106 protein-coding genes and 1 tRNA gene (2 of these 107 running past the window's edge) are annotated in these 111,626 nt (G+C 67.2%); 52 read left to right on the top strand and 55 right to left on the bottom strand.

Annotated features, from left to right (window positions below; translation table 11 throughout):
• Window positions 1-855: the 3' portion of an NAD(P)/FAD-dependent oxidoreductase gene (locus C1926_RS10875; RefSeq protein ID WP_079224192.1), read on the top strand. Its footprint begins 51 nt before the window's first position; only the last 855 of its 906 coding nucleotides appear in the window; the start codon falls outside the window, past its left edge; it ends in the stop codon at window positions 853-855.
• A 133-nt stretch (window positions 856-988) separates the two neighbouring features.
• On the opposite strand, the gene C1926_RS10870 is transcribed toward C1926_RS10875, so the two are convergent.
• Window positions 989-1,945, bottom strand: a complete 957-nt coding sequence (locus C1926_RS10870) for an aldo/keto reductase (RefSeq protein WP_108759199.1) — start codon at window positions 1,943-1,945, stop codon at window positions 989-991.
• 169 nt (window positions 1,946-2,114) lie between these two features.
• Between C1926_RS10870 and C1926_RS10865 the strand changes: the two genes are divergently transcribed.
• The 3 genes from C1926_RS10865 to C1926_RS10855 all read left to right on the top strand — a co-directional run bounded on the left by C1926_RS10865 (window position 2,115) and on the right by C1926_RS10855 (window position 3,913).
• The gene (locus tag C1926_RS10865) at window positions 2,115-2,972 is read left to right on the top strand and encodes a class I SAM-dependent methyltransferase (RefSeq protein ID WP_108759198.1); all 858 of its coding nucleotides are present in this window, start codon (window positions 2,115-2,117) and stop codon (window positions 2,970-2,972) included.
• A 49-nt stretch (window positions 2,973-3,021) separates the two neighbouring features.
• On the top strand, window positions 3,022-3,282 hold the full coding sequence (locus C1926_RS10860; RefSeq protein ID WP_108747654.1) for a hypothetical protein: 261 nt from the start codon (window positions 3,022-3,024) through the stop codon (window positions 3,280-3,282).
• A 91-nt stretch (window positions 3,283-3,373) separates the two neighbouring features.
• Window positions 3,374-3,913, top strand: a complete 540-nt coding sequence (locus C1926_RS10855; RefSeq protein ID WP_108747653.1) for a pseudouridine synthase — start codon at window positions 3,374-3,376, stop codon at window positions 3,911-3,913.
• Window positions 3,914-4,022: 109 nt separating this feature from the next.
• Here the strand turns inward: C1926_RS10855 and C1926_RS10850 are convergent, their stop codons facing one another.
• Window positions 4,023-4,412, bottom strand: a complete 390-nt coding sequence (locus C1926_RS10850; RefSeq protein ID WP_079224180.1) for a hypothetical protein — start codon at window positions 4,410-4,412, stop codon at window positions 4,023-4,025.
• 213 nt (window positions 4,413-4,625) lie between these two features.
• Complete coding sequence (gene hrpB / locus C1926_RS10845; protein ID WP_108759197.1) at window positions 4,626-7,130, bottom strand: ATP-dependent helicase HrpB; 2,505 nt, start codon at window positions 7,128-7,130, stop codon at window positions 4,626-4,628.
• Between the two features lie 67 nt (window positions 7,131-7,197).
• On the opposite strand from hrpB, the gene C1926_RS10840 reads away from it, so the two are divergent.
• Window positions 7,198-7,995, top strand: coding sequence for a TatD family hydrolase (locus C1926_RS10840; protein ID WP_108760677.1), 798 nt, complete (start codon window positions 7,198-7,200; stop codon window positions 7,993-7,995).
• A 222-nt stretch (window positions 7,996-8,217) separates the two neighbouring features.
• On the opposite strand, the gene C1926_RS10835 is transcribed toward C1926_RS10840, so the two are convergent.
• The 4 genes from C1926_RS10835 to C1926_RS10820 form a co-directional block, all read right to left on the bottom strand.
• A complete protein-coding gene (locus tag C1926_RS10835) occupies window positions 8,218-9,126 on the bottom strand; it encodes an NAD-dependent epimerase/dehydratase family protein (protein ID WP_108759196.1) in 909 nt (302 codons plus the stop codon).
• Window positions 9,126-10,064, bottom strand: a complete 939-nt coding sequence (gene panE / locus C1926_RS10830; RefSeq protein WP_108759195.1) for a 2-dehydropantoate 2-reductase — start codon at window positions 10,062-10,064, stop codon at window positions 9,126-9,128. Before panE ends, C1926_RS10835 begins: the two co-directional genes overlap by 1 nt.
• Window positions 10,065-10,398: 334 nt before the next feature.
• Entirely contained in the window at window positions 10,399-11,208 is an 810-nt protein-coding gene (locus C1926_RS10825; protein ID WP_079224171.1) for an ABC transporter permease, read from the bottom strand.
• Complete coding sequence (locus tag C1926_RS10820; protein WP_079224169.1) at window positions 11,205-12,173, bottom strand: ABC transporter ATP-binding protein; 969 nt, start codon at window positions 12,171-12,173, stop codon at window positions 11,205-11,207. The genes C1926_RS10825 and C1926_RS10820 overlap by 4 nt, the downstream gene beginning before the upstream one ends.
• 84 nt (window positions 12,174-12,257) lie before the next feature.
• Here C1926_RS10820 and C1926_RS10815 point away from each other — a divergent pair, with 84 nt between their 5' ends.
• From C1926_RS10815 to C1926_RS10740, 15 genes are all read left to right on the top strand, one after another.
• Window positions 12,258-13,007 carry a ferredoxin--NADP reductase gene (locus tag C1926_RS10815; RefSeq protein ID WP_079224168.1) on the top strand — a complete coding sequence of 250 codons (750 nt, stop codon included), beginning with the start codon at window positions 12,258-12,260 and terminating at the stop codon, window positions 13,005-13,007.
• Window positions 13,008-13,300: 293 nt separating this feature from the next.
• Window positions 13,301-13,822, top strand: coding sequence for a GspH/FimT family pseudopilin (locus tag C1926_RS10810; RefSeq protein ID WP_159095175.1), 522 nt, complete (start codon window positions 13,301-13,303; stop codon window positions 13,820-13,822).
• The gene (locus C1926_RS10805; protein ID WP_216822008.1) at window positions 13,819-14,295 is read left to right on the top strand and encodes a prepilin-type N-terminal cleavage/methylation domain-containing protein; all 477 of its coding nucleotides are present in this window, start codon (window positions 13,819-13,821) and stop codon (window positions 14,293-14,295) included. Before C1926_RS10810 ends, C1926_RS10805 begins: the two co-directional genes overlap by 4 nt.
• Window positions 14,292-15,272, top strand: coding sequence for a prepilin-type N-terminal cleavage/methylation domain-containing protein (locus tag C1926_RS10800; RefSeq protein ID WP_108759192.1), 981 nt, complete (start codon window positions 14,292-14,294; stop codon window positions 15,270-15,272). Before C1926_RS10805 ends, C1926_RS10800 begins: the two co-directional genes overlap by 4 nt.
• Window positions 15,269-15,829: a PilX N-terminal domain-containing pilus assembly protein gene (locus C1926_RS10795; RefSeq protein WP_108759191.1), complete on the top strand. Its 561-nt coding sequence runs from the start codon at window positions 15,269-15,271 to the stop codon at window positions 15,827-15,829. The genes C1926_RS10800 and C1926_RS10795 overlap by 4 nt, the downstream gene beginning before the upstream one ends.
• Window positions 15,830-15,839: 10 nt before the next feature.
• A complete protein-coding gene (locus tag C1926_RS10790) occupies window positions 15,840-19,550 on the top strand; it encodes a PilC/PilY family type IV pilus protein (protein WP_108759190.1) in 3,711 nt (1,236 codons plus the stop codon).
• A gap of 1 nt (window position 19,551) precedes the next feature.
• Window positions 19,552-19,929 (top strand): type IV pilin protein, encoded by a 378-nt coding sequence (locus C1926_RS10785; RefSeq protein ID WP_159095086.1) that lies wholly within the window; start codon window positions 19,552-19,554, stop codon window positions 19,927-19,929.
• Window positions 19,930-19,999: 70 nt separating this feature from the next.
• Window positions 20,000-21,160 carry a GGDEF domain-containing protein gene (locus C1926_RS10780; RefSeq protein ID WP_254057253.1) on the top strand — a complete coding sequence of 387 codons (1,161 nt, stop codon included), beginning with the start codon at window positions 20,000-20,002 and terminating at the stop codon, window positions 21,158-21,160.
• Between the two features lie 118 nt (window positions 21,161-21,278).
• Window positions 21,279-22,817, top strand: a complete 1,539-nt coding sequence (locus tag C1926_RS10775; protein WP_108759188.1) for an alpha/beta hydrolase — start codon at window positions 21,279-21,281, stop codon at window positions 22,815-22,817.
• Window positions 22,814-23,560 (top strand): ATP-binding cassette domain-containing protein, encoded by a 747-nt coding sequence (locus C1926_RS10770; protein WP_079224154.1) that lies wholly within the window; start codon window positions 22,814-22,816, stop codon window positions 23,558-23,560. Before C1926_RS10775 ends, C1926_RS10770 begins: the two co-directional genes overlap by 4 nt.
• Complete coding sequence (locus tag C1926_RS10765; RefSeq protein ID WP_079224152.1) at window positions 23,557-24,741, top strand: ABC transporter permease; 1,185 nt, start codon at window positions 23,557-23,559, stop codon at window positions 24,739-24,741. The genes C1926_RS10770 and C1926_RS10765 overlap by 4 nt, the downstream gene beginning before the upstream one ends.
• Before the next feature lie 205 nt (window positions 24,742-24,946).
• Window positions 24,947-25,795, top strand: coding sequence for a hypothetical protein (locus C1926_RS21485; RefSeq protein WP_159095085.1), 849 nt, complete (start codon window positions 24,947-24,949; stop codon window positions 25,793-25,795).
• On the top strand, window positions 25,792-28,494 hold the full coding sequence (locus C1926_RS10750; RefSeq protein WP_159095084.1) for a T6SS effector BTH_I2691 family protein: 2,703 nt from the start codon (window positions 25,792-25,794) through the stop codon (window positions 28,492-28,494). The genes C1926_RS21485 and C1926_RS10750 overlap by 4 nt, the downstream gene beginning before the upstream one ends.
• A gap of 145 nt (window positions 28,495-28,639) precedes the next feature.
• Window positions 28,640-29,503: a DUF6708 domain-containing protein gene (locus tag C1926_RS10745; RefSeq protein ID WP_159095083.1), complete on the top strand. Its 864-nt coding sequence runs from the start codon at window positions 28,640-28,642 to the stop codon at window positions 29,501-29,503.
• Between the two features lie 270 nt (window positions 29,504-29,773).
• Window positions 29,774-30,640, top strand: coding sequence for a DUF6708 domain-containing protein (locus C1926_RS10740; protein WP_159095082.1), 867 nt, complete (start codon window positions 29,774-29,776; stop codon window positions 30,638-30,640).
• A 61-nt stretch (window positions 30,641-30,701) separates the two neighbouring features.
• Here C1926_RS10740 and C1926_RS10735 read toward each other — a convergent pair whose 3' ends face one another.
• Window positions 30,702-31,502 (bottom strand): helix-turn-helix transcriptional regulator, encoded by an 801-nt coding sequence (locus tag C1926_RS10735; RefSeq protein ID WP_108759182.1) that lies wholly within the window; start codon window positions 31,500-31,502, stop codon window positions 30,702-30,704.
• A gap of 77 nt (window positions 31,503-31,579) precedes the next feature.
• On the opposite strand from C1926_RS10735, the gene C1926_RS10730 reads away from it, so the two are divergent.
• The gene (locus C1926_RS10730) at window positions 31,580-31,834 is read left to right on the top strand and encodes a hypothetical protein (protein ID WP_108759181.1); all 255 of its coding nucleotides are present in this window, start codon (window positions 31,580-31,582) and stop codon (window positions 31,832-31,834) included.
• Between the two features lie 77 nt (window positions 31,835-31,911).
• Here the strand turns inward: C1926_RS10730 and C1926_RS10725 are convergent, their stop codons facing one another.
• On the bottom strand, window positions 31,912-32,916 hold the full coding sequence (locus C1926_RS10725) for an energy transducer TonB (RefSeq protein WP_079224141.1): 1,005 nt from the start codon (window positions 32,914-32,916) through the stop codon (window positions 31,912-31,914).
• Between the two features lie 198 nt (window positions 32,917-33,114).
• A complete protein-coding gene (locus tag C1926_RS10720; RefSeq protein ID WP_108759180.1) occupies window positions 33,115-33,741 on the bottom strand; it encodes a TIGR00645 family protein in 627 nt (208 codons plus the stop codon).
• Between the two features lie 111 nt (window positions 33,742-33,852).
• Between C1926_RS10720 and C1926_RS10715 the strand changes: the two genes are divergently transcribed.
• The 6 genes from C1926_RS10715 to C1926_RS10690 all read left to right on the top strand — a co-directional run bounded on the left by C1926_RS10715 (window position 33,853) and on the right by C1926_RS10690 (window position 40,205).
• Window positions 33,853-34,542 (top strand): glutathione binding-like protein, encoded by a 690-nt coding sequence (locus C1926_RS10715; protein ID WP_108759179.1) that lies wholly within the window; start codon window positions 33,853-33,855, stop codon window positions 34,540-34,542.
• A gap of 171 nt (window positions 34,543-34,713) precedes the next feature.
• Window positions 34,714-36,939 carry a S9 family peptidase gene (locus tag C1926_RS10710; protein WP_108759178.1) on the top strand — a complete coding sequence of 742 codons (2,226 nt, stop codon included), beginning with the start codon at window positions 34,714-34,716 and terminating at the stop codon, window positions 36,937-36,939.
• A 37-nt stretch (window positions 36,940-36,976) separates the two neighbouring features.
• The gene (locus C1926_RS10705; RefSeq protein ID WP_108759177.1) at window positions 36,977-37,492 is read left to right on the top strand and encodes a cytochrome c oxidase assembly factor Coa1 family protein; all 516 of its coding nucleotides are present in this window, start codon (window positions 36,977-36,979) and stop codon (window positions 37,490-37,492) included.
• Window positions 37,493-37,541: 49 nt separating this feature from the next.
• Window positions 37,542-37,892 (top strand): hypothetical protein, encoded by a 351-nt coding sequence (locus tag C1926_RS10700; protein WP_254057397.1) that lies wholly within the window; start codon window positions 37,542-37,544, stop codon window positions 37,890-37,892.
• Between the two features lie 4 nt (window positions 37,893-37,896).
• A complete protein-coding gene (locus C1926_RS10695; RefSeq protein WP_159095081.1) occupies window positions 37,897-38,265 on the top strand; it encodes a hypothetical protein in 369 nt (122 codons plus the stop codon).
• Window positions 38,266-38,408: 143 nt separating this feature from the next.
• Complete coding sequence (locus C1926_RS10690; protein WP_108759175.1) at window positions 38,409-40,205, top strand: DUF885 domain-containing protein; 1,797 nt, start codon at window positions 38,409-38,411, stop codon at window positions 40,203-40,205.
• A 62-nt stretch (window positions 40,206-40,267) separates the two neighbouring features.
• On the opposite strand, the gene C1926_RS10685 is transcribed toward C1926_RS10690, so the two are convergent.
• Window positions 40,268-40,726: a hypothetical protein gene (locus C1926_RS10685; protein ID WP_108759174.1), complete on the bottom strand. Its 459-nt coding sequence runs from the start codon at window positions 40,724-40,726 to the stop codon at window positions 40,268-40,270.
• Window positions 40,727-40,909: 183 nt separating this feature from the next.
• Between C1926_RS10685 and C1926_RS10680 the strand changes: the two genes are divergently transcribed.
• The 4 genes from C1926_RS10680 to C1926_RS10665 all read left to right on the top strand — a co-directional run bounded on the left by C1926_RS10680 (window position 40,910) and on the right by C1926_RS10665 (window position 43,526).
• A complete protein-coding gene (locus tag C1926_RS10680; RefSeq protein ID WP_079224127.1) occupies window positions 40,910-41,158 on the top strand; it encodes a hypothetical protein in 249 nt (82 codons plus the stop codon).
• Window positions 41,159-41,296: 138 nt separating this feature from the next.
• Entirely contained in the window at window positions 41,297-42,214 is a 918-nt protein-coding gene (locus tag C1926_RS10675; RefSeq protein WP_079224125.1) for a bestrophin family ion channel, read from the top strand.
• A gap of 19 nt (window positions 42,215-42,233) precedes the next feature.
• Window positions 42,234-43,223, top strand: a complete 990-nt coding sequence (gene hemB / locus C1926_RS10670) for a porphobilinogen synthase (protein ID WP_108759173.1) — start codon at window positions 42,234-42,236, stop codon at window positions 43,221-43,223.
• A gap of 33 nt (window positions 43,224-43,256) precedes the next feature.
• On the top strand, window positions 43,257-43,526 hold the full coding sequence (locus tag C1926_RS10665; RefSeq protein ID WP_079224121.1) for a hypothetical protein: 270 nt from the start codon (window positions 43,257-43,259) through the stop codon (window positions 43,524-43,526).
• Window positions 43,527-43,608: 82 nt separating this feature from the next.
• Here C1926_RS10665 and C1926_RS10660 read toward each other — a convergent pair whose 3' ends face one another.
• Window positions 43,609-44,472 carry a PD40 domain-containing protein gene (locus C1926_RS10660; RefSeq protein ID WP_108759172.1) on the bottom strand — a complete coding sequence of 288 codons (864 nt, stop codon included), beginning with the start codon at window positions 44,470-44,472 and terminating at the stop codon, window positions 43,609-43,611.
• Between the two features lie 48 nt (window positions 44,473-44,520).
• Between C1926_RS10660 and aroE the strand changes: the two genes are divergently transcribed.
• From aroE to C1926_RS10640, 4 genes are all read left to right on the top strand, one after another.
• Window positions 44,521-45,366, top strand: coding sequence for a shikimate dehydrogenase (aroE, locus tag C1926_RS10655; protein ID WP_108759171.1), 846 nt, complete (start codon window positions 44,521-44,523; stop codon window positions 45,364-45,366).
• A gap of 3 nt (window positions 45,367-45,369) precedes the next feature.
• Entirely contained in the window at window positions 45,370-45,735 is a 366-nt protein-coding gene (locus C1926_RS10650; protein ID WP_108759170.1) for a hypothetical protein, read from the top strand.
• Window positions 45,736-45,963: 228 nt separating this feature from the next.
• Window positions 45,964-48,066, top strand: a complete 2,103-nt coding sequence (gene dinG, locus C1926_RS10645; protein ID WP_108759169.1) for an ATP-dependent DNA helicase DinG — start codon at window positions 45,964-45,966, stop codon at window positions 48,064-48,066.
• A gap of 129 nt (window positions 48,067-48,195) precedes the next feature.
• Window positions 48,196-48,486, top strand: coding sequence for a hypothetical protein (locus C1926_RS10640; RefSeq protein ID WP_108759168.1), 291 nt, complete (start codon window positions 48,196-48,198; stop codon window positions 48,484-48,486).
• Window positions 48,487-48,541: 55 nt separating this feature from the next.
• On the opposite strand, the gene ilvD is transcribed toward C1926_RS10640, so the two are convergent.
• Window positions 48,542-50,380, bottom strand: a complete 1,839-nt coding sequence (gene ilvD, locus C1926_RS10635) for a dihydroxy-acid dehydratase (RefSeq protein ID WP_108759167.1) — start codon at window positions 50,378-50,380, stop codon at window positions 48,542-48,544.
• Window positions 50,381-50,728: 348 nt separating this feature from the next.
• Here ilvD and C1926_RS10630 point away from each other — a divergent pair, with 348 nt between their 5' ends.
• From C1926_RS10630 to C1926_RS10620, 3 genes are read left to right on the top strand one after another with little or no spacing between them, the layout of a single operon-like run.
• Window positions 50,729-51,298, top strand: a complete 570-nt coding sequence (locus C1926_RS10630; protein ID WP_079224108.1) for a DUF1190 domain-containing protein — start codon at window positions 50,729-50,731, stop codon at window positions 51,296-51,298.
• Window positions 51,299-51,305: 7 nt separating this feature from the next.
• Window positions 51,306-52,484, top strand: coding sequence for a glutathionylspermidine synthase family protein (locus C1926_RS10625; RefSeq protein WP_079224106.1), 1,179 nt, complete (start codon window positions 51,306-51,308; stop codon window positions 52,482-52,484).
• Window positions 52,484-53,143 (top strand): hypothetical protein, encoded by a 660-nt coding sequence (locus C1926_RS10620; protein WP_108759166.1) that lies wholly within the window; start codon window positions 52,484-52,486, stop codon window positions 53,141-53,143. Before C1926_RS10625 ends, C1926_RS10620 begins: the two co-directional genes overlap by 1 nt.
• A 598-nt stretch (window positions 53,144-53,741) precedes the next feature.
• On the opposite strand, the gene C1926_RS10615 is transcribed toward C1926_RS10620, so the two are convergent.
• The 10 genes from C1926_RS10615 to C1926_RS10570 form a co-directional block, all read right to left on the bottom strand.
• Window positions 53,742-55,040 (bottom strand): DUF58 domain-containing protein, encoded by a 1,299-nt coding sequence (locus C1926_RS10615; RefSeq protein ID WP_108759165.1) that lies wholly within the window; start codon window positions 55,038-55,040, stop codon window positions 53,742-53,744.
• Window positions 55,037-56,023: a MoxR family ATPase gene (locus tag C1926_RS10610; protein ID WP_108759164.1), complete on the bottom strand. Its 987-nt coding sequence runs from the start codon at window positions 56,021-56,023 to the stop codon at window positions 55,037-55,039. The genes C1926_RS10615 and C1926_RS10610 overlap by 4 nt, the downstream gene beginning before the upstream one ends.
• Window positions 56,020-57,210, bottom strand: coding sequence for a DUF4350 domain-containing protein (locus C1926_RS10605; RefSeq protein WP_108759163.1), 1,191 nt, complete (start codon window positions 57,208-57,210; stop codon window positions 56,020-56,022). Before C1926_RS10605 ends, C1926_RS10610 begins: the two co-directional genes overlap by 4 nt.
• Window positions 57,207-58,844 carry a DUF4129 domain-containing protein gene (locus tag C1926_RS10600; protein ID WP_108760675.1) on the bottom strand — a complete coding sequence of 546 codons (1,638 nt, stop codon included), beginning with the start codon at window positions 58,842-58,844 and terminating at the stop codon, window positions 57,207-57,209. Before C1926_RS10600 ends, C1926_RS10605 begins: the two co-directional genes overlap by 4 nt.
• Window positions 58,834-59,826, bottom strand: coding sequence for a stage II sporulation protein M (locus C1926_RS10595; RefSeq protein WP_108759162.1), 993 nt, complete (start codon window positions 59,824-59,826; stop codon window positions 58,834-58,836). Before C1926_RS10595 ends, C1926_RS10600 begins: the two co-directional genes overlap by 11 nt.
• Window positions 59,823-60,512: an RDD family protein gene (locus tag C1926_RS10590; protein ID WP_108747625.1), complete on the bottom strand. Its 690-nt coding sequence runs from the start codon at window positions 60,510-60,512 to the stop codon at window positions 59,823-59,825. Before C1926_RS10590 ends, C1926_RS10595 begins: the two co-directional genes overlap by 4 nt.
• Before the next feature lie 123 nt (window positions 60,513-60,635).
• Window positions 60,636-61,166, bottom strand: coding sequence for a gamma carbonic anhydrase family protein (locus tag C1926_RS10585; protein ID WP_079224098.1), 531 nt, complete (start codon window positions 61,164-61,166; stop codon window positions 60,636-60,638).
• A 121-nt stretch (window positions 61,167-61,287) separates the two neighbouring features.
• Complete coding sequence (locus tag C1926_RS10580) at window positions 61,288-62,106, bottom strand: nucleotidyltransferase domain-containing protein (protein ID WP_108759161.1); 819 nt, start codon at window positions 62,104-62,106, stop codon at window positions 61,288-61,290.
• 174 nt (window positions 62,107-62,280) lie between these two features.
• Window positions 62,281-64,170, bottom strand: coding sequence for a tRNA uridine-5-carboxymethylaminomethyl(34) synthesis enzyme MnmG (gene mnmG / locus C1926_RS10575; RefSeq protein WP_108759160.1), 1,890 nt, complete (start codon window positions 64,168-64,170; stop codon window positions 62,281-62,283).
• Window positions 64,171-64,751: 581 nt separating this feature from the next.
• On the bottom strand, window positions 64,752-65,258 hold the full coding sequence (locus C1926_RS10570) for a hypothetical protein (protein ID WP_108759159.1): 507 nt from the start codon (window positions 65,256-65,258) through the stop codon (window positions 64,752-64,754).
• A 158-nt stretch (window positions 65,259-65,416) separates the two neighbouring features.
• On the opposite strand from C1926_RS10570, the gene C1926_RS10565 reads away from it, so the two are divergent.
• Window positions 65,417-66,379, top strand: coding sequence for a pyridoxal-phosphate dependent enzyme (locus C1926_RS10565; protein WP_079224086.1), 963 nt, complete (start codon window positions 65,417-65,419; stop codon window positions 66,377-66,379).
• On the top strand, window positions 66,364-67,008 hold the full coding sequence (locus C1926_RS10560; protein ID WP_079225422.1) for a YdcF family protein: 645 nt from the start codon (window positions 66,364-66,366) through the stop codon (window positions 67,006-67,008). Before C1926_RS10565 ends, C1926_RS10560 begins: the two co-directional genes overlap by 16 nt.
• 113 nt (window positions 67,009-67,121) lie before the next feature.
• Here C1926_RS10560 and bioC read toward each other — a convergent pair whose 3' ends face one another.
• The 5 genes from bioC to bioB form a co-directional block, all read right to left on the bottom strand.
• Entirely contained in the window at window positions 67,122-68,006 is an 885-nt protein-coding gene (gene bioC / locus C1926_RS10555) for a malonyl-ACP O-methyltransferase BioC (RefSeq protein WP_079224084.1), read from the bottom strand.
• Between the two features lie 12 nt (window positions 68,007-68,018).
• Entirely contained in the window at window positions 68,019-68,798 is a 780-nt protein-coding gene (locus C1926_RS10550; RefSeq protein ID WP_108759157.1) for an SDR family oxidoreductase, read from the bottom strand.
• 29 nt (window positions 68,799-68,827) lie between these two features.
• Window positions 68,828-69,607, bottom strand: coding sequence for a pimeloyl-ACP methyl ester esterase BioH (gene bioH / locus C1926_RS10545; protein WP_108759156.1), 780 nt, complete (start codon window positions 69,605-69,607; stop codon window positions 68,828-68,830).
• 19 nt (window positions 69,608-69,626) lie between these two features.
• Window positions 69,627-70,850, bottom strand: a complete 1,224-nt coding sequence (gene bioF / locus C1926_RS10540) for an 8-amino-7-oxononanoate synthase (protein ID WP_108759155.1) — start codon at window positions 70,848-70,850, stop codon at window positions 69,627-69,629.
• Window positions 70,851-70,929: 79 nt separating this feature from the next.
• On the bottom strand, window positions 70,930-71,973 hold the full coding sequence (gene bioB / locus C1926_RS10535; protein WP_108759154.1) for a biotin synthase BioB: 1,044 nt from the start codon (window positions 71,971-71,973) through the stop codon (window positions 70,930-70,932).
• 141 nt (window positions 71,974-72,114) lie between these two features.
• On the opposite strand from bioB, the gene C1926_RS10530 reads away from it, so the two are divergent.
• The 3 genes from C1926_RS10530 to C1926_RS10520 are packed head-to-tail and all read left to right on the top strand — an operon-like array spanning window position 72,115 to window position 73,558.
• Window positions 72,115-72,660, top strand: a complete 546-nt coding sequence (locus tag C1926_RS10530; RefSeq protein ID WP_108759153.1) for a CbrC family protein — start codon at window positions 72,115-72,117, stop codon at window positions 72,658-72,660.
• A gap of 9 nt (window positions 72,661-72,669) precedes the next feature.
• The gene (locus C1926_RS10525; protein WP_108759152.1) at window positions 72,670-73,005 is read left to right on the top strand and encodes a hypothetical protein; all 336 of its coding nucleotides are present in this window, start codon (window positions 72,670-72,672) and stop codon (window positions 73,003-73,005) included.
• A gap of 4 nt (window positions 73,006-73,009) precedes the next feature.
• Window positions 73,010-73,558 (top strand): HAD family hydrolase, encoded by a 549-nt coding sequence (locus C1926_RS10520; protein WP_108759151.1) that lies wholly within the window; start codon window positions 73,010-73,012, stop codon window positions 73,556-73,558.
• Window positions 73,559-73,602: 44 nt separating this feature from the next.
• Here the strand turns inward: C1926_RS10520 and C1926_RS10515 are convergent, their stop codons facing one another.
• On the bottom strand, window positions 73,603-74,352 hold the full coding sequence (locus C1926_RS10515; RefSeq protein ID WP_108759150.1) for an SDR family oxidoreductase: 750 nt from the start codon (window positions 74,350-74,352) through the stop codon (window positions 73,603-73,605).
• A gap of 125 nt (window positions 74,353-74,477) precedes the next feature.
• Between C1926_RS10515 and C1926_RS10510 the strand changes: the two genes are divergently transcribed.
• Window positions 74,478-75,389 carry a LysR family transcriptional regulator gene (locus C1926_RS10510; protein ID WP_108759149.1) on the top strand — a complete coding sequence of 304 codons (912 nt, stop codon included), beginning with the start codon at window positions 74,478-74,480 and terminating at the stop codon, window positions 75,387-75,389.
• On the opposite strand, the gene C1926_RS10505 is transcribed toward C1926_RS10510, so the two are convergent.
• Together C1926_RS10505 and C1926_RS21480 are read right to left on the bottom strand one after the other, a co-directional pair.
• Window positions 75,386-76,030, bottom strand: coding sequence for a DNA-3-methyladenine glycosylase (locus C1926_RS10505; RefSeq protein WP_108759148.1), 645 nt, complete (start codon window positions 76,028-76,030; stop codon window positions 75,386-75,388). The two genes, C1926_RS10510 and C1926_RS10505, sit on opposite strands and share 4 nt — an antisense overlap.
• A gap of 1 nt (window position 76,031) precedes the next feature.
• Window positions 76,032-76,190 (bottom strand): hypothetical protein, encoded by a 159-nt coding sequence (locus tag C1926_RS21480; RefSeq protein ID WP_159095080.1) that lies wholly within the window; start codon window positions 76,188-76,190, stop codon window positions 76,032-76,034.
• Window positions 76,191-76,349: 159 nt separating this feature from the next.
• On the opposite strand from C1926_RS21480, the gene C1926_RS10500 reads away from it, so the two are divergent.
• The 3 genes from C1926_RS10500 (at window position 76,350) to C1926_RS10490 (ending at window position 78,240) form a co-directional block, all read left to right on the top strand.
• On the top strand, window positions 76,350-77,048 hold the full coding sequence (locus tag C1926_RS10500; protein ID WP_108759147.1) for a ComF family protein: 699 nt from the start codon (window positions 76,350-76,352) through the stop codon (window positions 77,046-77,048).
• A gap of 164 nt (window positions 77,049-77,212) precedes the next feature.
• The gene (locus tag C1926_RS10495) at window positions 77,213-77,773 is read left to right on the top strand and encodes a DUF308 domain-containing protein (RefSeq protein ID WP_079224066.1); all 561 of its coding nucleotides are present in this window, start codon (window positions 77,213-77,215) and stop codon (window positions 77,771-77,773) included.
• The gene (locus C1926_RS10490; protein ID WP_108759146.1) at window positions 77,770-78,240 is read left to right on the top strand and encodes a hypothetical protein; all 471 of its coding nucleotides are present in this window, start codon (window positions 77,770-77,772) and stop codon (window positions 78,238-78,240) included. Before C1926_RS10495 ends, C1926_RS10490 begins: the two co-directional genes overlap by 4 nt.
• Before the next feature lie 52 nt (window positions 78,241-78,292).
• Here C1926_RS10490 and C1926_RS10485 read toward each other — a convergent pair whose 3' ends face one another.
• The 6 genes from C1926_RS10485 to C1926_RS10460 all read right to left on the bottom strand — a co-directional run bounded on the left by C1926_RS10485 (window position 78,293) and on the right by C1926_RS10460 (window position 85,536).
• Window positions 78,293-80,071: an MFS transporter gene (locus C1926_RS10485; protein ID WP_108759145.1), complete on the bottom strand. Its 1,779-nt coding sequence runs from the start codon at window positions 80,069-80,071 to the stop codon at window positions 78,293-78,295.
• A 107-nt stretch (window positions 80,072-80,178) separates the two neighbouring features.
• A complete protein-coding gene (gene nagA / locus C1926_RS10480; RefSeq protein ID WP_108759144.1) occupies window positions 80,179-81,291 on the bottom strand; it encodes an N-acetylglucosamine-6-phosphate deacetylase in 1,113 nt (370 codons plus the stop codon).
• On the bottom strand, window positions 81,288-82,064 hold the full coding sequence (locus C1926_RS10475; RefSeq protein ID WP_079225420.1) for a DeoR family transcriptional regulator: 777 nt from the start codon (window positions 82,062-82,064) through the stop codon (window positions 81,288-81,290). Before C1926_RS10475 ends, nagA begins: the two co-directional genes overlap by 4 nt.
• A 34-nt stretch (window positions 82,065-82,098) precedes the next feature.
• Window positions 82,099-83,433, bottom strand: coding sequence for a D-tagatose-bisphosphate aldolase, class II, non-catalytic subunit (locus C1926_RS10470; RefSeq protein ID WP_108759143.1), 1,335 nt, complete (start codon window positions 83,431-83,433; stop codon window positions 82,099-82,101).
• A gap of 17 nt (window positions 83,434-83,450) precedes the next feature.
• The gene (locus tag C1926_RS10465; RefSeq protein ID WP_108759142.1) at window positions 83,451-84,389 is read right to left on the bottom strand and encodes an ROK family protein; all 939 of its coding nucleotides are present in this window, start codon (window positions 84,387-84,389) and stop codon (window positions 83,451-83,453) included.
• Window positions 84,382-85,536: an SIS domain-containing protein gene (locus C1926_RS10460; protein ID WP_108759141.1), complete on the bottom strand. Its 1,155-nt coding sequence runs from the start codon at window positions 85,534-85,536 to the stop codon at window positions 84,382-84,384. Before C1926_RS10460 ends, C1926_RS10465 begins: the two co-directional genes overlap by 8 nt.
• A 323-nt stretch (window positions 85,537-85,859) precedes the next feature.
• Here C1926_RS10460 and C1926_RS10455 point away from each other — a divergent pair, with 323 nt between their 5' ends.
• From C1926_RS10455 to C1926_RS10435, 5 genes are all read left to right on the top strand, one after another.
• Window positions 85,860-89,219, top strand: coding sequence for a TIM-barrel domain-containing protein (locus C1926_RS10455; RefSeq protein ID WP_108759140.1), 3,360 nt, complete (start codon window positions 85,860-85,862; stop codon window positions 89,217-89,219).
• A gap of 131 nt (window positions 89,220-89,350) precedes the next feature.
• Complete coding sequence (locus C1926_RS10450) at window positions 89,351-92,326, top strand: TonB-dependent receptor (protein WP_108759139.1); 2,976 nt, start codon at window positions 89,351-89,353, stop codon at window positions 92,324-92,326.
• Window positions 92,327-92,391: 65 nt separating this feature from the next.
• Complete coding sequence (locus C1926_RS10445; RefSeq protein ID WP_108759138.1) at window positions 92,392-93,747, top strand: Gfo/Idh/MocA family oxidoreductase; 1,356 nt, start codon at window positions 92,392-92,394, stop codon at window positions 93,745-93,747.
• Window positions 93,748-93,873: 126 nt separating this feature from the next.
• Window positions 93,874-94,569 carry a DKNYY domain-containing protein gene (locus tag C1926_RS10440; protein ID WP_108759137.1) on the top strand — a complete coding sequence of 232 codons (696 nt, stop codon included), beginning with the start codon at window positions 93,874-93,876 and terminating at the stop codon, window positions 94,567-94,569.
• Window positions 94,570-95,015: 446 nt separating this feature from the next.
• Window positions 95,016-96,080 carry a ParA family protein gene (locus C1926_RS10435; protein ID WP_108759136.1) on the top strand — a complete coding sequence of 355 codons (1,065 nt, stop codon included), beginning with the start codon at window positions 95,016-95,018 and terminating at the stop codon, window positions 96,078-96,080.
• A 1,332-nt stretch (window positions 96,081-97,412) separates the two neighbouring features.
• Here the strand turns inward: C1926_RS10435 and C1926_RS10430 are convergent.
• The 18 genes from C1926_RS10430 to C1926_RS21470 all read right to left on the bottom strand — a co-directional run.
• Complete coding sequence (locus C1926_RS10430; RefSeq protein ID WP_108759135.1) at window positions 97,413-98,453, bottom strand: phage portal protein; 1,041 nt, start codon at window positions 98,451-98,453, stop codon at window positions 97,413-97,415.
• Window positions 98,450-99,193 carry a hypothetical protein gene (locus tag C1926_RS10425; RefSeq protein ID WP_108759134.1) on the bottom strand — a complete coding sequence of 248 codons (744 nt, stop codon included), beginning with the start codon at window positions 99,191-99,193 and terminating at the stop codon, window positions 98,450-98,452. The genes C1926_RS10430 and C1926_RS10425 overlap by 4 nt, the downstream gene beginning before the upstream one ends.
• Window positions 99,194-99,270: 77 nt before the next feature.
• Complete coding sequence (locus C1926_RS10420) at window positions 99,271-101,127, bottom strand: DUF927 domain-containing protein (protein ID WP_108759133.1); 1,857 nt, start codon at window positions 101,125-101,127, stop codon at window positions 99,271-99,273.
• A gap of 55 nt (window positions 101,128-101,182) precedes the next feature.
• A complete protein-coding gene (locus C1926_RS10415) occupies window positions 101,183-101,875 on the bottom strand; it encodes a toprim domain-containing protein (RefSeq protein WP_254057396.1) in 693 nt (230 codons plus the stop codon).
• Window positions 101,876-102,014: 139 nt separating this feature from the next.
• Window positions 102,015-102,653, bottom strand: coding sequence for a hypothetical protein (locus C1926_RS10410; protein WP_108759131.1), 639 nt, complete (start codon window positions 102,651-102,653; stop codon window positions 102,015-102,017).
• Window positions 102,650-102,865 carry a hypothetical protein gene (locus tag C1926_RS10405; protein ID WP_108759130.1) on the bottom strand — a complete coding sequence of 72 codons (216 nt, stop codon included), beginning with the start codon at window positions 102,863-102,865 and terminating at the stop codon, window positions 102,650-102,652. The genes C1926_RS10410 and C1926_RS10405 overlap by 4 nt, the downstream gene beginning before the upstream one ends.
• Entirely contained in the window at window positions 102,862-103,071 is a 210-nt protein-coding gene (locus tag C1926_RS10400; protein WP_108759129.1) for a hypothetical protein, read from the bottom strand. The genes C1926_RS10405 and C1926_RS10400 overlap by 4 nt, the downstream gene beginning before the upstream one ends.
• Window positions 103,072-103,364: 293 nt before the next feature.
• On the bottom strand, window positions 103,365-103,649 hold the full coding sequence (locus C1926_RS10395) for an ogr/Delta-like zinc finger family protein (RefSeq protein ID WP_108759128.1): 285 nt from the start codon (window positions 103,647-103,649) through the stop codon (window positions 103,365-103,367).
• Window positions 103,650-103,658: 9 nt separating this feature from the next.
• Window positions 103,659-103,862, bottom strand: coding sequence for a hypothetical protein (locus tag C1926_RS21475; protein WP_159095079.1), 204 nt, complete (start codon window positions 103,860-103,862; stop codon window positions 103,659-103,661).
• Entirely contained in the window at window positions 103,859-104,131 is a 273-nt protein-coding gene (locus C1926_RS10390; protein ID WP_108759127.1) for an AlpA family transcriptional regulator, read from the bottom strand. The genes C1926_RS21475 and C1926_RS10390 overlap by 4 nt, the downstream gene beginning before the upstream one ends.
• Before the next feature lie 608 nt (window positions 104,132-104,739).
• A complete protein-coding gene (locus tag C1926_RS10385) occupies window positions 104,740-105,930 on the bottom strand; it encodes an integrase arm-type DNA-binding domain-containing protein (RefSeq protein WP_108759126.1) in 1,191 nt (396 codons plus the stop codon).
• Between the two features lie 166 nt (window positions 105,931-106,096).
• Window positions 106,097-106,173 (bottom strand) — tRNA-Arg (locus tag C1926_RS10380).
• A gap of 98 nt (window positions 106,174-106,271) precedes the next feature.
• Window positions 106,272-107,378 carry a glycosyltransferase gene (locus tag C1926_RS10375; protein WP_159095078.1) on the bottom strand — a complete coding sequence of 369 codons (1,107 nt, stop codon included), beginning with the start codon at window positions 107,376-107,378 and terminating at the stop codon, window positions 106,272-106,274.
• A complete protein-coding gene (locus C1926_RS10370; RefSeq protein WP_108759124.1) occupies window positions 107,375-108,673 on the bottom strand; it encodes an O-antigen ligase in 1,299 nt (432 codons plus the stop codon). Before C1926_RS10370 ends, C1926_RS10375 begins: the two co-directional genes overlap by 4 nt.
• Window positions 108,674-108,720: 47 nt before the next feature.
• Window positions 108,721-110,559, bottom strand: a complete 1,839-nt coding sequence (locus tag C1926_RS10365; RefSeq protein ID WP_108759123.1) for an acyltransferase family protein — start codon at window positions 110,557-110,559, stop codon at window positions 108,721-108,723.
• Entirely contained in the window at window positions 110,556-111,050 is a 495-nt protein-coding gene (locus tag C1926_RS10360) for a glycosyltransferase (RefSeq protein ID WP_159095077.1), read from the bottom strand. Before C1926_RS10360 ends, C1926_RS10365 begins: the two co-directional genes overlap by 4 nt.
• Entirely contained in the window at window positions 111,047-111,541 is a 495-nt protein-coding gene (locus tag C1926_RS10355; protein WP_216822054.1) for a hypothetical protein, read from the bottom strand. The genes C1926_RS10360 and C1926_RS10355 overlap by 4 nt, the downstream gene beginning before the upstream one ends.
• On the bottom strand, window positions 111,538-111,626 hold the 3' portion of the coding sequence (locus C1926_RS21470) for a hypothetical protein (protein ID WP_159095076.1). It continues 1,150 nt past the right edge of the window; 89 of the gene's 1,239 nt are visible here — the last part of the coding sequence; its start codon lies beyond the right edge, outside the window; the stop codon is at window positions 111,538-111,540. The genes C1926_RS10355 and C1926_RS21470 overlap by 4 nt, the downstream gene beginning before the upstream one ends.

Genomic DNA, 111,626 nt, shown 5'->3' with positions numbered 1-111,626 from the left:
GGCCTGATCCTGGCCCGTGCGCGCCGCCCGGTCACGATCATCGACAGCGGCCTGCCGCGCAATCGTGCCGCCAGCCATTCGCACGGCGTGCTGGGGCAGGACGGCATCAGCGGCGCCGAGCTGCTGAAGAACGCGCGCCAGCAGCTGCTCGACTACCCCACCGTGCGCTGGCTGCAGGGCGAGGTGGTGCACGCGCAGGCCAACGCCGAGGGCGTGGACGTGCGTACCGCCGATGGCCAGGTGCTGGCCGCCCGCAAGCTGCTGCTGGCCACCGGCATCGCCGACCAGTTGCCCGATCTGCCGGGCCTGGCCGAACGCTGGGGCAGCACCGTGCTGCACTGCCCGTACTGCCATGGCTATGAAGTTGGCGGCGGTGCCATCGGACTGCTTGGCGGCCACCCGATGTCGGCCGCCAAGGCGCCGCTGTTCGCCGAGTGGGGCAATGTCACCTTCTTCAGCCAGGGCCTGCCCATCAGCGATGAAGAGCAGGCCGCCATGCAGCAGCGCGGCGTGCAGGTTGAAACCATCCCGGTGGTGGGCGTGCAGGGCGAGCAGCCCACCTGGCTGGAAGTGGAACTGGCCGATGGCCGCCGCATCGCCCAGCGCGCCCTGTTCGTGCCAGCGATGCAGCAGATGGCCACGCCGCTGGTGCAGCAGCTCGGCTGCACCCTGGTGGAAAGCCCGATGGGCGTGCTGGTGGAGGTCGACATGATGAAGCAGACCTCGGTGCCGAACGTGTATGCCGCCGGTGATGCGACCACGGTCGGCAACATCACCCTGGCGATGGCTGAAGGCGTGCGTGCAGGCATCGGCGTGCACCACGCGCTGGTGGCCGAGGACAGCGTGCCGCGCTGAAGACTGCGGGGTCAGATCCCTTTCGCAGAAAGGGCTCTGACCCCTGACTCGCCGTGACGCCGACCTTGGTCTGCGCCGTTGGGGTCAGAGCCCTTTCTGCGAAAGGGATCCGACCCCGGCGTGGATGCTGCGATCAGCCTTCAACGCTGGCGGCATCCAGCTGTGCGATGTCCTGCACGCTCAGGCCCACGTTGGCGGCCGCGAGCAGGTCATGCAGCTGCTCGACGCTGGTGGCGCTGACGATCGGCGCGGTGATCGACGGCCGTGCGATCTGCCACGCCAGTGCAATCTGTGCGGCACTGGCGCTGTGCTTGCTGGCCACGTCATCCAGCGCCTGCAGGATGCGCAGGCCGCGCGGATTCAGATAGCGCTTGACCACCGTCTCGCCGCGCGCCGGGCTCTTGGCAGCATCGTCCGCGGTGCGGTACTTGCCGCTGAGGAAACCGCTGGCCAGTGCGTAGTAACCGATCACGCCGATCTGCTCGCGCTGCACCAGCGGTTCCAGTTCCTTCTCGTAACCGACGCGGTCGTACAGGTTGTACTCCGGCTGCAGCGTTTCATAGCGCGGCAGCTTGTAATCGGTGGACACCTTCAGCGCATCGGCCAGGCGCGTGGCGCTGTAGTTGGACGCACCGATGGCGCGCACCTTGCCCGCTTCGATCAGGCGCCCGAACGCGGCCAGCGTTGCTTCCAGCGGCGTCGATTCATCGTCCTCATGGGCCTGGTACAGATCGATGACGTCGGTCTGCAGGCGGCGCAGCGAATCTTCCACCGCGGCATTGATGTTGTCCGGGGTCAGCCCGGGGCGCTCGGCCCACTTGGCCACCTTGGTGGCGAGCACGACCTTGTCACGCTTGCCGCTGCGGGCGAACCACTTGCCGATCAGCGTTTCCGATTCACCACCCTGGTTGCCCGGCACCCAGGCCGAATAGACATCGGCGGTGTCGACCAGGTTGAAGCCGGCATCGACGAAGGCATCGAGCAGGGCGAAGCTGGCCTTCTCATCGGCGCTCCAGCCAAACACATTGCCACCGAAGGCGAGCGGACGTACATGCAGGCCGGAACGGCCCAGTTCGCGGGTTGCCGTCATGGGCACGGACTCCTTGGGGGTAGTCCTGCAGCATAGAGCGCGATGTGTGACCGCGCTGCGGCGCTGGACACAAAACAGTGTTCCGTCGCGGGCGCGTGGCTAACGTTTTGTGAACACCTTGCGCGCGTCGGCTGCTAGTCTCGCCGCATCTTCCGCTGGAATCGCCCCGATGATCGCTGCTTCGTCCCTGCGTGGTTGCCGCCTGCTGCTTGCCTCGGCCCTGCTTGTTGCTGTCCCCGCATTCGCTGCCCCGGCCACGGTGGCACCGGCGAAGATCCAGGTCACGCCGGCCATCGACGCGGCGGTGAAGGCGTCCACCCGCGACCCGGCCAACGTCAAGCGCGACAACTACCGCCATCCGGCGCAGTCGCTCGCCTTCTTCAAGGTCTCGCCGGAAAAGACCGTCATCGAAATCACGCCCGGCAACGGCTGGTACTCGGAAATCCTGGCGCCGCTGCTGCGTGACAAGGGCCACTACATCGCTGCCGTGGTCGATCCGTCTGCCGTGCCCGAAGGCCGTGGCCGTGATTACCAGCAGCGCAGCCGTGATGGCCTGGAAAAGAAGTTCGCCAGCGCACCGGGCCAGTTCGACAAGGCCGCCGTGGTGGGCTACGACCCGGCCAAGCCGGTGTTCGGCCCGGCCAATTCAGCCGATGTGGTGCTGACCTTCCGCAACGTGCACAACTGGCGCAAGGCCGGCCAGGCCCAGGGCATGTTCCAGGGGTTCTTCAACGTGCTCAAGCCGGGCGGCGTGCTGGGCGTGGTCGAACACCGCGCCAAGGCCGACGTCGCCGATGACGATGACACCGGCTATGTCGGCCAGCAGCAGGTCATCGCCATGGCCGAGGCCGCCGGTTTCAAGCTGGACGCGCGCACCGAGGTCAATGCCAACCCGCGTGATACCAAGGATCACCCGAATGGCGTGTGGACCCTGCCGCCGACCAACCAGCATGACAAGGCCGACGATGCGAAGTACCAGGCCATCGGCGAAAGCGACCGCATGACCCTGCGTTTCGTGAAGCCGTAAGCCGGTAGCGCCGGGCCACGCCCGGCGCTGCCCCCAACGGAGTGGACGGTTGAACAAGGTCTTCTACATCTTCGTCGCGGTGCTGGTACTGGCGCGGCTGTTTGATTTCGTGTTTTACGGTGGCCATGCCTACGATCTGATGGCGACGGTGGGGTTTGCCGTGGTGTTCGCCGGCGCGCTGCTGGAAGAACGGGCGCGCCGGGCCAGCCCGCCGCTCGCACGCCTGCGGCGCCGCGCCAATGTCATCGCCGCATGCGGTATCGCGCTGGTGCTGGGTTCGTTCCTGCTGGAATGGAAGGTCTTCGGCTGAGGAAGGCGGCCGAGCGTGGGCTCGGCGCTACAATTCCGGGCGCGCAGCGCGGCGTGGGACAATGCCGCATCCACTGCCTGCCGTGCCCGCAATGCTGATTGCCTTCAACAAGCCCTTCAACGTGCTCTGCCAGTTCACCGACCGCAGCGTGCCGCCGCGGCCGACCCTGGCCGGCTTCGGCCTGCCGCCGCGCGTGTACGCGGCGGGCCGGCTGGACCATGACAGCGAGGGCCTGCTGCTGCTGACCGACAACGGCACCCTGGCGCACAAGCTGACCGACCCGAAGCACAAGGCCGACAAGACCTACTGGGTGCAGGTGGAAGGCACGCCCAGCGATGAGCAGCTGCAGCAGCTGCGCGATGGGGTGGTGCTGAACGATGGGCCGACCCTGCCGGCGAAGATCGAGCGCCTCGATCCGGCGCCGGAACTGTGGCTGCGTGATCCGCCGGTGCGTTTCCGCAAGACCGTGCCCGACAGCTGGCTGGCCATCACGATCCGCGAAGGCCGCAACCGCCAAGTGCGGCGGATGACCGCGGCGGTGAACCTGCCCACCCTGCGCCTGGTGCGCGTGGCGATGGGCCCCTATCGCCTGGATGACCTGCAGCCGGGGCAGTGGCGGCAGATCGGCTGAGCAGGACCGCAGAAACGAAAAGGGCCGGAGCCCTTCCTGCGGAAGGAATCCGACCCTGGACCGGGGTCAGACCCCCTCCGCAGGAAGGGCTCTGACCCGCAGGCCTACATCACGCGTCGCTGCCGATGTCGCTGTGCTCGTCCACCACGGTGTCGTTGCGGCGGTCACGCGCGTTGATGCGCTGCGCCTGGCCATTGACCACATGGCCGTTGCCGGCCTTCTTCTTCTGCTGCTTGCGGTACAGCGCGTAGCCCAGCAGGCCCACGCCCACGGCTGCAGCAGCCACGGCCACGGCCGGGTTGCGGCGCACGAACTTGGTAGCGACCTTGCCGCCGGTCTTCACCGCACCCACGGCGGCGCCGGTCTTGATCCAGTCACTGGCCTGCGGGCCGAGATGGCGCAGGCTGCCACCCGCACTCTTCAGGCCATCGCCGGCGGTGTGCGCCAGTTCCAGGGCGCGCTCCAGGGCGCGGTCGGTGATTACGGTCAGCTTGCTCATGCGGGGGGTCCTTTGCCTCGGGTCGAAGTCCAGTGTGTCCTGCTGCCTGTAAACGGTATGTCAGTCAGGGCAGTCGATGAGGTGACTCTACCCCGGCCATTCAGGATCAGGCAGGGTGGGGTCGGATCCCTTTCCCTCGGGAAAGGGCTCTGACCCCAACAGCCGCGTGCGGGGTCAGAGCCCTTTGCGTTGCAAAAGGATCCGACCCCGACCTCACGTTCCGCGCGGCTTGGCCCGGTGCGTGGCGGTCGCCGTCCACGGGTCGTCCGGCCAGGGATGGCGCGGGTAGCGGCCCTTCATCTCTTTCTTCACCTCGGCATAGGTGTTTTCCCAGAAGTTGCGCAGGTCCTGGGTGACCTGCAGCGGGCGGCCGCCGGGCGAGAGCAGGTGCAGGGTGAGCGGCACGCGGCCATCGGCGATGCGCGGGGTGTCGGCCAGGCCGAACAGCTCCTGCAGCTTCACCGCCAGCACCGGCGGCAGCGGTTCGCCGCTCTCGCTGTCCAGCGCGTAGCTGATCGGCCGCTCCAGCCCGGAGGGCACGGTGATGCGGGTCGGCGCATGGCGCTCCACCAGCTGCCGCTGCGACCACTCCAGCGGCGACTTCAGCGCTTCGCCGAAGCTGGCTTCGTCCAGCGCATCCAGCCGCGTCTTGCCGGCAAACGCCGGCTGCAGCCACTGCGCGCGCGTGGCCAGCAGGGCATCTTCGCTGCAGTCGGGCAGGCCGAGCTCGGGCATCCAGCGGCGCAGTGATTCCACCCGGGCCTGCCACTGGCGCAGGCCCTCCGTCCACGGCAGCGCGGACAGGCCCAGCTCGGCGACCGCATCGGTCAACGCCTGCGCGGCCTGCTGCGGATCGACCCGGCCGGCCGAGCGGCTGTCCAGCACGATGCGATCAAAGCGGGTTTCGCGCAGGGCCACCAGGGCGCGGCGTTCGCTGTCCCAGCGCACGGCGTCCTCGGTCACGAAGCGCTCCGGGCACGCCTTGCGCAGGCCATTCTCATCCACCGGTGCAGCGCGCAGCAGCAGCGCGTCGCGTGCCTCGAAGCGCAGTTCGCTGGCCACCAGCCAGGGTTCGCCGCGCAGATCGCTCAGTTCGTGCAGGCGCGCGCTGCGGCCATTGGCCAGCAGGTAGCGCAGCGGGTCGCTGGGGTGCTGGAAGGCGATGCGATCGGGGAAGGCGTGCGCCAGCAGGTCGCCCAGCTCATGCGCCTCGATGCTGGCCGGTGGAGTGGAATCACAGCGCAGGCGTCGGCGCCATTGCCTGGCAGCCGCATCGATGGCGGCCAGGCCGCTGCGGTTGGCATCGGACGGTGCGCCGCCATTGCGGAAGGCGGCCAGCGCACGCCAGCGTGCCGCCAGCGCATCACCCCCCAGGCGCAGCGGATCGCGTGCCTCCAGCAGCGCGGCCAGATCGGCGGCCAGCGCCTGCGCGCGTGCATCGGGTGCGGCCAGCAGCATCGCCGCCATGCGCGGGTGGGTGCCCAGCGCCAGCACGCGACGGCCCAGCGCGGTGATCGCGCCGGTGTCCGACAGCGCGCCCAGCCGCTGCAGCAGTTCGCGTGCGGCAGCCATCGGGCCGGAGGGCGGCGGGTCGAGGAAACGCAGATCGCTGCTGCCCCACGCGGCCAGTTCCAGCGCCAGCCCAGCCAGTTCCACCTGGTCGATCTCGGCGCGGCGCTGTGGCTCCAGCCGCTGCGACTGCGGCCACAGCCGCCACGCCACGCCCTCGGCCACGCGACCGGCGCGTCCAGCACGCTGGTCGGCCGACGCCTGCGCGATGGCCACCACGTCCAGACGGGTGAAGCCACTGTTGGGGTCGTAGCGCGGCTCGCGCGCCTGGCCGCTGTCGATCACCACGCGCACGCCGGGCAACGTCACCGAAGATTCGGCCACGTTGGTGGCCAGCACCACGCGGCGGCGGCCATCGCTGGCGGCCTGCAGCACGCGTGCCTGCTGTTCCACCGGCAGCTCGCCGTGCAGCGCCAGCACTTCGACACCGCCATCGAGCGATTCCTGCAGGCCCGCCTGCACCCGCGCGATCTCGCGCTGGCCGGGCAGGAACACCAGCAGGTCGCCGGGATGGTCGGCCAGGGCCTGCTGCACGGCGCGGCGCACCTGCAGTTCCAGCGCCTCATCGCGGCGTGCCGAGAAGTGGCTGATCGCCACCGGGTAACTGCGTCCTTCGCTGCTGAGGCGTGGCGCATCGAGGAAACGCGCCAGCCGCTCGCCATCCAGCGTGGCCGACATCACCACCAGGCGCAGGTCGTCGCGCAGCTGCGCCTGCACGTCCAGCGCCAGGGCCAGGCCGAGGTCGCCGCTGAGATGGCGCTCGTGGAATTCATCGAACAGGATCGCGCCGACCGTTTCCAGCATCGGGTCGTCCTGCAGCATGCGGGTCAGGATGCCCTCGGTGACGACTTCAATCCGCGTGCGCGCCGAGACCTTGTTCTCGAAGCGGATGCGGTAACCGACGGTGCCGCCCACGTCCTCGCCCAGCTGCCGCGCCATGAACAGCGCGGCACTGCGCGCGGCCACCCGGCGCGGTTCCAGCAGGATGATCTTCCGGTCCTGCAGCCACGGTGCATCGAGCAGGGCCAGTGGCACCTGGGTGGTCTTGCCGGCACCGGGCGGTGCTTCCAGCACCAGGCGCGGCTGTGCGGCCAGGTGCTGCTGGATCTGCGGCAGCAGCGGGGAAATCGGGAAGAGCGGGGCGTTCATGTGCAAAGGATAAGGGGCCATGGCCGGCGCGGGTACAATGCGCGGGCACTTTTCCCCCGCGATGACCATGCACCTGATCGATATCGGCGCCAACCTGACCCACGACTCCTTCGACCGCGACCGCGATGCCGTACTGGACCGCGCACGGCAGGCTGGCGTGGTGCAGATGGTCATCACCGGTGCCAGCCGCGAGCACTCGCCGCTGGCCCTGCAGCTGGCCCAGCAGCACCCGGGTTTCCTGTACGCCACGGCCGGCGTGCATCCGCATCACGCGGTGGAATACACCGAGGAATGCGATGCCGAAATGCGCGCGCTGCATGCGCACCCGGAAGTGGTGGCGGTAGGCGAATGCGGCCTGGATTACTTCCGTGATTTCTCGCCGCGCCCGTCCCAGCACCGCGCATTCGAGCGCCAGCTGCAGCTGGCTGCGGACACTGGCAAGCCGCTGTTCCTGCACCAGCGCGATGCGCATGCAGATTTCATGGCGCAGATGAAGAACTTCGACGGCCGCCTTGGCCCGGCGGTGGTACATTGCTTCACCGGCGAGCGCGATGAGCTGTTCGACTACCTCGACCAGGACTGGTACATCGGCATCACCGGCTGGCTGTGCGACGAGCGCCGTGGCGCGCACCTGCGCGAGCTGGTGAAGAACATCCCGCCCAACCGCCTGATGATCGAGACCGACGCGCCGTACCTGCTGCCGCGCACGCTGAAGCCGATGCCGAAGGACCGCCGCAACGAACCGATGTTCCTTTCGCACATCGTCGAGGAACTGGCCCGCGACCGTGGCGAAGACGTGGCAGTGACCGCCGCCAACGCCACCGCCGCCACGCGCACGTTCTTCCGCCTGCCCGACGCGACCTGACCCGGTAGTGCCGGCCGCTGGCCGGCAGCACGGTGGATTGCCGGCCAGCGGCCGGCACTACCCGATCAGACGCCGCGCGGTAGCGCGGGCCACGCCCGGCGAGCGAAGCGGTTGGAATCAGGCGCCGCGCGGTAGCGCCGGGCCACGCCCGGCGAGCGAAGCGGGTGGAATCAGACGCCGCGCGGTAGCGCGGGCCATGCCCGGCGAGCGAAGCGGTTGGAATCAGACGCCGCGCAGTCCAGCCAGACCATGCCCGGCCAGCGCCTCCAGCCCCTCCCGGTACGTCGCAAACTGCGGCGTCCACCCCAGTGCCTCGCGCGTGCCGCGACTGTCGATGCGCTTGTTGCTCTGGTAGAACCGCCGCAGCGTCGCACTCACTGCCGGGTCATCCCAGGCCACCGCCGGTGGCAGCGTGAAGCCGCCCAGCTTCGCGGCGTACGCCAGCACGTCCTGCGGTGGCGCCGGTTCGTCATCGGCGGGCAGATACAGTCCATCCCGCGTGGGCCGCTGTATCGCCGCGATGACCACCGCCGCCAGATCCTCCACGTGCAGCCGGTTGAACACCAGCCCGGGGCGCACCACGTGGCGGGCGCGTCCTTCAGCCAGCTGCAGCAAGGCATTGCGGCCCGGGCCGTACAGCCCCGGCAGGCGGAAGACCGCCGAGGCGATGCCGCGTTCATCGGCCAGTGCCTGCCACTGCGCCTCGGCCAGGCGACGTTGCACGCCCGCCGCTTCGCTGGCATCGGCCACGCTGCTTTCGTCGATCCAGCGACCGCCGCGGTCGGCATAGACCGCGGTCGATGACAGGTAACCGATCCAGCGCAGCGAGGGGCTTGCCCGCAGGGCGGGCAGCAGCTGGCGCAGCGCAGGGTCGCCCTGTGCATCGGGTGGCACGCTGCAGAGCACGGCCTGCGCCTGTGCGATGTCCTGCAGGAGTGAAGGCGATGGCGCGGCATCGGCGTGCAGGCGGCGCCGCCGCAGCCCATCGTCGGCCACCGCGGCCGGATCGCGCACCGTGCCGGCGACCTGCACGCCACGCGCCTGCAACCGGGCGGCCAGCACGCGGCCGCTCCAGCCCATGCCGAGGATCAGCAGCGGCGACGGCAGGGCCGCGGGCGCCACGGCGGCCATCACGCGCTGCGCTGTGCCTGGTAGGCCTGCAGGCTGCTGTAGGCGACCTGCAGCAGCAGGCCCTCCTGGTCGGCCTTGCGTGCGCGCGCCAGCATGTCGCCGACGATGTGCGCCGCTTCCACCTGCTGGCCGGCTTCCAGGTCACGCAGCATCGAGGCCTTCAGGGCGGAGCCGGCCTGGGTGAGGGTGCCGCGCGCGGTGTCCTGCGCGGCCTGCGGCACCGGTTCGCCGGCCGCTTCGGCCACGGCCAGGCATTCGTCGTACAGGCCGCGCACGATGGCTTCGCCGTCATCGGTGGCGACGATCGTGCCGATGTCCGCGCGCAGCAGGCAGGTGGCCGCGGCCAGCGCGGTCAGGAAGGTGTACTTGATCCACTGTTCCTGGCCGATCTGCGCGCTGGCCAGGTGGTCCAGGTTGGCCTGCGCGCAGGCAGCAGCGAAGGCACGCACGCGGTCGGAGATCGCACCACCGTCGCGCTCGCCGAAGGTCAGCTTGGCGGGCTTGCCCAGGTGCAGCACCGCACCATCGGGCGCCTTGGTAGCGCTGATGAAGCACAGGCCGCCGAGCACGGCCTCGCGGCCGAAGCGTGCATCGAGCGCGCCGTAGTGGTGCAGGCCGTTGAGGATGGGCAGTACGGTGGTGTGCGCCCCCATTGCCGGGGCAATCGCGTCAATCGAGCTGTCCAGGTCGTAGGCCTTGCAGCTGAGGATGACCAGGTCGAACGGCTGCTGTGCCGCAAGCGCGGGCAGGGCGTCGGCAGTGACGTGCTGCACCGGGAAGCTGGCATCGCCGACGGGGCTGCGGATGACCAGGCCATCACGGTCGAGCTGGCTGGCGCGGGTCGGGCGGACCAGGAAGGTCACGTCCACGCCGGCCTGGGCCAGGCGGCCGCCAAAGTAACCGCCGGTGCCACCGGCGCCGAGAATCAGGATGCGCATTGCACGTTCACCGTTTTCTGGGGGGAGTGTTCGACCCCCGATTGTGCCGGAGATCGCAGGCAAAAAAAGAGCCGGGCATTGGCCCGGCTCTACAGGTTTACGCCTCATCCACGCATGGCGTGGATCTACTGGCCACCGGCCAACCGTCGAAGGCGGGGTGGGTCCGGTTGAGGGGGTGTGAGCGCCATGGAAGGCGCGACCAAGCCCCCATGGATGGGTTTACGGCGTCCCCCTCAACCGGACCCACCTCGCCAACCCACGGACACCCAGCTTTTGACGTTGACGTTGCTCTGGCTTGCAGCGGGTGCAGGGCCGCAGGCCCTGCAGGCACCCCTCAGCTGCGCATGCCCACGCCACGCCGCAGCAGCCACAGCGCCAGCGCCGTCAGCACCACCACGAAGCCGAGCATCAGCGCATAGGCCACCCACACCGGCACGTCACTGCTGCCCAGCAGGCCATAGCGGAACGCATTGACCATGTAGAAGATCGGGTTGGCGTGGGTGGCCGCCTCGGCCCAGGTCGGCAGCAGCTTCACCGAATAGAACACGCCGCCCAGGTAGGTCAGCGGGGTCAGGATGAAGGTCGGCACGATCGCCACGTCATCGAACTTCTTGGCGTACACCGCATTGATGAAGCCGGCCAGCGAGAAGATCGTCGCGCCCAGGATCACCGTGGTCAGCGTCACCAGCGGGTGCGGGATGCGCACCGGGGTGAAGAACATGGCGATGATCAGCACGATCACGCCCACCATCAGGCCGCGCAGCACCGCACCGGCCACGTAGCCCCACAGGATCACCCAGTTCGGCATCGGGCTGACCAGCAGCTCTTCCACGTGGCGGCCGAACTTGGCGCCGAAGAACGAGGAGCTGATGTTGCCGTAGCTGTTCTGGATCACGCTCATCATCACCAGGCCCGGCACGATGAACTGCATGTAGCTGTAGCCGCCCATGTCACCCACGCGCGAGCCGATCAGGCCGCCGAAGATGAGGAAGTACAGGGTCATGGTGATCGCCGGCGGCACCAGGGTCTGGCCCCAGATGCGCAGGATGCGCGCCACTTCGCGGCGCACGATGGTCATCAGGGCGATGCGGTTGCGCTGGCCATCGGTGATCGGTGCCGCGGGCGTGTTCGGGGTGCCGCTCATGCGGTTTTCTCCTGGTTGCCGGTGAGGCGCACGAACAGTTCCTCCAGGCGGTTGCTCTTGGTACGCATCGAACGCACGCGGATGCCGGCCTCGTTCAGCGTGGCGAACACGCGGTTGAGGTCCATCGCGCGCGGCATGTCGATGTCCAGGGTGTGCGCGTCCGGCGCAGTGAGGGTGGCGCCCTCGATCACCGGCAGCTGCGCGGGCAGTTCACCGTCGATGTCCAGCAGGAAGCCTTCCACGTCCAGCTTGGCCAGCAGGGTGCGCATCGGCCCCTGCTCGACGATCTGGCCATGGTTGATGATGGCCAGGTGGCGGCACAGGTACTCGGCTTCTTCCAGGTAGTGGGTGGTGAGGATGATCGTGGTGCCGGCGGCATTGATCTCCTTCAGCACCCGCCACATGTCGCGGCGGATCTCGATGTCCACGCCGGCGGTCGGCTCGTCGAGGATCAGCAGGCGCGGGCGGGTCATCATCGCGCGGGCGATCATCAGGCGGCGCTTCATGCCACCGGACAGGGTGCGGCTCATCACCTGCGCCTTTTCCCACAGGTGCGCACGCTTGAGTTCCTCTTCGGCGCGCTGCTCCGCTTCCTCGCGGGCCACGCCGTAGAAACCGGCGTAGTTGACCAGGATGTCGAAGGGCTTCTCGAACAGGTTGAAGTTGATTTCCTGCGGCACCAGGCCGATCAGGCGCATGGTGGCGCTGCGGTTGCGCACCAGGTCGCTGCCGAACACTTCCACCTGGCCCTCGCTGAGGTTGACCAGGGAGCTGATGATGCCGATCAGGGTGGACTTGCCGGCGCCGTTGGGGCCGAGCAGGGCGAAGAAATCGCCCGGGGCGACCTCCAGGGAAACCCCTTTCAGGGCCTGGGTGCCGTTGTCGTAGGTCTTGCGCAGGTCGCGCACGCGCAGGGCGGGCGCCGTATCGTTCAGGGAAGCCAAGCTCGAAGCCTTCGCGCCCATGGGCTGGCGCTGGAGAGGGGCGGGGAGGGGCTATTATAGAAGACCCCGAGGGCTTGCCCCGGCTACACACTGTCCCGAAAAGTCGTGCCTGTCCAATTCCCCATCAAGCTGGTCGGCCGCCGCATGCTGGCGCCCACCGTCGGCCACTACCAGTTCGTGCGTGATGACGGCCAGCCGCTGGATTTCCAGCCCGGCCAGTTCATCCAGGTCCATTTCAGCTACGCCGATGGCACCGAAACCAAGCGCAGCTACTCGCTGGCGACCATCCACGACCACGCGCTGGGCCCGGGCGAGGCGGTGGACATCGCCGTCAGCTTCGTGCCCGGCGGCGCCGCTACGGCACTGTTCGAGGCGCTGGACCTCGGTGGCCAGGTCAGTGCGTCCGGCCCCTACGGCCGCTTCTGCCTGAACCCCGGCGACCACAATGCCCGCTACCTGCTGATCGCCACCGGCACCGGCGTCACCCCGTACCGGTCGATGCTGCCGCTGCTGGAAACGGCCATGGCCGAGCGCGGCGTGCAGGTCGTCCTGCTGCAGGGCGCGCGCAGCCCGGGTGAGCTGCTGTACAGCGAAGATTTCTACAGCTTCGCCGAAAAGCACCCGAACTTCCGCTATGTGCCGTGCCTGTCGCGCGAACTGCCGGCCGATCCGCACCCGGACGTGCAGCACGGCTACGTGCAGCAGGCCCTGGCCGGCTTCGCCCCGGACCCGGCCACCGACATCGCCTACCTGTGCGGCAACCCCGACATGGTCGATGCCTGCGCCGAAGCGCTGAAGGATGCCGGGCTGGGCAACCCGCAGATCCGCCGCGAGAAGTACGTCAGCAGCAAGTAATGCCGGCGCGCGGGCCCTGCATCAGGGCCCGGACAGGGACGCCGCCCCGTCCTGTCGCTTTCGGCCATACGGCTGACCGTGTGCGCATGGCCCGTACGCGGTGGCCCGCTTTTTCACCGGCCCGGCAGCGAAGCGGTGACGTGCCCGGATGCGCCCAGCCGCAGGCGTATGCGGCTGGTTGAGCCCGCTGCAGCGCGTTGGGCCCGCTGCAGAATACAAATCGTGGAATAGCGCTGCAGGGGCCGGCGTGCCCAAGGTGGATGCAACTTCCCACCGTCCTCCACGTGGCAGCCATGCCCTCGACCCCATTGCGCCGCGCCCTCGCACCGGGCTTCACCCTGCTGGAACTGCTGGTCACCCTGGCGGTGCTGGGCATCCTGGCAGCGGTTGCGCTGCCCGCGCAGTCCAGAGTGATCGCGCGCAACCAGGTGACCGCCGCCGCCAACGATCTGTTCGTCGCGATGCAGTATGCGCGGCAGGAATCGGTACGCCGCAACGGCCCTGTCCAGGTCTGCGGGTCGGTGGGCGGCCTGGACTGCGATGGTGGCCACTGGCAGCAGTGGATCGTCCGCAGCAGTGCCGGGGAAATCCTGCGCCGGGGCCACATTCCCCCCGCGGTGTCCGTGCAGACGATGGGCCTGTTTGCCTCCGGCATCCAGTTCCGGGCGGACGGCAGGTTCCATCAGGCGGGCAGCCGGCTGCAGGACGGCACGCTGACGGTGTGCAGCGAGCGCGCCCAGCGAAGGCAGGCGCTGGAAGCCCTGGGTGGGGTGCAGCTGCGCCTGCCGCCCAGCACGGTGGGGGAATGCCGATGAAGCGCCGGGTGTCCGGTGCGGCGCGGCCGCGAGGCAGGCAGGCGGGCTCCAGCCTGATCGAGGTGCTGGTGGCGGTGCTGCTGCTGGCTGTCGGCGGGTTGGCCGCCGCCATGGCGCATGCCAGTGCGTTGCGCCGCACGCAGGGCTCGTTGAACGCCACCCTCGCCGTACAGGCCAGTGCCAGCCTGGCCGACGCCATGCGCGCCAATCGCGTGGCGATGATCGAGGGCCGTTACAGCACTGCCGGCGACCGATGCGTTGGCGATGCTCCACCCACGGGTGATCTCGCCCAGCAGGATCTCGGACGCTGGATGGCGGCACTGGCGGCGGGCATGGGGGCCCAGGCCGGTGCCTGCGGCAGCGTCGCCTGCAAGGAGGGTGTGTGCCAGGTGGTGGTGCACTGGGATGACAGCCGCGCTGCGGGCGGGGAAGGCCCGCAGCGTTCGCGCCTGGTGCTCGGGGTCGCGCCATGAACGCACGTCATGCGCGTGGCCTGACCCTGGTCGAGCTGCTGGTGGCCATGATCCTGGGCCTGCTGGTGCTGGGGGCCTGCCTGCACTTCTACCTCGGCTCGCTGCGGGGCACGCAGGACACCCTGGGCGTCGCCCGCGTGCAGGAGGCCGGCCGCCTGGCCATGGCGCTGATCGGCCATGACATCCGTGGCGCTGGAGACCGGCTCTGCGACCAGCGCCACGCCGTGCACAGCCTGCTTGCCGACCGCCAGCGGCCGTTCTGGATGAGCTTCGATGAGCCACTGGTCGGCCTGGCGGCTGCCGCAGGCGCCGGCCTGGTCGATCCGGTGCTCGGCACGGGCACGGCGCTGGGGGAGCGCCTGCCCGGGATGCCGGCACTGCAGGTGTGGACGGTGACGCCGCTGGCCCTGGGCGTGCGCGAGCACCAGGCCTCCGACGCGCCCGTGGCCGTCACCGGCAAGGACCTGCCCGACCTCGGTTCACCGCTGCTGCTCTGTGACTTCAGCCGCACCGTGCTGATGCGGGTAACGGCCACCGGTGCGGCCATCGGGCACGCGGCGCCGGCAAACTGCGTGGGCTACTTTGCGACCGGCGACGCATGCCCGACCGGAACGCCACCGCGCGCCTCGCTCCACCGGTTCGGCGCGGACACGGCCTTCGGGCTGCCGCAGCAGGTGCGCTGGTTCGTGGGCAATGATGACCAGGGCGTGGCCTCGCTGTACCGCCAGCAGCTGGTCGATGGCGCCGTGGTCGGCGGTGGCGTTGTCGCCAGTGGTGTCACCGGGTTCTCGCTGCGCTATCTGCTCGCCGGACAGGCCGACTATCTGCCCGGCGAGAAGATCCCCGCCTCCCAGTGGGGCCAGGTGCGCGCGGTCGATGTGCAGCTGCAGCTGGAAACCTCCACTGGCCCCGCCACGGAAGCGCGCATCGTGCGCCGCTTCCAGCAGACCTTCACCCTGCGGAACCGGCTGCCATGAACAGGCGACCCCTCACGCGGCAGCGCGGCATTGCCCTCTTCGCGGTGCTGGTCATCCTGCTGCTGGTGTCGCTGCTGCTGGTGGTGAGCCTGCGCACCAGCCTGCTGCAGGAACGCATGACCTCCGGTGTCCGTGACCGCGCGATGGCCGTACAGAATGCAGAGCATGCGCTGAAGGAGGCCGAGCGGGCCGTGGCCGCCGCCCTCGCAGAAGGCGTGCCGCCGGGGCGTGACTGCTCGCCGCAGGCCAGTGCAGCCGATCCGCTCTGCCTGCCGCATCCGGCGCTGAGTGGGGTGGCGGCGCCCGCGCGGGAATGGATCGAAGCGGCAGACCTGCAGACCGACGGGCTCGGTGCCGGCCCACCCGCGTTCACCGTGCAGTACCTGGGGCGGCGCGAGACCCAGGTCGAAATGGGCCTGGAAGACGAGCCGAACTACGGCCAGGACCCAGGCCGTGTCGAAGCTGAGTTCTATCGCGTCGTTGCACGCGGCTCTGATCCGCTGGCCGCACCGCACCGCTCGCAGGTCCTGCTGCAGGCCACCATCGTTCGTGAGTGAGGTTCCATAGATGGGTATGTCACCGTTGTTCTCCCCGCGTGCCGTGTCGCTGGGGCTGTGTGCAGGCCTGGCTGGCGCGATGGGGGCGCCGCCCGCCGGTGCGCAGGTCGCGCAGGCGCCCCTGTCATCGGAGATCAAGGTGCCGGGCAACCTGGTGCTGGTCGCCTCGGTCGAATTCCCCACGCTCATCAGTGCCGCCAATTTCGAAGCCTACCGCCGCGCGGCGTCCTACGACGGCTACTTCGATTCCAACAAGTGCTACCGCTACGTATATGCCGCCAATGAAGCCGATCGCCACTTCGCGCCCGTGTCGCTGCGCGGTGGTGGCATCTGCGCCGGGCAGCACTGGGATGGCCACTATCTGAACTGGGCCACCACGCAGACCATCGATCCGTTCCGCAAGGCGCTCACCGGTGGCTACCGCGTGCGCGACCTGCCGGGGGAAACCTGGCTGGAAAAGGCCGATTTCAGCATGAGCGGCGGTCACGGTTTCTTTCCGACCACGCGCATTCCCGCCGGCAACGCAGGTGATCCAGGTCTGGTCCACGGTGCCACGCCAGCGCACTGGCCGAGCTTGCGCACCCGGGTCGATGGCCTCGGGGCCCGGCTGTACTTCACCTCGACGGGAGACATCGAAGCGGCGAGCACGGCCATTCCCTACGATCCGTCCAACCCCGCGCATCGGCTCCAGCCCTCTGCCAACGGCGCACCGGGCGACGAAGCGGAGATCTACGAGCTCAGCGTGCGGGTCAAGGTCTGCGTGCCCAGCGTCGGGCTGGAAGCCAACTGCGTGGCCTACGCCAGCGGTGCCAAGCCGGAAGGACTGCTGCAGCGCTACAGCGGCGAGCTGCGCTATTCGGTGCTGAGCTACATCAACAATGGCGGTTCCAATCCCTACGGCGGCAGCGAGCCGGCACCGGATGGCGGCGTGCTGCGCGCCCGGCAGAAATTCATCGGTCCGTTGCAGCCCGATCCGATCAAGCCGGCGATCATCAACCCCCATGCGGAATGGGATGCGAAAACCGGCGTGCAGCTTCGAAACCCGGACCCGGCCGATGCAGCGGCAACCGGCGCAGGCGTGGCCGACAGCGGCGTCATCAACTACATCAACCGCTTCGGGCAGATGAACACCGGCCGCCCGCCCAAGATGTACGACAACGTCAGCGAGCTGTACTACGCCGCCACGCGCTATGTGCGCGGCATTGGCAATGTCGCCGAATTCAGCGCCCTGCACAGTGACCCGCAGACCCGCTACCGCCAGGCCGATGGCTTTCCCGTGATCCAGCAGTGGGATGATCCGATGACGTATGCCTGCCAGGGCAACACCCTGCTCGGTATCGGCGATACCAACACCTGGTTCGACAAGAATCTGCCCGGCCCGACGCCAGGCAATGGCGAAGGATGGTCCAAGCCCGCCGCGGTCGCCGGTGATACCTCCTACGATGTCGTCCGGGCGATGACCCAGGTGTGGCGGATGGAGGGGTTCTCATCGGCAGATGCCGAGTCGCTTGCAAAGGCGCCGCAGTACAACGGGCAGTTCGGCTCCTTCAATTCCGCCTACATCGCCGCGCTGGCGTACCTGGCCAACACCACCGACCTGCGGCCCGACGCAGCGCCCAACGGGCTTCCCGGCCTGCAGACGATGCGCACCTACTGGGTGGATGTGCTCGACCAGCGCGACTACAAGATCAACCGCAACCAGTATGTCCTTGCCACCAAGTACGGCGGCTTCCACGTGCCCGAAGGCTTCGACCCGTTCAATCCCGCTGCGCCACCGCTGGCCGACGCGTGGTGGTGGAACGGCAGGGATCTGGTCAACGGTGATGCCCGCGAGCGGCGGCCGCGCACGTTCTTTGCCGCAGCGGATGCGGTGCGCATGGTCACCAGCCTGGAAGAAGCCTTCGGCATGATCACCCAGCCCAAGCCGGGCTCGGGTTCGGCGCTGGCCAGCAATGGCGGTGCGCTTGATGCCGAGGGCCGCGTGTTCTCCGCGTCCTACCGCACCGGCAGCTGGAGCGGGGATCTGCTGGCCCATGCCATCGACCCCGCTACCGGGGTGCCGTCGGCAGGTGCGCCCGCGTGGAGCGCGGCGGCGCAGCTGGATGCCCGCGATTGGCGTTCGCGCGCGCTGTACACCAGCCGCGGCGGCCGCATGCTGCCGCTGCAGTGGTCCGCGCTGGAACAGAGTGCGAAGACCACGCTGGGCAGCCCGGAGGTGCTGGACTACCTGGCCGGTGACCGGGCCCATGAGGGCACGTCCGGGCTGCGGCTGCGTGCCAGTGCGCTGGGCGACATCGTCAATTCATCGCCGGTCCATGCCGGCGCGCCCAACCCGCGGCTGCATGCGCAACGGCGCTTCCAGGGGGCCGACCGCTATGGCGCATTTGCGGAGGCGCACGCCTCACGTCGCGCCATGATCTATGTGGGCGCCAACGACGGCATGCTGCATGGGTTCGATGCAGCCAACGGTGTCGAGCGGTTTGGCTTCATGCCGGCGGCCGCCATCAACGCCCATCTGCGGGATTACACCCGCGAAGGCTACGAACACCACTACAGCGTCGATGGCGAGCTGACCGTGGCGGACGCCTACCTCGGTGGTGCCTGGCGGACCGTGCTGGTGGGCACGCTGGGGCGCGGCGGTGCCGGCATCTTTGCGTTGGACGTCACCGATCCTGAGCGTCCCGACCTGCTGTGGGAACGCAGCGCCGCCGATGCTCCCGGCCTGGGCCGGGTACTGGGCAAGCCGATGGTGGCCCAGGTCGCCGATGGCGATTGGCGCGTGCTGCTGGGCAATGGCGTGGATGCCAAGGATGGCAGTTCACGCCTGCTCAGCATCGGCCTGGCCACGGGCGAACTGAAGAGCGTGCTGCTGGACGCGCGCGGCGGTGGCGCTGCCGCCGTGCGCCCGTGGGACGCCGACCGCGATGGTTTTGCTGAAACGGCGTATGTGGGCGACCGCCAGGGCGGCGTCCATCGGGTGGACCTCGTGGCCGGGCGCAGCACACGGCTGTTCAGCGCGGCAGCGGGGGCGGTGCCGCAACCGATCACGGCGGCGCCACTGGTCGCGCGCAATCCGGACACCGCCGAAACCTGGGTGTTTGTCGGCACCGGTGCGCTGCTGGAAGTGGCCGACCTGGGCAGGCAGGCCGTGCAGTCGTGGTACGGCCTGCGCGACCGGGGGCAGGTGATCGCCGGGCGCAGTGGCCTGGCCACGGTGCGCATCACCGCCGAAACCGGCAACGGTCGCGTGGTCGACGCACTGGATGCGCCGGGCAAGGACGGATGGGTGATGGACCTGGTCTCGCCGGGCATCGGCGCCCGTGGCGAACGCATGGTGCTGCCGGGACAGTTCCGTGGCCGGGTGCTGCTGGGTACCACGCGCATCCCCGACGCCAGCAACCCGTGCAATCCCACCGGATCGGGCTACTACATGGCTTTGGACCCGTTCACCGGTGGCCGGCTGGGCGGCAGCTTCTTCGACATGGACGGCAACGGTACCGTCGGCAACGCTGGCGATCTGTTCGACGAAAACGGCCAGCCTGCACCCTCGTCCGGCTTCCTGGTCGAGCAGGGCCCCAACGCACCCGGCTTCCTGGGCGATTGGCTGGGTGGCGTGGGCGAGGATGGCAGCATGCATGGGGTGGTCACCCATCCCATCGGCAACCGCGTACGCCGGGTGAGCTGGCGCGAACTGCGGCTGCTTGATGGCGGGAGTCCGTGACATGGGCAGCCCGTCGATGAAGGGATTCACCCTGATGGAAGTCATCATTGCCTGCGCGATCATCGCCATTCTCAGCGCGATCGCCGTGCCCTCCTACCGCCAGCACGTGGTCAAGACCCACCGCGTGCAGGCCCAGACCTGCATTGCCAGCCAGGCCAGCGTGCTCGAACGGCACTACACGCGCGTGCTGGACTACCAGGGCGCCCCACAGGCGCAATGCGCCGCAGAGCTCACGGCCTACCAGCTGCGGGTGAATGTGGCCGCCAGCGGGTACACCGTGACAGCCGAGCCGCTGACCGAACAGGCCGACCACGCCTGCGGCACGCTGAGCATGGACCACACGGGCCTGCGCCTGCCGGTGGATCGCGCCTGCTGGTAGCGCGCCGCTGTCATGGCGCACTGGCTGGAACGCGCTAGGATGCGGGCATCACCTGGCACGCACGGACCGCATGTCCCTGGACCTTCCCACCATCGGCGTACTTGGCCTGCTGCTGTGCATCGGCATCGCCACGGGCTTCTCGCTGCTGCTGGTGGTGCTGCGTGGTCAGCCGGTGCTGCGCCTGTGGACGGCCAGCCTCTGGCTGCTCACCCTGGGCGTGATCCTGATGGGGCTGCGCCCCTGGTTGCCGCAGGTACCGGCCATCCTCGGTGGCAATGCGGCCATGGCGGCCTCAAGCGTGCTGATGCTGCGCGGCATGGCCCTGCACCTGGGCCAGCCGATGCCGTTGTGGCGCGCGCTGGGCCTGGCCGCCGCGTTCATGGCCGGCATCTTCCTGTTCCTGGTGCCATGGCCCAGCCTGGACGTGCGCCTGCACGTGTTCAGCGTGTTCGCGATCGTCATCAATGGCTGGATCGCCGCGCTGCTGCTGCGCCACGCGCCACCGGCGCAGCGCATCAGCTGCCGCCTGGCCGCCGCCGTGTTCCTGGCCGAAGTGCTGGTCTACATCGTGCGCCTGTTCCTGCCGCCCGATGCCGACGCGGGCGGAGACATCATGCGGGCGGGCTCGCCGATGTTCCTGACCTACCTGGCCGGGGTGATGCTGGAACTGGCGCGTTGCTTCGCGCTGGTCCTGCTGCTGCTGGAGCGCCTGCTGGTGGATCTGCGCCGCGCCGCCCGCACCGATGGCCTCACCGGCCTGCTCAACCGCAGCGCGGTGCTGGCCGATGGGTCCGACCAGCTGCAGCAGGTGCGTCGCCTGCAGCGTCCTTTGGCAGTGCTGCTGCTGGACGTGGATCACTTCAAGGCCATCAATGACCGCTGGGGGCATCTGGCCGGTGACCAGGTGCTGCAGCATTTCACCGGCGTGCTGGAGCACTGCGCGCGCGGCCACGTGCACCTGCTCAGCCGCTATGGCGGCGAGGAATTCCTGCTGCTGCTGCCTGGCAGCGCCGGCGAAGCGGAGCGCCTGGCCACGGTCATCCGTCATGCACTGCAGCAACGGCCAGCGCCGCTCGGTACCGGTCCGGTGGCGGTCACCGCCAGCATCGGCCTGGCCATGGATGACGGCCACACCGACCTGGCCGGCCTGATCGCCCGCGCCGACAGCGCGCTGTACCGGGCAAAAGCCGAAGGCCGCGACCGGCTGGTGGCGGCGGCTGTAATGGCCTAGCGCGGTTGCCCATCGCCGCCAGCGCCGGGGCCGTGTAAGTTTGTTCGCAGAGTTGGTCACATCTGCCACGGCGCCGCGTCGTGGTTGACAGGAACGTCCTCCAGGGGAATCAAGCACGATGCAAAAACACCCTTTCCGACTGGCCAGGCGATCGGCCGGCCTGCTGTTTGCCGGCGCGATGCTTGCCGGCTGCAGTGCAACGGCCCCCGGTGCCGCCGACGGCAATGACACCCCGAGCCAGCGCTACGGGGCGATCGAGTTCCGTCCGTGCACGCTGACCACGGTCGGCGCCAGCGCGAACGTCGAAGCCCAGTGCGGCACCCTGCAGGTGCCCGAAGACCGCGCCCACCCCGAGGGCCGCAAGATCGACCTGCGCATTGCCTGGCTGGAATCCGATAACAGCGGCAATGGCCAGCCCGATCCGGTGTTCTTCCTCGCCGGTGGCCCCGGGCAGGCGGCCAGCGAAGTGGCGGTCATCGTCGATACGGCCCTGCGTCAGGTGCGCAAGCAGCGCGACGTATTCCTGATCGACCAGCGTGGCACCGGCGGTTCCAACCCGCTCAGTTGCCTGGGCGCGGATGGCAAGCCGCTGAAGATGGACGAAGATGCAGCGCCGACCAAAGCGCTGATGCGCGATTACGCGCAGCAGTGTGCGGCATCGCTGCAGGGGCGCGCCGATGCACGCTTCTACACCACCGCCGAGGCCATCGCCGATCTGGACGCGGTGCGCCAGGCGCTGGGCGCGGACAAGCTCAATCTGGTCGGTGGCTCCTACGGCACGCGCGTCGCCCAGCGTTACGCCATTGCCTACCCGCAGCACACCCGCAGCCTGGTCATCGACGGCGTCGTGCCCAACGACCTGGTGGTCGGCGGCGAGTTCGCCAACACCTTCGACAACGCCATCACCCTGCAGTCGGCGCAGTGCCGCAAGGACGCCGCCTGCAGCAAGCGCTTCCCGGTCGATACCCGCGAACAGCTGCGCGCAGTGGCCGCGACCCTGCGCAGCTCCCCGGTCACCGTCGATTACCGCGACCCCGGCACCAACGCACCGCGCCAGGACGTGCTGAGCCCGGACAGCGTGGTCGGCCTGGCCTTCGCGTTCTCCTACGTGCCCGAGTACTCCTCGCTGCTGCCGCTGGTGCTGGATGAGGCCGCGCAGGGCCGCTATGCGCCGTTGGCCTCGCTCGCCCGCGGTGCCACCCGCAGCATGGATTTCCAGATCAACCGTGGCATGCAGTGGTCGGTCATCTGCAGCGAGGATGCGCCGCGCTACCAGGCGCCGCCGGAAAGCGACGAGGCCCTGTTCGGCCCGGAAGCGGCGCGCGCGTTCTTCGCCGCCTGCCCGGTGTGGCCGCACCAGCCGGCCGCTGCCACGCTCACCACGCCGCTGAAGAGCGACCTGCCGGTGCTGCTGCTGTCCGGCGAGCTGGATCCGGTTACCCCGCCGCGCTACGCCGAACAGGTGCTCAAGGGCCTGCCCAACGGTCGCGCGCTGGTCGCACGCGGCCAGGGCCACGGCACCCTCACTGCCGGCTGCATGCCGCGCCTGCTGGGCCAGTTCATTGATACCCAGGATGCCAAGGCGCTCGATGCCCGCTGCCTGGACACGCTGAGCCACGTGCCGGCGTTCACCTCGTTCAACGGATGGACCCCATGATCGTCGCCGACAACCTGCACAAGGCCTTCGACACCCGCACCGGTCGCGTCCAGGCGGTGGCCAACGTTGGCTTCCAGGCCGCCGATGGCCGCATCACCGGCCTGCTCGGCCCCAACGGCGCCGGCAAGACCACCACCATGCGCATGCTGTACACCCTGATGACGCCCGACCAGGGCAGCATCACCGTCGATGGCATCGATGCCGCGCGTGATCCGGTAGAGGTGCGCCGCCACCTGGGCGTGCTGCCTGACGCGCGGGGCGTGTACAAGCGCCTGACCGCGCGCGAGAACATCACCTACTTCGGCGAACTGCACGGCCTGTCGGCGCAGCGCATCCGCGAGCGCATCGAAGTGCTCTCGCACGCCCTGGACATGGCCGACATCCTCGACCGCCAGACCGATGGCTTCTCGCAGGGCCAGCGCACCAAGACCGCCATCGCCCGCGCGCTGGTGCACGACCCGCGCAACGTCATCCTCGATGAACCCACCAACGGCCTGGACGTGATGACCACCCGCGCGCTGCGCCGGTTCCTGCTGGGCCTGCGCGAGGAAGGGCGCTGCGTGATCCTGTCCAGCCACATCATGCAGGAGGTGGGCGCGCTCTGTGACCACATCGTCATCATCGCCAAGGGCACCGTGATGGCCGCGGGCAGTGCCGATGAACTGCGCGCGCAGGCCGGCGAAACCAACCTGGAAGACGCGTTCGTGAAACTGATCGGCAGCGAAGAGGGCCTGCACGCATGAGCATGATGTCGACCCTGATGACGGTGATGCGCAAGGAACTGCGCGATCTCTCGCGCGACCGCCGCACCCTGGCGCTGACCCTGCTGTTCGGCCCGCTGCTGTACCCGCTGCTGATCCTGGGCATGGGCAAGCTGTCGGAAAGCCGCTTCCGCACCCAGATCGAACAGCCGCTGGACATTCCCACCATCGGCGCCGAGCACGCCCCGAACCTGGTCCGCTTCCTCGGCGCGCAGGGCCTGAACGCGACCGCGGCACCGAAGGATCTCGCCGAAGCGATCCGCGCCCAGGACATTGACGTGGCACTGCGCATCAGCGCGGATTTCGGCAAGGACTGGGCCGATGGCAAGCCGGCGCTGGTGGAGGTGATCCGTGACAGCACGCGCCGTGCTGCCGAGGTGCCCACGGCACGCCTGCAGGCGGCGCTGTCCACCTACAACGGGCAGGTGGGAGCCCTGCGCCTGATGGCCCGCGGCGTCGATGCGCAGGTTGCGCGGCCACTGGATGTGGCCACGCAGGACATGGCCAGCACCGAAGCCAAGCGCGGCATGATGCTGTCGATGCTGCTGCCGGTGTTGCTGACCCTGACCTCGTTCATCGGCGGCGCCTATCTGGTGATGGACACCACCGCCGGCGAGCGCGAGCGGCAATCGCTGGAGCCGTTGCTGGCCACTCCCGGCTCGCGCAGCGCGATCGTCAGCGGCAAGATCGGCGCGGCCTGCGTGGTCGGGTTCGTATCGCTGCTGCTGACACTGGTCGCGTTCAAGGTCAGTGCCCAGTTCGCCTCCGGCAACGTCAGCCGCCAGCTCAACATGAACATCCTCTCGATGGTGCAGATGCTGCTGGTGATGCTGCCGATGCTGCTGATCGGCACCTCGCTGCTGACCTACCTGTCGGCCGCGGCCAAGAGCATGAAGGAAGCCCAGAGCCACATGACCTGGCTGGTGCTGCTGCCGATGCTGCCGGGCTATGCGCTGATGGCCTACCCGGTGAAGAGCCAGCTGTGGCAGTACGCCGTGCCGTTCCTGTCGCAGAACCAGATGCTGCTCAAGGTGATCCGCCATGAAGTGATCACCCCGACCATCTGGGCGGTCTACCTGGGCGCCAGCCTCGGCCTGGCCGCGATCCTGTGGTTTGCCGCGGTGCGCCGTTACCACCAGGAGCGCCTAGCCATTTCCGGCTGATCGCAACCGGTAGCGCCGGGCCATGCCCGGCGGGTGTGCAGCGAGGCCCGGTCATGCCGGGCCTCGTCGTATCCGGCGGCGGAGCGACGGTGCGTCCGTACGAAAAGTTGCAAAAGTGAGGCGATCACGCGAACTGTCGCTTTTGCCTCTTAACGCCCTTGGTCCCGGGTTCTACGGTGGAATCACACCCTTTCACCGTGATCCAATGGACCTGGACTCGCCTGATGCGGCCCCTGTTGACCTGGGGCATCGCACGTTCCTCGCACAGACGCATGGCATCGTCGACCCGACGCAGGTCGCTGCCGCACAGTTCGCCGATCTTCCCGTCGAACCGCTGAACCCACCGCTGCTGGGCCGGCGACTGCACAATCCCCCCTTGCTGGTGGCACTGCATGCACTGCCCTGGCAGACGCGGCTTGAGCTGCTTGAGCGGGCCGATGCCCAGTTGCGTGATCGCGGCCGGCCGCTGTTCTGCACCCTGCTTGAGAGCGACGCACCAGACCGGGTTAGACCCCACCTGATGAGCCGGATGGCACCCCTGCGGCCGCGCACCGGCAGGGTGCTGTTCCGTGTGCACGACGCACGGGTGTTCCGACATCTCCGGTGGATGCTGGGGCCGTCCCAGATGGCCCAGTTGATGGGGCCGATAACTGCGTGGACGTGGCATGAGCCGCTGGGCAATACGTGGCGTACCCAGCTGCGACCGGCCACCGAGGGGCCGCCCGGCGCGTTGATCGATCCAGACCAATGGGAGCAACTGGCCCAGGTCGCCTGTATCAACGGTTGCCTGAGGGACCTCGCAGAGGCGGGGGCCGGCCATGCAAGCACGTTGCTGCCTGCGTTGCTGCAGGCGCTCCGCGAAGCCCACAGCGCAGGGCTGCATGAGCTGGATGATCTGCAGTGGTATGCCTGCCAGCGTCTGCGCGGCGCTGGGGACACGGCCGAGCAGGTGGTCGTGAGCCGGCGCCTGGAACGGGTGCACCAGCAGGGAATGTCCTACCGCATGGCCTGCCAGCTGGAGCTGCAGCACGGTCTGCAGACGGAGGCGGCATGACTGGGCCCGAAAGTCATCCCGACTACTGCCCGAACTGCATCACATCAGGGCTGCCGCTGCTGCTTGCACGCTATGCGGTGGCGCGTGCAGACGCTGAAGTACGCGAACCAGCGCCCCTGCTGCAGGCCCCGTTCGATGCGCTCAGTGATGAACAGCCGCTTCCAACGGGCGCAGCGTACTACACGCTTCGCCTGCTGCGCGGCGGCTATGTCTACAGCTACCACCAGGCGCGTGATGAGTGGAAGGCATGGCAGTTGAACGAATACGGTGACCTGAGTGCGTTCGACATCCGCGACCAGACCCCACCGCCCCAGAACGATACGCAGCCGGCAAGGTGCTCGCGCCACGGGGAAACGCTGCTGTCCAAATGCATCATCGTGCCCGACGCCGCCCAGGCAACCCTGTTGTGGCTGGCCTACAGCAGCGCACCGTGGACGCGCAGGGTGTGGGGGATGCACCAGGATCCCACCTATCGCCAGCGGCACATGCGATGCATTGACGTTGCCGCGTGGCGGGCCGGTACCTCCACTCAAACGCACGTGGCCGGCCTTGGGAAGGCCGCCAGCCAGGTGGCTGAACTCCATCTTGCCAATCCATCCACAACGCGGACGATCACGCGCAATGACCGGGGCGTGCAGGAGATGCCGGTCAATGCGGTTCCCGGCGTGCATGCATTCGAGTACAGCCTGGATCAATGGGCAAACTACTCCATTGCGCAGGTCGACCAGTTGATCGCGCAGGCAGACATCGCTGCCGGGCACCCGCAGGCAGCACCGCCTGCGCTGGTGGCGCTGGACGATCCGATCGGCATCATTTCCGATCTCAACCAGCTAGCCATCGAACGCATTCTAGAATGGGAGGCCGAGCCTGAGCGGCAGGAGAGGGTCCAGTCTGCCTCGACCATTTCGCTGATAGAGGGCGCCGTGCGACAAGGGGCGTTCGAAGAGGTCGGGTACCGCCGCAGGGAAGCGGCCCTGTTCGGTCGTGGCGTGGTCAGCATACTAGGCGGAAAGACCAATGCGGAGCAGCTGGCCAGGCCTCTGCAAGCGTGGAATCACGACATATTTGCTGTCGAGGATGAGGAGGCGGTGCTGGTCCAGGCCGACAAGTCCTGGCGCAAGTACAGCCGTCACCTGCGCCAAGCCGATGCGCATACTCACTGGTTGGAGAAGATCTACGCGCCTGCGCAGGAGCGGTTCTATGAAGACACCGTGGCCGATCTTGATCGGGCAATGATTGCATGGTGGCGCGCGCCTTCTTTCAAGCAGCACATGCAGAGCAACTTCGACAGCAAGGACAGCACCAGTGGGGTGCTCTACCAGGAAGTCGTGACCAACCTGCTGCGCGACTCAGCCTCGCGCGGCCTCATCATGGGCTATCTGCTCGAGCAGCTGCAGCTGGAAGATCTGCAGGACCCCGGAGCCATCCTTCTGCGAGCACAGATGTGGAACCAGGATGCGCTGCTGAAGACCTGGAAGCAGACCATGGAAAAGACCAGTGTTGGACCCGGCGCGCGGGACTGGCTGACAGCGGCCAACGGCCTGTCCAACGCGCTCAAGGCACTGCTGGATGCAGAGTCCGCCGGAAAGCTGAGTGCGATGTTCCAGGGGACGGCACGGCTGGTGGAGCAGCTTTCAGGACCACTGACGCGAATGATCGGAGGTGGCGTCAGGAAGGCATTCGAGGGCAGCGCCGTGCTGTTGCCCACCCGGATGCAGGTGGGGATGCTGACCGCACTCGCCCAGTCGGCATCGCCCGATGCCGAGCTGGTGGACCTGAGCGGATACACGACACCGAAGCGCGCACGCAATGCCCTGGCGATGGCCGTCAGCGAACGCGCAGGGTTGAACGCGGCCAGCCAGGCGCGCGCCGTCGCCGCACACGCCGTCGCCTCGGCTGATGCCGATATGGACGGAAAGCGTTTCAGGATCGGACTCGTTGCCCTGGTGGACAGCGATCAGTTGCGGTTGTTCAAGGCGCTGAACGCGAAAGCGGTGATCACCGGAACGTCGCGCCATGCAGAGCTGTCACGAACGCTGACCACGGTGGACATGTACGACGCCATCCGCGGCAGCTTCGCCAAAGTGGGTAACCCCTCGTTCGCCTATGGCACGGCCAGCCTGGTGTTTGCCTCCGCCAGCCTGTCCGAACTAAGCAGGCAGTACAGCACGGCACTGCCGCGTGAGCGCCCACTGCTGGGCGCCAACTTTGCTGCTGGCGTGGGTGCGCTGGTGGGAGACTCGGCGATGCTGCTGGGTGAGATTGGGGCGAAATTGCCTTGGTTTTCGCAGAAGCTGGCAGAGCCGTTGGGGCGATGGGCGGCCTATGCTCAGACTCGCGCAGCAGCCGTCTACGCGGCGGGGCGGTGGTTGAGTGGGATTGCTGGCATGGTGTTGGGTGGACTGACATTTTACGAAGGCGCAAGGGACTTTGAGCTGGCGCCCTCTTACGGAATAGGGATGATGGTCAGTGGTGGACTAACAATCGCCGCATCCTTTCTCATTTTGAGTGGATATGCACTACCCCTGGCAATCGTACTGATGATTGTTGCTGCGGTTGTGGCAGTTGTGGTTGCTTGGTTCAAGCCTGACGACGTAGAGCGATGGATTGATGGTGCACTACATTTCGGTCGTAACAAGTCCCGAAGATTCGACTCCATTGATGAACAATTGGAAGCTATGGCGGTTTTGAGGAGATAGGCCGATGCTCACAGGCTGGATTCCAGAATTCAAATTCAACCGCGCAATAAATGGATTGGAAAGGGCGTCCGCCCTCAGTGAATACGGTGTTGAAGGTATATGCCCAGATGACGCCTTTGGGCTTATAAGGTTCAACGGTACGTACATGGAATTTGTGGACAGGACATTCAAGATCAAAGGAATGGCGAACTGCGCCATTTCATTCGTGGTCTGTTTCATCGCGGCTTGGATGCTGGTCGATCCTTCAATATCGCTTACACGAATGGAAGGTGGTTTTTTTGGAAATCTTGGGCTCTTTTCCATACTGTTGGCGATGTCATCAGCGATGTTTGCAATGGTCTGGTTTGTGTACCTGAGGCATGACATCTTCCAGTACACCCATTACCCAGTCCGGTTCAATCGCATCACCCGCAAGATCTACTTCTTCAGGCACAACGGCCCCGGCGGCGTGACGGTCGTGCCCTGGGGCTCGCCCTACGCCTTCTTCCACATCGGTCGTGGCGCACAGAACCGTGAGCTGCGTGATCTCAGGTGTCACCTGCTTGATCGCAATCAGCAGATACAGCAGACCTTCATCGTCGGACACTTCTGGCATCACGACGATCACATTCTCGAGCAATGGGCGCTGATCTGCCGCTACATGCAGGACGGCCCGGAAAACTGCTACGACGATCCGCGCGACAGGGTCATCACGCTCTCGTCGGACCCAACGATCCGCAACTGCTGGCTGATGGTCATCCTGATGATGGGCACGGCCCTGATGCCGTTGCGCACCAACCTGATGTTCCCGGTCTATGGCGCACTCACGCTCTGCCGGTGGCTGACCTTCAAGACCTGTCGCAGGCCGATCTTCCCGCCTGAGACCGAGGTGGAGTGCCAGATTGATCCTGGGGATCCCTATCGTCTTCCAGAGCCAAAGTTCATGGCTGAATTTGCCAGCGATCCAGCCATCTATGCGCGCGCGTTGGAGCGCCACAAGGAACGGGTGATGTGGCGCCCGGAGAAATAGTTTGGCTACATCCTCTAGCGCGATCATCGACATGGTCGCGGAGCCCTACGCTTCGGACGGAATGCGGTTGGGGAATTCCAGGGGCTGATGAGTGGATGGATGAGCTGAGACGGACCTAGGTGTAAAGAGATGCTTACAGGATGGGTGACGAACTATCCGATAGATCGTGGGCTGGATCATATCGAGAGGCGTGCTGCGCTCAAGAGTGATGGTTTGGGAAAGTCAGTTCCTGATGACGCCTTTGGGCTCATAAGGTTCAACGGTACCTACATGGAATTCGTGGACAGGACATTCAAGCTCAAAGGGATGGCCGTCACGGCTATGTGCTCGGCATTCATTCTCTTTGAAGTAATCATCATGGCCTTCTCTCTTCATGGCGTTTACAGCCATCCACAGATCTCTCTGGGAGAGAAGATGGTTCTCAGTACTACCATAGCCGCCGTGCTTGGTGGACTGAGCGCCATGATGTGGATGCTGCTACTCCGCAAGGACTTATTTCAGTACACCCACTACCCGGTCCGCTTCAATCGCATCACTCGCAAGATCTACTTCTTCCGGCACAACGGCCCGGGCGGCGTGACTGTCGTTCCCTGGGGTTCGCCTTACGCCTTCTTCCACATCGGCCGGGGCGCACAGAACCGTGAGCTGCGTGATCTCAGGTGTCACCTGCTTGATCGCAATCAGCAGATACAACAGACTTTCACTATCGGCCACTTCTGGGAACATGAGGATGACATCCGCGAACCGTGGGCGCTGATCTGCCGCTACATGCAGGACGGCCCGGAGAACTGCTACGACGATCCGCGAGACCGGGTCATCACGCTTTCTTCGGATCCAACGATCCGCAACTGCTGGTTGATGGTCATCCTGATGATGGGCACCGCCTTCATACCGTTTCGTAAGAACGTGATGTTCCCGGTCTACGGTGCGCTTACCCTGTGCCGGTGGCTGACCTTCAAGACCTGTCGAAAGCCGGTCTTCCCGCCTGAGATCGAGGCGGAGTGCCAGATTGATCCTGAGGATCCCTATCGTCTTCCAGAGCCGCGGTTCATGGCTGAATTCGCCAGCGATCCGGCCATCTATGCGCGCGCGTTGGAGCGCCACAAGGAACGGGTGATGTGGCGCCCGGAAAACTAGCTCGCCCGGCGTGGTCCGGTGTCAGCGAGGAAAGCGGCGCAGATCCCCGCTTCGTGATCCGTCATCCCCGCACGTGCGCAGCGCCATAGCGCGCCGGTGTCACCCCCATCTCGCGCTTGAACACGGCAATGAACGCACTGGGCGTGTCATAGCCCATCGACAGCGCAACCTCGATGACCGTTTCCCCGGCCAGCAGGCGGGGCAGCGCCAGCAGCACGCGCAGTCGCTGCCGCCAGTGGCTGAGCGGCATGCCCGTTTCGGCCAACCAGTGGCGAGCCAGGCTGCGGCCGGACAGGCCGCTGGCGGCGGCCCATTCCTCGACGTTGCGCCCGTCATGCGGTGCGCGGGCCAGCGCGGCGGCAATGCGTCGCAAGCGGCGGTCGCGTGGCTGTGGCAGCGCCAGCGGTAACGGACGACCCGCGGCGATCTCGTCGGCGATGACCCCCGCCAACCTCGACTGCGCATCCTCCAATGCACCGTGCTGCCACTGCAGCGCGCGGGGCACGGCCGCCTGCAGCAGTACGCTGGGCTGGAACACACGCGCGGCCGTGGGCAGTGCGTTGCAGGCGGCGGCACTGAAGTACAGGCTCCAGCCATCGAAGACGCCGAGGCTGGCCAGTGCATGCGGCAGGCCCGGCGGTATCCACGCGACGTGCCCTGCCGGCAGCAGCCAGTGCTGGTCGCCCGCTTCGATGCGCAGCAGGCCGTGGCGCGCGCCCAGTAGCTGCCCACGTGCGTGCTGGTGGCGCGGCGTGCGGCGCGTGCCCTCCATCGCCAGCTCTGCGCCCAGCAGCCACGGCCCCGCAGCCGCATCGGCCAGCGCGGGATCGATCAACGGTGCCTGGATTGGCTGATCTGCCATATGAAATGGCAGTTATACGGCAGAACGGCCGCCGTGCAAGCCTGACACTGACCGCTCATCCCAAGGAGCCCACTCCCATGAAACCGCAGGACATCCTTCCCGATCATCAGGACGACGTGCAGGTGCACGGCCTGACCGTGCGCAAGGGCAGCGTCGGCGCCTTCCTCGCCAGCGTGCGCGACTGGCAGGATCCGGCTGGCAGCACTGCCACCCGTGTCGCAGCCGAGGCCGATCTGCGCGAGCTGCTGCCGGCATTGCACGCGCTCGGCCTTTTCCAGGTACTGACGGCGCGCGATCCGGCGCTGCAGCGATTGATCGACGGCGGGCGCTGAAACAAACAAGGCCCGGATCGCTCCGGGCCTTGATGATGACGTCTCGCCGGGCGTGGCCCGGCGCTACCCTGGGGGCATCAACCGCCCGGGGCGAACACCAGCGTGCGGCGGGTGGTCACCGGGGCGCCCACCGGCTCGAAGCGCCAGCGCTTGACCGCATTGAGCGCTTCGCGGTCGAAGACGCGCGACGGCGTGGCGCGCAGCACGCGGGCGTTGGTCACCGAGCCATCGGTGCCGACGGTGATTTCCACCAGCACTTCGCCTGAGGTGCTCGAGCGCAGGGCCTCGGCCGGGTAACGCGGGGCCGGGGTGCTGACCGGGCGCAGGGTCGGTGCGGCGGTGGCCGCGGCGGCACGCGCGGCGCTGGCCTGCTGGGCAGCGGCCTGCTGCTGCTTCTGTTCGGCCTCGCGGCGGGCGGCGGCCTGGCGTTCGGCGTCCTGGCGCTCGCTGTCGCGGCGGGCTGCATCCTGCTGGGCGGCAATCTGCTTGGCCGCTTCGGCCTCCTTGTTGCGCTGGTCGGCCAGGCGCTGCTGTTCAACCAGCTGCTTGGCGCGGTCCTCGGCATCCTTCTTGACCTTGGCGGTCTCGTCCTCGGTGCGCTTGGCAGCCACCTGGACGCCCTTGGTCAGGCCTTCCTTCAGGCGCGGCAGGGCCGGCGCGGACGGGTCCACCTTCTCGATCAGCGCCACCAGGCGCTGGGCTTCGGTGAAGTCCTCGCGGCCCAGGTGCTGCTCGGCGGCAATCAGGGTGTAGGGCAGCAGGTCGGTCAGCGCGCTCTTCACCGAGGCGTCGTCCGGCGTCTTGTCGCGCAGCGCCAGGTAGTACTCGATGGCGTTGTCGCCGGCCGGCGCGTACATGCGGTTCTCGGCCAAGGCGCGGCTGGCCGAATCGCGCAGCTGCTCGGTGCCCATCGACTGCACCTTGGCCGCCACGGCGGGTGCGGCAGGCGTGGCGGCGGGCGCGGCAGCGCCGTCGGCGGCCGGTGCCGGCGTTTCTTCCTTGCCCGAACAGGCGGCCAGTGCCAGTGCCAGGGCAACCGGTATCCACCGGCGCGCGGCAGCGTTCATTGCGACGTGCGACATCCTGCTCCCCTTTAGAAGACGACGTTACGTAAGCCGTGGATCTGCATGGCCGGGACCGGTGTCCGGGCGTGGCGGCTGGCGTTTCCCGACGCCGCCGCCGGCAACGGCGAGCGTGCAATCTAGCATCCCGCCCACCCTTGCGTACAAGGGTGGGTCAGGGGCGATGGCGACATCAGGTGTCGTCATCGCCTTATCAGGTCAATGCCCGGCGGGCTTGGCGTGGCCCCCGGCCTTGTCGTGGCCGGCCGACATCAGCTTGTCGGTCCAGGCGATCCCGATGGCCGACAGGATGAACACGCAATGGATGATGGTCTGCCACAGCACGCCTTCGGCGGTGAGGGTGGCGCAGGTCTGTTCGCCGATGTTGGCTACAGCGGTGGCCATGCGCTCCGGCGGGCACAGCGGAATGCCGCCCAGGGCGCCGCTGCCGATGAACGTCTTCAGCAGGTGGATCGAGGAGATGCCGATGATCGCCATCGCCAGCTTCACCTTCAGCACGCTGGCGTTGACGTGGCTCAGCCATTCCGGCTGGTCCGGGTGGTTTTCCAGGCGCAGGCGCGACACGAAGGTCTCGTAGCCGCCCACGATGACCATCACCAGCAGGTTGGAGATCATCACCACGTCGATCAGGCCCAGCACGATCAGCATGATCTGCTGCTCGCCCATCGAAGGCGAATGCGAGATCAGGTGCCACAGTTCCTGGCCGAACAGGAATACATAGACGCACTGCGCCACGATCAGGCCCAGGTACAGCGGCAGCTGCAGCCAGCGCGAGGCGAAGATCAGGTTGGACAGCGGGGAGGGCGGCAGACGGTTTGCGCTCATGCGGGGGATGCTGCGTTTCGAGGGAGTGGCGAGGTTACCGGCCCACCATGACGGTGCCAAGCCAACGTTCGCACTAGACTTCAGGTTCCTTCCGAACCCCGAGCCGACGCCATGATCGACCTGTATTACTGGCCCACCCCCAACGGCCACAAAGTCACCCTGCTGCTGGAGGAAGCCGGCCTGGAATACCGCGTCCATCCGGTCAACATCGGCTCGGGTGACCAGTTCAAGCCGGAATTCCTGGCCATTTCGCCCAACAACAAGATGCCGGCCATCGTCGACCATGCCCCGGCCGATGGCGGCGCGCCGCAGAGCGTGTTCGAATCCGGCGCCATCCTGCTGTACCTGGCCGAGAAGAGCGGCCAGTTCCTGCCCAGCGACCCGCGTGGCCGCGTCACCACCCTGGAATGGCTGTTCTGGCAGATGGCCGGGCTGGGCCCGATGAGCGGCCAGATGGGCCATTTCAACGTCTACGCGCCGGAAAAGATCCCCTATGCCGTCGAGCGCTATGACAACGAAGTGCGCCGCCTGCACGGGGTGATGGACAAGCGCCTGGCCGATCGCGCCTTCCTGGCGGGCGATGAATACACCATCGCCGACATGGCCAGCTACCCGTGGATTGGCGCTTACGACAAGATTCCGGTCGATTTCGCCGCCTTCCCGAACCTGAAGCGCTGGCACGACGCCATCGCAACGCGCCCGGCCACCCAGCGCGCCTATGCCCTGCGCCAGCAGGTGAACCCCAACGCCGGCAAGCCGCTGAGCGAGGAAGAGCGCAAGCACCTGTTCGGCCAGCGCTGACCCCGGACGGTAGGTGCCGACCGTTGGTCGGCACTCCTGTTCGGCACTCCTGGTCGGCATGGCGCCATGGGCAGAAGGTCATGCTGCCTTCGCCGGCGGGCTTGGTTAGGATGGGGGCATGACCGCTGTGCGCGTGGCGCGCGGCGGACCTGCCGTTTGCCGGGACCTTCCATGCGCCATCTGTTTGCCTCGCTCGCCCTCATGCTCGCCACCACCACTGCCGCCCACGCTGAAAAACTCACCCTGGAAGCCATCACCGGCCCGCTGCCGCTGTCCGGCCCGACCCTGATGAAGCCCAAGGTGGCCCCGGACGGCTCGCGCGTGACCTTCCTGCGGGGCAAGGACAGCGACCGCAACCAGCTGGACCTGTGGAGCTATGACATCGGCAGCGGCCAGACCCGCCTGCTGGTCGACTCGAAGGTGGTGCTGCCCGGCACCGAGACCCTCAGCGACGAGGAAAAGGCCCGACGCGAGCGCCAGCGCATCGCCGCGATGACCGGCATCGTCGATTACCAGTGGTCGCCGGACGCACAGCGCCTGCTGTTCCCGCTGGGCGGCGAACTGTACCTGTACGACCTGAAGCAGCAGGGCGCAGCCGCCGTGCGCCAGCTGACCCACGGCGAAGGCTTCGCCACCGACGCCAAGCTGTCGCCCAAGGGCGGCTTCGTCAGCTTCATCCGCGGCCGCAACCTGTGGGTGATCGACCTGGTCAGCGGCAAGCAGCTGCAGCTGACCACCGATGGCAGCGCGACCATCGGCAACGGCGTGGCCGAGTTCGTCGCCGATGAGGAAATGGACCGCCACACCGGCTACTGGTGGGCGCCGGATGATTCGGCGATTGCCTTTGCCCGCATCGATGAAGCACCGGTGCCGGTGCAGAAGCGCTACGAGGTCTATGCCGACCGCACCGATGTGGTCGAACAGCGCTACCCGGCCGCCGGCGATGCCAACGTGCGCGTGCAGCTGGGCGTGATCGCGCCGGCCGCCGTCGCTACGCCGCGCTGGATCGACCTGGGCAAGGAACAGGACATCTACCTGGCCCGCGTCGACTGGCGTGATGCCCAGCGCGTCACCTACCAGCGCCAGTCGCGTGACCAGAAGCTGCTGGACCTGGTCGAAGTCGACCTGGCCGGAAACGGCACGCGTACGCTGGCCCACGAGACCAGCCCGACCTGGGTGCCGCTGCACAACAGCCTGCGCTTCCTCGACGATGGCAGCGTGCTGTGGTCGTCCGAGCGCACCGGTTTCCAGCACCTCTACCGCATCGATGCCAAGGGCAAGGCCACCGCGCTCACCCATGGTGACTGGTCGGTGGACGAGCTGCTGGCCGTCGACGAGAAGGCCGGCAAGGCCTACTTCCGCGCCGGCATCGATTCGGCGCGCGAAAGCCAGATCTACGCCGTGTCGCTGCAGGGGGGCCAGCCGCAGCGCCTGTCCAAGGCGCCGGGCATGCACACCGCCAGCTTCGCGCGCAACGCCAGCGTGTATGTGGATACCTGGTCCAACAGCACCACGCCGCCGCAGATCGAGCTGTTCCGTGCCAATGGCGAAAAGATCGCCACCCTGCTCGAGAACGATCTGGCCGATCCGAAGCACCCGTACGCGCGCTACCGCGATGCGCAGCGCCCGATCGAGTTCGGCACGCTGACCGCGGCCGACGGCAAGACCCCGCTGAACTACAGCATCATCAGGCCGGCCGGCTTCGACCCGTCCAAGCGCTACCCGGTGGCGGTTTACGTGTATGGCGGTCCGGCCAGCCAGACCGTCACCGACAGCTGGCCCGGCCGTGGCGACCACCTGTTCAACCAGTACCTGGCCCAGCAGGGTTACGTGGTGTTCTCGCTGGACAACCGCGGCACGCCGCGTCGTGGCCGTGATTTCGGCGGCGCGCTGTACGGCAGGCAGGGCACGGTGGAAGTGGCCGACCAGCTGCGCGGCGTGGCCTGGCTGAAGCAGCAGCCGTGGGTGGACCCGGCGCGCATCGGCGTGCAGGGCTGGTCCAACGGCGGCTACATGACCCTGATGCTGCTGGCCAAGGCGTCGGACAGCTATGCCTGCGGCGTGGCCGGTGCACCGGTTACCGACTGGGGCCTGTACGACAGCCACTACACCGAGCGTTACATGGACCTGCCCAAGCGCAACGAGGCCGGTTACCGCGAAGCCCGCGTGCTGACCCACATCGAGGGCCTGCGCTCGCCGCTGCTGCTGATCCACGGCATGGCCGATGACAACGTGCTGTTCACCAACTCGACCAGCCTGATGAGCGCGCTGCAGAAGCGCGGCCAGCCGTTCGAACTGATGACCTATCCGGGTGCGAAGCACGGCCTGTCCGGCGCTGATGCACTGCACCGCTACCGCGTTGCCGAGGCCTTCCTGGACCGTTGCCTGAAGCCCTGACGGACACCCTGACGGACGCACGGGAAGGAGCCCGCCGATGCACCTGCCACCGCCCACCCCCGACCGCCACCCCGCCGGCACTGGCTGGTGGCGCCGCAACTGGCGCTGGGCGATGCCCTTGTCGGTGCTGCTGTTGCTGGGCGTGGGCGGCGGCATGGTCACCTGGAGCGTGCTGCGCTGGAGCGAGGTCGCACGCCAGAGCCCGCCGATGCGCGAAGCTATTCGCCGTGCGGGCTGCAGCATCGAACTGGTGCAGGTGTTCGGCGAGCCGTTGCGAGCCGATGCGCTGCCGCTGGGCAGCATGACGACAACCTTCGACGGGCAGCGTGACGTCGGCCTGGCCGTGGCCCTGGAAGGGCCGCAGGGGCAGGGGCGCCTGTTCGTGCAGGGCATCCGCCGCGACGACGTGTGGGATTACCCGGTGATGTACGTGCTGGGCGAGGACCAGGCGACCTTCGACCTGACCGCGCTGGACGATGCCGAAGCCGCCGGCGAGTGCGCGCTGCAGGAATGCCGTGAGCGCGGTGGGTGCAGCGAAGCCATTGCGTTGTAGGTGCGGAGCTCATCGAGGTCATTGGTCCGCCATCCTGGGGAGGAAACTGATGGACAAGCGCGCGTACCTGAAAATGATGGAGTTCCCTGTCAAATGGCAGGAGTACAACCTGTTGCCCGATGAGTTGATCGATCAACTCATCTCCACATACACGCCGGGGATGGAGAGCTCGTCGGAACACGACAGAAACAGCGTCTTCCATTGGTGGTTGAGACGGTCTCCAAGCAAGGATCTGCTGTTGAAGCTGGTTGAGCTGTCCTTCCTGGATCCTGATCAGGTGATGGCTGGCGATGTCAGAAAGCACATCAGCCGGAGTGATTCATTTGATCACGATGTCGATCTTCTGATCCGTCGCTGGTCGGATGGGCAGGTCATCAACATCCCGTCTGGTATCAGGTAAATCCATGCGACCTGAACGTCTCCTCCTGCTTGGCACAGCATCAGCTTTGGCGGCCTGCAACAGCAGCGATCGCCTGGGTGAGCTGCAGACGAAACCTGTTTTCGCGCTCATGAGCGGTGCCTACTACGGGGGGATGTGCGAGGGCGCGACGGGCACCGGCGAGCAGACCGCAGACATTCGCGCCATGAAAATCCACACCAGCGCCGGTGATTGTCGAGTGCTCTACCTGGATGGCGTGGATCGGTCCGGCGAGCTTCTGATCTACGCGGAACGGCCGGGCGAGCGTCTGGCGTGCGACGGGTTGCTTCAACGGCTGAAGGCAAGGGACGCCAGTGCGGCAGTCATTGCCAAGGCCGGCGAGCGCTGCAGCTGATCGACAGCCCTTGCCCCGAAAGCTGCCCACCAGGATGGGCATCTACCAGAGCGGTCGCTGCCTGCCGACCCCGTGACCTCCAGCCGATTGTCGCCATCGCCGTGAGCGCGTAAGTTGCGATCACCCCTTTCCCGGAGTGCTCCATGAAGCCGATCGCGCTTGCCATCGCCCTGGCCCTGACCGCCGCCCCGCTGCTGTCCGCCCCGCCGGCACTGGCCGCGCCAGCTGCCAAGGCGGCCACCCCCGCCAGTGCGGCCTGGGTGGCCCGCAGCAATGCACTGGCGCAGATCCTGCTCGATGCGCAGGGGCCGTTCCAGCCGGAACAGACCGGCTTCTTCGGCGTGCCCGGCTACGACGACAAGGTGGCCGACCTCGGCCCCGACAACGGCAAGCGCTTCCGCGCCGCGACGGCCAAGGCCCGCGACGAGCTGAAGGCGAAGCTGGCCACCGAGAAGGATCCCAATGTCCGCCAGGACCTGGCGATCATGATCCACGCTGCCGACCAGAGCATCGAAGGCAGCGAGCTCAACGAGAAGTACCTGCTGCCGTGGAGCGATGCACCGCAGACGGTGTTCAGCGGCCTCAACCTGCTGTTGTCCGACCAGGTGCCGGCCGAGCGCCGCGCCAAGGCGCTGGACCGCCTCAAGGCCTACGCGGGCCTGCAGCCGGGCGGCACCGCGTTCACCACGCTGGCCCGCCAGCGCTACGAAGAGCGCCTGGGCGACAGCGCGCTGCTGCAGCCAACCCAGATCGAAGTGCAGCAGTCGCTGGACAACGTCGAGACCTACATCACCGGCATCGAGTCGCTGCTGAAGAAGTACCAGGTGGCCGGCGCCGATGAGGCGATGAAGGCCCTGGCCACGCAGATGAAGGACTACGCCGCCTGGACCCGCAAGGAAGTGCTGCCGAAGGCACGAACCGATGCGCGCCTGCCGGCACCGCTGTATGCGTTTCAGCTCAAGCAGGTCGGCATCGACATCGACCCGAAGCTGCTGATGCAGCGCGCCCAGCTGGAATTCATGGAAACCCGCTCGGCGATGCAGCAGCTGGCGCCGCTGGTGGCGAAGGAGAAGGGCCTGAAGGTGGCCGACCCGAGCGACCCGGTGGCGGTCATCCGCGCGCTGAAGGCCGACAAGATCGCCGATGACCACCTGGAAGGCCATTACCGCAAGGTGATCGATGCGATTGATCCGCTGATCCGCGAACACCGCATCGTCGATGTGCCCAAGCGCGCCATGCAGATGCGCCTGGGGTCGGCGGCGGAGAGCGCGGCCAGCCCGGCCCCGCACTTCCTGCCGGCGCCGCTGGTCAACAACACCGGGCAGCAGGGCACCTTCGTGCTGCCGCTGGGCAACCCGGCCGCCGGGCCGGGCGCGCAGTACGACGATTTCAATTTCGGCTCGGCAGCGTGGACGCTGAGCGCGCACGAGGGCCGCCCCGGCCACGAGCTGCAGTTCACCGCGATGGTCGAGCGCGGCGTGTCGCTGGCACGCACGATGTTCGCGTTCAATTCGGTGAACGTGGAAGGCTGGGCGCTGTATGCCGAGGCGGAAATGGTGCCGTACGAGCCGTTGGACGGGCAGATGATCGCGCTGCAGTTCCGCCTGCTGCGCGCCGCCCGCGCCATGCTCGACCCGATGCTCAACCTGGGCCTGACCGACCGTGCCAACGGCGAGCGCGTGCTGATCGAGCAGGTCGGCCTGTCCAAGGCGATGGCCACCCAGGAACTGGACCGCTACATGGTGCGCATGCCGGGCCAGGCGGGCAGCTACTTCTATGGCTACACCCGCATCCTCGAACTGCGCATGCAGACCGAGCTGGCGCTGGGCGCGAAGTTCGACCGCCTGGCGTTCAACAACTTCCTGCTCGACCAGGGCCTGCTGCCGCCGGACCAGCTGGCCGAAGCGGTGCAGCAGCAGTTCGTGCCGAAGTACCGGTAGCGCCGGGCCGTGCCCGGCGAGCGCAGCGGGAAAGCCGCCGGGCATGGCCCGGCGCTACCGGCCTAGCGCTGCGGGGTAATGGTCTGCGTCGGCAACCGCGCCGGCGCCTCCGGGTTCGGCACCCAGATCGCCACGCCGGCCGCGCGCTTCTGCGTGGTCGGAATGCCGATGCCCAGGCCCCCCCCCACGTGCGAGCCATAGCTGCCGGCACCCACCGACATGCCGACCGGCGAGCCGCTGCTGCCCACGCCCATCAGGATCACCCCGTTGGCGCCCAGTGCGGCCGCTTCGCGCTTGAGCCGGGCGACGGCGGCATCGGTCTGGCCCTGGGTGCCAAAGCCCACCGCCGAGGACGATTCCAGCTGGGCAATCTCCAGCGAACCAGCCGGCGGGGTGGAATAGATCTGCACCTGCGCCGGGTCGATCGGCGCACGCGCGCGGCCCAGCATGACCTTGGAGGTGCTGGCGCAACCGGCAGCGGCCAGCAGCATGGCGGTCAACGCGACCCAACGGATGTTCATGGCGTATACCCCTGTAGGACAGTTCGGATCATCGGCCGGGGACTCTGAATCGGCGCCAACACCCGCGCCCGGGCCATGACCGCATGCTGGCACGGCAGGGGTGAGCGTGTCGCCAACGGCGGTAGGCGGCAGCCGCGGGAAGGGCTAAGGTTGGCGGGTAAACCAACCTGAGGGGAGCTGGGCATGGGTGTGATCAGTCTGTTGTGGGGCATCGTGGCGCTGTTGTGGATGATCCTGGCCCTGATCCCGCTGCTGGGCTGGGGCAACTGGTTCCTGATCCCGTTTGCCGCCGTGGGCGCGGTGGTCGCTGCGCTCGGCATCCTCTTCACCCACCCCAGCAAGCGCGGCCGGGCCAAGACCGGCCTGGTCCTGAACGGCATCGTGGTGCTGGTCGGCATCGTCCGCCTGAGCATGGGCGGTGGCGTGATCTGAGCAGCATGACCTGGGTCGCGGCCACGGGTGCGACAGGGCGTCGCAGGCCCCCGGCCGGGTGCCGGGCAGGGGAGTACAATGCCGGGCTGCGCGAGCCCCCCGCGTGCCTGTGAAACCGCGCCTGGCGCGGCTGCCCCCATGATCATTCGTTCCCGTCCCCACGGCTGGCAACTGCTGTACATCCTGCGCGGTTCCATCGTGCCGGCCATCGCACCGAAGGTGCTGGCCATCCTGGTGCTGTCCATCGCGGTGGCCGCGGTGGTGGAACTGGCCCCGCCGGTGGGCATCGAGCGGGTCTCGGTCACCCCGTTCACCCTGCTTGGCCTGGTCCTGTCGATCTTCCTCAGCTTCCGCAACAGCGCCTGCTACGACCGCTGGTGGGAGGGCCGCAAGCTGTGGGGCCAGCTCATCTACGAATCGCGCTCGCTGGCGCGGCAGGTGCACCTGCTGCTGGCCGATGACAGCGGCCGCCGGCGCCGCATTGCCTACCTCACCACCGCCTTCGCCCATGCGCTGGCTGCGCGCCTGCGCGGGCGCATCGTCGCCCTGGTGGCGCTGCCGTGGCTGGACAAGCCGCAGCGCGAGCAGCTGGCCGAGCGCGAGAACGTGCCCGACGCGCTGCTGTCGATGATCGCCGCCGAACTGGCCCAGGCGCTGCGCAGCGGCGAGCTGGAGCCGATCCTCTACACCCAGCTCGAAGACCGCCTGCACGCGATGTCCTCCATCCAGGCCGGCTGCGAGCGCATCCTCAGTACGCCGCTGCCGTTCGCCTACACCCTGCTGCTGCACCGCTGCGCGTGGATGTTCTGCGTGCTGCTGCCGTTCGGCCTGGCCAGTTCGCTGGGCTGGGGCACGCCGGTGCTGTCGGCCGTGCTGGCGTATGCCTTCTTCGGCCTGGACCAGCTGGGCGAGGAAATGGAAGAGCCCTTCGGCCTGGAGCCGAACGACCTGCCGCTGGACGCCATGGTGCGCACGATCGAGATCGACCAGCTCGACGCGCTCGGCGAACGCCCCCTGCCCGAACCCCTGCTGCCGCAGGGCTACCTGTTGCAATAGCCACTCCTCGGAGCCTGCCATGCCTCATCCCCATTACCGCCCGCGGCGCATGCGCCATGACGAGTTCTCGCGCCGCCTGATGCGCGAAAATACGCTGACCACCGACGACCTGATCTACCCGGTGTTCGTGCACGAGCTGGCCGGCCGCACCGCCGTGCCGTCGATGCCCGGCGTGGAGCGCCTGTCGATCGAGGAACTGCTGAAGGTGGCCGAAGATGCGCTGGAGCTGGGCATCCCGGTGATCGACCTGTTCCCGGTGATCGACAGCTCGCAGAAGTCGCTGGATGCATCGGCCGCGTGGGCCGAGGACGGCCTGGCGCAGCGTGCGATCCACGCGCTGAAGACGCGCTTCCCGGAACTGGGCGTGATGACCGACGTGGCCCTGGACCCGTACACCACCCATGGCCAGGACGGGATCATCGACGACAAGGGCTACGTGCTCAACGACATCACCGTCGAGGCGCTGGTGAAGCAGTCGCTGTCGCATGCCGAAGCCGGCGCCGACATCATCTCGCCCTCTGACATGATGGACGGCCGCATCGGCGCGATCCGCCGTGCGCTGGATGCCGACCACCACCTCAACGTGCGCATCATGGCCTACTCGGCCAAGTACGCCTCGGCGTTCTACGGCCCGTTCCGTGATGCAGTGGGCAGCGCAGGCAGCCTCGGCAAGGCCGACAAGAAGACCTACCAGATGGACCCGGCCAACGGCGACGAGGCCCTGCGCGAGATCGCGCTGGACCTGGAAGAGGGCGCGGACATGGTGATGGTCAAGCCGGGCATGCCCTACCTGGACCTGGTGCGCCGGGTGAAGGAGACGTTCGGCGTGCCGACCTTCGCCTACCAGGTCAGCGGCGAGTACGCGATGATGAAGGCCGCCTTCGCCAACGGTTGGCTGGACGAGCGCGCCTGCGTGATGGAATCGCTGCTGGGCTTCAAGCGCGCCGGTGCCGATGGCGTGCTGACCTATTTCGCGCCGCAGGTGGCGCGTTGGCTGCGCGAGCGCTGACAATAGCGCCCACGACGGACGGAGGAACACGCGATGGGACCGGAAATGGGATGGATGCAATGGCTGATCTGGGGCACCGGCACGCTGGTGTTCGGCGCCATCATCATCGGCGTGTTCATTGCTGCCTGGCGCGCCAGCCGGCGCCCGCCGGAGCAGCTCTCCGCCGCCGCCCACGTCGCCCGTGAGCAGGCCCTGCCGGAAAGCGTGCAGGCCGAACTGGCTGCGCTGAACCGCCGCAAGGACAACGGCCAGCTGAGCGAAGTGGAGTACGAGAAGCAGCGCGCGCAGGTGCTGGCGCGCTGAGCGGCGTGGCCCGGGGTCGGATCCCTTTCCGCAGGAAAGGGCTCTGACCCCATCCCGGGCGCTATCCACGCACGGCGTGGATCTACCGCACGCACCCGGCCACGGCCACCACCTTCGGCACCGCCAGGCGGTACACATCCACGCCACCGGCGCGAGGTGCCTTGGCGGCACTGCTGGCCACCATCATCTCGCCCGGCTTGGCGTTGTCGACCACCGGTGCGCTGGTCCAGCCGCCGGTCTGGTTGAACGACAGCCCCAGCGGCTGCAGCGCCGCCCCGGTCCAGGCGCAGGCGCTGGTCATCACCTGCGCGGCCTCGCCATTGCCTCGGCTGAACACCACCGCGCCGTCGTTGCCCAGCCAGTCGCCGCCGGTCTCGTCGGCAGCCGTGTTGAGGCCGGCCAGCGCCACCGCGGCGCCGCGCACGCCCTGCGCATCCAGCGGTGCCACGAACAGATCCCAGCCCGCGCCACGGCCCTGGTCGCGCGCGAACAGCAGCCGGCGGCCATCGGCGCTCAGGGCCGCGCCGCGCTCGGCGCGGGTGCCGTCCCTGCCAGCCAACGCCTGCGCGCGGCCCACGCTGCCATCGGCCGCCACCGGTGCGCGGTACAGGGCCAGCGCGCCTTCGCGGCCGGCCGCGAACAGCAGCCAATGGCCATCGCGGCTGAAATAAGGATCCAGCGCCTCGCCGGCCACGCCCACCGGCAGGGCCTGGGCCTGCTCCCAGCGGCCGTCCACCACCCGTGCCTGCCACAGCCCCCAGCCGGCCTCGCCACGGCGGGCGAAGACGATGCGCTGGCCGTCGGCGCTGATTGTCGCCCGGCCCTCGTCGGCGCGGGTGGAGACCACGCCCATGCCCTCGATGCCGTACTCGTTCAACGCCATCGCCACGGGGGCAGAGAGTAGACTGGCGGCAAGCACCAGCAGGGTCGGGGTGATGCGCATCATCCGGGTCCTTGCACGAAAGTGCACCAGTCTAGCCAGCTTGAGGATTCCATGACCGATCGTTACGCCGTCTTCGGACACCCCGTTGCCCACTCGAAGTCGCCGCTGATCCACGCGACGTTCGGTCGCCAGGAAGGCATCAGCATCGACTACCGCGCGATCGACCTGGCCCCGGATGCCTTCCTCGCCGGGCTGGAAGCGTTTGCCGCCGAAGGCGGTGTCGGCGCCAACGTCACCTCGCCGCACAAGGAAGCCGCATTCTCGGTGTGCACCACGCTGACCGCGCGCGCGCGCCGCGCCGGCTCGGTCAACACCCTGCTGCGCAAGGGCGACCGCTGGCACGGCGACACCACCGATGGCATCGGCCTGGTGCGTGACCTGACCGACCGCCACGGCCTGGACCTGCGCGGCCGCCGCGTGCTGCTGATCGGCGCCGGTGGTTCGGCACGCAGCGTCGCCCCGGCGCTGCTCGATGCCGGCATCACCGAGCTGGTGGTGGTCAACCGCACGCCGGAACGCGCCGACGAACTGATCGATGCCATGGGCGAACCGGGCCGCGCGCTCAGCCGCTACTGGGAAGACCTGCGCGATCTGGGCGATTTCGAGCTGATCCTCAACGCCACCTCGGCCGGCCGCGACCGCGAAGTGGAGTTCAAGCTGCCGCTGTCGCTGGTCAATTCGATGACCACGGCGGTGGACCTGAACTACGGCGAGGCGGCCATCGCCTTCCTGGCCTGGGCGCGCGCGGCCAACTGCCGCAATACCGTCGATGGCCTGGGCATGCTGGTCGAGCAGGCCGCCGAGAGCTTCCTGCAGTGGCACGGCGTGCGCCCGCAGACCGACGAGGTCTACCAGCAGCTGCGTGCCGGTGCCGGCGCGTTTGCCGGCCAGGACTGATCGATGGACAGTTCCTCGCTGCTGCTGAGCGTGCTGAGCATGATCGGCGTGCGCCTGCCGGTGCTGATCGCCCTGTGCGTCGGCCTGGTCTGGGTGCTGGGCGCGCCGCGCGATGCGGCCCGCAGCGGTGCGCTGGCCGGGCTGGTACTGCTGCTGGTGGCCAACCTCGGCGGCGTGGTCGCCAACGTGGTGCCGCTGTGGCTGGTCAGCAGTGGCGATTTCACCGCCATCTCGGCGATGAGCGCGGTGCTGGGCGGCGTGCAGTTCGTGCTGTCGCTGCTGACCGCCTTCGGCATCGTGCTGATCGTCTGGGCCCTGGTGCGCGTGCTGCGCCAGCGCCCGCCACTGCCGCCTGCGGCAGGCCGGTAGCGCCGGGCCATGCCCGGCGAGCGCAGCGGTCCTGACAGAGCCGCCGGGCATGGCCCGGCGCTACCGTAGATGGGTTGGCAACGCCGCATCCGCCCCTGCCCGGCGCGTCAATGCAACCCATGACCGCCAACCCCCGACGCCGCTGACCCTGTTCAGCGCACGCGCCTCGGTCCCGGTGGCCGGCCATGCGACAATGGCCGGCCTGATCCAGCCACGGTAGTTCCCGGCGTGACCGAAACTGTCGCCGCCCCGCGCAAGCTCGATGACGCCTTGAAGGACGCGATCCGCAAGGCGTACACGACGCTGCAGGCCAACACCCCCGGCTTTTCCACCCGCCGCTCGCAGAGCCAGATGATCGGCGTGGTGTCGCGTGCGCTGTCCACCAGCGGTGGCGTCGGCGTGGTCGAAGCGCCCACCGGCGTCGGCAAGAGCCTGGGCTACCTGACCGCGGGCGTGCCGATCGCCCTGGCCAGCAAGAAGAAGCTGGTCATCAGCACCGGTACCGTGGCGCTGCAGTCGCAGCTGGTCGAGCGCGACATTCCCAATTTCCTCAAGGCCACCGGCCTGGAAGCGACCGTGGCGCTGGCCAAGGGCCGCACCCGCTACCTGTGCACGCGCAACGCCGCCGAAGCGCAGGGCGAGGGTGCGCAGGGCGGCATGTTCGAGGACGAAGCGCCGCTGTACGACCGGCCGCTGGCGCCCATCGAAATGGACATCGCCAAGCGCCTGTCCGATGCCTTCACCAGCGGCACGTGGGACGGTGACATCGACAACGCGCCGGAAACCATCAGCCCCGGCCTGCGCAGCCGCATCACCACGCCCGCCTCAGCGTGCGCCGGGCGCCGCTGCGCGTATTCGGCGCAGTGCGCGGTGCTGCGCTCACGCAACACCGTGCGCGATGCGCAGATCGTGGTGACCAACCACGCGCTGCTGCTGTCGGCGCTGTCCATTGGTGACAGCGACAACGGCCAGCCGATGATCGCCGCGCCGTCGGACATGCTGCTGGTGTTGGACGAAGGCCACCACATCGGCAACGTGGCCATCGACCAGGGCGCGGCCAGCCTGGCCTTGGACGAGATGGCCAAGCGCACCGGCCGCCTGCAGATCCTGATTGCCGGTGCCTACCGCGCGGTCGACAAGGACCGCCTGGGCAACCTGCTGCCGAACGAGGCCATCGACGTGGCCAGCAACGTGGCCAAGCAGCTGCGCGCGTTCCGCGACCACGTGGAAGCGGTGTGGATGCCAGCGCCGGCCGACGAGGACCCGATGTGGCGCGCCGCCAACGGGCGCCTGCCCGAGGCCTGGCGCGAGCCGATCGAAGCGCTGGCCGACGACACCCGCAGCCTCTACAACTGGGCCACCGCTGCCACGGCACAGGTGGCCAAGGGCAAGCCGGACGACGCCGCACGCGAGCGCCTGCAGCGCAACCTCGGCATGGCGCTGGAAATGATCGAGCAGCAGTACAACCTGTGGCAGGCCTGGCGCCGCGAGGACAAGGAGGGTGCGCCACCCACCGCGCGCTGGGTCACTGCCACCCGCGACGGCGACCTGGTGCTGCACGGCTCGCCGGTGTCGGCTGCGCACGTGCTGCGCAAGCTGCTGTGGGATGAAGTGGATTCGGTGGTGATGACCTCGGCCACGCTGACCGGCGGCGGTGATTTCCAGTCGCTGGCCATCGACAACGGCATCCCGCCGGAAGCGGAAATGGTTTCGCTGGCATCGCCCTTCGACCTGCCCAACCAGGCCGAGCTGATCGTGCCGAAGTTCCCGGTCACGCCCGATGACCGCGAAGGCCATCCGCGCGAAGTGGCGCGCTACCTGGACCAGGAACTGGACTGGGCCAAGGGCTCGATGGTGCTGTTCACCTCGCGCTGGAAGATGGAGAAGGTGGCCGGCCTGATGTCGGCCGCACGCCGCAAGCAGGTGCTGGTGCAGGGCGACATGTCCAAGACCCGGCTGATCGACGAACACCTGCGCCGCGTCGCCGCGGGCGAGGGCTCGGTGCTGTTCGGCCTGAACTCCTTCGGCGAAGGCCTGGACCTGCCCGGCGAAGCCTGCACCACGGTGGTGATCACCCAGGTGCCGTTCGCGGTACCGACCGACCCGCAGACCGCCACGCTGAGCGAATGGGTGGAAGCGCGCGGCATGAATGCCTTCAACCTGATCGCCATCCCGCATGCGCTGCGCACGCTTACCCAGTTCGCCGGCCGCCTGATCCGCACGTCCACCGACACCGGCCGCGTGGTCATCCTCGATTCGCGGCTGCTGACTCGTCGTTATGGCAAGCGCATCATCGACGCGCTGCCACCGTTCAAGCGCGTGATCGGCTGACCCGGGGTCGGGTCCCCAGCACGAGTATCCCGGCACCGTAACCAACCAGCACAGGTAGTGCCGGCCGCTGGCCGGCAACCTCGAAGATCGGACTACCATGGCGCGACTGCACGCGCGGAAGGGAGTCAGATGCACGACTGGACCATCATCGCGACCCACAGTGATTGGATCGCCGCCACGTTTGAACTCGTCCTGCGCGATTCAACTCAAACCGAGCGCCGCATGCAGTTCGATGCGGTCGAGCACGTGATGCTGGACAGGAGCGAGCCGTGGGGACCGAGTGCATCGATCAACGTCGTGACGGCCAGCGAAGATCGCGCCGAAGGTGTCATCCGCGTGGTGTTTGAGCTGCAGTCCGGCGGTGCGATCCACATTTCGGCAGGGGCGTGCCGCCTGGAGGGCGAGCCGTTCGTGTTCTGAATGCCGTGCTGGGGTCGGAGCCCTTTCTGCGAAAGGGATCCGACCCCACGCCAATTCAATCGCCCAAGAGAGCCGTATTGCGCACCGCGCCCTTGTCGGCACTGGTAGCCAGCAGCGCGTAAGCCTTCAGCGCACTGGTGACCTTGCGCGGGCGTGCTTCGCGCGGCTTCCAGCCACGGGCGTCGGCGTCGGCGCGGCGCTGGGCCAGGGTGGCGTCGTCCAGCAGCAGGTCGATGCGGCGGGCGGGGATGTCGATGCGGATGCGGTCGCCGTCTTCCACCAGGCCGATCGTGCCGCCGCTGGCGGCTTCGGGCGAGACGTGGCCGATCGACAGGCCCGAGGTGCCGCCGGAGAAACGACCGTCGGTCAGCAGCGCGCACTGCTTGCCCAGCCCCTTCGATTTCAGATAGCTGGTGGGGTAGAGCATTTCCTGCATGCCCGGGCCGCCCTTCGGGCCTTCGTAGCGGATGACCACCACGTCGCCTGCCTTCACTTCGTCGGCGAGGATGCCGGCCACGGCCGCGTCCTGGCTCTCGAACACGCGCGCGCTGCCTTCGAACACGTGGATGGATTCGTCCACGCCGGCGGTCTTCACCACGCAGCCATCAACGGCCAGGTTGCCGCGCAGCACGGCCAGGCCACCTTCGGCCGAATAGGCGTGCTCGACGCTGCGGATGCAGCCTTCGGCGCGGTCCACGTCCAGCGTGGGCCAGCGCGTGGCCTGGCTGAAAGCCACCTGGGTGGGAATGCCGGCCGGTCCGGCACGGAAGAAGTCGTGCACGCTGGACTCGTCGCTGACCGCCACGTCCCAGCGCTCGATGGCATCGGCCAGGGTGCGGCTGTGCACGGTCGGCACGCCGGTATCCAGCAGGCCGCCACGCGCCAGTTCACCGAGGATGCCGTACACGCCGCCCGCGCGGTGCACGTCTTCCATGTGGTACTTGGGCGTGTTCGGGGCCACCTTGCACAGCTGCGGCACCCGCCGCGACAGCGCATCGATGTGGGTCAGGTCGAAGTCCACTTCGGCTTCCTGCGCGGCGGCCAGCAGGTGAAGGATGGTGTTGGTGGACCCGCCCATGGCGATGTCCAGGGTCATCGCGTTGGCGAACGCGGCCTGGGTGGCGATGCCACGCGGCAGCGCGCTTGCTTCCTCGCCGCCGTACCAGCGGTGGCACAGTTCGACGATCAGGCGGCCAGCGCGCAGGAACAGCTGCTCGCGGTCGGCATGGGTGGCCAGGGTCGAGCCGTTGCCGGGCAGCGACAGGCCCAGCGCTTCGGTCAGGCAGTTCATCGAGTTGGCGGTGAACATGCCCGAGCACGAGCCGCAGGTGGGGCAGGCGCTGCGCTCGAACTCGGCCACCTTTTCATCGCTGGCGCTTTCGTCAGCGGCGATGACCATCGCATCGACCAGGTCCAGCTTGTGCTCGGACAGCTTGGTCTTGCCGGCTTCCATCGGGCCGCCGGAGACGAACACCACCGGGATGTTGAGGCGCAGCGCAGCCATCAGCATGCCGGGGGTGATCTTGTCGCAGTTGGAAATGCACACCAGCGCATCGGCGCAGTGCGCGTTGACCATGTATTCGACCGAGTCGGCGATGATCTCGCGGCTGGGCAGCGAGTACAGCATGCCGTCGTGGCCCATGGCGATGCCGTCGTCCACGGCGATCGTGTTGAATTCCTTGGCGACGCCACCGACCTTTTCGATCTCGCGCGCAACCAGCTGGCCGAGGTCCTTCAGGTGCACGTGGCCGGGCACGAACTGGGTGAAGGAGTTGGCGATGGCGATGATCGGCTTGTGGAAGTCGCCATCCTTCATGCCGGTGGCGCGCCACAGGGCGCGGGCGCCGGCCATGTTGCGGCCGGCGGTGGAGGTGCGGGAGCGGTATTCAGGCATGGCTGGCGGAACGGGCGGGCCGTACAACGTGGGGTCGCTCGATCATGGACAATTTTTTCGGTTGCTGCTGCAACCACCTTCGCCGCTTGCAGCGGCTTGGTGGTCCGCGCATTTCCCCTTATCCCCCCGCCGGGCATGGCAGGTCGCCGCAGAGATGTGCCAACCAAGGTTGGCACCTACCAGAGCGGTGCGTCGCCCGGGGTCGGATCCCATCGCGGCGCGATGGGCTCTGACCCCGGTGGTCAACGAAAATGAAATTCCGTTCATCTTTCCCACTTTGCCGATTCCGGTTGTTGGCCCGGATTTGGCATCATTGGGGGAATTGATCCGACTCCGAGGCATGACGCCATGAAGCGTTCCCGCACCACCGCGCTGCTGTTGATGAGCGCTGCACCCCTGCTGTTCACCGCCTGCCAGAAGGAAGAGCAGGTGCAGGTGCAGGAAGGCCTGTACACCTCGGTGCAGGCCTGCACCGAAGCGACGGGCGACCCGTCCTCGTGCCGCAACGCCTTTGCCGAGGCGCAGCAGAAGGCCGCCGATGCGGCGCCGAAGTACGCCAGCAAGGAAGCCTGTGAGCAGGACTACAAGCCCGAGCAGTGCGTGCAGCAGCACACCTCGGCCGGTACCTCGTTCATCGGCCCGATGATGATGGGCTTCTTCATGTCGCAGATGCTGAGCAACCGCGGTGGCCTCGCCCCGCAGGCGCCGGCGTCGGCCCCGGCCTACCAGGACAAGAACGCCGGCTGGGCGCGCCCGGCCCCGGGCGGCACCGGTGGCATGAACACCGCCAGCGGCATCGGCGCGGGCAAGGCCGGCCTGGCCCCGGTCAGCAGCGAGCCGAACCGCGCCGTCACCGCCAGCCGCAGTGGCTTCGGCAGCACCAGCGCCCGCCGCAGCGGCGGCAGCTTCGGCGGCTGATCGACCCATGCAGCGAATTCGCATTGCCGAGCGCGCCCAGTGGCGGGCGCGCGCGGAGGAAGCCGGTTTCCGCTTCCATACCATCGATGGCCAGCCGTACTGGGATGAAAGCGCGTATTACGCCTTCACCCTGCGCCAGATCGAGGTGGACATCGAAGACCCCAGCGCCGAGCTGCACCAGATGGCGCTGGACCTGGTGGGCGATGTCATCGCCAGCGAGCGCCTGATGGACCAGCTGGCGATTCCCGCGCAGTACCGCGACTGGATCGCCGAGAGCTGGCGCCAGCGCCAGCCGCACCTGTACGGGCGCCTGGACCTGGCCTATGACGGCACCGGCCCGGCCAAGCTGTACGAACTGAACTACGACACGCCGACCTCGCTGTTCGAGGCGAGTTTCTTCCAGTGGCAGTGGCTGGAGGACCAGCGCAATGCCGGCCGCCTGCCGCAGCACGCCGACCAGTTCAACGGCATGCACGAGGCCCTGGTCGAGCGCTTCGGCGAGCTGGCCGTGCGCCTGCCGCCGCCGCTGTATTTCAGCGCCGTGGGCAGTTCGGACGAGGACCGTGGCACGGTCGATTACCTGCGTGACTGCGCGGCCCAGGCCGGCCTGCAGGGCGAGGCGATCGCCATCGAGGATATCGGCCTGTCCGAGGATGGCCGCTTCACCGCGCTGGACGACACGGTGATCGGCACGCTGTTCAAGCTGTACCCGCTGGAAGACCTGATGGCCGAGGAATTCGGCCGCGCGCTGCCCGGCTCGGGCATCCAGCTGCTGGAACCGGCGTGGAAGGCGGTGCTGAGCAACAAGGGCATCCTGCCGCTGCTGTGGCAGCGCAACGTGGGCCACCCGAACCTGCTGGAAGCGCACTTCGATGACGGCAGCGCGCTGGCCTCGGGCTGGGTGCGCAAGCCGCTGTTCTCGCGCGAAGGCGCCAACATCGAGATGCACCTGGCCGATGGCAGCACGCAGCGCAGCGACGGCCCGTACGAAGGCCCGGCGATCATCCAGCGCGCGCACCCGCTGACCCGCTTCGAAGGCGGTTATCCGCTGGTCGGCAGCTGGGTGATCGGTGACCACGCCTGCGGCATCGGCATCCGCGAGGACGACAGCGCGATCACCCGCGACAGTGCGCGCTTCGTGCCGCACGCGATCGTGGACGAGGCGCCGACGCGGATCTACGTCTGATGGCGGTGCGGCGCGACCGCACCCCGCGGCTTGCCGCGCCGCCGGGTCGCCATCGGGATGATGGCCATGCCCTGTGGCGCTATGCCGACCGGGTGGCGGTGCGCTGCCACCGCTGTGATACGCCTGGCTGGGTGACCGGACCCACCGACTCGCGGCGCTTCCGTTGCCTGGGGTGCAGCGAAGCACTGGACGGCGGTTGCGGCTGCGGTCGCTGCAGGCCCAGTGCCTGGGTGGGGCCGGTGCGCTACAGCGGCTACCGGCCGTGTGGCTACTGCGGCCACAAGTGGGTAAGCGCTGAAGCGCACCGTGCACGCGCGACGGCGCCGCTGCGGACGCTGTCGGCGGATTGCAGCCAGTGCGGCCGCAGCAGTGAGGTGGAGGTCACCCTGTCGCGGTGGCGTGGCAACGAAGCCATCGACCCCGATTTCGGCCTGCCGCTGCGGTTGGTGGAGAAGACCGCTGCCGGCCTGCTGTGGGCGTACAACGCCGAGCACCTGCAGGCGCTGCACGACTACGCTACCGCCACGCTGCGCGAAGGCAGCGGGCATCATCGCTCGATGTTTTCGCGCCTGCCGCAGTGGATGAAACTGGCCCGCAACCGGGTGCTGCTGCAGCGCGCGGTGGAGCGGTTGCAGCGGCGGTTGCTGGCGACCACGTAACGGTTTCTGGTAGATGCCAACCTTGGTTGGCGCCGTGGGTTGTGTGCCAACCAAGGTTGGCACCTACCAGAGCGGTCGCGGACCATGGCGATGCGGCGGCCGCAACCATCCGCCGGGCATGGCCTGTGCGGTTGCTGCAGGGGGAGGTAGTGCCGGCCGCTGGCCGGCAGCTGTCTGCCTTTTCGGTAGATGCCAACCTTGGTTGGCGCCGTGGGTTGTGTGCCAACCAAGGTTGGCACCTACCAGAGCGTTCGCGGACCAGGGCGATGCGGCGGCCGCAACCATCCGCCGGGCATGGCCTGGGCGGTTGCTGCAGGGGTAGTGCCGGCCGCTGGCCGGCAGCTGTCTGCCTTTTCGGTAGATGCCAACCTTGGTTGGCGCCGTGGGCTTCGTGCCAACCAAGGTTGGCACCTACCAGAGCGGTCGCGGACCATGGCGATGCGGCGTGCTGCTGCAGCGGCGTTTGCTGCGGGGTAGTGCCGGCCGCTGGCCGGCAGCTGTCTGCCTTTTTGGTAGATGCCAACCTTGGTTGGCGCCGTGGGTTTCGTGCCAACCAAGGTTGGCACCTACCAGAGCAGTTGCGGCCCGGCGCTACCGGTCAGAGCAGGCCTTCGCGCTTCACTGCCAGATACCGTTCCACCAGCGCGGCGGGCAGGGCGTCGGCGGTCACGTCCAGCACCATCACCTTCTCGCTGCGCAGCGCTTCATGTGCCTTCGCGCGCTGCTGCAGGTACAGCGCGGCAGCACCGGCCTGGGCGGCGTCTTCCAGCGTGTGCACCTCGCCATCCAGTGCGGTGTCCAGTTCGCGTTCGCGCAGGCTGGCCACGCACACCAGGTGGCGGCGCTGCAGCAGGCGCACCGCGGCCAGCAGGTCTTCGATGTCTTCGTCGCGCACGTTGCTGACCAGCATCACCAGCGCGCGCCGGCGCTGGCGCAGCGAGACTTCGGTGGCGGCGGCCAGGTAATCGGTGGCCACGGCCTGCGGCTGCAGGTCGTAGCTGGCGCGCAGCAGGTGTTCCACCGTGCCCATGCCACGCTGCGGCGCCACCCAGCGGCGTTCGCCACCCACCGCGAACAGGCCGGCGGCATCGCCCTGGCGCAACGCCAGGTAGGCCACCACCAGCGACGCGTTCAAGGCATGGTCGAAGTGCGAAAGACCGCCTTCGCTGGCCAGCATGCGCCGGCCGCTGTCGAGCATCAGCAGCAGCTGCTGGTTCTTCTCGTCCTGGTACTCGCGCGAGATCAGCTTGCGCGCGCGCGCGGTGGCCTTCCAGTCGAGCTGGCGCAGGCTGTCACCGATGCGGTACTCGCGCATCTGGTGGAAATCGGTGCCTTCGCCGCGGCGCCGCTTCACGTGTGCGCCCACCAGCCGCGACGCCTGGTCGGCACTGAACAGGGCGAAGCGGGTGAGTGGCACGAAGTTGGGATAGACCCGCACTTCCAGCGCCGGCGGCAGCGTGCGCTGCTGCCACCACAGCCGCCACGGCGAGCGGATGCGTACGTCCACGCCATCAAACTGGAAGCGCCCGCGCTGCTGCGGCTGCACCTGGTAGTGCAGGGTGCTGGCGTGGCCGGCGCGCAGCTGCAGGCGCTGCGGCAGCGCTTCCAGCGGCCAGCCACCGGGCACGCGATCAAACACGTCCACCCGCATCGGCTGCTCGGCCAGCAGGCGCAGGCCGATCTCGCGGCGTACGCCCAGTGCCAGGGCTTCGGGTACCTGGCGCTGCACCTGCGGCGAAGCACGCCGCCACTGCCGCCACAGGTCGGCCAGCGCCAGCACGGCCACCACGGCACCGCCCACGGCCCAGCTCCAGCGCGGCAGCAGCCCGCCCAGCACCAGGCCGCCCAGCGTGGCCCAGGCGGCCAGCAGCACCAGCAGCAGCGGCGCAGGCCTCATCGGCGCGGCGCTTCCACCTTGGCCAGCAGGGCGCCCAGCACGTCGTCCGGGCCCTGGCCTTCGATCTGCAGTTCCGGCGCCAGTGCGATGCGGTGGCGCAGCGCCGGCCGTGCGATGTCGCGCACGTCGTCGGGGGTGACGAAATCACGACCGGCCAGCACGGCCTGCGCACGCGAGGCACGCACCAGCGCGATGCTGCCGCGCGGGCCGGCGCCGACGGCGATGCCCGGCCAGGAACGGGTGGCGGCCACGATCCGCACCGCATAGTCGATCACTTCGTCGTCGACGGTGATGGCGGCGGTGGCCCGCTGCAGGGCCAGCAGTTCGCCGGCGCCGAGCACGCGCGGCACCTGGCTGAGGTCGAAATCGCTGGCGGCGCGGCCCAGGGTGATGGCCGTGACCATGCGCTTCTCATCGTCCAGCTGCGGGTAGTCGATCAGCACCTTCAGCAGGAAGCGGTCCAGCTGCGCTTCCGGCAGCGGGTAGGTGCCTTCCTGTTCCAGCGGGTTCTGCGTGGCCAAGGCCATGAACGGCGGCGCCAGGGTGAAGGCCTTGCCTTCGATGGTCACCTGGCCTTCCTGCATCACTTCCAGCAGCGCCGACTGGGTCTTGGCCGGGGCGCGGTTGATCTCGTCGGCCAGCAGCAGGTTGGTGAATACCGGGCCGCGGCGGATCTTGAAGCTCTCGCTCTTGGGGTCGTACACCGCGTGGCCGCTGACATCGCTGGGCATCAGGTCGGGGGTGAACTGCACGCGCCCGTAGTCCAGCTCCATGGCCTGCGCCAGCGCACGCACCAGCAGGGTCTTGCCCAGCCCGGGCACGCCTTCGATGAGCACGTGGCCGCCGGCCAGCAGCGCCACCATGATCTGGTCGAGCACGTCAGCCTGGCCGATGAAGGCGCGGCCGACGGCATCGCGGATGGCGTCGACGCGTTCGATCAGGCGGGCGGCAGCGGCCGCCGGAAGCTCAGGGGCATCGGTCATAGCAGGGATCTCATCTGGAGCAGCAAGCGGATGCGCTCGCGCAGGGCGGAGGAATCGTGCGGCGAAGGAGTGGTGAGGGCGGTGGCCACGCGGCTGGCCGGCCACTGCAGTACCTCGGCGATGGCCTGGTCGCGGGCAGCGCCGTCCAGCGCGGCCGCCACCGGCGCGCGCAGGCGCAGGCGATGCAGGAACAGCGCCTGCACCGCGTGGTACAGCTGCGTGCCATGGCCGAAGCGCATCAGCAGCTCGCCGCTGGCACGCACGTGTTCCAACAGCGAGCGGCGCTCGACCACGGGCGAGGGCAGCACGCTGCCCAGGCGCTGCGCGCGCGCCCACAGCCAGCCCAGCAGGGCCAGCAGCAGCGGAATCCACACCGGCCACCCCTGCAGCACGATGCGCGCCAACAGCGTCGGCGGGCGGCTGCCGTAGACCAGCCACACCGTGCCGCGCCCGTAGTTGGGGTCCAGCAGGTAGCGGGTCAGGTCGCGGTGGGACAGATCGTGCAGGCCATCGCGCTGCGGCGCGTCCTTGGCCGTCGCGCGCTTGCGCGGCAGCGTACCGGTGCCCGCGCCCAGCATGAAATCCATGTCGGCCAGCACATCGATGCGGCCCTGGCCATGGCGCAGGCGGGCGAAGGCGAGGCCTTCTTCATTGCCCCAGCGGCGCTCGGCCGCGGCGCTGGCCTGGAAGCCCAGGCTGAAGCGGCGACCCCCGCAGAATTCCACGTGGCTGGGATCATCCACCACATGGAAGGGCTGGCAGTCGTTGCCATGGAACAGGCTTTCCACGCCGATGCGATCCAGCAGCGGGCCCTGGGTGGTGCTGGTCTTGTCCTCGCCCGGCGGCTGCGTGCGCAGCAGCAGGTGGCCGCCCCGCCCGACCCAGTCCAGCAGTGCCTGCGCGGTGCCCGGCGGCATTTCGCGGGTGTCCTGCAGCAGCACCACGGTGTCGGTGTTGCCCAGGGGCATCTTTGCCAGCTGCAGGCGTTGCTGCGACTGCACCTCGATGCCATCGGCGCGCAGCGCCTGGCCCAGCACGTACAGCGGGTTGTAGCTGGCTTCGCCGCGTGGCGGCAGCACCACGGTTTCGGTCACCTTCTCGTGCGTGCGCAGGAACAGGATGGCCAACGGCACGCCCAGCAGCACCAGCAGGCCGAGCAGCAGGGCCCAGAAAACGCGCGGGCTCATGCCTTCCACCCGAACTGCTGGCGCAGGGTCGCGGCCAGTCCATCGAACTCATCGCGCGTGGGCAGGCGGCCGCCATACGCGGCGTACTGCCACGTGCGCACGATGCGCGCGAACAGGTCGCGGTCCGCCGGCTGCGGCATCCGCCGCGAGGCGCGCAGGCACTGCGCTTCGGTGGCGCCGGGGGGCAGGGCGTTGCCGGTGCGCTCGACCAGGGTGCGCACGCTGGCGCGATACAGCAGGGCCAGCGCCTGGCGCGGGCGTCCCTGGTCCCAGAGCAGGCCGGCCTGGGTAGCCACATCCGGCGGCAGCACCACCGGCACGTCCACGGCTTCTTCCTGCACGCGCGGTGCGTCCTTCGCCTTGCGCCGGCCGGCGCCGCGCAGCCACGGCCACCACAGGCGCGCGGTCAGCAGCAGCACCAGCACCACCAGGCCAAGCAGGCCCCACAGGCCCCATTCGGCCACGCGTGCCAGCAGTTTCAGCGTGCGCTTGCGTTCGCCCGCTCCGCTGCTGGCCGCGTCATCCTTGCTGTTGTTCTTTGTGGCGTCTTTCTTCTTCTCGGCGTCCTCGATCGGCTTCCACTCGGTCACCTGGCGCAGTGGGCGCTGCAGGGGATCCTCGTAGGCACGGTTCACCGCCTGGCGGAAGCCGGCCGTGTCGACCGGTTCCTCTCCGAAGATGCCGGCGGCGGTGTTGGCGGGATCATTGGCGGCGTTGGCCCGGGTGCCTTCGGTTTCGTCCCCGTTGCCGTGCCCGGCAGCCAGGATCTGCTCGGCCAGCTCGCGGGCAGCATCCGCTTCGGCATCCTGCGCATGCGCCGGGGCCAGCGGCAGCGCCAGCGCCAGGCACAGCAGCAGGGCCAGCGTCGATGCCGCCGGCAGCAGCCGCTCGCGCAGCCGGCGCAGGGCGATCTCCACGTCCCACGCTTCCATCTGCGTGCGCCGGTTGAGGTACAGGCCGAAGCCGGCGCCGACGTAGAACGGGCCGATCAGTGCGGCGCTGAGCCAGCCCAGCAGGTTCAGCAGCAGATCCGCCCATGGCGGGGTTTCAACGCTCAGCATCGCCCAGGCGGCGCGCCACGAATCGGGCAGCAGTTCCAGCGGGATGAACATGAAGACCGCAGCGATCGCACCCAGCACCAGCACCATCTCGAAGGCCACGCAGACCAGCGCCAGGATGATGGCCGGACCGGCTGCACCGGCCGCCACCGCGCGCCGTCGCGGCCCGCGCTGCGCCGGGGCGTTGCCTTCCAGCAGGTTGACCGGCAGGCACAGGCTGCGCAGCAGGCTGAAACGGCGCCAGCCCAGGTAGCCCCAGAACCCGGTGCCGCCCCAGTGCCGCTGCGCGGCCAGTGCCGCGCGGGCGCCCACCTGCTCGCCGAAGATGCCACGCGACAGCACGTACAGCGGCGCGCGCTCGAACAGCGGCTTGCACCACCACATCGCCAGCGATGCCCAGGCGAAGCCATCCAGCCACCAGGCCAGCGCGTTGAACAGCACGAACAGCGGCGCACTGGCCAGCAGCCAGCTGCCCCACACCGCGCGCGCATGGCGGCGGGTCAGGGCCGTGCCCAGTTCCATGGCTTCCCAGCTGCTGCGCGCGCGCAGGGCCACGTCCAGGTGGTCAATCCGCACGTTCACCCCCGCGACCGCCACGCCACAGCCACAGCAGCACACCGGCCCACAGCACGCCGGCCACGCTGTACTTGGCCCACGCCGGGATCTGGGCGATCGACGACCAGAATGCTTCCACGAAGGCCGCCAGCAGCAGCATGAAGGCCACGCCCAGGCACAGGCGCGCACCGATGCGGCCGCCTTCCACCAGCGCGTCGATGCGGCGGCGGCGGCCGGGCGCGAGCAGTTTCATGCCCAGCTGCAGGCCGGCGCCGCCAGCGATGACGATGGCGGTCAGCTCGAAGGCGGCATGGCCGACCACGAAGCGCCAGAACGGATCGCCGTGGCCGATCTGCTGCAGGTGGCCCGCCACCGCGCCCATGATGACGCCGTTGAACAGCAGCACCAGCAGCGTGCCCAGCCCGGCCAGCAGGCCGCTGGCGAAGGTGCGCAGGGCGATGCTGATGTTGTTCATGATGTAGTAGCCGAACATCATCCAGTCGGTGCCGCTGTCACGGCCCAGGCGGTCGGCCGCGGGGTCGTACATGCGTTCCATCTCGGCGATCTGGCTGTTGTCCATCAGCAGGTGCACGCTGTCCGGGTACAGCTGCACCACCACGAAGCAGGCCAGCGCCGGCACCGCGAACATCGCCAGCGCCACCCACATGCTGCGTGCCTGGCTGCGCACCAGCATCGGGAAGTCGGCCACCAGGAATTCCAGCGCCCGCCGCCAGCGCACCGGCGGCGTGCGGTACAGCACGCTGTGGCCCTGCTGCATCAACTGCTGCAGGCGGTGCACCAGCTGCGGGCTGTAGCCGCGCTCGCGGGCCAGCGCCAGCTGCTGGCACAGGCGCCGGTAGCGTTGGGGGAAGGCAACATCACCGGGATCACCGGCGTCGGGCCTGCGCCGCTTGCGGCGCGAGGCGCCCGCGCGCTGCTGCAGCCACTGCTCCAGTTGCTGCCATTCCTGCTGGTGGCGGGCGACGAACTGTTCCTGCTTCATCGGCGGCCCAGCAGCCAGTTGGCCATCGCATACAGGCGCAGCACGCCCACCTGGCCGGACGCGCCGGTCAGCGGTTCGGCGATGCCCGCCAGTTCCTGCTGCCGGCCCGGCGACAGGCGCGGCGCGCGCTCGGCAAAGGCCATCACGGCGGCCTGTTCCTGCGGGCGCAGGGGCTGCGGCGGTACCAGCACGCTGTCGATGGTGGCCGGTGGCTGCAGGTAGCGCATCGGCTCGTGCACCACCACGGTGCCGGCCACCAGGTCGCCGAGGCGGCGCCCATAAGGATCGAACAGGCTGCTGAGCAGGCCCAGGGCATAACCGAACGGCAGCATGTCCACGGTGCGCAGCAGGTTGCGGGTGATCGAGGCCATCCAGCCCACCGGTGCGCCATCGCGCGACAGCACGCGCAGGCCGAGCGCGCGCTTGCCCAGGGTGCGGCCCCACAGCGCTTCGCACACGATGGGGTAGGCCCACATCAGCAGGAACATCGCGGCCATGTAGATGCCGCGGCCGAATTCATCGAGCAGGGCCAGCGGAATGGACAGCACCACCAGCGCGCCGAAGCGGATGCCCAGGTCGACCAGCCAGGCCAGCGCACGCGGCATCGGCCCGGCGGTGGGCAACTGCAGCGGCACGCCTTCCGGCGTTACCACCTCGCGGTAGGTATCGAGCATGGGCGCGGCCATCAGTGCGATGGCCGCGGATGTGGGCGCTGGAGTCCTCTCCGGCGTGCTGCCACAGGCATGGGGGTCTCGACGGTTCCTGGTCGGGCCCCGACTTTAGCAGAGCGCCGTGGCCGGCGAAGCGCCTCAGCCCAGGTATTCGTCCTTCAACCGCACGTAATGGTCGGCCGAGTAATGCAGCGACTCGATTTCCTTGTCGCTGAGCGTGCGTGCCGGACGCGCCGGGTTGCCCACCCACAGCTCGCCCTCGCCGACCACCTTGCCCGGGCCGACCACCGCACCGGCGCCGACGAAGGCATGGCGCTCGACACGCGCGCCGTCGAGGATGCACGCGCCCATGCCGATGAGGCTGTAATCGCCGATGGTGCAGGCGTGGATGATGCAGCCGTGGCCGACGGTCACGCCTTCGCCGATCAGGGTCGGGTAGCCGGCCTTGTTGTACGGGCTGTGGTGGCTGACGTGGATGATGGTGCCGTCCTGCACGTTGGTGCGCGCGCCGATGCGGACGAAATTGACGTCGCCGCGGATGACGGTGCCCGGCCAGATGGAGACATCGTCGGCCAGTTCCACGTCACCGATGAGAGTGCAGGCCGGGTCGACGTACACGCGCTCGCCGAGGACGGGCATCTTGTCGCGGAAAGGGCGCAGGGGGTTCATCGGTGTCTCCAGGTGGGGCGATTGCGACGATGATACGCGGCCAATCCATCGGTAGCGCCGGGCCATGCCCCGCGGATGTTCGCGTGCCGCTGCGCTCGCCGGGCATGGCCCGGCGCTACGCCTATGCCGGCGCGTGCGTCGCCAGCATCTGCCGGAACAGGCCGTCCAGCCAGGCAGCGTCACCGTGGCCGGCAGGCAGTTGCGGCCCCTCGGCGCGCGCGGCCAGCGTGGTGTCGATGTAATCGCTGATGGCCGCAATGCGCGGGCCGGCGGCGACTTCGGCACTGGCACGCTTGACCACCAGCAGCGCGTCGATGGCCTCGCGCACGGCACCCTGCGGCAGCAGGCGCTCCAGCAGGTCCTCGAAGGCCATCGGCGGCGGTGTTTGTTCCTGCTCGATCCACTGGCAGGCCAGCAGCGGGCGCAGCACGTACAGGTACTTCTTGGTGCGCACGGTTTCGCCGCGCAGGTAGCCGCGATGGTTGGAGCGCGCCATGTTGAAGTAGTGCCACCACGTGCCCAGCGGTGAGTAGAAGCGCTCGGCAGCCTGCCACAGGCAGGCCACGGCGTCGGCATCGTGCTGGTAGATGATCGGCGAGCGCAGCCACTCGATCAGCGTCGGGTTGGACTTGGACACCAGCCGCAGCGCCTTGCGCAGGTCCCAGCCGCTGACGTCCAGCTCGTCATCGATCGGCAGCTCGATCACATCGCGCTGCGCGTCGCCGGGGCCGGTGGCCTCGTTGACGCTCAGGTACCACGGCTGGCGGTGCACGTAGATGAAGCGCGCATCGTAATCGCTGTCGGGCGAGGAGAACCCCCAGCCGCGGCTGCCGGATTCGCAGGCCAGCAGCACGCGCACGTCGTGCGTGCGTTCGATGTCGGCCAGGGTGGCGAGGATGGCGGCGCGCTTGTCCGGCGCGATCGGGTGGATGTCGTCCATGCAGTGCGGATTCGTAGCGTCGGGCCTGCTCGACTGTAACGCACAGCGTGGCCCATGCATGCGTGTCGACCAAGGTCGACACCTACCAGAGCTGGTAGCGCCGGGCCATGCCCGGCGGATGTTCGCGTGCCGCTGCGCTCGCCGGGCATGGCCCGGCGCTACCGCTGATGCGCGTTACGCGACGCGGCCGCGACGGGCGCGTTCCAGGTGCACCAGCAGCAGCGAGATTGCTGCCGGGGTCATGCCGGGGATGCGCTGTGCCTGGCCGATGGTCTGCGGGCGCACGCGTTCCAGCTTCTGCAGCACTTCGGCCGACAACCCACGCACGCTGGCGTAGTCGAAGCCTTCGGCGATCGGCGTGGCTTCGTGGCGCTGCTGGCGCTCGATCTCGTCGCGCTGGCGGTCCAGGTAGCCGGCGTACTTCACGCCGATCTCGACCTGCTCGGCCACCTTGCCATCGGTCACGGCCGGGCCCAGCGACGGCACCTGCATCAGCTGCGCGTAATCCAGCTCCGGGCGCTTGATCAGGTCCAGCACGTTGGTTTCGCGGCTGACCGCCACGCCCAGCGTTTCCTGCACTTCGCGGCCCAGCGCATTGGCCGGCGTCGCCCACAGCGCACCCAGTCGTGCGCGCTCGGCGGCCACGGCGGCCTGCTTGGTTTCGAAGGCGCTCCAGCGGCGATCATCCACCAGGCGCATCGCGCGGCCGGCCGGGGTCAGGCGCTGGTCGGCGTTGTCCTCGCGCAGCTGCAGGCGGTACTCGGCGCGGCTGGTGAACATGCGGTACGGCTCATTGGTGCCGTGGGTGATCAGGTCATCGACCAGCACGCCCAGATACGCTTCGTCGCGGCGCGGGCACCAGCCGTCCAGCCCGCGCACCTGGCGGGCGGCATTGAGGCCGGCCAGCAGGCCCTGCGCGGCGGCTTCTTCATAGCCGGTGGTGCCGTTGATCTGGCCGGCGAAGAACAGGCCGTTGACCAGCTTGGTTTCCAGCGAGGCCTTCAGGCCGCGCGGGTCGAAGAAGTCGTACTCGATGGCATAGCCGGGGCGGGTGATGTGCGCGTTCTGGAAACCGCGGATGCTGCGCACCATCTCCAGCTGCACGTCGAACGGCAGCGAGGTGGAGATGCCGTTGGGATAGATCTCGACGATGCCCAGGCCTTCGGGCTCGACGAAGATCTGGTGGCTGGCCTTCTCGGCGAAGCGCACCACCTTGTCCTCGATGGAGGGGCAGTAGCGCGGGCCGATGCCCTCGATCTGGCCGCTGTACAGCGGCGAGCGGTGCAGCGCGTCGCGGATGATCTGGTGGGTCTGTTCGGTGGTGTGGGTGATCCAGCAGCTGACCTGCTGCGGATGCTCGTCCACTGAGCCGAGGAAGGACATCACCGGGCGCGGCGTGTCGCCGGGCTGCTCGTCCATCACGCTGTAATCCAGCGAGCGGCCGTCGATGCGCGGCGGCGTGCCGGTCTTCAGGCGGTCGACCTGGAACGGGCGCTCGCGCAGGCGTGCGGCCAGCGTGGTGGCCGGCGGGTCGCCCATGCGGCCCGCGGCGTACTGGGTCGGCCCGACGTGGATCTTGCCGGCCAGGAAGGTGCCGGCGGTCAGCACCACGGCGTCGGCATCGAAGCGCAGGCCGGTCTGGGTGATGACCCCGCGCACGGCGTCGCCTTCGATGACCAGGTCATCGACGGCGGCCTGGAACACGGTCAGGTTGGCCTGGCCTTCGACGATGGCGCGGATCGCCATGCGGTACAGGTTGCGGTCGGCCTGGCAGCGGGTGGCGCGCACGGCCGGGCCCTTGGAGGCGTTGAGCGTGCGCCACTGGATGCCGGCCCGGTCGGCGGCATGCGCCATCGCGCCGCCCAAGGCGTCGATTTCCTTGACCAGGTGGCCCTTGCCGATGCCGCCGATGGCCGGGTTGCAGCTCATCGCGCCCACGGTTTCGATGTTGTGGGTCAGCAGCAGGGTGCGCACGCCGGTGCGGGCCGCGGCCAGCGCGGCCTCGGTGCCGGCGTGGCCACCGCCGATGACGATGACGTCGTAACGATGGAAGGACTGGGTCATGGGGGCAGGTCAACAAGGGACGGGCGCGGCCGGGGGCGGCGCCGGGGTGGCGATTTTAGCGCCATTCGGAGGGGGGCGACGGGCCCGGATCGGGTGCGGGATGAAATCCGCCCTAAAGTTGGCAGGATTTTTGCAGATAACCCAATAGCACCCATCGTGGCTGGCGCCGTAGGCGCCGTTGACCGGAATTGGAACAGGGGCCGGTACAGGCGCACGGTGGGGAAGCGGGGGGCCGGCAGTCGGGGGACTGTCCGGCCCTGTTTTTTTGGCGGCTTGCCGGCAAAGACCATCCACGCATGGCGTGGATCTACTGACGCCAAAAACAAACGGCCCCGCATTGCGGGGCCGTCTGCTTTCAGAGGTGCCGACATCCGACAGGGCCGGAACAGGGGGGATCCAGATGTTCCTGTCGGATATCGACGTAGAGCTGTTTGGGACCGGCCCTTAACACTTTCGTCACTTTGTGACGCGGGCCGTCACCACCGGCGTAGATTGCGGCCTGAACCGGATGAAATGCAAGATGTTTCAGGGCCCAACTGTGCGCTGCGTCGCACGATTCATGTTTCGCTACGGGGAACCGTTCATCGTTCCATGTTTCGCCACGGGGACCCGTTTGACCTCGGCGCACGCGGTGCCGGTGCCGGACGTGACTGCGGTGGTGCAGACGGGCGAGCCTGGGGCGGCGCAGACGGACGCGCCTGGGCCGGCCTGCCAGCCTGCGGCGGGCGACGCATCGAGTCCATGTTGCGCCAGGGCGAACCACCGTTGTTCTGGCGCGGCGGCGGCGGCGGACGGTTCTCGCCACCGTTGCCCGGGCGCGGCGGCGGGCGGTGGTTGTGGTGCGGCGGCCGGTAGACCGGGCGCGAGTAATAGGGGTTGCCGTAGTAGCCATAGCCGTAGCCACCACCGCCGTAGCCACCGTAATACGGGTAGCCATAGGTGGACGGGTAGCCATACGGATAGCGGTACTCCGTCGACGGGGCACCGTGGTAGTAACTGCCACCGCCGCCACCGCCGACATAGTCGTAGGTGGAACAGCCGGTGAGGGCCAGCAACAGGCCACCGGCAAGCAACAGGCGCGTTTTCATGTGGGTCCCCCCAAGGACGGGTGTAGGGCCAGCTTCGTGCGTGGGCATTGAATCCCCCCTTAACTGTGCCGGCCCAGGATGAATGGCGGTGAAGGCCAGCATGCTGGCACGGCAAGGTGCGTGGCCGCCAGCGTCGGGGCATACGTTAATCTTGCGTCATGAGCGATCCACTGTTGCCCCGCGCCGAAGATGTCCTGGCCGCCGCCGCGCGGATCGCGCCGCATGCCCACGTCACCCCGGTCCTGCGTTCGCACACGCTGGATGCGCTGGCCGGGGCACAACTGGCGTTCAAGGCCGAGCACCTGCAGCGGGGCGGCGCGTTCAAGTTCCGCGGGGCCTGCAACGCGGTGTGGTCGCTGGACGCCGAGCGCGCCGCGGCGGGCGTGGTCACCCATTCCTCCGGCAACCATGGCGCGGCGCTGGCCCTGGCTGCCCGCACCCGCGGCATCCCGTGCCATGTGGTGGTGCCCGAAGGGGCGGTGGCCGCCAAGCTGGCCAACATCGCCCGCCATGGAGCCACCCTGTGGCGCTGCCCGCCGACCATTGCCGACCGTGAGGCCACCTGCGCCCGGGTGCAGGCCGATACAGGCGCGACCCTGGTCCATCCCTATGCCAACCCGGCGGTGATGGCCGGGCAGGGCACCGCGGCACTGGAGCTGCTGCACAGCGACGGCCCGTTCGACGTGCTGGTGGTGCCGGTGGGCGGCGGTGGCTTGGCCAGCGGCACTGCCCTGGCCCTGCAGCACGCCAGCCCGCAGACCCGCCTGGTGCTGGCCGAGCCGGCCGGCGCTGATGACACGGCGCGTTCGCTGGCTGCTGGCCAGCGGATGACCGATTTCACCCCCGACACCTTCTGCGATGGCCTGCGCACCCTGATCGGCGCGCCGAACTTCCAGCTGCTGCAGGCGGCCGGTGCCGAGGTGATCGTGGTCGACGATGACGCCACCCGTGCGGCGATGCGCCTGCTGTGGGAGGTGCTGAAGCAGGTGGTGGAACCGTCCTCGGCCATCGTGCTGGCGGCGGTGCTGGCCCAGCCGGCGCGGTTTGCCGGCCAGCGCGTGGGCCTGGTGCTGTCCGGCGGCAACGTCGATCTGCCAGCGCTGCGCTGGGAGGCGGCGTGAGCCGCGGCCGTCATCGACCGGGCACCGGCCTGCTGGGCTGGCTGTGGCGCCTGTTCGTGCTGGTGCTGGTGTGGCTGCTGGGCGTGACCGCCTGGATCGTCTGGGTGGGTGAGCGTGACCAGGCCGCCAAGGCCGACGCGATCATCGTGCTGGGTGCAGCGGCCTACGATGCCAAGCCTTCACCGGTGTTTGAAGAACGCATCCGCCATGGCCTGGACCTGTACCAGGCCGGCTATGCGCCGTTGCTGATCTTTACCGGTGGCTACGGCGGCACGGGCGCACGCTTTTCCGAATCGCAGGTGGCACGGCGCTATGCGCTGAAGCACGGGGTGCCCGATGACGCCATCCTGATCGAGACCGCCTCGCGCAACACCGTGCAGAACCTGGTGGAAGCCAAGCGGCTGATGGAGCAGCGCAAGCTGCATACGGTCATCATCGTCAGCGACCCGCTGCACATGGCCCGCGCGCTGCGCCTGAGCCAGGCGCTGGGCATCGATGCGCTGGCCTCGTCCACGCCGAGCACGCGCTTCCGCAGCTTCCACACCAGCTGGCGTTTTCTGGTGCAGGAAATCTATTTCTTCCACCGCGACCTGGTGCGCCCGCCGTTGAGTTCGACGGCCAATACCTGAGCGGCTGCCGCTGCGCTCGCCGGGCACGGCCCGGCGCTACCCATATCGCGCGCCCGGCGCGGCCCACATCGCGCACCCGGTAGCGCCGGGCCATGCCCGGCGGCGTCTTTCGATCAGGGCTGCTTGCGGCGGATCGGGATGGCCGACACCGGCACCGAGGCGATGTCATGCCCGCCTTCGCGGATCGGCGCGCCCGGGTCCGGCGCCCAGGCGTGGGCATAGATCACTTCCCAGCTGCTGGGCAGCTTGCCGTCGGCACGCCGCATGGGTTCGTACGCTGCTGCAGCGGCGGCAAAACGGCCGCGACCGGTCAACGTGTGGCGGCGGTCCACCCGCGCATTGGTCGCGCCCATCGCACGCAGCTCGCGCATCAGCGCCGGCAGGTCGTCGTAGGTCAGGGTGAACAGGTCACGATCCAGCACCGGGTCGCGGAAGCCGGCCATCATCAGCGCATCGCCGAACTGGGCGATCTGCGCGAAACGGCTGACGTGCGGGCGGTCATCGGCGGCGGCGAACGCCTCGTTGAGTTCAACCAGCGTTTCCGGGCCGAAGGTGGAGCACAGCAGCAGGCCGCCGGGCTTGAGCACGCGACGGAAACCGGCGAACACCGCCGGCAGGTCGTCCAGCCACTGCAGGCACAGGTTGCTGAAGATCACATCGACGCTGTTGTCGGCCAGCGGCAACGCGGCCGCATCGCCGCACAGGCGCTGGAACGGCTTCCACCAGCCGGCCTGGCGCTTGGCCTGGTCCAGCATCGGCAGGGCCACGTCCATCGCGATCACCTGCGCCTTCGGCCAGCGCTTTTTCATCAGCGCGCTGGCGTGGCCGGTGCCGGCGCCGATGTCCAGCACCACCTCGGGCTTGCGTGATTCCAGGTAGTCCAGCGATTCGATCAGCCGCGACTGCACCTCGCGCTGCAGGGCAGCGGCGGCGTCGTAGCTGTTGGCGGCGCGGGCGAACGCGCGGCGGACGTGGCGGGCATCGAAGTGGGACGGCATTGCGGAAGTCTCTTAGAACGTACCGGGGTAGGCGCCGCCGTCGATCAGCAGGTTCTGCCCGGTGAGGTAACCGGCCTGTGCGCTGCACAGAAAGGCGCAGGCGGCGCCGAATTCGTCCGGCGTGCCGAAGCGGCCGGCGGGGATCTGCTGGCGGCGGCGGTCGGCCACGGCCTGCACATCGCCATCCCCGCCCGCGGCGTGGGCGAAGTTGGCGCGCAGGCGGTCGGTGTCGAACTGGCCGGGCAGCAGGTTGTTGATCGTGACGTTGTGGCTGACGGTGCGCCGCGCCAGGCCGGCGACGAAGCCGGTGAGGCCGCTGCGCGCGCCGTTGGACAGTGCCAGCGTGTCGATCGGTGCCTTCACCGAGGACGAGGTGATGTTGACGATGCGGCCGAAGCCGCGCGCGATCATCGCGTCCACCGTGGCGCGGATCAGCGCGATCGGCGCCAGCATGTTGGCATCCAGCGCGGCGATCCAGTCGTCGCGCTCGAACGTGCGGAAATCGCCCGGCGGCGGGCCACCGGCATTGGTCACCAGGATGTCGACCTGCGGGCAGGCGGCCAGCGCCTGCGTGCGGCCGGCCTCGGTGGTGACATCGGCGGCGACCGTACGCACCTCGGCGGCACCGCGCAGGGCACGCAGTTCCTCATCGGCAGCCTGCAGGGCGGTTTCGCCACGGGCCACGATCACCACGTTCACACCTTCAGTCACGAGGGCGCGCGCGCAGCCCAGGCCCAGGCCCTTGCTTGCGCCACAGACCAGTGCCCAGCGGCCGGAAATACCCAGATCCATGCGTCAACCCTGCGGAGTTCGGAAGGCGCTCATTGTCCGCCATCGGCCGGTGACAGGCCGGCAACGAAGTGTTGCAGGGCGGCGGCCACCTCGTCGGCGTGGCCGAGGAAGGGCGCATGGCCACCGTGGGCGACCGTGAGTGCCTGCGCGCCCGGCGCCAGTGCGGCGGCGGCCTGCATCGCGGTGGGGGACACCAGGCGGTCGCGCTGGCCGGCAATCCACAGGCTGGGCTTGCCCAGCGCCGGCAGGGCGCCGCGCAGGTCGGTGCCTTCCAGCAGGCGCAGGCCTTCCAGCAGGGCGCGCTCGCTGGGGGCGCCGCGCTCGACCAGGCGCTGGCGCAGGGTGCGCAGCTCCTCGCGGGCGTGCGCCGAGCCCATCACGTCCAGCGCCAGGAAGCGTTCCAGCGTGCCGCCGAAGTCGGTGGCCAGGTCGCGCCCGAACTGCTCGAACACGGCCGGTTCCACCGCATGCGGCCAGTCTTCGCCACGCACGAAGCGCGGCGTGGCGGCGATCATCGCCAGCCCGCGCACCTTCGGCAGGGTGGCTGCCGCATGCAGCGCAAACAGCCCGCCCAGCGACCAGCCACACCACACCGCCGGTGGCGTGGCGGCGGCAATGGCGTTGACCACGTGCGGCAGGCGCAGCGGGGTGCTGTCGTCGCGGCTGTGGCCATGGCCGGGCAGGTCGACCACGTGCAGGGTGAAATGGTCGGCCAGGCGCTGTACCAGCGGCGCGAACACGCCGCCCTGCAGGGCCCAGCCATGGATCAGAACCAGGTCCGGCCCGTGGCCGGTGACGTCGATATGCATGGGGTACGACGGGCGCGTGTCAGGCCAGCGCCGGCAGCGCAGGCGGCAGCAGTTCGTGCGGCGCCGAGGCGACGCGATCGCGCGCCACGGCGATCGCTTCGACCAGCTCGCGCACCTGTTCGGGCGTATGCAGCGCCGACAGGGTGACACGCAGCCGCGCCTTGCCTTCGGGCACCGTCGGCGGGCGGATGGCACCGACCAGCCAGCCGGCCTGTTCCAGCGCCTGCGACATCGCCACGGCGGTGTGGTCATCGCCACACAGCAGCGGCTGGATCGGGGTTTCCGAGGCCATCAGGTCGAGCCCGTGGCGGCGCGCTTCGCCGCGGAACAGGGCGATCAGGTCGGCCAGCTTGGCCCGGCGCCAATGGTCGCGGCGGGCCAGCCGCACCGCTTCCAGTGCCGAGGCTGCCAGGGCCGGCGGCAGGGCCGTGGTGTAGATGTAGGGGCGTGCGGTTTCGGCCAGATGCTCGACCAGGTCTTCGCGGCCGAGCACCAGTGCACCGGCGCTGCCCAGCGCCTTGCCCAGGGTGACCAGCTGCAGCGGCACGTCGTCCACGCCCAGGCCGGCGGTCGCGACGGCACCACGGCCATCGCCGAGCACGCCCACGCCATGTGCGTCGTCCACGTAGAACAGCGCCTGCTGCAGGCGCGCGACCAGCGACAAGGCACGCAGCGGTGCAACATCGCCGTCCATGCTGAAGACACCGTCGGTGGCCAGCATCGCCGCACCTTCGGGTGCGTGCTTGAGCTGGCGCATCGCGCCTTCCGGGTCCAGGTGCGGGTAGCGGCGCAGGCGCGCACCGGCCAGGCGCGTGGCATCCAGCAGGCTGGCGTGGTTGAGCTTGTCCTGCACGCAGACGTCGTTCTCTTCGCTCAGCAGCGCCTGCTGCACCGCCAGGTTGGCGGCGAAGCCACTGCCGAACAGCAGGGCGCGCGGGTAGCCCAGCCAATCGGCCACTTCGCGTTCCAGCGCATCGTGCAGTGCGTGATGGCCGCAGACCAGGTGCGAGGCACCGGCGCCGGTGCCATCGCGCGCGGCGGCGTCCTGCAGCGCGTTGACCACGCTGAACTGCTGGGCCAGGCCCAGGTAGTCGTTGCTGCAGAATCCGGTCAGCCAGCGCCCGTCGATTTCCAGGCGCACGCCATCACGACGGGTGACCGTGCGCCGCGGGCGGCGACGGCCTTGTGCATCGCGCAACGCGCGCTGGGCTTGGAGGCGGGCGGTCAGGTCGGGGCGGGCCATGCTGGCTTCAGGCGACGACGGGGCGGCTAGGGTAGCGCGTTGCTGCCACGCCTGCTCGACGCCCCAATCACGCGGCGTGTCACGCGGCGTGGGCGCAGCCACAACCGGGGCCATCGGCGCTGATATCGGCATGCACGGTACCGCCATGGTCGTGGCCGTCGGCATCCACCTGCACCGGCATCGGCTGCAGGCCAAGGCGCGCGAACAGGGCAAGGTCGCGCTCGCCTTCCGGGTTGCCGGTGGTCAGCAGTTTTTCGCCGTAGAAGATCGAGTTGGCACCGGCCAGGAAACACAGCGCCTGCAGCTCGTCGCTCATCGCCTCGCGACCCGCTGACAGCCGCACCATCGAGCGTGGCATCGCAATGCGCGCCACCGCGATCATGCGCACGAACTCGAACGGATCCAGTTCCGCGCTGCCATGCAGCGGGGTACCGGCCACCTGCACCAGCTTGTTGATCGGCACCGAATCGGGATGCGCCGGCAGCGTGGCCAGCGCCAGCAGCAGGCCGATACGCTGCGCGCGCGTTTCGCCCATGCCGACGATGCCGCCGCAGCAGGTTTTCAACCCGGCATCGCGCACGTGGCCGAGCGTGTCCAAGCGGTCCTGGTACTGGCGGGTGTGGATGATCGAATCGTAGTAATCCGGCGCGGTGTCCAGATTGTGGTTGTAGTAGTCCAGCCCGGCATCCTTCAGTGCGCGTGCCTGCTCGCCCGTGAGCATGCCTAGCGTGGCGCAGGTCTCCAGGCCGAGTGCCTTCACCCCGGCGATCATCGCGGCCACCTTGGGGATGTCGCGGTCCTTGGGCGAGCGCCACGCTGCGCCCATGCAGAAGCGCGATGCGCCGGCCGCCTTCGCCTGGCGCGCCTTGGCCAGCACCGCATCGGTGTCCATCAGTTTCTGCGCGCTTACGCCGGTGCTGTAGCGCTGCGCCTGCGGGCAGTACGCGCAGTCTTCCGGGCAGCCGCCGGTCTTCACCGACAGCAGCGTGGACACCTGCACCTGCGCCGGATCGAAATGCGCGCGATGCACGCTGGCGGCGCGGAACAGCAGCTCCGGCAGGGGCAGGTCGAACAGCGCCTGCAGTTCATCGTGCTGCCAGTAGTGGCGGATGGCAGAAGCCATGGCGGGACCCTGGGGAGTTGGAGCGAGGGCGGCAGTGTGGGTGGGTTGGCAATGACTGTCAACTTCCATATACGCAAAGAGGTTTACAGCATTCCGGCGTCGGTGTGCCGCTAGACTGGGCCGCCGAGCGAAGGAACTGCCATGGATCTGCCGCGCTTCACCTATCACCCCGATCCCGTCGCCACCGGCAGCGTGGCTGCCGCCGACACGCCCTGTGTCTGCTGCGGGCAGGCGCGCGGTTACGTCTATGCCGGGCCGGTGTATGCCGAAGAGGAGTACGCGCAGCAGATCTGCCCGTGGTGCATTGCCGACGGCTCGGCACATGAGCGCCTGGGTGTCACCTTCAGCGACGAGGAAGGCGTGGGCGGTGGTGGCGAGTGGGATGAGGTCGGTGAGGACATCATCGACGAGATCGCGCAGCGCACCCCCGGCTTCAACGGCTGGCAGCAGGAACAGTGGTGGACGCACTGCGGGGATGCCGCACAGTTCATCGGCCGCGCCGGTCGCGCCGAACTGGAAGCACACGGCAAGGATGCGGTGGTGGCGATCCAGGACAGCACCGGGCTGGACGACGGGCCGCAGTGGCAGCACTTCCTTGCCGCGTTGGACAAGGACGGTTCACCGACGGCCTACCTGTTCCGCTGCAGGCACTGTGGCGTGGTGGGTGGTTACCAGGATTGCGACTGACGCGCACTGATGGAGCCCTTCGACGCCCGCGCCGGACGCTGGGAGCCAATCACCCGCGACGAACTCGATGCGTTGGTTGCTGCCCAGTTGGCCCGCTGCACACCTGACCAGCAGGCCGCCTTCGCTGCGCTGCGCGTGCCGTTCTACACGGTGCCGTTGCATCGCCTGGGTACGGTCGAACCGGTCTGGGTCGTCGCCCATCTCGCTGACGGGTGGCTCTACTACGAGGACGTGGAAGAGGGGTTCGAGATGGGTGTCCCCGGCGAAGACGGTGCGCTGCCGGCGCGAGGGTGCGACCAGTTGGAACTCACCCACATCCTGCATCGCGCGGGATGCGTTGGGTGAGCGCATGAGCAGGCGCGAGCGGAAGCTGCTGGTCCTGGATCTGGACGAAACCCTGGTGCATGCCAGTGCGTGCGAGCTGGATCGCCCGGCAGACGCGCGGGTGGTGGGTTACCACGTCTACAAGCGCCCCCACGTCGATGCCTTTCTCGACTTCGCGTTCGCGCACTTCGATGTGGGCGTGTGGACATCATCCGGCCAGTTGTATGCCGAGCCGCTGGTGGCCTGGTTGATGCCGGAGCGGACGCTCGAATTCCTGTGGTCATCACAGCGTTGCTCGATCGCGCGTGACTGGGTAACGGGTGGCCATTCAAGCCAGAAGCGGCTGTACAAACTGAAGCGGCTGGGGTTCTCGCTGGAACAGATGATCGGCATCGACGACACGCCGGAGAAGTACGCGAAGAACTACGGCAACCTCGTGCAGGTGCAGGCGTTCATCGGCGACCTCGGCGACGACGAACTGCTGCATCTTCCGCATTACCTGGAACTGCTGCGGCAGATCCCGAACATCCGGGCCGTGGAAAAGCGCCGCTGGCGCGAGCGCATGCCGGCCTGAGCCGGCAGCGCTGATTCATCCGTGGCCGCACCGGCCACCACGCATCACACCTGGGCCATGCCGCCATCGACAAAGAACTCGATGCCGTTGACGAAGCTGGCCGCATCCGAGGCCAGGAAGGCCACGGCATTGGCCACCTCCTGCGGTTCGCCGAGGCGGGCCAGCGGTACCTGCGCGGCAAGGTGATCGAACAGGCCCTGGCGTGCTTCGTCGGGCACCAGGTCGCCCAGGCCGGGGGTGCGGATCGGGCCGGGGCTGACCACGTTCACCCGGATGCGGCGTTCCTTCAGGTCCAGTGCCCACGAGCGGGCGAAGTTGCGCACCGCAGCCTTGCTGGCGCTGTACACGCTGAAGTTGGCCGTGCCCTGGATCGAGACCGTCGAGCCGGTGAGGATGACCGAGGCCCCATCGACCAGCAGCGACAGCGCCTTCTGCACGGTGAACAGCACGCCGCGCACGTTGGTGGCGAAGATGCGGTCGAAGTGTTCTTCGGTGATGGCGCCCAGCGGCAGCATGTCACCGCCACCGGCATTGGCGAACAGGATGTCCAGGCGGCCGGCCTGGCGGGCGATCTGCGCGTACACCGCATCGAGGTCGCTGGGCTGCGCGGCATCGGCGCGGATGCCGATGGCCTGCGTACCGATGGCGGCCACGGCGGCGTCCAGTTCAGGCTGGCGGCGGCCGGTGATGAAGACCTTGGCGCCGAGGCTGGCCAGGTGCTGGGCGGTGGCCAGGCCGATGCCGGTGGTGCCGCCGGTGACGAGGGCGATCTTGCCGTTGAAATCAGTGCTCATGGTGTTCTCCTGTAAGGGCTGCCGGGGAGGGGTGGCAGCGGGTGGGAGAATGATGGGCGGCGGCGCTGCTGCGATAAATCATGCGCAATGACAATGACTATGCATGTGGGTGCATAATAAATCGCATGAACCAGCTCAATGCCATCCGTGCCTTCGCCCGCGTCGTCGAGACCGGCAGCTTCACCCGCGCCGCCGATTCGCTGGACATGCCCACCACCTCGTTGAGCAAGCTGGTGCGCGAGCTGGAAACGCACCTGGGGGTGCGCCTGCTGCAGCGGACCACGCGGCGCGTAGCGGTGACCGCCGAGGGCCAGGCGTACTACGAGAAGGCCGGCCGCCTGCTGCGTGACCTGGAGGATGTCGACGCCTCCTTCAGCGCTGCACGCGGCGCACCCCGCGGCTTGCTGCGCGTGGACATCGGCGGCTCCACCGCGCGCGATGTGCTGATTCCCGTGCTGCCTGACTTCATGGCGCGCTACCCGGACATCCGCATCGAACTGGGCGTTTCAGACCGCGCGGTGAACCTGATCAGCGAGAACGTGGACTGCGTGATCCGCGGCGGCGCGCTGGATGATTCCTCGCTGGTGGCCCGTCACCTGGGCGATGCGCACCTGGTGACCTGCGCCAGCCCGCGCTACCTGAAGGCGCATGGCATTCCCGCCTATCCCGAAGAGCTGCGCAACGGCCATCGGCTGGTCAGCTACCTGCTGCCGTCGAACGGCCGTGCGGTGCCCTTCCGGTTTCGCGGCGAAGACGGTGCCTTCGAGATCAAGGCCGAGCACCGCATCGGCATCAACGAAAGCAACGCGCACCTCGCCGCCGCCATGGCGGGCATGGGCCTGGTGCAGACCTTCGGCTATGCGGCGGGCGCTGCGCTGCGCAGCAAGGCACTGGTGGAAGTGCTGCAGCCGTGGCGGCCGGCGCCGTACCCGTTCCACGTGGTGTACCCGAACAACCGGCACGTGACGCCGCGCCTGCGGGTGTTCATCGACTGGCTGGCGCAGGTATTGCCGCCGTTGCTGGCGGGTGGGAGCTAGCGTTTGCGCGGCCGCACCGAGACATGCGGATGGTCCGGCACATGCCATCGCCATGGGAAATCGATTGCGCGGCTGATGCCGATGCGTGGCCCGACGACGGGTGATTCCGGCGGCGGCGTGCCATCACAGACGATGACGATGCCACGGTCAGCGGCCACCAGATCGGCTCCATCCAGATCGCGGGTGATGCTGAGCGCCTGGGACAGCTTGCCGGGGCCGCTGGCCAGATCGCGTTCGCGCCTGGCGGCAGGCCGTGCCGCCTGCATGGCGCCCACCCCGGCGACCGGTTCGGCCGCCCGCAGCAGCACGCCCACCCCTTCGCCAACCTCGCCACAGACCGCGTTGCTGCCCCAGTGCATGCCGTAGGTGAAGTAGACATACAGGTGGCCGGCTTCCCCGAACATGGTGGCATTGCGGGCGGTCTGCCCCCGGTAGGAATGCGCGGCGGGGTCCTCGCTGCCTGCGTACGCCTCCACTTCCACGATGCGCGCGGCGCGACCGTCATCGCGCACGATCAGCTTGTTCAGCAGCGCAGGTGCCACCGCCGTGGGGTGGCGGCGATAGAAGTCGCGCGGCAGCACGTTCCAATGGTCCGGCAGCCAAGCCGGTACGACGGGTGCGCGGGGGGCGGATGCTGGCACGTCAGGGTTTATCCTGCTCCTGCTGCATCCGGTCCGCCTCTTTCTGCAGGCCCGGGTCGTGGGTTTCGCCGTACTTCATGTACAGAATGAGGCTGGGCACGGCCATGGCGAGTGCCCCGATCACCAGGACAAGGATGATGATTCTGGTCCGCTTGTTCATACGCGATCCGCAACTCCGGCATGTGGCGGGCACAGCGTAGGCGGGCCGATGTGCATTCCCTGTGTCCTCGCCACCGCCTGCGCTGGACAGCCTGCACCTACCCGCCAAGGCGCTTAACCCTGATGCCATCCAGCGAATGCAGCGCACACAGTAGCGGGCATGCCGATACAGGGAATCCACAACGCGCTGGCTCGCGCCGCTTCAGCGGCCCTGCAGGTGCTGCTGCCGCTGCGCTGCCTGGTCTGCGACGACCCCGGCCACGATGGCCTGGATCTGTGTGCCGCCTGCCTGGCGGATCTACCCTGGTCCGGGCGGGCCTGCCTGCGCTGTGCACTGCCATTGCCGGACAGCGCGCTGCCGGTCTGCGGCACCTGCCGCGAGGAGCCGCCGCCGCAGGCTGCGACCCACGCCAGCCTGCTGTACCTGCCGCCCGTGGACCAGCTGCTGGTCCGCTACAAATTCCACCAGGACCTGGCCGCCGGCCGACTGCTGGCGCAGTTGATGCTTCGCCATCCGCCACCGTGGGCGTGCGCGCCGCTGGCACCGGTGCCGTTGCATCCGCGGCGCTTGCGCCAGCGCGGTTACGACCAGGCCGGCGAGCTGTGCCGGCTGCTGCGCCAGCCGGTGTGGCGCGGCCTGTACCGTCGCCGGCACACCGCGCCGCAGTCGGAGCGCAGCGCCGAGCAGCGCCGCGACAACCTGTTCGACGCCTTCGATGTGCGCGGTGCGGTGCCACCGCGCCTGACCGTGGTGGACGATGTGATGACCACCGGCAGCACCGTGCTGGAAGTGGCGGAAACGCTGCGGCTGGTCGGCGCCGACGAAGTGCGCGTGTGGGTGTGCGCGCGGGTGCCGTGATGCGTTCCGGTAGAGTCGACCGTTGGTCGACTGCCCTTCGATCTGGATAACGCCAGTCGACCAACGGTCGACTCTACCCAGCCTACTGCCCCGCGGGTGCCGTGATGGTGCCATCAACGAGGCGGGCGCTAGGATGGGCCAGGAACCTGATCGAAGGAGTGGTCATGCTGTCTCCCGAATCTTCCCCGTCGCCGCTGTTGTCGGCCATCGGCCGCAGCTGGTCGATCCTGCTGCTGTATGGCGTGGTCGCGCTGGGCTTTGGCATCACCGCAATCGGCTGGCCGATGGCCGCAGCCACCGCGCTGGCCTGGGCACTGGGCTTGATGGCCATCGTCGAAGGGGTCATCAGCCTGATCGCCTTGATCAGTGGCGGCAGCGGCGCGCCGCGGGGCTGGCTGCTGTTGTATGCGGTGGCTTCGCTGGGCTTCGGCACGCTGGCGGTGATCAATCCGCTGGCCACCGCCAGCGTGCTGGTGCTGCTGCTGGCTGCCTGGCTGCTGGTGGCGGGCATCTACCGCATCGTATTCGCCGTGCGCGTGCGCAGGCATATCCGGGGCGAGTGGGTGCTGATCCTCAGCGGCGCGCTGGCCATCGTGCTCGGCCTGCTGTTTGCGGCCAACCCGCTGGCCGGGGTGGCGGTGACCACCCTCTGGATGGGCATCGGCAGCCTGCTGTACGGGCTGCTGCAGATTGTCGTGGCACTGAAACTGAGGACGCTGGCGTGAGGGCCGCGCTTCCGTTGTTGCTGGCGGCGGCGCTGGGTTTGACCGCCTGCATGCCGGGCGCACCTGCTGATGCGCCGGTGGGCCGGCAGCAGGCACCACGCCCCGGCGTGGACGTGCGCCTGAGCGCGGTCGATGCGGAGGGCAAGGGCACGCCGGTTGAGTGGCAGGGCGAGGCACTGGCCCTGCGTGAACCGCCGATTGCCGGCAGCGCGGACATCGCCGATGTGCGCTATGTGCTGGACAACGGCAACCAACCGGGCCTGCAGATCCGGTACCGGCCGGAGGCACACCAGCGCATCCACGATGGCACCGCAGCCCTGGTGGGCCAGCGTGCGGCCATCAGCGTGGATGGCCGTGTGCTGATGGTGGCGACGGTGCAGGGCCCGTTCGGCGAATCAATGCTGCTGAGCGGGCTGTCCAGCATTGCCGAAGCGCAGGCGCTGGCGAAGCACATCACCGGCAGATGACCGGCGCGCCGCCACTCCCGCGCTGCGCGCGGAGGTCGACCAAGGTCGACCGCTACCTGGCGAACCGCGCTTCGATCTCTTCCAGCGACTTGCCCTTGGTTTCCGGCAGCCACAGGGCGGCCACCAGGAAGAACACAAACGTGCAGCCAGCCCAGAACAGGAACATGCTGGCATAGCCATGGTGCCCCACCGTGGGCAGGAAGATGGCGGCAATCGTGGTGGATACGAACTGGTTGATGAGCAGGGCGATGCTCATGCCATTGGAGCGGATGCGGTTGGGCATCAGTTCCGACAGCGCCAGCCACACGCACACGCCGGGGCCGACCGCGAAGAACGCCACGAACACCAGGATGCACGCGGCCACGGCCCAGCCGTGTGCCGGTGGCGGCACCGGGCCGATGCGTGCCTGTTCGATGCGCAGCGGCGCCTGCGCGGCGCTGGCCGGGTCGGCGAAGGGGTTCAGGTGCAGGTGGCGGAAGAACGCACCGATGACGCTGTCCGGCTGCACGGTGCCGGCACGCGCGATGCGCAGTTCGCGGTCACCCAGGTTGTCGCTGCGCAGGGCACGCACGTTGGTGAAATCGCCATAGGCATACGACACGGTGAGCTGCATCGGCCGGCCCTCGCTGTCGGTGCCAGCGGCCAGGCGCTGCCACTGCGCGTCATCCAGCACCAGCTGCAGGCCGTCACCACTCACTGCGGCCTGCAGCTGCGGCTGCACATCGGCGCGACCGCGCTCGGTCTGGAAGAACAGCGTGGCCGCGGCCAGCAGGGCCACGCAGATGCCGCCGCTGCCCAGCATCAACAGGAAGCGGCGGCCCTTGCGGTCGACCAGCAGCAGGGCGACCACGGTCATCACCGCGTTGAGCAGCTTGATGGCCACGTCGGCGCCGTTGGCCACCGAGCCGGACAGGCCGGCCTGGTTGAGGATGTTGACCGCGTAGGCCAGTATCGAATTGATGCCGGTGGCCTGGGTGCAGGCCAGCACGACGCAGGCCAACACGAACGGCACCACGTAGCGGCGGCTCAGCAGCCGATCACGGCGGCCATCGCTGCTGCGCGTTTCCGGTGCCTGGATCTGCGCCAGCGTGGGTTCCACATCGGCAGCGGGCAGCACGCGCTGCAGGCTGCGGCGCGCGTCTTCCACGCGGCCACGGCGTACCAGCCAGCGCGGTGATTCGGACAGCCAGAAGATGCCGGCACAGAACAGCAGGCCCGGTGCCAGGCAGCTCCAGAAGATGGTGCGCCAGGCGTGATCCTTCACCACGAACAGTTCCTGCGCCTGCTGTGCCAGCGGCAGCGAGCGCACGGCCTCGGCGGCGGCATCCACGGCATGCGCCTGGTACAGACCGATGAGGGCAGCCAGCACCAGGCCGATGGTCAGCAGCAGCTGGAACATCGCCGCACCGCGGCCGCGCCGCTCGGGACTGAGCACTTCGGCCAGGTACAGCGGCACCACCACGCCGATCAGGCCCCCGCTGATGCCCTGCAGCAGGCGGCCCAGCAGCAGCGGCGTGTAACCCGAGGCCAGCGCCATGATCGGAATGGAGGCGGTGAACAGCACGCCCGCCAGCAGCATCGCGCCGCGGCGGCCGATCAGGTCGGCCACCATGCCGGCGAACAACGAAGACAGCACGCTGCCCAGCAGCACCGCTGCAACCACGAAGCCGAGCTGTTGGCTGCTGAGCTGCCAGGCGTGGCTGGCGGTGGCTTCCAGGTAGGGCAGGGCGCCGGCGATGATGCCGATGTCGATGCCGTACAGCAGGCCGCCGAGGCCGCCGATGAACAGCAGGTAGCGAACGGGCCAGCGCGGGGCGGTGGGTGCGGTCATCGACAGGTTTCCTGTGCGGCGTTTCGGTGCGGATTGCTTTCTGTAGAGTCGAGCCACGCTCGACTGCTTTGCCGCGGCATGCGCGGTCAGTCGAGCATGGCTCGATTCTACAAATCGATTACCCGCCCGCCGACGACCACCTGCTGCAGGCGCAGTGCGGCGTCCAGCACCACCAGGTCGGCGCGGGCGCCGGGCGCGATGCGGCCGCGATCGTCCAGGCCGAGGTAGGCGGCGGGGAAGGTGGAGACGCGCTGCGAGGCATCGGCCAGGTCCAGGCCCACCTGCACCAGGTTGCGCAGCGCCTGGTCCATGGTCAGCGCACTACCGGCCAGCGAACCGGTGGCCAGGCGCACGCAGCCGCCGCACTTGTGCACGCGCTGTTCGCCCAGTGCGTATTCGCCATCGGGCATGCCGGTGGCCGCGGTGGCATCGGTCACCGCATACAGGCGCGGAATCGCGCGCGCGGCCAGGCGGATCACGCCGGGGTGGATGTGCTGCAGGTCGGGAATGATTTCCGCGTACTGCGCATGCGCGAGCGCAGCGGCTGCAATGCCCGGGCGGTAGTGGTCGACGCCGGTCATGCCATTGAACAGATGGGTGAAGCCGGACGCACCGGCCTGCAGCGCGGCCACGCCTTCCTCGTAGGTGCCGGCGCTGTGGCCCAGCTGCACGCGGATGCCCATCTCCGACAGCGCGGGAATCAGTGCGGTGTGCTCGCCGATCTCCGGCGCCAGCGTCATCACCCGGATCGGCGCCAGCGCATGCAGCTGCTGCACCAGTGCCAGCGTTGCCTCGATCGTGCGGTTGGGCTGCGCGCCCAGCCGCTGCGGGCTGATGAAAGGGCCTTCCAGATGCACACCGGCGATGGTCGCGGCCTCGGCATCCGGCGCCGCCATCGCGGCGGCCACGCCCTGCAGCGCATGCTCGATCTCGTCCAGGCCGGCGGTCATGGTGGTCGCCAGCAGGGTGGTGGTACCGAAGCGCAGGTGGGTGCGGGCGATGGTGCGGGCCACGTCGCCGCCCTGCATCAGGTCCACGCCGGCCGCGCCGTGCACGTGCAGGTCGATGAAGCCGGGCAGGATCACCGGCAGCTGCAGATCGTCGGCGCCACTGTGGTCATCCACCTGCAGCTGGCGCACGTGCGTATCGAACTGGACGTCGCCACGGCGCCAGCCCAGCGGGGTGAGGATGCGGCCGTGCAGGCGGCGGGTGTCGGTCATGGCGGTGTCTCGGCGATGATCACTTCGATGCCCAGCCGCTGCAGCCCCTCGCGGGTGGCATCGTCGATGCCGGCGTCGGTGATGATGGCGTGGATCTGGTCGAGGAGCGCGATGCGGTGCAGGCTGACGCGGCCGAACTTGGAGGCGTCGGTGAGCACCACGATGCGGCGCGCGCGCTCGACCATGCGGTGGTTGAGGCGGGCTTCGGCTTCGTCGTGGGTGGTCAGGCCGAACTGCAGGTCCAGGCCGTCCACGCCCAGGAACAGGGTGTCGAAGCTGTAGGAGTTGAGGCTGGCCTCGGCCTGGCTGCCCTGCAGCGAGAGCGACTGCTGGCGCAGCAGGCCACCGGTGAGGAGCACGGTGATGCCCGGCGCGTTGGCCAGTTCCCAGGCGATGTTCAGGCCATTGGTCATCACCGTCACGTCGCGGTGGCCGCGCAGGTGGCGGGCCAGGGTCATCGTGGTTGAGCCGGAGTCGATGATGATGTTGTCGCCGGCCTGCACCAGCCGCGCGGCGGCGGTGCCGATGGACTCCTTCAGCGGCAGGTTCAGCGCATCCTTCTCGTGGATGTCCTGTTCCTGCGGTGGCGTGCGCACCAGGGTGGCACCGCCGTGGGTGCGGGTGGCCAGGCCCTGCGCCTCGAAGTGGGTGAGGTCGGCACGGATGGTCACCGCCGACACGCCGAAGCGCTCGACCAGATCGGCCACCTGCACCGAGCCATGCTCGATCAGCAGCTGCAGGATCTGTTGCCGGCGGGAGCGGGTGTTGCGCATGGCCATCTCTCGGTTTCGTCAGGAAAGGTAGAGATTAGCCGTTCGCAAGAACGGAGGCAGCCGAACTTGCGTTCTGCTTGCGGGTGCCCGCCTGGTTGGCGCTGCAGGCGCGGGCGTACTCGCCGAGGCACTGGCCGATGCGGTGCTGCACCAGCGCGCTGGGGGTGTTGGCCAGGCGGCCTTCGCGCACGGCGCGGTACTGCTCGGGCAGGTACTGGCTGAGCAGTACCAGCGGCGGCGCCTGCCGTTCCAGGTTGGCGAACAGGGTCTGCACCGCCTGCAGCAATGCGGGTTCGCCCCAGTAGTAGCGGCAGCGGTCGCTGAAGGAGAAGCGGCGCAGCAGGCGCAGTTCGGCTTCGTCACCCTGGTAGTAGGGCTGCCAGTACTTCGGCTGCGCCTGCATCACCTCATCCAGCACCTGCGGCAGGCGCGAGCACTGCGCCGCTGGCAGCAGGTCGGCCTCGATGGCGGCCAGCGCGAACAGCGCCTCGCGGTAGGCGAAGGTCGCCGCCGGGCCCACCTTGAGGATGGCGAAGTGGTCGCGCACCAGGGCGTGCAGTCCGCTTTCGCGCTGGTAATCGGTGGAATGCGCTTCGAACACGATGCGCGGCTGCTGTTCGAGGAAACCGGCCAGCGCATCGGCTGCCGCCGGGTCGTACTCGTGCACGCTGCTGTGGTCGAAATCCACGCCCGGCTGCACCACCATCGCGATCACCCGCTGCCACGCGTCGCGCAGCTGCGGCGTATCGAAGGCGTGCTGGTGGATGGCCAGCGTCTGCGCGGCGGCGGCCGGCGTGGTCACCTGCAGGCCGCCGGCCAGCGAGGCTTCGCCACCGGGCACCGGCACTTCGGTGCCGATGACATAGACCGGCGGCGGCAGGCCGTGTTCGGCGGCGCTGCGCTCGGCGATCTCGGCCAACTCGGCCGAACGTGCGGCGACGATCGCATCGGGCAGCGGCACCGGGTCGTCGGCGCAGGACATGCTGCAGTCCAGGTGGATCTTGTGGAAGCCGGCGGCCACGTAGGCCTCGATCAGCACGCGCGCATGGGTCATGGCTTCGGCGGCCGGGCGCTTCTGCCAGGCGTTCGGGCCAAGGTGGTCGCCACCGAGGATCAGCCGCTCGCGCGGGAAGCCTTCTTCATCGGCCAGCGCGCCGACGTAATCGCGGTACTGCGGCGGGGTCATGCCGGTGTAGCCGCCAAACTGGTCGACCTGGTTGGACGTGGCCTCGACCAGCAGCACGGTGCCGTGCGCCAGCGCCACGTGCATGGCCGCGCGCAGCACCTGTTCGTTGCTGCAGCAGACGCTGTACAGGCCGACGTTGGCACCGGCGCGGTGGGAGGCAAGCAGGGTCTGCAGCGGGGACATGGTCAGGCTCCGGTCGATCAGGAAAACGAGGGTTGGCAGGCCAGCAGCGCGGCACCGCGCGCACCACCGGCATCGCCGAAGCGCGGCGCCACGATGGGCGGCACCTGCGCACCGGCGAACAGATGGGCGGCCACCGCCGATGGCAACTGCTGGTACAGCGGCGCGTACTGCGAGAGGCCGCCACCGAGCACGATCACGTGCGGGTCCAGCGCCAGCACCAGTGCGGCCAGGCTGTGGCCGAGCAGGTCGCGGTGGATGTCCAGCGCCTGGCGGGCGCGTGCATCGCCGGCCTCGGCCAGGGCAATCACCGCGCTGGCATCGCGCGCGCTGCCGCCGAGATGGCGTTCGATCATCGCCACGCCGCTGCCGGACACGTAGCGCTCCACGCAGCCCTGCAGGCCGCAGCCGCAGTCCAGCAGCGGCAGGCCGTGGCGCTGCAGCAGGTGGCCGGGCACGCTCCAGTGGCCCCATTCGCCGGCCAGGCCGTTGAAGCCGGTCAGCAGGCGGCCCTGCAGGCAGAAGCCACCACCGGCACCAGTGCCGAGGATGGCGCCGAACATGCTGGGGTAGCCATCGGCGGCGCCACCGTGCGCCTCGGACAACGCAAAGCACTGCAGGTCATTGCCGAAGTGCAGCGGACGCTGCAGGCGGGCCTGCAGGTCGTGGGCCACGCACTGGCCGGTCAGGGCCGGCACGTTCGCGCTGAGCTGGCGGCCGCTGCGGCGGTCGCGCACGCCGGGCAGGGCGATGCCGATGGCGGCGTCACTGCGGCCCAGCGTGGCATCGGCCTCGGCCACCAGCGCAACGACGGCCTGCAGGAAACCGCCGTAGTCGCCCTGCGGCGTCGCCACGCGGCGGCGCCAGGTGACCTGCATCGCCGCATCGCACGCCACCAGCTCGATCTTGGTGCCGCCGATGTCGATGCCGTAGCAGGCGTGGGCGATCAGCTCAGCCATGGTGGATGGTGACGCCCTGGACGACGCGGTTGACGGTGCCGTCCGGGAACGGATTGTCCGGGGTCAGGCCCAGCGCGGCCGAGCGCTGCAGCGCGAACAACTGGGCGAAGCCCAGCCACACCGGCGCCAGCCACGGGTCGTCCAGTGCCGGCACGGCCAGCGTGTACTCGTCGTCCGCGCCGATATCCGCATGCGGGCCGATCGCCAGCACCTGCCCGGCCACGCCGTCGCGGCGCAGTTCTTCCAGCAGGTCCTGTTCGTAGCGGCGCGCCAGCGGCTGCACGCTGCGCAGCACGACCACCAGGGTGTCGCCATCCAGCGTGGACTTGGGGCCGTGGCGGAAGCCCAGCGGGGTGTTGGCCAGCGCCAGCACGCGGCCGGCGGTCAGTTCCAGCACCTTCAGCGCGCACTCGCGGGCCAGCGCTTCCAGCGGTCCGCTGGCCAGGTAGATCACCCGGTTGAACGGGCGCTGCGCCAGTGCCGCCACCGGCGCATCCCACTGCGCCAGGCCTTCGCGGCCCAGCGCGGCAATCTGCTTCAGGCGTGCGCTGCGCGCCTCCCACGGCGAGCGGTCGAACACGGTCAGTGCAGCCAGCAGCATGCAGGTCAGGCTGCTGGTCATGGCAAAGGCGCGGTCGCAGCTGGCCGAAGGCATCAGCAGGGTGAAGGTATCGCTGCGGCCGGCACCACGGCGGGCCAGTTCGCCGTCGGCATTGCAGGTGATGTCGAGGAAACGGGCGTCGGCCACGTCGGCGCGCACGCGGTCGACCGCAGCCACGCTTTCCGGGCTGGAACCGCTGCGGCCAAACGACACCAGCAGGGTGGGGCGGTCGCGCTGCAGGTACAGCGCCGGGTGGGTCAGCAGGCTGGTGGTATGCACCACGCGCACCTCGGCCGGCCACTGCGCGTTGATCGCATCGGCCACCATTTCGGCGATGAAGCCGGAGCTGCCAGCGCCGGTGAACAGCACGCGCTGGTTGGGATCGTTGAGGCTGTCGCCGAGGAAGGCCTGCAGGCGGTCGCGGGCACGCGACAGGTCCTGCGCAAGGGCTTCCCACAGCGCCGGCTGCTGGGCGATTTCGGTAGCGGTATCGGCTCCGCCCCGGCGCTGCCAGGCGGACACATCGGAAAGCAGGGTGACGTCCATTCGGAGGTTCCAGTTGGGCCAGCGCACCATCAGTGTTTTCTTTCGAAATGTCAAACATCGAAAGCAAAAAGAAAGAAACTAGCTGTCGCGACTTACCGTGAAGGGGCGCGATCGCGAAACGCAAGAACCGCCCGAATGCCGTATCGCACAATACTTAACAGGGGGTTGCAAGCGCTTACACAAAGTATTGCGACGCACCAACTTTCGTTTCTAGCAAATATATCTTCCTTTTTACTTTCAGTTTATTGACATCTTTCGAATCCCTGCCCTAGAGTCGGGCGCAACTGCTTTCGAAACGCCCGGTGAACGGGTTGGGAGTTCGTGTGGAGAACCGCATTCGTCGCTCGCCGCTGCTGCTGGCCCTGCTGCCGGCATTGATGCTGGTAGCGACATCGGCCCAGGCCGAGCCGGTCGGCAACCTGCGTTCGGTCAGCGCCAGTGACAGCCGCGACGGCGTACACGGCTGGGACCTGCAGACCGACAGCGGCGCGCGCATCCGCATCGAACTGCCGGCCGCGGACATCCTCCGCGTGCAGGCCGGGCGCAAGGGCACGTTGACCGGGGCCGGCGACAAGGCCGCGCCGATCGTGCTGCCGCAGCCCAAGGCGAATGTGCGGGCGCAGCTGGAAGAAGACGCACAGGAAATCCGCGTGCGGACCGATGCACTGGTGCTGCACGTGCAGCGGCAGCCGCTGCGCCTGCGCCTGGAGCGCCTGGACAACGGCCAGCCCACCGCGCTGTGGCAGGAACTGCAGCCGCTGGACCTGGATGCCACGCAGAGCGTGCAGGTGCTCTCTTCGCGGGCCGATGAAGGCTACTTCGGCGGTGGCCAGCAGAACGGCCGTTACCAGTTCAAGGGCCGCGAGCTGGAGGTGTCCTATTCCGGCGGCTGGGAAGAAGGCGATCGCCCGAGCCCGGCGCCGATGCTGCTGAGCAGCCGTGGCTGGGGCATGCTGCGCAACACCTGGAGCGATGGCAGCTACGACCTGCGCCAGGCCGACCAGGCCACCCTGCTGCACCGCGAAGACCGCTTCGATGCCTATTACTTCGTCGGCGCCGACCTGCCGAAGCTGATCGAACGCTACACCCAGCTGACCGGCCGCCCGAACATGGTCGCGCGCTGGGCGCTCTCCTACGGCGATGCCGACTGCTACAACGACGCCGACAACAGCCGGAAGCCCGGCACCGTGCCCGAAGGCTGGAGCGACGGCCCGACCGGCACCACGCCGGATGTGATCGACAGCGTGGCCAAGCAGTACCGCGAACATGACATGCCCGGCGGCTGGATCCTGCCCAACGACGGCTACGGCTGCGGCTACCAGAAGCTGCCCGAGACCGTGCAGGGGCTGGCGAAATATGGCTTCCGCACCGGCCTGTGGACCGAGAACGGCGTGGACAAGATCGCCTGGGAAGTGGGCAAGGCCGGCAGCCGCGTGCAGAAGCTGGATGTGGCCTGGACCGGCAAGGGCTACCAGTTCGCGATGGATGCCAACCGCCAGGCCTTCAACGGCATCCTCGACAACTCCGATTCGCGCCCGTTCCTGTGGACGGTGATGGGCTGGGCCGGCATCCAGCGCTACGCGGTGGCCTGGACCGGCGACCAGAGCAGCAGCTGGGATTACATCCGCTGGCATGTGCCGACCCTGGTGGGCTCGGGCCTGTCCGGCATGGCCTACGCCAGCGGCGACGTCGATGCGATCTTCGGCGGCAGCGCCGAGACCTTCACCCGCGACCTGCAGTGGAAAGCCTTCACCCCGGTGCTGATGGGCATGAGCGGCTGGTCGTCGAACGCGCGCAAGCACCCGTGGTGGTACGACGAGCCCTACCGCAGCATCAACCGCGATTACCTGAAGTTGAAGATGCGCCTGACCCCGTACATGTACGGGCTGGTGCACGAGGCCGCGCAGACCGGTGCACCGCCGGTGCGTGGCCTGATGTGGGACAACCCGCGCGATCCGCACGCGCAGGATGAAACCTACAAGTACCAGTTCCTGCTCGGCCGCGACCTGCTGGTGGCGCCGGTGTACCGCAGCCAGGCGGCCAGCCGTGGCTGGCGCCGCGACATCCACCTGCCGGCCGGCGGCTGGATCGACTACTGGGATGGCCGCCGCGTGCAGGCCGGGGCCGAGGGACGCCAGCTCGACCGCCAGGTGGACCTGGCCACGCTGCCGGTGTTCGTGCGCGCCGGTGCGATCCTGCCGATGTATCCGTCGATGCTGTTCGACGGCGAAAAGCCCCTTGATGAAGTGACCTTCGACCTCTACCCGCAGGGCGAAGCGCAGTACACGCTGTACGAAGACGACGGCACCACGCGCCGCTACCAGAAGGGCGAATCGAGCACGCAGGTGGTGCGCGTGCAGGCCCCGGCGCAGGGCAGCGGCCCGGTGCAGGTGCAGATCGACGCGGTGCAGGGCAGCTACAACGGCCAGCTGGCGCAGCGCCGCTACGGCCTGCGCGTGCTCAGCCGGCAGGCGCCGCGTGCGGTGCAGGCCGGTGGCCGCGCGCTGCCGGCGCTGGCCGATGCGGCGGCGTTCAACAGCGCCAGCGAAGGCTGGTACTTCGATGCGAAGGACCGCCGCGGCACCCTGCATGTGCGTACCGCCACGCAGGACATCCGCCAGCCGCTGCAGCTGCAGCTGGACTTTGCCGTGGCCGCTGCGGCCGCCGACGATGCCTTCCCGGCCGCGCCGGTGCTGGGCCGCGAACTGCCGGCCGACAGCCTGCTGGTGGTCAATCGTCCGGCCGAAGAACCGGGCCATGCACTGGAAAATGCCTTCGACGACGACCCCGGCACCTGGTTCCGCAGCGTGCGCAACCAGGCCGTGCGCACCGGCGCCCACGAGTGGGTGGTCGGCTTCGGCGAGCGGAAGATGATCGACGGCATCGAGATCGCCCCGCGCAACGACAAGAACTGGAAGCACGGCCAGGTCCGCGACTACGAGGTCTACCTGGGTGACAGCAACGGCGAGTGGGGCGAGCCGATCGCCCGTGGCCGCCTGCAGTTGAAGGAAGGCGTGCAGCGCATCGACTTCCCGGCCCATGCCGGCCGCCTGCTGCGCTTCCGCGTGCTGAGCGTGCAGAACCCCGAAGGCGACGGCGCCAGCAGCACCGATCCGATGGTCATCGCCGCACAGGGCAGCGTCCGTGCCTTCGATGCACTGCAGCCGCGCGATGTCGGCCCGATCGCGCTGTCCACCTTCCACATCCTCGAACACCAGGAACCGGAGCGACCGGCCCGGCAGCAGTATCTCTCCGAGCTGCCGGTGCCGGCCGCGCTGGCCAGCCAGGTGCGCGCCGACCAGTCCTTCCGTGGCGACGCCGGCCTGCGCATGAACGGCCTGCAGTTCCGCCGTGGCCTGGGCGTCGGCGGCAACAGCCGCATCGACCTGCGCCTGCAGGGCGGCTGGAACCTGCTGCGCGCCGATCTCGGCATCGACGATGCCTGCCGCGCCGCCGGTGGCCTGCAGTTCCAGGTCTGGGGCGATGGCCGCCTGCTGTACGACAGCGGCCTGGTGAAGGCACCCGGCGTGGTCAAGCCCGAGCTGGACATCCGTGGTCTTTCCACCCTGAGCCTGCGCACGCTGGGTGCGCAGGGCAGCCAACCCGCCCAGGTCTGTGCCAACTGGGCCAACGCCGTGCTGATCGGCCAGGAGGGCGACTCCGCCAGCATCGTCGCCCCATGACCCCCACGTAACACCGCTCCTCCCCCGCCCATTCCGACTACGGCTTTCGAGCCGTGGCCCGGGAGCGTTTTGCCCGCCAATCGCTTTCGCGCCGCCCACCCGCGCCGCACCCCTGCCAGGAGAGAACCCCGATGTTGCCCGCACGCCACCCCCGTCCCCCCTGTCGCTCGATCGCTCCGCTGTCGCTGGCCATCGCCGGCGTGCTGTTGTCGATCGCCCTGCCTGCTGCCGCCCAGGACAGCAAGGACAACGCCACCGACCTGGCCCGCATCGAGGTCACCGGTTCCAACATCCGCCGTACCGACGTTGAAACCGCATCGCCGGTGCAGGTGATCAGCAAGCAGGACATCCAGAACATGGGTGCGCGCACGCTGCTGCAAGTGCTGGACAACCTGCCGGCCGCGCGGCCCGCGCAGCAGGATTCGCGCTCGCTGTTCACCGGCTCGGACGGCGCCTCGCAGGCCAACCTGCGTGGGCTCGGCGCACAGGGCACGCTGGTGCTGCTGAACGGCCGTCGCCTGTCGTACTACGGCGCACCGGCGGGCTTCCAGACCCAGTTCGTCAACATCGATGCGATCCCGGCGGCAGCCATCGAACGCATGGAAGTGCTGACCGACGGCGCCTCGGCGGTGTACGGCACCGACGCCGTGGCCGGCGTCATCAACGTGATCACCAAGCGCAACTTCCAGGGCGCGGAGATCAACTTCACCAACGACACCTCCTCGCGCATCGATTCCTATGGCGAGCGCCAGGCCAGCATCACCGCCGGCTTCGGTGACCTCACCGAGAACCGCTTCAACGTCTACGCCGCGGTGAACATGTACCGGCGCGACGCGATTCCGCTCAGCGATTTCTACGACAAGCGGCCCAGCCAGTACTACGTCAACAACCCCAACTACCTGACCAACCTGCGCCTGGGCGTAGGCAGCAAGCCGGGCCAGTTCAACCCGGGCACGTACTTCGCCTTCGACCCGGTGACCGGCCGCCGCGTGCAGGAAGCCGCACCGGGCTGCCAGAACGTGCTGCAGGGCCAGGCCGCCGGCCCCAGCTGCGTCTGGGAAACGTGGATGAACAACGAGATCGATGCCGGCGCGAAGTCCGAGCGCAACACCGCCTACCTCAACGGCACCTTCCTGGTGGGCGACAACACTGAGATCTTCGCCGAGGCCACCTACACCGACATCGACCTGCGCGCCAACGGCGGCACGCCGCGCACCTATGGCACCACCACCGGCAACCCCAGCAGCTGGTTCTCGCGCGATACCGGCACCTCGGTCAACCAGTTCCTGTACCCGTACCTGGGCCCGAACAACGAGTACAACCACGCCAGCCCCGAACTGAAGGCGTTGATGGGCGGCGTGGTCGGCCTGAACTACCTGCTGCAGGATGCCGGGCCGAACTATTTCGGCCAGCGCAACACCGACCAGAGCTACCGCGTGGTGACCGGTGCACGCGGCAACGTCGGCGACTGGAACTGGGAAACCGCGTTTGCCACCGCGGGCTCGCACTCCACCACCTACCAGACCATCAACGTCAACCTGAAGGGCTTCGAGAAGGCCTTTGGCCCGTACTCGGTGGATCCGGGCACCGGCCGGGTCATCATCTCCGACCACCCGGCGTACAAATTCGGCGAGATCAGCGAGGCCAACGCTGCGCTGATCCGCGAAGCCTTCCCGACCTTCGACATCCAGTCCTGGACCCGCCTGCACACCCTGGATGGCAAGATCGAAGGCCCGCTGTTCCAGCTGCCCGCCGGTGAGATGCGCGCAGCCTTCGGCTTCAATGCCAGCCGCGAAACCTTCTACACCCCGGGCAACCCCGATGCCGCCGCCGGTCTGATCACCCAGCAGGGTGGTTCGTGGTTCGACGGTGCGCGCAACACCTATGCGCTGTTCGCCGAAACCGTGGCGCCGATCACCGACAAGCTGGAACTGGATGCGGCGCTGCGCGTGGACAAGTACCCGAACTTCAGCGCCAATGTCGCGCCGAAGATCGGCTTCAAGTACCAGGCCTTCGACCAGCTGATGCTGCGCGGCACCTATTCCACCGGCTTCCGCGCGCCCAGCCTGGCCGAGTCGGGCAGTGGCGGTGTGTTCGCCCAGCTGGGCGGCTACCGCGACGAGGTGCGCTGCGCCGAGACCAATGCCATCGCCGACCTGCTGCGGCAGTCGCAGCGTGCCGGTGACGTGGACCTGGGCAAGAGCCTGGCCAACGTCGACTGCAGCCGCACCGTCGCCCGCATGACCCAGCCCAACCAGGACCTGAAGCCGGAGAAGGCCAAGATCGCCACCCTGGGCTTCGTCTACGAGCCGGCCAGCTGGCTGTCGGTGTCGGCCGACTACTGGTTCATCTACCGCAACAACGAGATCGTCGCCCCGGATTTCAGCCGCGACACCGACATCATCTCCTCCAGCCGTTCGCCGATCACCGATGCCGACCGCGCCAACCTGGCCCAGCTGGCGGCGATGTGCGCCGACCCGGCCAGCGGCGTGAGCTGCCCTGCCGTGCTGCCCGGCTACAGCGTGGGCAACGTGGCCAGCGTGGTGGGCCAGTACAAGAACCGCGGCAAGACCCTGGTCGATGGCTTCGACGTGGATGCGCGCAGCCGCTTCTCGCTGGGTGAATGGGGCGGGCTGAACGTGGGCCTGGCCGCCACCATCGCCAACCGCAACCGCTACTACATGGATGACGAAAGCGGCTGGTACTACGGCGACGTGGTGGGCTACTACAACAACCCGCGCCTGCGCGCCACGCTCAACGCCGACTGGACCTACAAGCAGGTGACCACCAGCATGTTCGTCAACTACGTGGGCGGCACCAAGTGGGCCCGCGACCGCGTGGACGAAGTGGACAACAACAAGGACACCTGCACCGCCGGCTTCCTTGCGCTGGAGGCCAGCAAGTGTGATGGCGCGCCGTCGTGGTGGACCGCCAACCTGAGCGTCACCTGGCGCCCGGATGACGCCTGGAACCTCAGTTTCACGGTCAAGAACCTGTTCGATCGCCTGCCGTTCTACGATCCGAACAGCTTCCTGGGCGATTCCAGCGACTACGCCACCATCTTCGGCCGCGGCTACAGTGTGACCGTCGGCTACCGGTTCAAGTAATTCCGTTCGTGTGACCCTGGTGCGCCGGTCGTGGCCGGCGCACCTTCAAGAGGAGAGTGTTTGCCATGAAGCGTAGGGAATTCATCGCGGCCAGTGCCGCCGTCGCCGCCAGCAGCCTGCTGCCGCAGACCCCCGCCTGGGCGGCAGGGCGCAAGGTGCGCCTGGCCCTCATCGGTACCGGCATGCGCGGCCTGGTGCTGCTGAAGGAGCTGGTGCGCCGGGACGATGTGGAGGTGGTCGCGCTGTGCGACATCGATCCGATCATGCTGGGCCGCGCCGTGGACATGGTGGCCAAGGCCGGCAAGGCCGCGCCGAAGACCTACGGCCAGGACCGCGACACCAACGCGTGGAAGCGCCTGCTGGAACAGAAGGGCATCGATGGCGTGGTCATCGCCACGCCGTGGGAATACCACGCACCGATGGCGATTGCCGCGATGCAGGCCGGCGTGGCCGTCGGCTGCGAAGTGGTGGCTGGCATCACCCTGCAGGACCACTGGGACGTGCTGAAGACCCAGCTCAACACCGGCACGCCGTACATGCTGCTGGAAAACGTCTGCTACCGCCGCGACGTGATGGCCGCGCTGCAGATGGTGCGCCAGGGGCTGTTCGGCGAACTGGTACACCTGCAGGCCGGCTACCAGCACGACCTGCGCGGGGTGAAGTTCAATTCCGGCGATCCCAACCAGCCCTACGACAGCGGCGTGGAGTTCGGCCCCAAGGGCTGGAGCGAAGCGCGCTGGCGCACCGAGCACTCGGTGCAGCGCAACGGCGAGCTGTACCCCAGCCACGGCATCGGCCCGTGCGCGATGTACACCGGCATCAACCGCGGCAACCGCTTCACCCACATCAATGCGTTCGCCACCAAGGCGCGTGGCCTGCACGACTACACCGTGGCCAAGAGCGGTGGCACCACCCACCCCAGCACCAAGGTCAAATTCAAGCTGGGTGACATCGTGACCACCACGCTGGCCTGCGAGAACGGCGAGACCATCCTGCTGCAGCACGACACCTCGCTGCCTCGCCCTTACTCGATGGGCTTCCGCGTGCAGGGCACCAAGGGCCTGTGGATGGACGTGAACCATTCGATCCACATCGAAGGCCGCAGCCCGCCGCACCAGTGGGAAGAGTTCAAGACCTACCAGGACCAGTACGAACATCCGCTGTGGAAGCAGAACGCCGACACCGCGGCCAGCGCCGGCCATGGCGGCATGGACTGGTTCGTCATCCACGCCTTCGTGGAAGCGCTGAAGGCCAAGGCACCGATGCCCATCGACATCTATGACGCGGTGACCTGGAGCGCGATCACGCCGCTGTCCGAGCAGTCGATCGCCAACGGCTTCCAGACGCTGGAATTCCCGGATTTCACCGCGGGAGCATGGAAGCAGCGCAAGCCGATCTTCGCCTTCGACGGCAAGTACTGATCCGCAGAGCCCCCTGTAGAGTCGAGCCATGCTCGACTGATCTGTCGGTAGCGCCGGGCCATGCCCGGCGTTGCTGTCTCCGCTCGCACTACACTGATGCTCCCAACACCGGCGGAGCCCCAGCCCATGCCATGGCAGAAGATCAGCGACCAGCCGGACCAGCGTTTCCTCGGTCCGTTCCGCATCGAATTCTGGCGCATCCACGAGGGCCGGGTGTTCCACCAGGGCCGGCTGCTGCGCAAGGCCGATGCAGCGAGCTTCGAGTTCATTCCGGCGCACTTCTTCATCGGGCGCGACGCGCACGCGGTCTATCACGCGTGGACCCGGCAGAGCTCCATCGACCGCGACAGCTTTCGCCAGTGTGGCGAATACTGGCTGGACGACCATGCCGTCTACTTCGAGTACGAGACCTCGCTGAAGGCGCTGGCCGGGGCGGACTGCACGACGTTCCGCGATCTCGGTGGCGGCTACGGGGCCGATGACCAGGGCGGCTGGTATTGCGGCCGGCGGATGAAGCACTGCCTGCGTGGCGACCTGCTGCAGGGGGTGGCAGAGGACCCGCTGTACGCCGTTGATGACAGCAACGTCTACTGCGACGGGAAGCCGCTGCCCGGGGTGGATCGCGCGCGCTGGCAGCTGCTGGACGGGTGCTTCTCGGGTGATGGCAGCCGGGTCTACTACCTGGAACGGAAGCTGCCGCGGGTGGATGCGGCGACGTGGCGCTGGCTGGAAGGGGGCTGGTCGCGGGATGCCACGCAGTTGTTCAACATGTACGAGGTCGAGAAGGACCCTGAGCTGCGGGCGCTGCATGGGCTCGGGTGACTGGGGCGCGCGCGCGGAGGCTCGCGCTGACGACCGGCCATGGCGCTGTGCCGCCAGCTGAAGCGTTGGGCGGTGGGGCTGCTCTGGGAGCTGGGGCGTTGCTGGGGGGCGTCCTGCTGGGAGGCGCGGCCTGCAAGGGCAGGCGGGAGCAGGGGAAGATGGCGCGCCCGGAGGGATTCGAGAAATGCTTGCAAGGCATTGTATTTAAACACTTATGGCGCTGGCCCGGATAAGAGCTACCGCCAAAGTTACCGTCAACTGTCTTTGGCTACCGATCCAACTTAGAGGTCACGCTATCGGTGCGAGCTCTCATGACCTATCCGCAGTACGACAAGTAATTGGCGTAGGGGCGTCCACTGCTCAGAGAAATACGAACCTCATGATCGCGTGCGGCGGACATGGGCTAAGATGCTCGACTCTCTGAGTCTGCCAGGATGGGCAATTAAATGACTGAGCGGTATGTTGTTTGGAACAACAAGGGTGGCGTCGGCAAGAGTACGATTACCTTCCATATCGCCTCGCGATATGCCGAACTTAATCCTGACAAGCAGGTTCTTGTAATTGACCTGTGCCCTCAAGCTAACGCGAGCATGATGCTCTTGGGAGGGGGAGTTGCCGGTGAAAATCATGTAATGGCACTCTGCACTGAAGCCGTTCCGCGCACCGTTGTTGGCTACATGAGCACGGTAATTGCGGGTGGTGCTGGAGCTTATTTGCCGAACCCACATAATTTTTTAGTTCAAGTGGATTCTGTAAATCCAGCGATGCCTTCAAATCTCGCATTGCTTTGTGGTGATGGAAACCTTGAGCCAATGGCCCCAGCTGTCAGTGGCGCAGCAAATGCCCCATCTCTGACGCCTGCGATCCAGCCGTGGAAATGGGTTCACCTCATCTTCCGGGGACTGATCGATTCCTTCGCGAACTCTCTCCACGGGCGAGAGCTGGTCGTATTCATCGATACCAACCCAAGCTTCTCCATCTATACGGAGCTTGCAATCTCTGCGGGTGACAAGCTGATTGTTCCAGTGAATGCTGATGATTCGTCCAGAGTGGCCGCAAATGCACTCTTCATCTTGCTCCATGGTCAAAATCCCCCGCACCCCATCTATGGGGCATGGACGTATGCGACGAAAGCTCAGGCTTTTGGCATGCTCGTTCCCAAAATTCACGTGATCGTTGGTAATCGTTTAACCCAGTATGATGGAGCTGCTGGTGCCTTCAGTGCACTTTCAGACGCAACGGCAGACACCCTTTTCCACGCGTATACAAACCATCCCGGGTACTTTACCCCGCGCAGCTACCAGGCACAGAATTTGACGGATTTCCGTAAGCAGTACTCCGTTGCTCTGCGAGACTTCAATACCGCTGGTATTGTCGCGGCTCACCTTGGCAAGCCGCTAACAAAATTGAACGGAGGTTATCATTTAGTTCATGGTAATCCTATCCAGATCAATAATGATCGGGTGGCGGAATGCCTTAAGGCAGTCGATTCGCTTGTGTCGAGTCTGTAGCGTTCGCTGGAATGTCTAGGCGCTGGTGTAGGCGCGTTGCAGCTGGAGCCCCCACTTAGCGACGTAGATGGAGATCCCTGCTGAGTGTCAGATTTTCGGCGCGGTGGCCATCAGGTTGGGGTGCTCCTGTGCTATCAGAAACGTTACGGTCATCTTATGAACAAAGCCTCTGATTTCAGGGGCTTTTTTCTTGCTCTGGTTTTATCAATGATCTCGACGGAGTGGGCAGCTTGAAGGCCACCAGCTTCTATAGATGCAACAGAACGAGCTGCGTCAGGTGCCCTTGTGGACTGTGCGTTGCGACTCCGCGCACTCGCAAGCCTCTGGCCCTAGCGCTGGTAGGCGCTGCGTAGAAGCGGCCTTCGAAGTGGCTGGAGAGCAGGCAAGCGGATGGAGCCTACGAAGCCTGCGACGCCCAGCGCCATTCATTCCCCGGCGCGCGCACTCGTCTCCCCACCACGCCTGCGCACTTCATAGGGTGCTTTTTCTGCACTACCTGCACGCAGGCCAAGAGCAGGCGCAGTAGGCCTGTCGGGGGTATTGGGAGGTCACGCCAGTACCTGCGATTCCCTGCACCCAAGGCGGTTCCGGGCGGGGCACTGAGCGGCCAGATGGACGCCAGACGCGCAGTGCCCAGGGAAGGCGGAAAAGAACGCATCCAATAGCGTCCAAATAAAAAACACCCACTACTTAAGGTGTTTCAGGAACGCTATGAAATGAGGGTGTGGAACACACTTCTGGTTACAGCCCCCTTTAAGGCAGGACTCCCCCTCTCAGCCCTGCCGCTCCCCTTGTCTCCCAAGGGTTTCGCCAGTTCTTCTATGCTCTTGCCAACTGCCAATCCCTACTTGTGATTTCTGACTCACTGTTTCTGCTGGTTACATTGGTACGTTGGTTACGCCCCGTCCCGCCGTCATATATATCAATAACTTGGGAGCGTCCAGGGCTCGTACCGTTCGCTTGGGACGACTGGTTACACTGGTTACAGCCTGCGCCTCAGAGAGGCGCGGCCCACTGGCGCCGCGACCGGAAGACAACCTTCCAAGCACCGCACCACTGACCAGATGAAGTGACGGGCCGCCACGCTTCAACATCGTCAGCTCAGAGGATCTCACCCGGATATCCATCCTCGGCACGCGTAGGCGTCCAGCTACCGCTCTGGGCGGCCAGACTGACGTCGACCTGGTGCGGCCACGCTGCGGATCGGCGAGGGATCGTGGTCGGGCTACCTCCTGCCCGGCGTGAGACGAAAAAGGCCACCCAAGGGCGGCCCATCGATTCAGTGCTGCCCCCCGCACGCCATGCGCCCGGCACCGGCTCAACGACCAGGCGTCAGCCTGCTACGGGTGCCAGTTCGAACGGGGCAAAGGAAACGACCTCCTCGCCGATCCATTCGTTGACCATCGACATTCGCGATTGCAGGGGCGCCAGCTCCATCGACGCCCACACCGTGGCTGCATCCCGTATCGAGCCGAATCCACCCGCGTTCTGAGGGACGATACCCAGCAACTGCGGCGGTATGCGCAGCGCTGCCAGAATGTCATCGCGGGTCACGCGCTTGATGCCGGTGAACTCATCCTTGGCCGCCACTTCGCTGATGGGGATCAGCTGCAGGCCATCCTTTTTGCCATTCGGCGAATGGATGAACAGGTTCCGGAAGTTACCCGGTCCACGCGAGTCTCGCAGGGCCTGGCGCAAGGCATCGACGTCCCCGCCCTCCATCTGCGGGTCAGTCAAGTAGAGAATGAACCCTGCATGCGACCCGTTGGTGTAGTACCTGCGACGGAACAACGTGGCCGATTCATTGAGCAGCGCCGACTGCACCACGGCAAGCCACTCCGGCAACCCGTAGATTTCCTGGTCGGCATCAGCCTCCCGCAGCTGGTGCACCGAGCCAGGTGCAAATTCGTGCTCGGCCTTCTCAGCTCGCACTTGAAAGAACGAACCGGGTTCCACGCCTCGGCGCAGGTATTGCGCCATCAGCGGGTGCAGTTGCACGTGCCCTCCAGAGTAAGAGGCCTGTCGTTCCAGGTAGGCCATACCGAATACCAGGTAGTCCAAGGCCAACTGCGCGAATGCGGTGCGATTCAACAATCGATGCGGCACGAAGGTCCGCACAAGCATGTTGCGCTTGAAGATCAGGCCGCTGTGCAGGAAGGGGTTGGACCGCGTTGTGCGCGACAGACCATTGAGGGTGATCGGTGGCTCGTAGTAACGGCCATTACGCCAGCATTCCAGGTAGTCAAATAAGCCGCGTGATTCCAGCACCGGCGATGGTTCACCGAACGAAAAGGCTGTTGCTGACCCAGCAGAGCCCGTGCCGCGCGCGGGCGGTACCTCAGCGGCATCGGCGTCGGTATCGGCCCCCGTCACGCTGCGCCTCCGCCTTTGATCTGTGCCCTCAACTGTGACCGGCGCGCCACACTGCCCGCGAGCCCCATGTCCACCGAGCTCAGGTCCATAGGCGGCAATGCCAACTGTCGGGTCACCTGATCGGCCACTGAGGCATCGCCCAGGCGCTGCAGCACCGCAGTGCTGAGGCGAGAGAAGAACAACTTGGCCAAATCATCGATAGCGGCTTTCTGCCGGTAGACGCCCCCTTCGTTCTCCGCCTTGCAGAATAGCGCCAAGGCCACTGCCAGGCTCTCACCTGCCTGTTCGAGAAACTGCTCATAGGCCTGACCGGCAGCTTCGCTGATGACTTCGTGCGCCTCGCTGATGCAGTCCTTTGCAGCCTCGGCCAGCTCCAGCTCCAGACGCGGCACCTCGGCCGCAATCCCACCCTCCATGGCCTCATATTCCTCCGCCAGCGACAGTGCTGAGCGCTCGTTGGCGCGCAGTTTTTGAATGTCGCGGGTCAGCGTGCCGTCGCTGTCGCGCAGCTTTGCGCTCCACTGCTGGCGTGCGGCGGTGGCGTCTCCCTGAGCGGCCTGTCTGGCACGTTGCATAGTATGGACCTTGCTCAACAGGTCGCGTTTTTGCTGCACCACGATGGACAGCCGCTGAGCCAGCTCATTCAGCCGCCGCCTATGCTCCGACAGCGGCGCAGCCTCGACCTGTTCGCTGGAATGAATAGTCAACTCGGTGGTGGTGATGGCTTGGTTATCGCTCATTTTGAAGCTCCATTAGATCTATTGGGGGGAGGCTCGCGCGACCATGCGTCGGCAAGCTCTGTGAAAAACAGCGCCGCTCACAGGCCGCTGTCGTGAACCTTGCGAGGGTCGAAGACGAAGACGCGGATAGCCCCCAAGCCGGGGACACGTACAGCTTGGGAGGGTCTACCGTCTGCGCTGCGCTTGAGCCATCCAGCTTCCGCCAGAGTGCGTGCGGCCAGGCGCACGTCAAAGCCCGCGCACAGCTCCCGCCTGAAGGCCTCCTGCAGTACCAGGTACTCTGTCAATCCGACCTCATCGAATCGTCGGAAGCCCACGCGGTCGCGCACCGGCACAGTGCCTTCAGGACTGCGCAGCTGCTCCAATCGACTCTCGCCATGGGCCTCGAAGAACGCACGCACGCGCGAGAGCAGCTCATCGGTGTCCGCGCTGCCTGAGCCACCACGCCGACGCAGCCATGCCTGAAAGCACGCCGCCACGCCTTTCGTAGCCTCTCCCTTGCTCCAGCCGGTAATGCGGTGGTGGCAGGTGCTGGCAAGCTCCCCGGCGAATGCGACGACGGCAAAGCGTTCGGCCACACGAAGCACCTCGCCGGAGGCATCCTCAGGCACGTAAGTAGCCAGGAAGCGATCAGTGGACTCGCGCAGCCGGGCGGTCAGCGTGGGACTGGCCTGCTCGGTCAGGTAACCGATCCACAGCGGCCAAGGCGCGCCGTAGGTGCGCGCGGCGGCATCCTTGAGTAGCGCCGATAGCGCTGCGCCGTCGCTGGCATCGTGCAGGCGCTCAAACACACCGTGTCCGCCCTCTGCCTCAGCCGGTACGTCGGCCAGCCGCACCGACTGACCTGCCCGGGCCTGCTTGCCCACCTCGGCCATATGCTGGGCCAGCCCAACTTCACCAGCAGACAAGATCAGCACCCGCCAGCGTGCCGCCGCACGGGCCTCGCCCGCGCGATTGGCGCGACTCTTGCCATTGCCATTGGCGAGCAGATAGGCAGCATCACCGGCCTGCTTGGGATCGATCTGCGCCAGTTCATCAAGTATCAGCGTGGCATCGTTGTGCAGCACTGCAACGCCCTCCAGACCGTTGGCCGTGCTGCGCCATTCGCGTGCGTACTCCGGCGGGCCGACCACACTTGCCGCTACGCGCAGCGCAGTGCTCTTGCCGCTGCTGCTGCCACCTACCAAGTGGAAGCCGCCGCCAGTAGCACCGGTAAAGTGCAGCAGCGGACCGGCCAACATCGCCGACACCGCCAGCACCAAGCGCGAGTTGTCCTGGCAGCGCCTGGCAACATCACGCCGCCAGTCCTCCAGCGAGCCGACCGCTGCGTAGTGGTGCTGCAACCCGCCGCTGTGCTGGTAGACCAGCAGTTCCTCACCATTGCCATAGCTCTCGCCGTTGGGGAGTACATAGCGGCCCTCATGCCATCCTGGCACGGCCACGTTCCGGGCGCGGGTGTCGATGCGCTCCTGGATGATGTAGGCCAGCAGGCGCTGCATGGTGCTGCGATGGGCCGACATTTCCACGCCACCGGCGGCCAGCTGGCGAACGAACTCGCGCGGATCGCCAACGAGCATCTCTGCTGGCGCAGCCCACTGGTGGGGGTGGCCATCGGCATCGGTCCAGGTCAGCAGACGGCCCCATTGCTCACTCTGGCTGTTTCGGGTCTTGGCTTCGACCTTCAACGGTGAGCAGACAAACACCGGCTCTGCTAGGTCGCCATCCTCAGTGACGCCAACGTAGTACACGCCCGTGTCGTTGAGCTGGTAGTGGGCGCGGGCAGCAACGGCACCGGCGCTCTCAGCCGTGCTCGTACCGGCTTTGCTCTTGCCTTTCTTGCTCTTGCTCACAGCACGCTGAATCGTGCCGCGAACGGCGCTGGCGCCAGCTTCCTTGGCTGCATCATTGAAATCGACAGAAGTGACATTGCTCATGCACGTGGCTCCGGTGCCGCGTCGGCGCGCTGCGCCTTCGGGATATAGAGAGAGATCATCTGGAGGTAGCTACAGGGCGTGCGCGTGGCGGCATGGCGACCACCCCACCCACGGCATCAGCGGCGCGCTGGGCGTTGGCAACGCCCGGATTGATGCCCAGCCGCGCAGCGGTCGCTGCGTCGTCATCGGCGCACATCACGATCACCGCCGAGGGGAACTTGGCGCGCAGCGCACAGGCCACTGACTCCAGGTTCCCGGCATCGAACGCCACGGCGGTCGGGTGCCCAGTGGCTTCATGGATGCTGGCTGCAGTGGCAAAGCCTTCGGCGATGCACACCACGTCGCTGACCTCGCGGCCCACGGCGTAGTAGAGCCCGTGCTTGCGGCCACCCGCCAAGAACCGCTTGCTGCCATCAGCGGCGATGGACTGCAGGCTCCACAGGCGCCCCTGCCCATCGCGCAAGGGCACCAGCAACAACCCGTCCAGCTGCCGCAGGCCGTGCACGCCGACGCCCTTGCTCACAAGGTAGGGGTGATCGGCTTCAGCGGCACAGGCACACTGCCAGCGCGCCCGCGCCTGGTGGCGAGCCATCGCCTGGCGCTGCGTGCGCTCGGCCTGCTGCTGCCGCTGCGCACGCACCACCGCGTCGCGCAGCGCGGCACGGTCAGCGTCGCTCAGCGTCTCGCTTCCGGCCTCGCACCAGGACTCGCTGAGGCCGCTCTTCCAGTTGCCGTAGGCACCGGCCAACCGCGGGGCTGCGTGCAGGACGTACCACCCACTGCGCTGACCTCTGGCATCGCCCTCGGCACGGACGCGGCGTAGGCGCCCATCAGGGACCGCCACATCCAGTGTCAGCCCTGCTGACCGCAGGACGGACACAAAGCTGTCAGTCCGCGTCATCGTCTGTCTCCATCTGACTGCTGTGCTTGACACCCGCCAGGACGGCGGCCAGATCCTCATGCACGTACGCGGCGCTGAAGGCCACCGCATCCAGTGGTAGACCCATACGCTCATCGACACTGGACAGCAGTAGTGCAGCCGCGCACGCACGCTCCACGCGATTGAAGTCTTCCTCGCTGATCCAGTAGCCCAAGGGCACAGTCGGAGCGCAGGCTCCACGCTCCGGTTGCCCATGGGCGGCGGCCGGCTCGGCGCGCAGGTCGGCCAGCTGCAACGCCATGCCTCTATCGAACTGTCCCTGCGACTGTGCAGGTCCGAACAGCGACAGCCGCACGCGCACCCGCGCAGCAACGGTTTCCAGTTCCAAGCAATCGCTCTCAAGCGGCGCCAACAGGCGCTGCCGCAGGCGATGTTCCAACGGGTGGCCCACCAGCGCCTCATCCAACTCTTCACGGAGGTCGGAAAGACGGCGCGAAGCCTTGGCGTGAAGCCGCTCGATGCGACGGGCCACGTCGAGGATGTGAGCGGTTCGCTCGGAATCGAACCAGGTATCGGTGATGGTGGCACTGAGAACGCCATCGGCGATGCCAGGCGCATTGGACACAGCTACGGTTTCCGCGTTCATGCAGTCACCTCCGCGTCGCGAACCATGGTCAGCAGTTGGCCGACAGACAGACCTTCCAGTGCACCAGGGCGGCGCTCCAGGTCAGCCACCAGCTGGAACAGCGCGGCTATCGGCATCAGGTGGATGCGCTGCAACAAGCGCACAGCGCTGAAGATGTCATGGGTTCCCGCATCATCATTGACGGCGGCAGCGTTCAAAGAGAGGGCGTTCATCGCGCGGCCTCCTGTGCGGTCGCCTCGATGGCGTGCTGCACCTCGCCCATCGTCAGTTCTTCGGGCGCCTTCCGGGTCGCTTCCAGGCGCGCGGTAAGCGCCAGCCAGCGGGAATGGTCCCAGTCCAGGGTGTCGGCGATCTCGCCGAGATAGTGAGCAAGACGGATGGCAAAGCGCGACGGCGCGGCCAGGGTGTCGTGAGACATGGCAGGATCCTCAGGTAGATTGAGGTCCATCACCGCGCTGCTAAACGAGGTGACGGACGGTACGCGGTTAGCAGACCGGCCTGAGGACCGGCAGACCTTGCGGTCTCCGCGCACCGCCCGCCATAGAACTGGCAAGCAATCGCCCGCGACGACGCAGCGGGCAACAAAAAAGCGCCGTGCATCGATCGATGGGCGCTGGTGCGCCTCAGGGTTCGGGCTGCTAAACCCGGTCGCCGAATGTGCGGCGACGGGGCAATGCTGCACCGGGAGCGCTGGCGCTGTCAACAGGTGCGTCATCGCCGCGCTTGGCCTCGCGGAGTAGGCACTTCTACCAACTTTGCACGGAGCGCGGCACGCTCTGCAGAGCTGCTGATGGGAAGGCAAACGTCACCGCTCGGGCAAGCACTTTGCGTGTGCGTACGTACGATTTCTGTGTAGGCCGAGAAGGTGTGACCACAGAGCGCGTTACGGCATTGGAGCAGCGATTCTCGCAGCAATTTGGAGTGAAGCGTGCTGCTGCGCACGATGGCCGCTGTGTCACAATGCGGGCAGCGCAGGAATGCCCTTGAACTGTTCATCCCAGCACCTCAGCAGTCAGTGGCGGATGCGCCTTCGGCAACACCACGCGACAGCGCGATGCGGCCACATTGGTCACTCAGATCCCGTGAGAAATTGAGCGCCAGATTCGGCTGAGCTACTGCAGTTCGCAGATGCTCGGCCAGGAACTTAGCTTCCGCCGGGGTGAGGCTGAATTTCTGATTGGCGATGGTCAGAACAATGGTGTCTTTCATGGCTGCGCTCGCAGATGGGTGTTGGGGATGTGTGTGGCAATCCACGCGTCCACGTCCGACTCCAGCCAGACGGTTACACGCGGGGAAAGGGGGATCGATGCAGGGAACCGGCCACGCTTCATGAGCCAGTACAGGTGCGAGCGGGAAATGCCCGTGCGGCTGAGCACTTCGGGCTTGCGAAGGAAACGCTCGCCGCGTGCGGGTTCGGGACGGGAAGGGCCGCCAGGCTGACCTGGTGCGGTCGCCGGAGAGGTTGGGGAACCAAGCATGTGGCAGGTCACGGCGATGACGCTGGGTCAACTGCCGCCTTGTGTTGTGGGCTTGACTAGAGGCTAGGGGCCACTGCCGCCGAACTCACGCGATCCGCTGTGTAAGAAACCGGCTTACACAGCCCGTATCGGACGCTGCTGGATGCGGTCGGACCTATCGCCCGGAGCTTCCGGGGAAGGGGGCGGGAAGCGGACCGCCTGAGGCCCAACGCCGGGCAGGGGCAGTCCGTACACGCGACAGCGCGTGCACTACGGAGAGGCTTGATGAGTCGTTGCCCGCGTTCGCCAGGGAGTACGCCGGCATCCGCAACTTTCGCCACAACGCCCATCGGCGGAGGGCAGTTGCGCCCGCGCGTGCATGTGCCGATGCTGGGCGGACACAGAACGGCACAACTGCTGAACTGGCTGAGTACTCCTGTCCTAAGCCATCCAATGCCGTCTGATCGTTTGCCGGAGTACCGCTGTAACCAGTGGTACCCCATACCCGGTACGCAAGACGATCACCCACAAGTCATTGATTTTGAAGGGCGTCGCGAAAGGTGTAACCAATGTACCGATGTAACCAGCAAAAACACTAAGTCAGAAATAAAAAGTGGAAGCGGGGGAAGTCAGCGGGAGGTCCTCAAGCCGTCCAGGTAGTCCGCCCAGGCCTGCATCATCTTTGCCCGCTCGACGAGGTGAGCGGTACGGTTGTATGCCCGTCCATTTGGGTCACGAACTGCGTGTGCGAGCTGGTGCTCGATGTAGTCAGGGCGGAAACCCAGCACCTCATCCAGCACAGTTCTCGCCATGGCGCGGAAACCATGGCCGGTCATCGTGTCAGAGTCGTAGCCAAGGCGGCGGAGCGCTCCGTTGATCGTGTTCTCGCTCATAGGACGCCCTTTGCCTCGCGTGCTCGGGAAGACGTACTCGAATCGTCCGGTTAGTGGCTGCAGGGCGCGGAACACTTCCACAGCTTGCGATGAGAGCGGAACGACATGTGGCTGCCCGGTCTTGGTTGCCGTGAAGCGCCATTCTGCGGAAGCAAGATCAACGTCTGCCCAGAGAGCGTGGCGCAGTTCGCCAGGGCGCACGAACACGAGCGGTGCCAAGCGCAGTGCAGCGGCGACAACAGGTGTGCCTTGGTATCCGTGGATAGCGCGGAGCAGGCCGCCAACATGCGCGGGGTCGGTGACGCTAGCAAAGTGCTCGACCTCCACGGGGACGAGTGCGCCGCGCAGGTCTTCAGCCGGATTACGCACGGCACGGCCTGTAGCGATGGCGTAGCGAAAGATCTGGCTTGCCAGCATTCGCGCGCGATGTGCAGTCTCGTTTGCGCCGCGCGCTTCAATCCTCCGGATTGCATCCAGCAGGTCGCGCGCAGTTACGCCATCCACAGGTATCCGCCCGATGTAGGGCCCGAGATCCTTTGCGAGAATGCGGTTCTGCCGCTCAAGCGACGTAGCTGCCATCTTCTTCGCTCTCACGCCGATCAACTCGGTGGCGACAGCTTCGAAGGTGTTCGCAGAGCGCTCGAGCGTTGCGGCCTTCTGCGCTTTGCGCTGCTCGCCAGGATCAACACCATCAGCGAGCAATCTGCGGGCGGCTGCATGACGTTCACGTGCGGTGGCCAAGCTGACGTCGGGATACGTTCCTAGCGAAAGGGTGTTGCGCTTGCCTGTCACAGGACGGCGGTAGTCCCAACGCCACCATCTGCCGCCATCAGGGCGAAGCAGCAAGTAAAGGCCACCACCGTCGCGGAGCTTCTGCACGGTGGCCGTGGGCTTTGTCTTGCGGATTGCGGTATCGGTGAGCGACATGATGGCGGTAACAGGTGGAGGCGGTAGGTGGGTTACCGTCAAAGATACCGCCTGCAGGCATGGGATAGATGTGGATCACATAGGACGCAAGCGGACGCAAAAAAGGCCGAACTCCTTGATTTTAAAGGAATATTCGGCCTTCTTAGGACGCTATAGGACGTTCAAATGGCGCGCCCGGAGGGATTCGAACCCCCGACCAATGGCTTCGGAAGCCACTACTCTATCCGGCTGAGCTACGAGCGCGCAGGCCGGATAGTGTAGCGGAAAAGTGCGGCTTGTGAAGCGCCGCGCGCGTCGGACCAGAAGCTAGGGGTAAGGCGGCGTCGCTTGCCGGCTGTTCTTCAGGGCTGTTTCAACGTCTGAAGATATCCATTGACCATCGATTCGGTACTGAAGAACGCGGCGCGAGTCCTTCCCGCACTGGCAAGGCGCGCTCTGAGCTCGGGTGAATCAATGACTTGAATGATCCGCTGCTTCCACTCTTGGAGATCATCTCCACAGAAAATGACCGCGTCTCCGCCAACCTCTCGGGCGATTGGAATATCGCTCGATACCACGGGCACTCCTTCCGACATCGCTTCTACCAGCACCCGTCCAAATCCCTCATACCGCGAGGTAAACAGCATGATGTCCAGCGAACGATAGAAACGAGTCAGATTCTCGCCCGACAGGCTTCCAAGAAAATGTACTCGCTCCGTAGTCCCGAGCGAAGCAGCCTCTTCACGCAAGCTGCCTTCCTCGGGGCCTGTCCCAGCTAGATACAGCTGGGAATCATCCTGCAGCTGAGCGTGGGCGCGGATCGCCAGGATGAAATTCTTCTGAGGGTGCAGGCGGCCGACGCAGCCAATCACCCTTGCATGAGGCTCAATGCCAAGGATCGCGCGGCTCGCTGCCTTGCCATCGAGCGAAGCCGCAAGCGACGGGGTGGCATTGTGTACCACGGTCATCCGGCGGCGATAGCTCTGCGGGTACGAATCGAAGCTACCGGCAACCGTCTCGCTTACCGCGATGTTGGCTCTATAGAGGCCACAGGCGCCGGCTACCAGATCGAATATGCGCCCTGGCCGAGACTGAAAGGCAGAAGGGTTACGCTGCGTGGCGACGACGTGGCACCCCGGAATGAGTTTTGCAGTCGCGGCCGCTATTACGTTGCTGGCAGGCTGGAATCCAATAATGAACCGCGGCTTCCGACGCGCAATTTCACGGCGCGCTGAAAGCAGGAACGAAGCGAGCTTGATCGGACCACGAGGTGCACTTGGCGCGATCACGAAGACATCATCATGTCCATGTGTCGACTCGATCTCTCGCTCGAAAAGAAATCCAACACTGGTTCGCAGTCCCAGCTTGGCGAGTTCAGATGCGATCAGGCCAGCATTAAGCTGTGCGCCGCCAATTCCGTGGCTGTTCGCCAAGCAAAGGACATCGATTCTTTCATCAGCGCTGCTCATCGCGTGGCCACCCGCGCGTACCGTGCGCTTGATGGCTTTGATCCGGAACGCTTTCTCGATGGGAAGCCGAAGCGCGCGTGGCAGTACGCACTGATCATGCAGATCAGAACCCATGTACCAGTGTTCGGCCTGAAGAACAGAGCGCCGGCCAAACCTGTAAGCAGCAGGCTGGCCATGACAGCCATAAGTACAGGGGCCTCCTCGAACCCTGCCTTTCCGGCTTTCCACAGACTTCTCATCAATACAAAAACGAATGCCATCTGCGCGAACAGTCCTATAACGCCCAGATCAAGAAGAACCTCGATGTACGCGTTGTGAGAGTGATTGCGGGTACCTACCCAGAAGTAGTTACCGAAGAACTTGGTCGGATCGTTCCAGAACGCTGACTGTCCCCAGCCAAGCCAAGGCTTCTGGAGTATGTAAGGCCAAAGCTCTGCCCAGATGACGGTGCGGCCGGACAGGGTGTCCGAACGGCCCGAGGACTCAAGAAATGCAGAAAGCAGGTAATCGAAGCTGGCAAGGAGGAGAGCTACACCCAACATGACAAGCATGCCGAAGAGCACACGGAGCGATCTCTTCTTGAAATAGAATCTAAGGGTGAAAAGTACGATTGCGCCGAATCCGAACTGAAGAAGGCCCGTCGCAGAGCCGCACATGACCAACATCACCAAGCCGATGGCAAACGGGACGAACTGGGTCGGACGAAACAGACTTGACCATTTCCAGCGACCAATCCAGACCAGCAGGAACAGTACTGCCGCCCACGCCATCTGGTTCTTGAAGCCCATCAGGCCCCGCCATCTGCCCTGGTGCTCGCCACCGTCTTGATGAACCCCATACTGCGGAAGGAGTACTGATACAAGGAAGGACGCGAAAATGAAAACCAGATAGACCCGCTTTAGAAACGTGGACAGATCGCTGCGTGCGTATGCAATTCCGATAAGGACGCCGGTCAAGGTCGTGGTAACAACGGCCAAAGACTTGCGAGCCGTAACGGCGGGGTCAAATGACCATACCGTCGACGACAGCACGATCACCAAAGAGGCCGTCATCCAGAGGTTCTCTCTGAAGTAGAAATACGTCTGCTGCCGGAATCTTGGCGTTCCGGCAATGATGACTATCGCGCCAAGGTAGAAAACCGCAGCAATCGGCTGATACAGGGCCGCCAGCGGTCCTGAGTCGCCATCGCTCGACCCCATCAGGTGAGTGAGCGCGCCCATGAAGAAAAGAATGGCACCCCAAGAGAATACCTGGACATAATTTCTGGGGGTTTCGTACGGCGTGTCGGTATTCATTGGAGTTCGCTGGGAGTGCGTAGAGCCAGTGCCATCTGATCTGGGGCTCAGTTTGATGCAGTGGGTGCCGGGCTGATGAACTGGATCACTCGGGCAGCGGTCGCACGAGATGCGACCATGCTTGGGTGATGCCCGTCGAAGAGTATAGGCGTGCCGTTATACACCAGCGAGCAGGAGCCGCTCGAGCAGAAGATGTCCTCGGGCATGACGGTATCGGCTATGCCTTTGAATGCAGCTGCAAACCGCTCGTGCTCTGACTTGCCGGGCACTACTGCAGTTCCGCCTCGTGCCAAGTAGCTGGGCAAATCTTCCTGTGATGGGAGTGTAGGCGTAGGTCCGACGACAACGACGCGCTTGCCTGCGTCCCGCAGTTTCTGGGCGACTGATGTCATCTCGCTGATCCTCCTCTCTGCATCCTTGTAGTAGGCAACAAGCACAACGCTCTGAATGTCAGGCTGACCAAGGATGTAGCTGAGCACCTGCTTGTTATGTGCAGCGCACTGCGGTCGATACGACCGCTCAACATTGCCACGTTCGGGAGGGCAGGACGAGTAGGTTATGGCCTGTACGCCAGGCGCCAGCTCGCTCAGAGCCTGAGCCAGTTCCACGCCATGACTGTCTCCCCAAACCGCGATGTGTGGCTTGTCCCCTTCCCCTAGTACGCAGGAACTCTGAGGGGAACGTAGCCCTGAATCGACGTGGCACTTCTCTCGGGATGGACTGATGTCGTAGCGGCCCGCATCAAAAGCAGCGACGTCTGCTGGCACACGGGATGGCCAGCCGTCAGTCATTCTATAGCCGGCGCATACTACGCAGACCAAGGAAACGCTGATGAGCGAAAGGGCCATCAGCTTGCGACTGTCAAAGGTGTGTCGGTCCCTGGTCGGTTTCTCGATGAACTTCCACGACATCCAGGCCAGCAGGATCGAAAGTGCAACGACAAAGAGGCGGCCTGGTACTGACTCGAGCAATCCGGCGTCCCGCGAGAACACAACCAGCGGCCAGTGCCAGAGATACAGCGAATATGAGAGGAGGCCGATGAACACTATCGGTCCCCAGGAGAAGATCCTGCCCACAGTCGTTCCTTCAGCGAAACGAATCAGAAGGCAGGTGCCGGCCACAGGCAGGACAGCGGCGTATCCCGGGAACGCCATGTTCTTGTCAAAGAAGAAGACGGCCGAAAGAAGCAGCGCAAGGCCAAGCCAGGAGAGCGCCTGGCGCAAACCAGTGATGTCACCAATGGCTGGTCGAGGGAATCGCAGTGAAGCGAGGAAGGAGCCGGCAAGAAGCTCCCAGGCTCTTGTCGGCAGGAGATAGAAAGAGGCGCTTGCAAAGCGCTCTGTGGCAACGATGCAGGCTGCGAGTGAGGCTGCGAGTGAAACGAGAATGAGCGCCGGCAGATACCGTCGCCCGTAGCGAAGAGCCAGCCAGAGGGCGAGGGGCGCGAAGATGTAGAACTGCTCTTCAATACCCAGCGACCACATATGAAGCAGTGGCTTGGCTTCGGCGTCGGGAGAGAAATATCCCGAATCGCGCCAGTAAACAACGTTCGCAACGAAGAACAACGTTCCCAGTGCCTCCTTCCAGAGGTTTGAGAACTCGCTTGGCAGAAGGAAGAAGGGTGACGCTGCCAGCACGAAGATGATCATGCCGATGAGAGCAGGCAGGATTCGCCTGATGCGGCGTGCGTAGAAGTTGGCGAGACTGTAAGTGCCGGCCTCCATCTCCTGGATCAGGATCTGGGTAATGAGATACCCGCTGATCACAAAGAATACGTCGACGCCGACGAATCCACCGGAGAGGCCAGAAAAATTGGCGTGGTACAAGACGACAGGCAGCACGGCAAATGCGCGAAGGCCGTCGATGTCTTTTCTATATTTGATCATGACGGAATCTTGCCGGTGTGTATGAATGAGCTCAGGGCGGATTCAAGATTTCTCTTCCCTGGGCTCTCAAATGAGTCATTTGGTGGAGTGTACAAGCGACTATCCGACATCAGCGCCACAAGCGATGACTCATCATGGGCAACGTGCACGCCGTCCAGAGACTGCATCTGTTTGCATGTGTCAAGCTGATGGTCGTTGCGATGCTCACCCAGCCGTGCCAACCTGGGAAAAAGAACAATCTGCTTTCTGTACTTTCTCGCGGTGAGTATTGAGCCGATGCCTGCGTGCGACAACAGCAGCGTCGCTCCTTCTGCCATTTGCCTGAAGGATGTGGGGTCCAGCGTGGCCTGATATTCCAGGTTCCTGGGCACATACTTGGCGCCTTCCCCAATCTGGGCGAAGACCCGATGGCCCAGGAGGGGCGCCATCTCGTCAACAGCGCGAACGAGTCGATCAAACGGCAACTGTGTCCCGACGGTCAAGAAGATCAAAGGATCTCTCCAAAATATCGAGGGCCGTCCGGTCGCGAGATGTGCTCCCACTGGGTAACGGTAAGGGTTACGAATCGAGCCGCGATCCTGCCGCTCATGGACATGCGCTCCGTGTTTGCGAGGCTGTCGATCCATATGGTCTTCGCGCCCAGCATGCGCGCGGACGCCACAGCAAAGAGTCCCGGAGCGGCACCAGTGGTGACGACCACGTCGGGGCGTGTCTTCAACACGATAAGAAACGTCTCAATAAAACAACGGACGAGCTTCAACGGTTGATCCCGGTTGCAGTCGCTCACAACTCTGTACTCGACATGTCCCAGGGACTTCGCCAGTTCTTCGGAAGTAGTGACGTAAAGAACATCAGTCCCTTCGAACGCGGTTCGAATTGAGGTCAGCTGCTCCCAATGGCCCCCCGGAGAAGAAACTGCCATCACCTTCTTCAACTGCTCTGTATTCAAGGCGCGCTGCACGGATTCGTCCTGCATGGTCATTGCCCTTGGCTCCGCAGTGAGGGTTGCTTTACTGCGGAGATAAGCCGCCGCGCAAGGCGCTTCAGCTCGATTCCTGTCAGGTAGG

It is taken from the genome of Stenotrophomonas sp. ZAC14A_NAIMI4_1 (genome assembly GCF_003086915.1).
Lineage (GTDB): Bacteria > Pseudomonadota > Gammaproteobacteria > Xanthomonadales > Xanthomonadaceae > Stenotrophomonas.
The sequence above is the reverse complement of the archived record's forward strand: the minus strand, read 5'-3'. Positions and strand labels throughout refer to the sequence as shown.

Excerpts from the sequence above, each read along its gene's own strand:
- C1926_RS10515 (WP_108759150.1), bottom strand. The coding sequence starts at position 74,352 with ATGAGCACTGATTTCAACGGCAAGATCGCCCTCGTCACCGGCGGCACC.
- C1926_RS10385 (WP_108759126.1), bottom strand. The coding sequence starts at position 105,930 with ATGTCGCTCACCGATACCGCAATCCGCAAGACAAAGCCCACGGCCACC.
- C1926_RS10810 (WP_159095175.1), top strand. The coding sequence starts at position 13,301 with ATGCCCTCGACCCCATTGCGCCGCGCCCTCGCACCGGGCTTCACCCTG.
- C1926_RS10685 (WP_108759174.1), bottom strand. The coding sequence starts at position 40,726 with ATGAACATCCGTTGGGTCGCGTTGACCGCCATGCTGCTGGCCGCTGCC.
- C1926_RS21480 (WP_159095080.1), bottom strand. The coding sequence starts at position 76,190 with ATGAACAAGCGGACCAGAATCATCATCCTTGTCCTGGTGATCGGGGCA.
- C1926_RS10595 (WP_108759162.1), bottom strand. The coding sequence starts at position 59,826 with ATGAAGCAGGAACAGTTCGTCGCCCGCCACCAGCAGGAATGGCAGCAA.
- C1926_RS10865 (WP_108759198.1), top strand. The coding sequence starts at position 2,115 with ATGATCGCTGCTTCGTCCCTGCGTGGTTGCCGCCTGCTGCTTGCCTCG.
- C1926_RS10700 (WP_254057397.1), top strand. The coding sequence starts at position 37,542 with ATGGACAAGCGCGCGTACCTGAAAATGATGGAGTTCCCTGTCAAATGG.
- C1926_RS10855 (WP_108747653.1), top strand. The coding sequence starts at position 3,374 with ATGCTGATTGCCTTCAACAAGCCCTTCAACGTGCTCTGCCAGTTCACC.
- C1926_RS10590 (WP_108747625.1), bottom strand. The coding sequence starts at position 60,512 with ATGGCCGCGCCCATGCTCGATACCTACCGCGAGGTGGTAACGCCGGAA.
- C1926_RS10520 (WP_108759151.1), top strand. The coding sequence starts at position 73,010 with ATGAGCAGGCGCGAGCGGAAGCTGCTGGTCCTGGATCTGGACGAAACC.
- bioF (WP_108759155.1), bottom strand. The coding sequence starts at position 70,850 with ATGGCCCGCCCCGACCTGACCGCCCGCCTCCAAGCCCAGCGCGCGTTG.
- C1926_RS10465 (WP_108759142.1), bottom strand. The coding sequence starts at position 84,389 with ATGGCTGAGCTGATCGCCCACGCCTGCTACGGCATCGACATCGGCGGC.
- C1926_RS10625 (WP_079224106.1), top strand. The coding sequence starts at position 51,306 with ATGCAGCGAATTCGCATTGCCGAGCGCGCCCAGTGGCGGGCGCGCGCG.
- C1926_RS10820 (WP_079224169.1), bottom strand. The coding sequence starts at position 12,173 with ATGGGCGCGAAGGCTTCGAGCTTGGCTTCCCTGAACGATACGGCGCCC.
- C1926_RS10715 (WP_108759179.1), top strand. The coding sequence starts at position 33,853 with ATGATCGACCTGTATTACTGGCCCACCCCCAACGGCCACAAAGTCACC.
- C1926_RS10470 (WP_108759143.1), bottom strand. The coding sequence starts at position 83,433 with ATGTCCCCGCTGCAGACCCTGCTTGCCTCCCACCGCGCCGGTGCCAAC.
- C1926_RS10705 (WP_108759177.1), top strand. The coding sequence starts at position 36,977 with ATGCACCTGCCACCGCCCACCCCCGACCGCCACCCCGCCGGCACTGGC.
- C1926_RS10485 (WP_108759145.1), bottom strand. The coding sequence starts at position 80,071 with ATGACCGCACCCACCGCCCCGCGCTGGCCCGTTCGCTACCTGCTGTTC.
- C1926_RS10355 (WP_216822054.1), bottom strand. The coding sequence starts at position 111,541 with ATGACCATGCAGGACGAATCCGTGCAGCGCGCCTTGAATACAGAGCAG.
- C1926_RS10650 (WP_108759170.1), top strand. The coding sequence starts at position 45,370 with ATGGACAGTTCCTCGCTGCTGCTGAGCGTGCTGAGCATGATCGGCGTG.
- bioB (WP_108759154.1), bottom strand. The coding sequence starts at position 71,973 with ATGGCTTCTGCCATCCGCCACTACTGGCAGCACGATGAACTGCAGGCG.
- C1926_RS10725 (WP_079224141.1), bottom strand. The coding sequence starts at position 32,916 with ATGTCGCACGTCGCAATGAACGCTGCCGCGCGCCGGTGGATACCGGTT.
- C1926_RS10680 (WP_079224127.1), top strand. The coding sequence starts at position 40,910 with ATGGGTGTGATCAGTCTGTTGTGGGGCATCGTGGCGCTGTTGTGGATG.
- C1926_RS10550 (WP_108759157.1), bottom strand. The coding sequence starts at position 68,798 with ATGGATCTGGGTATTTCCGGCCGCTGGGCACTGGTCTGTGGCGCAAGC.
- aroE (WP_108759171.1), top strand. The coding sequence starts at position 44,521 with ATGACCGATCGTTACGCCGTCTTCGGACACCCCGTTGCCCACTCGAAG.
- C1926_RS10630 (WP_079224108.1), top strand. The coding sequence starts at position 50,729 with ATGAAGCGTTCCCGCACCACCGCGCTGCTGTTGATGAGCGCTGCACCC.
- C1926_RS10660 (WP_108759172.1), bottom strand. The coding sequence starts at position 44,472 with ATGATGCGCATCACCCCGACCCTGCTGGTGCTTGCCGCCAGTCTACTC.
- C1926_RS10640 (WP_108759168.1), top strand. The coding sequence starts at position 48,196 with ATGCACGACTGGACCATCATCGCGACCCACAGTGATTGGATCGCCGCC.
- C1926_RS10795 (WP_108759191.1), top strand. The coding sequence starts at position 15,269 with ATGAACAGGCGACCCCTCACGCGGCAGCGCGGCATTGCCCTCTTCGCG.
- C1926_RS10565 (WP_079224086.1), top strand. The coding sequence starts at position 65,417 with ATGAGCGATCCACTGTTGCCCCGCGCCGAAGATGTCCTGGCCGCCGCC.
- C1926_RS10420 (WP_108759133.1), bottom strand. The coding sequence starts at position 101,127 with ATGAGCAATGTCACTTCTGTCGATTTCAATGATGCAGCCAAGGAAGCT.
- C1926_RS10500 (WP_108759147.1), top strand. The coding sequence starts at position 76,350 with ATGCCGATACAGGGAATCCACAACGCGCTGGCTCGCGCCGCTTCAGCG.
- C1926_RS10445 (WP_108759138.1), top strand. The coding sequence starts at position 92,392 with ATGAAGCGTAGGGAATTCATCGCGGCCAGTGCCGCCGTCGCCGCCAGC.
- C1926_RS10570 (WP_108759159.1), bottom strand. The coding sequence starts at position 65,258 with ATGAAAACGCGCCTGTTGCTTGCCGGTGGCCTGTTGCTGGCCCTCACC.
- C1926_RS10665 (WP_079224121.1), top strand. The coding sequence starts at position 43,257 with ATGGGACCGGAAATGGGATGGATGCAATGGCTGATCTGGGGCACCGGC.
- ilvD (WP_108759167.1), bottom strand. The coding sequence starts at position 50,380 with ATGCCTGAATACCGCTCCCGCACCTCCACCGCCGGCCGCAACATGGCC.
- C1926_RS10605 (WP_108759163.1), bottom strand. The coding sequence starts at position 57,210 with ATGAGCCCGCGCGTTTTCTGGGCCCTGCTGCTCGGCCTGCTGGTGCTG.
- C1926_RS10580 (WP_108759161.1), bottom strand. The coding sequence starts at position 62,106 with ATGGACGACATCCACCCGATCGCGCCGGACAAGCGCGCCGCCATCCTC.
- C1926_RS10610 (WP_108759164.1), bottom strand. The coding sequence starts at position 56,023 with ATGACCGATGCCCCTGAGCTTCCGGCGGCCGCTGCCGCCCGCCTGATC.
- C1926_RS10370 (WP_108759124.1), bottom strand. The coding sequence starts at position 108,673 with ATGAATACCGACACGCCGTACGAAACCCCCAGAAATTATGTCCAGGTA.
- C1926_RS10375 (WP_159095078.1), bottom strand. The coding sequence starts at position 107,378 with ATGAGCAGCGCTGATGAAAGAATCGATGTCCTTTGCTTGGCGAACAGC.
- C1926_RS10620 (WP_108759166.1), top strand. The coding sequence starts at position 52,484 with ATGGCGGTGCGGCGCGACCGCACCCCGCGGCTTGCCGCGCCGCCGGGT.
- C1926_RS10765 (WP_079224152.1), top strand. The coding sequence starts at position 23,557 with ATGAGCATGATGTCGACCCTGATGACGGTGATGCGCAAGGAACTGCGC.
- mnmG (WP_108759160.1), bottom strand. The coding sequence starts at position 64,170 with ATGACCCAGTCCTTCCATCGTTACGACGTCATCGTCATCGGCGGTGGC.
- bioH (WP_108759156.1), bottom strand. The coding sequence starts at position 69,607 with ATGCATATCGACGTCACCGGCCACGGGCCGGACCTGGTTCTGATCCAT.
- C1926_RS10615 (WP_108759165.1), bottom strand. The coding sequence starts at position 55,040 with ATGAGGCCTGCGCCGCTGCTGCTGGTGCTGCTGGCCGCCTGGGCCACG.
- C1926_RS10690 (WP_108759175.1), top strand. The coding sequence starts at position 38,409 with ATGAAGCCGATCGCGCTTGCCATCGCCCTGGCCCTGACCGCCGCCCCG.
- C1926_RS10740 (WP_159095082.1), top strand. The coding sequence starts at position 29,774 with ATGGAATTCGTGGACAGGACATTCAAGCTCAAAGGGATGGCCGTCACG.
- C1926_RS10770 (WP_079224154.1), top strand. The coding sequence starts at position 22,814 with ATGATCGTCGCCGACAACCTGCACAAGGCCTTCGACACCCGCACCGGT.
- C1926_RS10400 (WP_108759129.1), bottom strand. The coding sequence starts at position 103,071 with ATGTCTCACGACACCCTGGCCGCGCCGTCGCGCTTTGCCATCCGTCTT.
- C1926_RS10475 (WP_079225420.1), bottom strand. The coding sequence starts at position 82,064 with ATGCGCAACACCCGCTCCCGCCGGCAACAGATCCTGCAGCTGCTGATC.
- C1926_RS10835 (WP_108759196.1), bottom strand. The coding sequence starts at position 9,126 with ATGGCCGCCGTGGCGCCCGCGGCCCTGCCGTCGCCGCTGCTGATCCTC.
- C1926_RS21485 (WP_159095085.1), top strand. The coding sequence starts at position 24,947 with ATGGACCTGGACTCGCCTGATGCGGCCCCTGTTGACCTGGGGCATCGC.
- C1926_RS10780 (WP_254057253.1), top strand. The coding sequence starts at position 20,000 with ATGTCCCTGGACCTTCCCACCATCGGCGTACTTGGCCTGCTGCTGTGC.
- C1926_RS10510 (WP_108759149.1), top strand. The coding sequence starts at position 74,478 with ATGAACCAGCTCAATGCCATCCGTGCCTTCGCCCGCGTCGTCGAGACC.
- C1926_RS10585 (WP_079224098.1), bottom strand. The coding sequence starts at position 61,166 with ATGAACCCCCTGCGCCCTTTCCGCGACAAGATGCCCGTCCTCGGCGAG.
- C1926_RS10840 (WP_108760677.1), top strand. The coding sequence starts at position 7,198 with ATGCACCTGATCGATATCGGCGCCAACCTGACCCACGACTCCTTCGAC.
- C1926_RS10450 (WP_108759139.1), top strand. The coding sequence starts at position 89,351 with ATGTTGCCCGCACGCCACCCCCGTCCCCCCTGTCGCTCGATCGCTCCG.
- C1926_RS10435 (WP_108759136.1), top strand. The coding sequence starts at position 95,016 with ATGACTGAGCGGTATGTTGTTTGGAACAACAAGGGTGGCGTCGGCAAG.
- C1926_RS10710 (WP_108759178.1), top strand. The coding sequence starts at position 34,714 with ATGCGCCATCTGTTTGCCTCGCTCGCCCTCATGCTCGCCACCACCACT.
- bioC (WP_079224084.1), bottom strand. The coding sequence starts at position 68,006 with ATGCCGTCCCACTTCGATGCCCGCCACGTCCGCCGCGCGTTCGCCCGC.
- C1926_RS10735 (WP_108759182.1), bottom strand. The coding sequence starts at position 31,502 with ATGGCAGATCAGCCAATCCAGGCACCGTTGATCGATCCCGCGCTGGCC.
- C1926_RS10825 (WP_079224171.1), bottom strand. The coding sequence starts at position 11,208 with ATGAGCGGCACCCCGAACACGCCCGCGGCACCGATCACCGATGGCCAG.
- C1926_RS10790 (WP_108759190.1), top strand. The coding sequence starts at position 15,840 with ATGGGTATGTCACCGTTGTTCTCCCCGCGTGCCGTGTCGCTGGGGCTG.
- C1926_RS21475 (WP_159095079.1), bottom strand. The coding sequence starts at position 103,862 with ATGAAAGACACCATTGTTCTGACCATCGCCAATCAGAAATTCAGCCTC.
- C1926_RS10530 (WP_108759153.1), top strand. The coding sequence starts at position 72,115 with ATGGATCTGCCGCGCTTCACCTATCACCCCGATCCCGTCGCCACCGGC.
- C1926_RS10745 (WP_159095083.1), top strand. The coding sequence starts at position 28,640 with ATGGAATTTGTGGACAGGACATTCAAGATCAAAGGAATGGCGAACTGC.
- C1926_RS10440 (WP_108759137.1), top strand. The coding sequence starts at position 93,874 with ATGCCATGGCAGAAGATCAGCGACCAGCCGGACCAGCGTTTCCTCGGT.
- C1926_RS10365 (WP_108759123.1), bottom strand. The coding sequence starts at position 110,559 with ATGATCAAATATAGAAAAGACATCGACGGCCTTCGCGCATTTGCCGTG.
- C1926_RS10695 (WP_159095081.1), top strand. The coding sequence starts at position 37,897 with ATGCGACCTGAACGTCTCCTCCTGCTTGGCACAGCATCAGCTTTGGCG.
- C1926_RS10775 (WP_108759188.1), top strand. The coding sequence starts at position 21,279 with ATGCAAAAACACCCTTTCCGACTGGCCAGGCGATCGGCCGGCCTGCTG.
- C1926_RS10730 (WP_108759181.1), top strand. The coding sequence starts at position 31,580 with ATGAAACCGCAGGACATCCTTCCCGATCATCAGGACGACGTGCAGGTG.
- C1926_RS10850 (WP_079224180.1), bottom strand. The coding sequence starts at position 4,412 with ATGAGCAAGCTGACCGTAATCACCGACCGCGCCCTGGAGCGCGCCCTG.
- hrpB (WP_108759197.1), bottom strand. The coding sequence starts at position 7,130 with ATGAACGCCCCGCTCTTCCCGATTTCCCCGCTGCTGCCGCAGATCCAG.
- C1926_RS10720 (WP_108759180.1), bottom strand. The coding sequence starts at position 33,741 with ATGAGCGCAAACCGTCTGCCGCCCTCCCCGCTGTCCAACCTGATCTTC.
- C1926_RS10460 (WP_108759141.1), bottom strand. The coding sequence starts at position 85,536 with ATGGACGTCACCCTGCTTTCCGATGTGTCCGCCTGGCAGCGCCGGGGC.
- panE (WP_108759195.1), bottom strand. The coding sequence starts at position 10,064 with ATGCGCATCCTGATTCTCGGCGCCGGTGGCACCGGCGGTTACTTTGGC.
- C1926_RS10805 (WP_216822008.1), top strand. The coding sequence starts at position 13,819 with ATGAAGCGCCGGGTGTCCGGTGCGGCGCGGCCGCGAGGCAGGCAGGCG.
- C1926_RS10390 (WP_108759127.1), bottom strand. The coding sequence starts at position 104,131 with ATGCTTGGTTCCCCAACCTCTCCGGCGACCGCACCAGGTCAGCCTGGC.
- C1926_RS10395 (WP_108759128.1), bottom strand. The coding sequence starts at position 103,649 with ATGAACAGTTCAAGGGCATTCCTGCGCTGCCCGCATTGTGACACAGCG.
- C1926_RS10750 (WP_159095084.1), top strand. The coding sequence starts at position 25,792 with ATGACTGGGCCCGAAAGTCATCCCGACTACTGCCCGAACTGCATCACA.
- C1926_RS10525 (WP_108759152.1), top strand. The coding sequence starts at position 72,670 with ATGGAGCCCTTCGACGCCCGCGCCGGACGCTGGGAGCCAATCACCCGC.
- nagA (WP_108759144.1), bottom strand. The coding sequence starts at position 81,291 with ATGACCGACACCCGCCGCCTGCACGGCCGCATCCTCACCCCGCTGGGC.
- C1926_RS10675 (WP_079224125.1), top strand. The coding sequence starts at position 41,297 with ATGATCATTCGTTCCCGTCCCCACGGCTGGCAACTGCTGTACATCCTG.
- C1926_RS10410 (WP_108759131.1), bottom strand. The coding sequence starts at position 102,653 with ATGAACGCGGAAACCGTAGCTGTGTCCAATGCGCCTGGCATCGCCGAT.
- C1926_RS10785 (WP_159095086.1), top strand. The coding sequence starts at position 19,552 with ATGGGCAGCCCGTCGATGAAGGGATTCACCCTGATGGAAGTCATCATT.
- C1926_RS10800 (WP_108759192.1), top strand. The coding sequence starts at position 14,292 with ATGAACGCACGTCATGCGCGTGGCCTGACCCTGGTCGAGCTGCTGGTG.
- hemB (WP_108759173.1), top strand. The coding sequence starts at position 42,234 with ATGCCTCATCCCCATTACCGCCCGCGGCGCATGCGCCATGACGAGTTC.
- C1926_RS10870 (WP_108759199.1), bottom strand. The coding sequence starts at position 1,945 with ATGACGGCAACCCGCGAACTGGGCCGTTCCGGCCTGCATGTACGTCCG.
- C1926_RS10425 (WP_108759134.1), bottom strand. The coding sequence starts at position 99,193 with ATGAGCGATAACCAAGCCATCACCACCACCGAGTTGACTATTCATTCC.
- C1926_RS10495 (WP_079224066.1), top strand. The coding sequence starts at position 77,213 with ATGCTGTCTCCCGAATCTTCCCCGTCGCCGCTGTTGTCGGCCATCGGC.
- C1926_RS10405 (WP_108759130.1), bottom strand. The coding sequence starts at position 102,865 with ATGAACGCCCTCTCTTTGAACGCTGCCGCCGTCAATGATGATGCGGGA.